89 protein-coding genes are annotated in these 85,293 nt (G+C 70.3%); 51 read left to right on the top strand and 38 right to left on the bottom strand.

The genetic code is table 11. The features are described 5' to 3' along the window. On the top strand, nucleotides 1–407 hold a 407-nt coding region (locus HF999_RS15220; protein ID WP_168546701.1), incomplete at its 5' end, for a helix-turn-helix domain-containing protein. Here HF999_RS15220 and HF999_RS15215 read toward each other — a convergent pair. Further along, the gene (locus tag HF999_RS15215) at nucleotides 378–1,016 is read right to left on the bottom strand and encodes a TetR/AcrR family transcriptional regulator (protein ID WP_168546700.1); all 639 of its coding nucleotides are present in this window, start codon (nucleotides 1,014–1,016) and stop codon (nucleotides 378–380) included. The two genes, HF999_RS15220 and HF999_RS15215, sit on opposite strands and share 30 nt — an antisense overlap. A gap of 121 nt (nucleotides 1,017–1,137) precedes the next feature. Between HF999_RS15215 and HF999_RS15210 the strand changes: the two genes are divergently transcribed. The 3 genes from HF999_RS15210 (at nucleotide 1,138) to HF999_RS15200 (ending at nucleotide 3,973) form a co-directional block, all read left to right on the top strand. Then, nucleotides 1,138–2,115 (top strand): nitrilase-related carbon-nitrogen hydrolase, encoded by a 978-nt coding sequence (locus HF999_RS15210; protein ID WP_168546699.1) that lies wholly within the window; start codon nucleotides 1,138–1,140, stop codon nucleotides 2,113–2,115. Next, on the top strand, nucleotides 2,112–3,131 hold the full coding sequence (locus tag HF999_RS15205; RefSeq protein WP_168546698.1) for an agmatine deiminase family protein: 1,020 nt from the start codon (nucleotides 2,112–2,114) through the stop codon (nucleotides 3,129–3,131). Before HF999_RS15210 ends, HF999_RS15205 begins: the two co-directional genes overlap by 4 nt. Nucleotides 3,132–3,229: 98 nt before the next feature. Beyond that, entirely contained in the window at nucleotides 3,230–3,973 is a 744-nt protein-coding gene (locus HF999_RS15200) for a sulfite exporter TauE/SafE family protein (protein WP_168546697.1), read from the top strand. Between the two features lie 4 nt (nucleotides 3,974–3,977). Here HF999_RS15200 and HF999_RS15195 read toward each other — a convergent pair whose 3' ends face one another. The 4 genes from HF999_RS15195 to HF999_RS15180 all read right to left on the bottom strand — a co-directional run bounded on the left by HF999_RS15195 (nucleotide 3,978) and on the right by HF999_RS15180 (nucleotide 7,871). Further along, entirely contained in the window at nucleotides 3,978–4,535 is a 558-nt protein-coding gene (locus tag HF999_RS15195; protein WP_168546696.1) for a YdcF family protein, read from the bottom strand. 95 nt (nucleotides 4,536–4,630) lie between these two features. Beyond that, nucleotides 4,631–6,082, bottom strand: coding sequence for a flavin-containing monooxygenase (locus HF999_RS15190; RefSeq protein ID WP_168546695.1), 1,452 nt, complete (start codon nucleotides 6,080–6,082; stop codon nucleotides 4,631–4,633). Next, nucleotides 6,079–6,996, bottom strand: a complete 918-nt coding sequence (locus HF999_RS15185) for a patatin-like phospholipase family protein (protein WP_168546694.1) — start codon at nucleotides 6,994–6,996, stop codon at nucleotides 6,079–6,081. The genes HF999_RS15190 and HF999_RS15185 overlap by 4 nt, the downstream gene beginning before the upstream one ends. Further along, on the bottom strand, nucleotides 6,993–7,871 hold the full coding sequence (locus tag HF999_RS15180; RefSeq protein WP_168546693.1) for an SDR family oxidoreductase: 879 nt from the start codon (nucleotides 7,869–7,871) through the stop codon (nucleotides 6,993–6,995). The genes HF999_RS15185 and HF999_RS15180 overlap by 4 nt, the downstream gene beginning before the upstream one ends. Before the next feature lie 81 nt (nucleotides 7,872–7,952). On the opposite strand from HF999_RS15180, the gene HF999_RS15175 reads away from it, so the two are divergent. Further along, nucleotides 7,953–8,576, top strand: coding sequence for a TetR/AcrR family transcriptional regulator (locus HF999_RS15175; protein ID WP_168546692.1), 624 nt, complete (start codon nucleotides 7,953–7,955; stop codon nucleotides 8,574–8,576). Between the two features lie 21 nt (nucleotides 8,577–8,597). Here the strand turns inward: HF999_RS15175 and HF999_RS15170 are convergent, their stop codons facing one another. Together HF999_RS15170 and HF999_RS15165 are read right to left on the bottom strand one after the other, a co-directional pair. Then, entirely contained in the window at nucleotides 8,598–8,741 is a 144-nt protein-coding gene (locus tag HF999_RS15170) for a hypothetical protein (RefSeq protein ID WP_168546691.1), read from the bottom strand. A 152-nt stretch (nucleotides 8,742–8,893) separates the two neighbouring features. Continuing rightward, entirely contained in the window at nucleotides 8,894–9,832 is a 939-nt protein-coding gene (locus HF999_RS15165; protein WP_168546690.1) for an SDR family oxidoreductase, read from the bottom strand. Between the two features lie 128 nt (nucleotides 9,833–9,960). On the opposite strand from HF999_RS15165, the gene HF999_RS15160 reads away from it, so the two are divergent. From HF999_RS15160 to HF999_RS23050, 8 genes are all read left to right on the top strand, one after another. After that, nucleotides 9,961–10,839, top strand: coding sequence for a helix-turn-helix transcriptional regulator (locus HF999_RS15160; RefSeq protein WP_168546710.1), 879 nt, complete (start codon nucleotides 9,961–9,963; stop codon nucleotides 10,837–10,839). Nucleotides 10,840–11,012: 173 nt separating this feature from the next. Continuing rightward, nucleotides 11,013–12,314, top strand: coding sequence for a lipase family protein (locus tag HF999_RS15155; RefSeq protein WP_168546689.1), 1,302 nt, complete (start codon nucleotides 11,013–11,015; stop codon nucleotides 12,312–12,314). A 64-nt stretch (nucleotides 12,315–12,378) separates the two neighbouring features. Further along, nucleotides 12,379–13,086, top strand: a complete 708-nt coding sequence (locus HF999_RS15150; RefSeq protein ID WP_168546688.1) for a hypothetical protein — start codon at nucleotides 12,379–12,381, stop codon at nucleotides 13,084–13,086. Between the two features lie 77 nt (nucleotides 13,087–13,163). Next, nucleotides 13,164–13,982 (top strand): hypothetical protein, encoded by an 819-nt coding sequence (locus tag HF999_RS15145; protein ID WP_168546687.1) that lies wholly within the window; start codon nucleotides 13,164–13,166, stop codon nucleotides 13,980–13,982. Beyond that, nucleotides 13,979–15,352, top strand: coding sequence for an O-antigen ligase family protein (locus tag HF999_RS15140; protein WP_168546686.1), 1,374 nt, complete (start codon nucleotides 13,979–13,981; stop codon nucleotides 15,350–15,352). The genes HF999_RS15145 and HF999_RS15140 overlap by 4 nt, the downstream gene beginning before the upstream one ends. A 10-nt stretch (nucleotides 15,353–15,362) precedes the next feature. Beyond that, nucleotides 15,363–15,818 (top strand): hypothetical protein, encoded by a 456-nt coding sequence (locus tag HF999_RS15135; RefSeq protein WP_168546685.1) that lies wholly within the window; start codon nucleotides 15,363–15,365, stop codon nucleotides 15,816–15,818. Between the two features lie 56 nt (nucleotides 15,819–15,874). After that, nucleotides 15,875–16,597, top strand: coding sequence for a hypothetical protein (locus HF999_RS15130; protein ID WP_168546684.1), 723 nt, complete (start codon nucleotides 15,875–15,877; stop codon nucleotides 16,595–16,597). A gap of 10 nt (nucleotides 16,598–16,607) precedes the next feature. After that, the gene (locus tag HF999_RS23050; protein ID WP_168546683.1) at nucleotides 16,608–18,440 is read left to right on the top strand and encodes a cytochrome c oxidase assembly protein; all 1,833 of its coding nucleotides are present in this window, start codon (nucleotides 16,608–16,610) and stop codon (nucleotides 18,438–18,440) included. Nucleotides 18,441–18,534: 94 nt separating this feature from the next. Here HF999_RS23050 and HF999_RS15120 read toward each other — a convergent pair whose 3' ends face one another. The 3 genes from HF999_RS15120 to HF999_RS15110 form a co-directional block, all read right to left on the bottom strand. Then, complete coding sequence (locus tag HF999_RS15120; protein ID WP_168546709.1) at nucleotides 18,535–20,727, bottom strand: heavy metal translocating P-type ATPase; 2,193 nt, start codon at nucleotides 20,725–20,727, stop codon at nucleotides 18,535–18,537. 285 nt (nucleotides 20,728–21,012) lie between these two features. Further along, on the bottom strand, nucleotides 21,013–22,098 hold the full coding sequence (locus HF999_RS15115) for an alpha/beta hydrolase (protein ID WP_168546682.1): 1,086 nt from the start codon (nucleotides 22,096–22,098) through the stop codon (nucleotides 21,013–21,015). A 69-nt stretch (nucleotides 22,099–22,167) separates the two neighbouring features. Further along, nucleotides 22,168–22,563, bottom strand: a complete 396-nt coding sequence (locus HF999_RS15110; protein WP_168546681.1) for a DUF5313 domain-containing protein — start codon at nucleotides 22,561–22,563, stop codon at nucleotides 22,168–22,170. A 139-nt stretch (nucleotides 22,564–22,702) separates the two neighbouring features. Here HF999_RS15110 and HF999_RS15105 point away from each other — a divergent pair, with 139 nt between their 5' ends. The 4 genes from HF999_RS15105 to HF999_RS15090 are packed head-to-tail and all read left to right on the top strand — an operon-like array spanning nucleotide 22,703 to nucleotide 25,842. Continuing rightward, complete coding sequence (locus HF999_RS15105) at nucleotides 22,703–23,329, top strand: TetR/AcrR family transcriptional regulator (RefSeq protein ID WP_168546680.1); 627 nt, start codon at nucleotides 22,703–22,705, stop codon at nucleotides 23,327–23,329. Next, nucleotides 23,326–23,823 (top strand): GNAT family N-acetyltransferase, encoded by a 498-nt coding sequence (locus tag HF999_RS15100; RefSeq protein ID WP_168546679.1) that lies wholly within the window; start codon nucleotides 23,326–23,328, stop codon nucleotides 23,821–23,823. The genes HF999_RS15105 and HF999_RS15100 overlap by 4 nt, the downstream gene beginning before the upstream one ends. Continuing rightward, nucleotides 23,823–24,464 carry a 5,6-dimethylbenzimidazole synthase gene (bluB, locus tag HF999_RS15095; RefSeq protein WP_168546678.1) on the top strand — a complete coding sequence of 214 codons (642 nt, stop codon included), beginning with the start codon at nucleotides 23,823–23,825 and terminating at the stop codon, nucleotides 24,462–24,464. The genes HF999_RS15100 and bluB overlap by 1 nt, the downstream gene beginning before the upstream one ends. Nucleotides 24,465–24,498: 34 nt before the next feature. Beyond that, entirely contained in the window at nucleotides 24,499–25,842 is a 1,344-nt protein-coding gene (locus tag HF999_RS15090) for a L,D-transpeptidase (protein WP_168546708.1), read from the top strand. Nucleotides 25,843–26,338: 496 nt separating this feature from the next. Here HF999_RS15090 and HF999_RS15085 read toward each other — a convergent pair whose 3' ends face one another. Continuing rightward, entirely contained in the window at nucleotides 26,339–27,583 is a 1,245-nt protein-coding gene (locus tag HF999_RS15085) for an MFS transporter (protein WP_168546677.1), read from the bottom strand. 105 nt (nucleotides 27,584–27,688) lie between these two features. Between HF999_RS15085 and HF999_RS15080 the strand changes: the two genes are divergently transcribed. Further along, complete coding sequence (locus HF999_RS15080; protein ID WP_210733828.1) at nucleotides 27,689–28,033, top strand: ArsR/SmtB family transcription factor; 345 nt, start codon at nucleotides 27,689–27,691, stop codon at nucleotides 28,031–28,033. Here the strand turns inward: HF999_RS15080 and HF999_RS15075 are convergent. Next, nucleotides 27,981–28,661: a DUF998 domain-containing protein gene (locus HF999_RS15075; RefSeq protein ID WP_210733827.1), complete on the bottom strand. Its 681-nt coding sequence runs from the start codon at nucleotides 28,659–28,661 to the stop codon at nucleotides 27,981–27,983. The genes HF999_RS15080 and HF999_RS15075 overlap by 53 nt on opposite strands. A gap of 85 nt (nucleotides 28,662–28,746) precedes the next feature. Between HF999_RS15075 and HF999_RS15070 the strand changes: the two genes are divergently transcribed. Beyond that, the gene (locus HF999_RS15070; protein ID WP_168546676.1) at nucleotides 28,747–29,544 is read left to right on the top strand and encodes a glutamate racemase; all 798 of its coding nucleotides are present in this window, start codon (nucleotides 28,747–28,749) and stop codon (nucleotides 29,542–29,544) included. Nucleotides 29,545–29,724: 180 nt separating this feature from the next. Here the strand turns inward: HF999_RS15070 and HF999_RS15065 are convergent, their stop codons facing one another. Further along, a complete protein-coding gene (locus HF999_RS15065) occupies nucleotides 29,725–31,305 on the bottom strand; it encodes an ABC transporter permease (RefSeq protein WP_168546675.1) in 1,581 nt (526 codons plus the stop codon). Beyond that, on the bottom strand, nucleotides 31,302–32,198 hold the full coding sequence (locus tag HF999_RS15060; RefSeq protein ID WP_168546674.1) for an ABC transporter ATP-binding protein: 897 nt from the start codon (nucleotides 32,196–32,198) through the stop codon (nucleotides 31,302–31,304). The genes HF999_RS15065 and HF999_RS15060 overlap by 4 nt, the downstream gene beginning before the upstream one ends. Nucleotides 32,199–32,263: 65 nt before the next feature. Here HF999_RS15060 and HF999_RS15055 point away from each other — a divergent pair, with 65 nt between their 5' ends. Beyond that, nucleotides 32,264–32,725 (top strand): GbsR/MarR family transcriptional regulator, encoded by a 462-nt coding sequence (locus HF999_RS15055; protein WP_168546673.1) that lies wholly within the window; start codon nucleotides 32,264–32,266, stop codon nucleotides 32,723–32,725. 102 nt (nucleotides 32,726–32,827) lie between these two features. Then, complete coding sequence (locus HF999_RS15050) at nucleotides 32,828–33,700, top strand: aldo/keto reductase family oxidoreductase (protein WP_168546672.1); 873 nt, start codon at nucleotides 32,828–32,830, stop codon at nucleotides 33,698–33,700. A 46-nt stretch (nucleotides 33,701–33,746) separates the two neighbouring features. On the opposite strand, the gene HF999_RS15045 is transcribed toward HF999_RS15050, so the two are convergent. Beyond that, entirely contained in the window at nucleotides 33,747–34,529 is a 783-nt protein-coding gene (locus tag HF999_RS15045) for an ABC transporter permease (protein WP_168546671.1), read from the bottom strand. A 228-nt stretch (nucleotides 34,530–34,757) separates the two neighbouring features. Here HF999_RS15045 and gltB point away from each other — a divergent pair, with 228 nt between their 5' ends. Continuing rightward, on the top strand, nucleotides 34,758–39,365 hold the full coding sequence (gltB, locus tag HF999_RS15040) for a glutamate synthase large subunit (protein ID WP_168546670.1): 4,608 nt from the start codon (nucleotides 34,758–34,760) through the stop codon (nucleotides 39,363–39,365). Beyond that, a complete protein-coding gene (locus HF999_RS15035; RefSeq protein WP_168546669.1) occupies nucleotides 39,358–40,824 on the top strand; it encodes a glutamate synthase subunit beta in 1,467 nt (488 codons plus the stop codon). Before gltB ends, HF999_RS15035 begins: the two co-directional genes overlap by 8 nt. 100 nt (nucleotides 40,825–40,924) lie before the next feature. On the opposite strand, the gene HF999_RS15030 is transcribed toward HF999_RS15035, so the two are convergent. Beyond that, complete coding sequence (locus HF999_RS15030) at nucleotides 40,925–41,449, bottom strand: DUF937 domain-containing protein (RefSeq protein ID WP_168546668.1); 525 nt, start codon at nucleotides 41,447–41,449, stop codon at nucleotides 40,925–40,927. A gap of 202 nt (nucleotides 41,450–41,651) precedes the next feature. Here HF999_RS15030 and HF999_RS15025 point away from each other — a divergent pair, with 202 nt between their 5' ends. Beyond that, on the top strand, nucleotides 41,652–41,798 hold the full coding sequence (locus HF999_RS15025; RefSeq protein ID WP_168546667.1) for a hypothetical protein: 147 nt from the start codon (nucleotides 41,652–41,654) through the stop codon (nucleotides 41,796–41,798). Here the strand turns inward: HF999_RS15025 and HF999_RS15020 are convergent. After that, nucleotides 41,761–42,621 carry an alpha/beta fold hydrolase gene (locus HF999_RS15020; protein WP_168546666.1) on the bottom strand — a complete coding sequence of 287 codons (861 nt, stop codon included), beginning with the start codon at nucleotides 42,619–42,621 and terminating at the stop codon, nucleotides 41,761–41,763. The two genes, HF999_RS15025 and HF999_RS15020, sit on opposite strands and share 38 nt — an antisense overlap. Before the next feature lie 45 nt (nucleotides 42,622–42,666). On the opposite strand from HF999_RS15020, the gene HF999_RS15015 reads away from it, so the two are divergent. Together HF999_RS15015 and HF999_RS15010 are read left to right on the top strand one after the other, a co-directional pair. Continuing rightward, entirely contained in the window at nucleotides 42,667–43,509 is an 843-nt protein-coding gene (locus tag HF999_RS15015) for a hypothetical protein (protein WP_168546665.1), read from the top strand. Nucleotides 43,510–43,533: 24 nt separating this feature from the next. Next, nucleotides 43,534–43,752, top strand: a complete 219-nt coding sequence (locus HF999_RS15010; protein WP_376766495.1) for an RNA-binding S4 domain-containing protein — start codon at nucleotides 43,534–43,536, stop codon at nucleotides 43,750–43,752. 6 nt (nucleotides 43,753–43,758) lie between these two features. Here the strand turns inward: HF999_RS15010 and rraA are convergent, their stop codons facing one another. Continuing rightward, the gene (gene rraA / locus HF999_RS15005; protein ID WP_168546664.1) at nucleotides 43,759–44,250 is read right to left on the bottom strand and encodes a ribonuclease E activity regulator RraA; all 492 of its coding nucleotides are present in this window, start codon (nucleotides 44,248–44,250) and stop codon (nucleotides 43,759–43,761) included. 42 nt (nucleotides 44,251–44,292) lie between these two features. Continuing rightward, nucleotides 44,293–45,216, bottom strand: a complete 924-nt coding sequence (locus HF999_RS15000) for a type IV toxin-antitoxin system AbiEi family antitoxin domain-containing protein (protein WP_168546663.1) — start codon at nucleotides 45,214–45,216, stop codon at nucleotides 44,293–44,295. Between the two features lie 224 nt (nucleotides 45,217–45,440). Between HF999_RS15000 and HF999_RS14995 the strand changes: the two genes are divergently transcribed. Next, nucleotides 45,441–46,991, top strand: a complete 1,551-nt coding sequence (locus HF999_RS14995; protein WP_168546662.1) for a succinic semialdehyde dehydrogenase — start codon at nucleotides 45,441–45,443, stop codon at nucleotides 46,989–46,991. Between the two features lie 52 nt (nucleotides 46,992–47,043). On the opposite strand, the gene HF999_RS14990 is transcribed toward HF999_RS14995, so the two are convergent. Continuing rightward, nucleotides 47,044–47,331, bottom strand: a complete 288-nt coding sequence (locus HF999_RS14990; RefSeq protein WP_210733826.1) for a nuclear transport factor 2 family protein — start codon at nucleotides 47,329–47,331, stop codon at nucleotides 47,044–47,046. On the opposite strand from HF999_RS14990, the gene HF999_RS22620 reads away from it, so the two are divergent. The 6 genes from HF999_RS22620 (at nucleotide 47,321) to HF999_RS14960 (ending at nucleotide 53,648) form a co-directional block, all read left to right on the top strand. Then, on the top strand, nucleotides 47,321–48,082 hold the full coding sequence (locus HF999_RS22620; protein ID WP_312854154.1) for an MmyB family transcriptional regulator: 762 nt from the start codon (nucleotides 47,321–47,323) through the stop codon (nucleotides 48,080–48,082). The two genes, HF999_RS14990 and HF999_RS22620, sit on opposite strands and share 11 nt — an antisense overlap. Before the next feature lie 58 nt (nucleotides 48,083–48,140). Further along, nucleotides 48,141–48,686 (top strand): hypothetical protein, encoded by a 546-nt coding sequence (locus HF999_RS14980; RefSeq protein WP_210733825.1) that lies wholly within the window; start codon nucleotides 48,141–48,143, stop codon nucleotides 48,684–48,686. 237 nt (nucleotides 48,687–48,923) lie between these two features. After that, nucleotides 48,924–50,216, top strand: a complete 1,293-nt coding sequence (locus tag HF999_RS14975; protein ID WP_168546660.1) for a hypothetical protein — start codon at nucleotides 48,924–48,926, stop codon at nucleotides 50,214–50,216. A gap of 45 nt (nucleotides 50,217–50,261) precedes the next feature. Next, entirely contained in the window at nucleotides 50,262–51,200 is a 939-nt protein-coding gene (locus HF999_RS14970; protein ID WP_168546659.1) for a hypothetical protein, read from the top strand. Nucleotides 51,201–51,594: 394 nt separating this feature from the next. Next, complete coding sequence (locus HF999_RS14965; RefSeq protein WP_168546658.1) at nucleotides 51,595–52,986, top strand: hypothetical protein; 1,392 nt, start codon at nucleotides 51,595–51,597, stop codon at nucleotides 52,984–52,986. Between the two features lie 149 nt (nucleotides 52,987–53,135). Beyond that, nucleotides 53,136–53,648: a M15 family metallopeptidase gene (locus tag HF999_RS14960; protein ID WP_168546657.1), complete on the top strand. Its 513-nt coding sequence runs from the start codon at nucleotides 53,136–53,138 to the stop codon at nucleotides 53,646–53,648. Nucleotides 53,649–53,670: 22 nt separating this feature from the next. Here HF999_RS14960 and HF999_RS14955 read toward each other — a convergent pair whose 3' ends face one another. Beyond that, on the bottom strand, nucleotides 53,671–54,366 hold the full coding sequence (locus tag HF999_RS14955) for a DUF6474 family protein (protein ID WP_168546656.1): 696 nt from the start codon (nucleotides 54,364–54,366) through the stop codon (nucleotides 53,671–53,673). Between the two features lie 130 nt (nucleotides 54,367–54,496). Between HF999_RS14955 and HF999_RS14950 the strand changes: the two genes are divergently transcribed. Then, nucleotides 54,497–56,050 (top strand): TM0106 family RecB-like putative nuclease, encoded by a 1,554-nt coding sequence (locus HF999_RS14950; RefSeq protein WP_312854153.1) that lies wholly within the window; start codon nucleotides 54,497–54,499, stop codon nucleotides 56,048–56,050. Here HF999_RS14950 and HF999_RS14945 read toward each other — a convergent pair. After that, nucleotides 56,047–57,093: a hypothetical protein gene (locus tag HF999_RS14945; RefSeq protein ID WP_168546654.1), complete on the bottom strand. Its 1,047-nt coding sequence runs from the start codon at nucleotides 57,091–57,093 to the stop codon at nucleotides 56,047–56,049. The genes HF999_RS14950 and HF999_RS14945 overlap by 4 nt on opposite strands. A 194-nt stretch (nucleotides 57,094–57,287) precedes the next feature. Here HF999_RS14945 and HF999_RS14940 point away from each other — a divergent pair, with 194 nt between their 5' ends. The 3 genes from HF999_RS14940 (at nucleotide 57,288) to HF999_RS14930 (ending at nucleotide 59,479) form a co-directional block, all read left to right on the top strand. Next, on the top strand, nucleotides 57,288–57,770 hold the full coding sequence (locus HF999_RS14940) for an XRE family transcriptional regulator (RefSeq protein ID WP_312854152.1): 483 nt from the start codon (nucleotides 57,288–57,290) through the stop codon (nucleotides 57,768–57,770). Nucleotides 57,771–57,872: 102 nt separating this feature from the next. Further along, entirely contained in the window at nucleotides 57,873–58,376 is a 504-nt protein-coding gene (locus tag HF999_RS14935) for a hypothetical protein (protein WP_168546652.1), read from the top strand. Then, nucleotides 58,367–59,479, top strand: a complete 1,113-nt coding sequence (locus HF999_RS14930) for an MAB_1171c family putative transporter (RefSeq protein ID WP_168546651.1) — start codon at nucleotides 58,367–58,369, stop codon at nucleotides 59,477–59,479. Before HF999_RS14935 ends, HF999_RS14930 begins: the two co-directional genes overlap by 10 nt. Nucleotides 59,480–59,537: 58 nt before the next feature. Here the strand turns inward: HF999_RS14930 and HF999_RS14925 are convergent, their stop codons facing one another. From HF999_RS14925 to HF999_RS14900, 6 genes are all read right to left on the bottom strand, one after another. Beyond that, nucleotides 59,538–60,296 carry an SDR family NAD(P)-dependent oxidoreductase gene (locus HF999_RS14925; protein ID WP_168546650.1) on the bottom strand — a complete coding sequence of 253 codons (759 nt, stop codon included), beginning with the start codon at nucleotides 60,294–60,296 and terminating at the stop codon, nucleotides 59,538–59,540. Nucleotides 60,297–60,357: 61 nt separating this feature from the next. Then, nucleotides 60,358–61,089, bottom strand: a complete 732-nt coding sequence (locus HF999_RS14920; protein ID WP_168546649.1) for a TMEM165/GDT1 family protein — start codon at nucleotides 61,087–61,089, stop codon at nucleotides 60,358–60,360. Between the two features lie 289 nt (nucleotides 61,090–61,378). After that, complete coding sequence (locus HF999_RS14915; protein ID WP_168546648.1) at nucleotides 61,379–61,984, bottom strand: class I SAM-dependent methyltransferase; 606 nt, start codon at nucleotides 61,982–61,984, stop codon at nucleotides 61,379–61,381. Between the two features lie 37 nt (nucleotides 61,985–62,021). Further along, nucleotides 62,022–62,492, bottom strand: coding sequence for a hypothetical protein (locus HF999_RS14910; RefSeq protein WP_168546647.1), 471 nt, complete (start codon nucleotides 62,490–62,492; stop codon nucleotides 62,022–62,024). Between the two features lie 131 nt (nucleotides 62,493–62,623). Beyond that, complete coding sequence (locus HF999_RS14905; RefSeq protein WP_068573585.1) at nucleotides 62,624–63,226, bottom strand: superoxide dismutase; 603 nt, start codon at nucleotides 63,224–63,226, stop codon at nucleotides 62,624–62,626. 153 nt (nucleotides 63,227–63,379) lie between these two features. Beyond that, nucleotides 63,380–63,532: a hypothetical protein gene (locus HF999_RS14900; protein WP_168546646.1), complete on the bottom strand. Its 153-nt coding sequence runs from the start codon at nucleotides 63,530–63,532 to the stop codon at nucleotides 63,380–63,382. Nucleotides 63,533–63,831: 299 nt separating this feature from the next. Here HF999_RS14900 and HF999_RS14895 point away from each other — a divergent pair, with 299 nt between their 5' ends. The 7 genes from HF999_RS14895 to HF999_RS14865 all read left to right on the top strand — a co-directional run bounded on the left by HF999_RS14895 (nucleotide 63,832) and on the right by HF999_RS14865 (nucleotide 68,651). Next, nucleotides 63,832–64,230 carry a hypothetical protein gene (locus tag HF999_RS14895; RefSeq protein ID WP_168546645.1) on the top strand — a complete coding sequence of 133 codons (399 nt, stop codon included), beginning with the start codon at nucleotides 63,832–63,834 and terminating at the stop codon, nucleotides 64,228–64,230. Nucleotides 64,231–64,274: 44 nt separating this feature from the next. Then, entirely contained in the window at nucleotides 64,275–64,694 is a 420-nt protein-coding gene (locus HF999_RS14890) for a DUF2752 domain-containing protein (protein ID WP_168546644.1), read from the top strand. A 47-nt stretch (nucleotides 64,695–64,741) separates the two neighbouring features. After that, complete coding sequence (locus HF999_RS14885; RefSeq protein WP_168546643.1) at nucleotides 64,742–65,650, top strand: S49 family peptidase; 909 nt, start codon at nucleotides 64,742–64,744, stop codon at nucleotides 65,648–65,650. A 165-nt stretch (nucleotides 65,651–65,815) separates the two neighbouring features. Next, a complete protein-coding gene (locus HF999_RS14880) occupies nucleotides 65,816–66,166 on the top strand; it encodes a rhodanese-like domain-containing protein (RefSeq protein WP_168546642.1) in 351 nt (116 codons plus the stop codon). Continuing rightward, the gene (locus HF999_RS14875) at nucleotides 66,166–66,996 is read left to right on the top strand and encodes a DUF4328 domain-containing protein (RefSeq protein ID WP_168546641.1); all 831 of its coding nucleotides are present in this window, start codon (nucleotides 66,166–66,168) and stop codon (nucleotides 66,994–66,996) included. The genes HF999_RS14880 and HF999_RS14875 overlap by 1 nt, the downstream gene beginning before the upstream one ends. Continuing rightward, nucleotides 66,981–67,739 (top strand): glycerophosphodiester phosphodiesterase, encoded by a 759-nt coding sequence (locus HF999_RS14870; RefSeq protein WP_168546640.1) that lies wholly within the window; start codon nucleotides 66,981–66,983, stop codon nucleotides 67,737–67,739. Before HF999_RS14875 ends, HF999_RS14870 begins: the two co-directional genes overlap by 16 nt. Nucleotides 67,740–67,748: 9 nt before the next feature. Further along, nucleotides 67,749–68,651 (top strand): DUF5926 family protein, encoded by a 903-nt coding sequence (locus HF999_RS14865; protein WP_168546639.1) that lies wholly within the window; start codon nucleotides 67,749–67,751, stop codon nucleotides 68,649–68,651. Between the two features lies 1 nt (nucleotide 68,652). Here HF999_RS14865 and HF999_RS14860 read toward each other — a convergent pair whose 3' ends face one another. From HF999_RS14860 to HF999_RS14850, 3 genes are all read right to left on the bottom strand, one after another. After that, the gene (locus HF999_RS14860) at nucleotides 68,653–69,312 is read right to left on the bottom strand and encodes a TetR/AcrR family transcriptional regulator (protein WP_168546638.1); all 660 of its coding nucleotides are present in this window, start codon (nucleotides 69,310–69,312) and stop codon (nucleotides 68,653–68,655) included. Nucleotides 69,313–69,321: 9 nt separating this feature from the next. After that, nucleotides 69,322–70,770, bottom strand: a complete 1,449-nt coding sequence (locus HF999_RS23045; protein WP_312854151.1) for an LCP family protein — start codon at nucleotides 70,768–70,770, stop codon at nucleotides 69,322–69,324. A 191-nt stretch (nucleotides 70,771–70,961) separates the two neighbouring features. Beyond that, a complete protein-coding gene (locus tag HF999_RS14850; protein ID WP_168546636.1) occupies nucleotides 70,962–71,741 on the bottom strand; it encodes a CPBP family intramembrane glutamic endopeptidase in 780 nt (259 codons plus the stop codon). 66 nt (nucleotides 71,742–71,807) lie between these two features. Between HF999_RS14850 and HF999_RS14845 the strand changes: the two genes are divergently transcribed. Further along, nucleotides 71,808–73,268 carry an NCS2 family permease gene (locus tag HF999_RS14845; protein WP_168546635.1) on the top strand — a complete coding sequence of 487 codons (1,461 nt, stop codon included), beginning with the start codon at nucleotides 71,808–71,810 and terminating at the stop codon, nucleotides 73,266–73,268. A 12-nt stretch (nucleotides 73,269–73,280) separates the two neighbouring features. On the opposite strand, the gene HF999_RS14840 is transcribed toward HF999_RS14845, so the two are convergent. Beyond that, nucleotides 73,281–73,949 (bottom strand): hypothetical protein, encoded by a 669-nt coding sequence (locus HF999_RS14840; RefSeq protein ID WP_168546634.1) that lies wholly within the window; start codon nucleotides 73,947–73,949, stop codon nucleotides 73,281–73,283. Between the two features lie 80 nt (nucleotides 73,950–74,029). On the opposite strand from HF999_RS14840, the gene HF999_RS14835 reads away from it, so the two are divergent. Both HF999_RS14835 and HF999_RS14830 read left to right on the top strand, forming a co-directional pair. Continuing rightward, nucleotides 74,030–74,596: a TetR/AcrR family transcriptional regulator gene (locus HF999_RS14835; RefSeq protein ID WP_210733823.1), complete on the top strand. Its 567-nt coding sequence runs from the start codon at nucleotides 74,030–74,032 to the stop codon at nucleotides 74,594–74,596. Next, nucleotides 74,593–76,122, top strand: a complete 1,530-nt coding sequence (locus HF999_RS14830) for an MFS transporter (protein ID WP_168546632.1) — start codon at nucleotides 74,593–74,595, stop codon at nucleotides 76,120–76,122. Before HF999_RS14835 ends, HF999_RS14830 begins: the two co-directional genes overlap by 4 nt. Before the next feature lie 16 nt (nucleotides 76,123–76,138). Here HF999_RS14830 and HF999_RS14825 read toward each other — a convergent pair whose 3' ends face one another. Next, entirely contained in the window at nucleotides 76,139–77,164 is a 1,026-nt protein-coding gene (locus HF999_RS14825; RefSeq protein ID WP_168546631.1) for an endonuclease domain-containing protein, read from the bottom strand. A 173-nt stretch (nucleotides 77,165–77,337) separates the two neighbouring features. Further along, on the bottom strand, nucleotides 77,338–78,072 hold the full coding sequence (locus HF999_RS14820; protein WP_168546630.1) for a DUF2470 domain-containing protein: 735 nt from the start codon (nucleotides 78,070–78,072) through the stop codon (nucleotides 77,338–77,340). A 90-nt stretch (nucleotides 78,073–78,162) separates the two neighbouring features. Here HF999_RS14820 and HF999_RS14815 point away from each other — a divergent pair, with 90 nt between their 5' ends. Then, nucleotides 78,163–78,558 carry a hypothetical protein gene (locus HF999_RS14815; RefSeq protein WP_168546629.1) on the top strand — a complete coding sequence of 132 codons (396 nt, stop codon included), beginning with the start codon at nucleotides 78,163–78,165 and terminating at the stop codon, nucleotides 78,556–78,558. 9 nt (nucleotides 78,559–78,567) lie between these two features. Here the strand turns inward: HF999_RS14815 and HF999_RS14810 are convergent, their stop codons facing one another. Next, a complete protein-coding gene (locus HF999_RS14810) occupies nucleotides 78,568–79,539 on the bottom strand; it encodes a hypothetical protein (RefSeq protein WP_168546628.1) in 972 nt (323 codons plus the stop codon). Between the two features lie 94 nt (nucleotides 79,540–79,633). On the opposite strand from HF999_RS14810, the gene pheA reads away from it, so the two are divergent. Then, the gene (gene pheA, locus HF999_RS14805) at nucleotides 79,634–80,566 is read left to right on the top strand and encodes a prephenate dehydratase (RefSeq protein ID WP_168546627.1); all 933 of its coding nucleotides are present in this window, start codon (nucleotides 79,634–79,636) and stop codon (nucleotides 80,564–80,566) included. Beyond that, nucleotides 80,563–81,192 carry a histidine phosphatase family protein gene (locus tag HF999_RS14800; RefSeq protein WP_168546626.1) on the top strand — a complete coding sequence of 210 codons (630 nt, stop codon included), beginning with the start codon at nucleotides 80,563–80,565 and terminating at the stop codon, nucleotides 81,190–81,192. The genes pheA and HF999_RS14800 overlap by 4 nt, the downstream gene beginning before the upstream one ends. 28 nt (nucleotides 81,193–81,220) lie before the next feature. Here the strand turns inward: HF999_RS14800 and HF999_RS14795 are convergent, their stop codons facing one another. Both HF999_RS14795 and HF999_RS22610 read right to left on the bottom strand, forming a co-directional pair. Further along, entirely contained in the window at nucleotides 81,221–81,565 is a 345-nt protein-coding gene (locus tag HF999_RS14795) for a metallopeptidase family protein (protein WP_168546625.1), read from the bottom strand. A 2-nt stretch (nucleotides 81,566–81,567) separates the two neighbouring features. After that, complete coding sequence (locus tag HF999_RS22610) at nucleotides 81,568–82,575, bottom strand: septum formation family protein (RefSeq protein ID WP_168546624.1); 1,008 nt, start codon at nucleotides 82,573–82,575, stop codon at nucleotides 81,568–81,570. Nucleotides 82,576–82,662: 87 nt separating this feature from the next. Between HF999_RS22610 and serS the strand changes: the two genes are divergently transcribed. Further along, nucleotides 82,663–83,916 carry a serine--tRNA ligase gene (gene serS, locus HF999_RS14785; RefSeq protein WP_168546623.1) on the top strand — a complete coding sequence of 418 codons (1,254 nt, stop codon included), beginning with the start codon at nucleotides 82,663–82,665 and terminating at the stop codon, nucleotides 83,914–83,916. 165 nt (nucleotides 83,917–84,081) lie between these two features. Here the strand turns inward: serS and HF999_RS22605 are convergent. Next, the coding region (locus HF999_RS22605; RefSeq protein ID WP_246207866.1) for a hypothetical protein at nucleotides 84,082–85,293 on the bottom strand (1,212 nt) is incomplete at its 5' end.

Genomic DNA, 85,293 nt, shown 5'->3' with positions numbered 1-85,293 from the left:
AGCTGCGGCTGGGGCTCGGTGCGCCGCACGCGGCCGGTGCCGTTGCCGAGGCGGTGGCCGCGGCCGAGCTCGCCGCTCGCGCGGCCCGGCCCGGCGGGGGCACCGTCGACGCCTCGGCCCTGGCCGGGCGCACCCTGTTCACCGACCCCGGAACCCGGGGCGCGCTGACCGCGCTCGATCGCGCGCTGCTCGAGCCGCTGCGCGCGCAGGATCCCGGTCTGGCGCAGGCGCTGCGCGCGTACCTCGAGAATCACGGGCAGTGGGAGGGGACCGCCGCGGCCCTCGGCGTGCACCGGCACACCGCGCGGGCGCGGGTGGCGCGGGCCGAGGAGGTGCTCGGTGTCGACCTGAAGTCGGCGCGGGTACGCGCGGAGCTGCTACTGGCCCTGCTGCTGGGCGACGAGTAGCGCCCGCAGCCCCTCGATCATCGCCGCGAGCCCCAGGTCGAAGGCCTGCAGCGAGCGTTCCGGGCCCGACGGTGCCGCGGCCAGCGCCCGGCGCAGGTCCGCGGCGCCCGGCTCGTCGCCGACGCGGATCGGCTCGTCGGGCGCGGACGCGTCGAGCGCCGCCCCGAGCAGGAAGTTCTCCACGCCGACGATGATCCCCATGACCTGCTCGGCGGGGAAGCCCGCGCGGAGCAGCGCGGAGGTCGCGGCGGTGTACATGGCGAGGTTCTGATCCCCGCCGATAGGCTCGGTCGCGAGCAGCCGCACCGCGGACGGGTGTGCGGCGAAGGCGTCGCGGTAGGTGCGGGACCAGGTGACGAGCGCCTCGTCCCACGGCTGCGCGTCGAAGCAGCCGGCGTCGATGTCGGCGGTCACGAGGTCGCGGACGAGGCCGACGATCGCGGCGCGGCCGTCCGCGTGGTGGTAGATCGAGGAGACCGTGACGCCGAGCCGGCGGGCGAGGCTGGGGAGGCTGAAGTTGCCGTCCCGGTCGACCAGCTCGAGCGCCGCCGCGCCGATGGAGGCGCGGTCGAGTTGCGGGGTACTCGGGCGTCCGGCGCGTCTGCTCACCTGCGTGAACCTACCGGACAGGGCGGCAAATCGAAACCCTGTCGATTGGGTCTTGTGGTGCCCGTCACGCCGGGTGTATCTTTATATCGAAAGCCTATCGATTAAGTCGTCAGGAGACGAGATGGACCTCATCGTCGCACCCGGAATCCCGGTATCACCCGCCCGCGTCGACCAGCCGGAACGCGCGCCGTTGCGGGTCGGCCTGGTCCAGCACCGCTGGCACGACGACGCCGCCCTCCTCGCCCAGGAGCTGACCGACGCGATCGGGCAGGCCGCGGCCGCCGGCGCGCAGGCGGTCTTCCTCTCCGAGATCACTCTCATGCAATACCCGGCGTTCGAGCGGGGCGGGGCGCAGCCGAGCGCGCTCGCCGAGGACCTGCTCACGGGCCCCACCTTCACCTTCGCGGCCGCCGCGGCGGCGAAGCACGGCGTGGTGGTGCATGCGTCCCTGTACGAGCGGCACCCCGACGCGGAGCCGCTGGGGTACAACACCGCGATCATGGTCTCGCCGTCCGGCGAGCTGCTCGCGAAGACCCGGAAGCTGCACATCCCGGTGACCGCCGGCTACTACGAGGACACCTACTTCCTTCGCGGCCCCGGGCCGGACAGCGGCGCCGATCCCTACCCGGTCCACGCACCGTCGGAGCTGGGCGGCGCGCGGTTCGGCCTGCCGACCTGCTGGGACGAGTGGTTCCCCGAGGTCGCTCGCGCGTACTCGCTGGGCGGCGCGGAGATCATCGCCTACCCCACGGCGATCGGCTCCGAGCCCGACCACCCCGACTTCGACACCGCGCCCCTGTGGCGGCAGGTGATCGTGGGCAACGGGATCACCTCCGGCACCTTCATGGTGGCGCCCAACCGCTGGGGGAACGAGGGCGCGATCACGTTCTACGGCAGCTCCTTCATCTCGGACCCGTACGGGCGGGTCCTCGTCGAGGCGCCGCGCGACGCGTCCGCCGTGCTCGTGGCCGATCTGGACCTCGACCAGCGTCGCGACTGGCTCACGCTCTTCCCGTTCCTCGCCACCCGCCGGCCGGACACCTACGGTCCGCTGACGGAGCCGGTGTCGGCGCGCGGCCCCCTGGGCGGTGCCCGGTGACCTGGCACATGCCGTCGGAGACGGCGCCCCAGACCCGTACCTGGATGGCCTACCCGTCCGCCGGGTACTCGCTCGGTGACAGCGCGGAGGAGCAGCACGCCGCCCGCACCACGTGGGCGGCGGTGGCGAACGCGATCGTCGACTTCCAGCCCGTCACCGTCGTCGTCGATCCCGACGAGCGCCAGGCGGCCCTGCGCTACCTGGCCGGCGCCGTCGATGTCGTGGAGGCGCCGCTGAACGACGCCTGGATGCGCGACATCGGCCCCACCTTCGTCGTCGACGATGCCGGGCGGCTGGGCGCCGTGGACTGGGTGTTCAACGGCTGGGGCGGCCAATCCTGGGCGCGCTGGGACCGCGACAGCAGGATCGGGGCCTTCGTCGCCGAGCTCGCCGGCGCCGAGTACATCGGGTCCCAGCTCGTCGGGGAGGGCGGCGGTATCAACGTCGACGGTGCCGGGACCGTCCTGCTCACCGACACCGTCCAACTGGATCCGGGACGGAACCCCGGCCTCTCGCGGGCCGACGTGGAGGCCGAGCTGGCGAGGACGATCGGTACGACGCACGCGGTGTGGCTGCCCTTCGGGCTCGCTCGCGATTCGGACACCTTCGGCACCCGCGGTCACGTCGACATCGTCGCGACCATCCCGTCGACGGGCACCGTCCTCCTGCACGACCAGCGCGATCCCGCGCACCCGGATCACGAGCGGTGCGCGACGATCCGGGAGGTCTTCGCCGCGTCGACGGACGCGGCGGGTCGCCCCTGGGAGGTCCGCTCCGTTCCCGCCCCGACGGTGCTCCGCGACGACGAGGGCTTCGTCGACTACAGCTACATCAACCACGTCGTGATCAACGACGCCGTGGTCGCGTGCTCCTTCGACGACCCGAACGACGCCGTGGCGGTGGAGGTCCTGGCCGCCGCCTACCCCGGCCGGGAGATCCTCACCGTCGATGCGCGGCCGCTGTTCGCCCGCGGCGGCGGCATCCACTGCATCACGCAGCAGCAACCCGCGGTCTGAGTCCGCTCCGCGGCGCGCAACAATCGAAGCGTTCTGCGACGCAGAGGGACTGACCCGGCGCAGATCGACTCGAACGATGTGCGTCGGAGAGGCGGGCCATGACGGCGTGGATGATCGCGGCGATGGTGGTCGCCGGGTTCGCCGCGGGCCTGATCGGATACATCACCGGGCTGGCCTCGCTGGTGTCGTACCCCGCGCTGCTCGCGATGGGCCTGTCGCCGGTGGCGGCCAATGTCACGAACACGGTCGCGATGGTGGCGGTGGGCGGGGGCTCCATCGCATCGTCGGCGTCCGAGCTGGTGAAGAACAGGCCACAGATGCGGTTGCTCGCCGTGCTCGCGGTGGCCGGCGGGGTCGTGGGCTCCACCCTTCTCCTGCTGGCTCCGGGGAGCACCTTCGAGGCCGTGGTGCCGGCGCTCATCGCGGTCGCCGCGGTGGCGATCCTGCTGCAGCCGCGGCTGCGCGAGCGCCCCGAGGTCGCGCGGCTCGCGCGGCACTACCCGGTCGGCGTCTTCCTGGTCGCCGTGTACGGCGGCTATTTCGGCGCGGGCGCAGGGGTGATGATCCTGGCGCTCACCCTGGTCGCGACGTCCGAACCGCTCTGGCGGGCCGCGATGCTCAAGAGCTGGGTGCTGGCACTGGCGAACCTGGTGGCGGCCATCGGCTTCGCGATCTTCGGCCCGGTGCACTGGCCGGCGGCGATCGCCATGGCGATCGGTGGGTTCCTGGGCGGCTGGTGCGGCCCGCCCGTGGTGGCACGGATCGACGCGGGGCGCCTGCGCGTGGTGGTCGCGATCTGCGGGCTGGGACTCGCGGCGTGGCTGGCGCGGGTGTGGTTCTGACCGGTCAGCAGGAGCCCTGCACGACGGCTTTCGCGGTGCCGAAGAACTGGTAGAGGTAGACGAGCTCCCAGTCGGCGGGGCCGTAGTCGTAGGAGCGCGGGACCGCCCGCAGCACCGTTTCACCGCTGTAGCACCGGTCGAAGATGTACCGGGATCGCGTGAGGTGGTAGCCCCAGCTGATGACGATCACCGACTTCCAGCCGTGCTGCTCCGACAACCGTTGCGTGAACATCGCCTCGCCGCGCGTGGTGCTGGGCACGGGCCGCTCGCAGGTGATGGCGATGTCGTCGATCCTGGTGTCGCACAGGTCCTGCATGGTGCGGTCGGTCGCGGCGTACGGGTTCGACAGGACCACGTTCTTGGCGTAGCCCTCCTGGGCGAGCCGGATCCCGTAGTACTCGCGAGAGTCGTGCTCACCGCCCAGCACGATGATCGCGTCCACCGGGCGGAGCGGATCCTCGTGCGAGACACCGAAGAGCAGGTAGCCGATGCCGCCGACCGCGGTGAGCACGGCGACGACCAACACCGCCGTCACCCACAGGAGCCTTTGCAATCGCCGCACGCGGTCACTCTACCGGCGACGGTCGCGCGGCGCCGACCCGAGCCGCGGGTCGGGCACCTCCCGCGCGCCGCTGTCGCGCCCTGCCTGCGGGTACGTCACCGGCGGAGGTGGAAGTCCGCCTCGTCGGGCTCGGACAGCATGCGCACCATGGTCTTCCGGTCGAACGGCCACAGGTCGATGGTGCCGCCCTCGGTGAAGTACCAGGAGTTGCAGCCGGTGTTCCAGACCGTGGGTCCCATGGCCTCGGCGACCTGCTCGTTGAAGGCGTCGGTCGCGGCCTCGGTGACCTCCACCGAGGCGACCTCGCCGCGGCGGAACCGGTCCAGCCACTGTGCGATGTACCGCGCGGTGAGATCGGCCGAGAACTGGAGGGAGATCGACCCGGTCGGGGAATTGGGACCGAGGACGGTGAACAGGTTGGGGAATCCCGGGATCGCCGTCATCCGGTAGGCGCGCGGGCCGTCGGACCACGCCTCGTCCAGCGTGAGCCCGTCCCGGCCCGTGACCCGCATCGGCCGCATGTAGTCGTGCGCCCGGAAGCCCGTGGCGAGCACGATGAGGTCGGTCTCGTGCAGGTTCCCGTCCGCGGTGCGGATGCCCTTGGCCTCGATCCGATCGATCGCCGCCGAGACGAGGGAGGTGTTGCGCGCCTTGATCGCCGAGTAGTAGGTGCCGGAGACGACCTGCCGTTTGCACAGCGGCTCGTCCGCGGGCGTGAGCCCGGGCCGCAGGGCGGGCGGTACCTGCGCGCGCAGCGACAGCCGGGCGTAGGCCTGCACCGCGCTGCGCCGCCACGACGGCTTCGTCGCGATGTCCGCGAGGATGCCCGAGCATTGGAGCAGGCCCTGGTGCACCCGGTCGAGCAGTCCCGGAACACGCTCCAACAGAGCGGTGATCGGCGCGATCTGCGGCAGTCGCATCGGCGCCCACAGCACCCACTGCGGCGACCGGACGAAGTGCGTGAGGTGCTCGGCGCCCGGCTGCAACGCCGAGACCACCTGCACGCCGGTCGATCCCGTACCGATGACGGCGATCCGGCGGTTCTCGGTGATCAGCGCATCGTCCCAGCGGGCGGTGTGCACCACGTCGCCGTCGAAGTCCGCGAGGCCCTCGATGTCGGGGATCGCCGGGTTGTGCAGGACGCCGGTGGCGCAGACCAGGAAGTCGGCCGCAATCGTCTCGCCGGTGTTCAGGGTGAGGCTCCAGGTACTGGAGGCGTCGTCGAACTCCGCGGCGAGAACCTCGGTGTTGCAGCGGATCCGGTCCGCGATGCCCAGCCGATCGACCACGTCGCGGTGGTAGCGCTGGATCTGCGGACCCGTGGCCCAGATCCGCTCCCAATCCGGCTTCGGCGCGAATGCGAACTGATAGATCTGCGAGGGCACGTCGCACGTGAGGCCGGGGTAGCGGTTCCAGAACCACACGCCGCCCACGTCAGCGCCCTTCTCCAGCACGACCCAGTCCGTGAATCCCTGCTCCTGCAGGACGTGCGCCGTCGAGATGCCGGCCACGCCGGCGCCGATGACCACGATGCGGGGCTCGGTCATCGCGCCGCCTCCAGCCCGCGCCGGACGGCCGACGGGGCGGTCCGCCGCGCGGCCTCGAAGGCCTCCGCGCGATGGCCCCGGGCCATGAAGTTCGCACCCAGCCCGGCCAGATCGGCACCGTCGGGCGAGATGACGGTGACCTTCTGGCCGCGGGCCCGGGCCACGGCTACCTCGGCCCAGAACACCCGCGACATCGGCCCTCTCAGCGCGGCGTACTCGATCAGTCCGCCGATCCCGGGGGCGCGGACGCCGGGAGCGGAGGCCATGGACACGACCGCGACGATCTCGTCGGCCTCCTCGGGGGTGATCAGGTCGACCGAGGCCGTGGAGGCGGCGCCCCCGTCCACGAATGTGCGACCCGCCACCTCGACAGGCGGCATCCACGCGGGGATGGCCCACGATGCACGGAGCGCCTCCGAGGCGGTGGCGTGCGGTGCGTCCGGCGCGCCGAACGCGACCCGCTCCCCGGATGCCGGCTCGTAGGCCACCATCCGGGCCTTCGCGGGGACCGGCGCACCGGGCCCGACGGTGGCGTCGGCGAGCTCGGCCAGCCACGTCGCGTCGCCGCGGCCGCGCGGGGCGATGCCCGTGAGCGGGGCGTGCCCACCGCGCCGGGACCACAGCGTGGACGGGTCCGCGGGCAGGGAGAACGGGATGCGCGGCAGGGGAGCGGGGGTCGCGGCCAGGTGGCGTTGCAGTACAGCCGATTCGGTGCGTCCCTCCTGCATCGCGACGAGGTCCTGCACTGAGAAGCGCTGGAGCGCGGTGATGATCTCCGAGCCGGCGGAGGTCCCCTGCAGCACGTCGAACTCACGGACATCGGATCCGAGCTGCTCCTCGAGTGCGGCCAGCGCGGCGACGGTCCAGGCGCCGCCGATGGTGCCGCCGCAGCCGATCACGAGCGCGCGGGTCACCGGGCGGACTCCTCGTCGCGGGCGTGATCCGTGGCATGGCGGTCGATCCGCTCGGTGTACGCCGTGCGTGCGGCCGCATCGAGGTCGAGCGTGCGCCGGTCGTCGATCAGCCTGCGCGCGAGTCGTTCGACCGGCTCGGGCACGAAGGCCTCGACGAGGCGCCAGCCCGGTGCCACCCACTTCGGCACGGACGTGCGGGCCGCCCGGGTGCGCAGCGTGTCGACGATCGCCGCGGCGACGTCCTCGGGGTCGACGGTCGGCATGCCGGCGCCGAGCTGCGCGCCCGAGGAGAGCTCGGTGCGCACGGCGGACGGGAGGATCGCGCACACCGCGACCCCGGTCCCGTCGTACTCCCGGCGAGCGCCGAGGGTGGCGCCGAGCGCCCCGTACTTGCTGGCGTTGTAGGTGACCATGCCCGGGATCGGGATCATGCCGGCCATCGATGCGACGTTGACGACGTGGCCGCGCCCGCGTGCCACCATGCCCGGGATCGCGGCGCGCATGCCGTTGAGCACACCGCGGATGTTGACGTCGAGGATGAGATCGGTGGTCCGCTCCGACTCCTCCTCGAAGTGGCCCAGCGGCATGACGCCCGCGTTGTTGACGAGGACGTCGATGTCGCCGCCGATCTCGTCCAGAGCGGTCCGCCAGGAGCCCCGGTCGGTGACGTCGAGCCGCACGGCGCGTGCGCCCGGGATGGTCGCCGCCGTGGCCTCGGCGACGTCGAGGTCGAGGTCCGCGAGGACGACGCGGGCACCGTGCAGCGCGAACAGGCGGCCGGTGGCGGCGCCGATGCCGCGGGCGCCGCCGGTGATCACGACCAGCGCACCGTCGAGTCGGGCGAGGTGGTCGCGGGAAGGGCCGAAGAAGGCCATGGTGGATCCTTTCGATCTGGTGCGACCGACAGTATCCGAATACTGATAGTTTTTGAATACCTCCTCGCGTATTCTTCTCGCGTGGCCAGGCTGACCAGGGTGGAGCAGCGCGCGCAGACGCGCGCCGACCTGCTGATCGCTGCGCGCGACCGTTTCCTGGAGGTCGGCTACGCGGCGGCGAGCCTGGAGGACATCGCGGACCGCGCCGGCTACTCGAAGGGCGCCGTCTACTCGAACTTCGTCGACAAGCCGAACCTGTGCCGCGAGGTGTTGCAGGCGATCCACGAGGAGAAGGTCGGCGAGCTCGCGGGCCTGGTGACCGGCCAGGGGGAGTTGCAGGCCCGCATCGACCTGCTCGCCGACTGGGTCGAACGGACCGCGGGCGACGTGGGGTGGACGATGCTCGAACTCGAGTTCGTCACCGTCGCCCGCAACGACCCGGACCTGCTCGCCATGATCGTCGAGCTGCGGGCCGCGGCGCGCAGCACCGTCGTGGAGATGCTCGTCGACCTGGTGCGAGGCGAGTCCGGCGCGGAGGACGTCGCGCCCGAGCTGAGGACCGTGCTCGAATCCGCGGCCGAACTGCTGCTGTCCGCGGGCATCGGGCTGGGGATCCAGCGCGCCATCGACCCCACGATCGCGACCGGGCCGGTCATCGAGTCCATGCGGTCCACGCTGACGATGCTGGTCGCGGCCGGTTCCTGAGCGTCGGCGCGGCGGGGTTGCTCAGAGGAGTACGAGGGCGTCCTGGTGCACCGCGACGGCGCGACCGTCGTCGAGCTTGACCGACACCGCCTCGTTGTCGGCGCTGAGCACGGTTCCGAAGCTGAGCGCCTCGTCACGCAACTGCACGCGGTCACCTGGGGTCATCTCGTTCACCTCCATCGTTCATCGAGAGGTGAACAGTAGCCGCTTGCAACGGCAAGAGAGGGCGGGTTCACGCGATGTTCACCGGCCTCCGCCGGCATTGGGTGCGGGGCCGCAGGTGACGAGACGGCTCCCGCCCGAAACGGGCACGGGGCTCACGAGGGAAATGGCACGCCGGTCAACTCCTCTGAGATCCGCCACATGCGCTGGGCATCGGCTTCGCTGCGGAGGCGACTGTAGAGCGGCTGCTCCGCGGGGGCGCCGCCGAGGTGCATGAACCCCGAAGGGCCGTACATCCTCCCGCCGGCGTCCGGCGTTGTTCCGGCCATCAGAGCGGGGAGCTTCGCCGTATCGACGGTTCCGACGATGAAGCCCCTGGCTGAAGCGAACCGGATCAGCCGCACGCCGAGAGTATCGCCGTCGCGGCCGATCTCGGGGCGCGCCGACAGCAGGCTGGTCGGGGCGACGCCCGGGTGGGAGAGGTTGCTGGAGATCCCCCAATCGTGCTGGCGACTGCGGCGGTCGAGCTCGAGCCCGAACAGCCCGAACGCGATCTTCGATTGGCTGTACGCCCCGGAGCCGTTGTAGGTCTTCTCCCAGTCGAGGTCGTCCCAGTTGATCGCTCCCTGGTTCGCCGAGATGCTGACCTGCGAGGTCACTCGGGCCCTTCCCGCACGCAGGAGCGGGAGGAGGTGGGCGACGAGGGCGAAGTGTCCCAGGTGATTGGTGCCGAATTGCAGCTCGAACCCGTCCCTGGTGACCTGCCGATTCGGTGGTGTCATGACTCCGGCGTTGTTGATGAGCAGGTGGATCGGTCGGCCGTCTGCGAGTAGCCGCTCGCCGAGGTTCGCGATGGAGTCCAGGGACGAGAGGTCGAGCGATTCGACCGAGACGACGGCGCCGGGGGTTCCCTCACGGATCGTGGAGACGGCTGCCGATGCCTTGGCCGGATTGCGGGCCGGGAGCACCAGCTCCGCGCCCGCCGCCGCTAGTCGAGCGGCGATTCCGAGACCGATGCCGTCAGTGCCGCCGGTGACCACTGCCCGGGTGCCGGTCAGGTCGGGAAGAGAGATGTCGATTGGTGTGCGGTTCACGCGAGTCCTCCGTCGATGGTGTCGACTCCACGATCACAGCGTTGAGCAGCCCTATCCAGGGATCGCCGATCCGTGGATACGGGAGCGCGCAACGGTAGTGTGGGCTTGTAGAAGTGGAGGGCCGGAACGTGGTTGACCGATCTGAACTGGCTGCGTTTCTTCGGACCCGCCGTGCCGCTCTCCAACCCGAGGACGTCGGACTGCCCCGGGCGCAACGGCGCCGGACCCAGGGGCTGCGACGCGAGGAAGTCGCGGCGCTGTGCCACATGTCCACCGACTACTACACCCGGCTCGAACAGGAACGTGGTCCGCACCCATCACCCCAGATGATCGCTGCGATCGCCCAGGGCCTTCACCTGAACCTCGACGAGCGCGATCATCTCTTCCGGCTCGTGGGCCACCAGGCGCCACCGCGCGGTTTCGCGGGGGACCACATCAGCCCCGGAATGCTTCGCATTCTGGACCGGCTATCGGATACCGCGGCCGAGATCGTCACCGAACTCGGTGAAACCCTGAGGCAGACCCCACTCGCGGCGGCCGTCACCGGCGATACCAGCGCCTTCGCCGGTCCGGAGCGCAGTGTCATCTACCGTTGGTTCACGGACCCTGCCTCCCGCACCATCTATCCCGAACAAGACCACGCATTCCTGTCCACGATGTTCGCCTCAGGGCTGCGCGCCGCCCTCGCCCTGCGCGGCCCCGGCTCCCGCGCAGCCGAATACGCCGACCTGCTGCTCACGCGAAGCGACGAGTTCCGACGGCTGTGGCGCGAGCACGCCGTGGGCGTGCAACCCCAGGAAGCCAAGCGCTTCGTCCATCCGCAGGTGGGGCTCCTCGAACTCAACTGCCAACACCTGATCGACCCGCACCAGTCCCACATCCTGGTCGTCTACACGGCCCAACCGGGTTCAGAGAGCTACGACAAACTTCAGTTGCTGTCCGTGGTGACCCCGCCGCCCAGCGCGGGTACACCGACACCGCTGTGGCCGGTGGGATCGCCTGACTGACAGCACTTCCGCACTCCACCCCGGCCGGCTTCGGGAGATGAGCTGTGCGCGAGACATCGAGCGCAGTGATGTGCGCGTGCAGAATTCCTCAGGGTCGCGAATAGGACAGATTCTTCAGATCTGTCCCAAATGCGTGTACAGTCGCTCCGAACGCCCGATCAGGAGGACGCGACATGACGGCTGTGCAGAATCGCACGGAGCTCGCCGAGCGCTGGCCCGCACCCGCGGAGCCGCAGATGGTGGGCACCGACCCGTTCTTCGACGCCCCGTCGGGCTTCGAGGACGCGCCGGAGGGCACCGTCCTGCGGTACCGGGACGTCTCGATCGGATTCCTGGGACGCATCAAGCAGAAGGTGCGTGCCACCCAGCTGCTGTACCGCACCGTCAACATGCACGGCGTTCCCGAGGTCACCGTCACCACCGTGATCGGCCCGCAGCGCGGCGCGGCGCCCGGTGCGCCCCTCGTCTCCTACCAGTGCGCCATCGACTCGCTGCATCCCAAGACCTTCCCCTCGTACGTACTGCAGCACGGCGTGCGCACCGAGGACGCCTCGTTCCCCCAGATCGAGTACCTGTTCATCGCGGCCGCCGTCGCGAAGGGCTGGATGGTCTCGGTGCCGGACCACGGCGGCCAGACGGGGCGCTGGGGCATTCCCCGCGAGCCCGGATACATGGTGCTCGACGGTCTGCGCGCCGCGCTCTCGCACGAGCCTTTCGGCCTCGCCGCCGACACCCGCCTCGGCGTCTGGGGGTACTCCGGCGGCGGCCTGGCCACCTCCTGGGCCGCGGAGATCGCACCGTCGTACGCCCCCGAACTGAACCTGATCGCCGGGGCCGTGGGCGCGCCCGTCTCCGATCCGGGCAATGTGTTCGTGCACCTGAACAACACCCTGTTCACGGGCCTGCCGACGCTGGTCATCGCTGCGCTCGCCCGCGAGTACCCGACGCTGCGCGAGGTCCTCGCCGAGCACGTCGACGACAAGGGTCGCAAGGTGTTCTACGAGGACGCGCTCGAGTGGTCGCCCGAGCGCGCGATCCGCAAGATGGCGCACAAGGACTTCGGCTACTACTGCCCGGACCTCACCTTCGACGAGGTCGCGCGGCTGCCGAAGCTGCTGGAGATCTTCGACGACATCCGGCCGGGTCAGTCCGCGCCGACGGTGCCGATGCTGGTCGTGCAGTCCACGAAGGACCAGATTTCGCCGGTCACGGACGCGGAGGCGCACGTCGCGCGCTACGCCGACGGCGGCACCCACGTCGAGTACCGCACCGACCAGTGGAGCGACCACTTCTCCATGCACTTCCTGTCGGCGCCCCTGCTGCTCGGCTGGCTGGCCGACCGCCTCGACGGCAAGCCCGTCGCCGACGCCGGACACACGCACCAGCGCTCCATCATGGCCTCGCCGCGGCAGGTCGGGCGCACGCTGCGCCTTGTCGGCACCCTCGCCCGGGTGGGCCTCGCCCGCCGGATCTGACTCGAGGTCCTCCACCCGCTAGAGTCGGTTGCGATCGTGAAGACCGACTGAGGGCTGAGGCGCCGTGTGGACTGATCTCGCGCGATGGCTCCGCAGCCTGCGGGGCCGGTTGCTCGTAGCGGCTCTCGTGCTGGTCGCGGCCGTCGCCGGCGGATTCGTCGGATACAGCACGACGGCCCCGTACTACGCGACGCAGGGCGCGGTCGTGGTGCTGCCGGCGGGCGCGGGCAACCCGGACGCCGGGCAGAACCCCTTCGCGAACCTGTTCAACTCCACGCAGTTCACCGCCGTCGTTGCGACCGACATCCGGTCGGAGGCGACCCGGGACCGGGTGGCCGCTGCGTCCGGCGCTCGGCGGGACTACGTCATCGAGACGGTCGCGCGCGAGGTGCGCGCGAACTTCGCGCAGAACGCCGCTCAGATCGAGTACACGATCAACGCCCCCGACCCCGATGCCGCCCGGCGTGGGGCCGACGCGCTCGTGGCCGCGATCCGTGCCGCGGTGCGCGACATCCAGGTCGCAGCGGGGATCCCCGAGGAGCGACTGGCCCGACTCCAGGTCACCGTTCCAGCACCCGCCGCGCACGAGGTGACCGGCGGACTCGTCATCGCCGCGCTGAAGAGTGGTGGAATCGCCGCGGTGATCGTGATCGCGTTGCTGCTGGTCGGGCGGTTCGTCCGGAGCGTGCGCACGGGTCGCCGACGGGACGGGGCGGGGTCGACGCAGACGCCCGCGGCCGACCGGCGCACCGCGGGCGTGACCTCGGAATGAGCACGCCGGCCCGGCTATCATTGCGGTCGCACAGAATCGGACGCACGCGCCCGGACCAGCTGCAGGAAGGAGACGAGATGGATATCGCGGGCATGGTTCGCGCCGTCTTCCTTCGCCGCGTCGTGGTCATCGTGGCGGTCATCGCGGCGGTCGTGTGCGGCGCTGCGGGATGGAAGTCCGTCACCGTCGAGTACGAGTCGGTCGGCGCCGTCGTCGCGATCCCGCCCGGTGCCGGCAACCCCAACCCCGCGTTGAACCCGTTCACCAATCTGTCGAACACCGCGCAGCTGGCCCACGTGCTCGCGACGGTCGCGCTCAGTGAGGATGCCCGCAAGGTCGTGGAGGCCAAGGGCGGCTCGCCCGATTACGTGGTCTCGACGGTGGCGGGCGAGGGGTCCTCCGCCCTGCTCTCGCCGCAGGTGTTGTTCGCCGTCCGTGCCCCGGACGAATGGACCTCCCGGGAGGCCGCGGTCGCGCTGATCGACTTCCTCCGGACTCGGTTGCAGACGATGCAGCAGGAGGCCGGTGCACTCCCGGGCACACTCGCCGACCTGCGGGTCAGCGTCGAGCCGCGGCCCGGTATCCGGAGCGGCGCCGATCCGGTACGCGCGGCCGTCGGGTATGCGATGGGCGGCGTACTGCTGGCGATGTTCGTCTTCGTGATGGTCGCGGCCCTCCGGAGCGCGGTCCGCGGACCGCAGGACGACGGACCGCGGGCGGAGGAGGATCCGGCCTCGCCGCCGGAGGGCGTCGCGGGGCCGGGCGGCCCAGCCCCGTCGGACGCCGAGCCCGAAACGGACGAGGAGTCCGAGGCGGACGGGGAGTCCGAGGCGGACGGGGAGTCCGGGACGGGGGCGCAGTCGGGCATCGAGCGTCCGAACCGGGTCCGCCTGTGAGCAGGCTCCGGCAGGCGCTGCCCACGGTCGACCCCGTCGAGGTCGGGTCGACGGTGACGCGGCGGATCGCACAGACGATCGGTCCGCCCGGTGCGGTGTTCGTCGCGGCCGGCGGGTTCGCGCTGCTGTCGATGCGACAGTCGATCCTGGTGCCCGCGACCTACGGCCTGACGCTGGCCCAGACCCTGTTCGCGATCGGTGCGGCGGTGTGGGGCACCGCGGCGTTCACGGGCTACGCCCCGGTGGTGCGCGACCGGACCATCGTCGCGGCGGTGCTCGCGTACGCGTTCGCCTCCTTCGTCTCCTACGGCGGAGCGATGGCACGCGGCGTTCCGAGCGGCATCACCGTCGACGCCATGGATCGCTATGTCATGGTCGACATGCTCCTGGTCGGGATGGTGCTGCTGATCCTCGCGGTGGTTCGGTCGGAGCACGCGCTGCGGCTGGTGCTGGGGGGACTCGTTCTCGGGGGGACGGTCAGTGCGCTGTTCGCGCTCGTGTACGCCGCCACGGGTCTCGACCTCGCACCGAACTTCCGGATCCCGGTGATCACCAAGGCCAGTGACTTCGTGCTGATCAAGAACTTCACGCGTGCCGGCCTCAACCGTCCGCAGGGCAGTGCGGGACACGCGCTCGAGCTGTGCGCGGTGCTCACCGTGCTGGTCCCACTGGGCGTGGCGTTGATCCTCAGTGCCCGCAAGCGCGGCGCGAAGGTGTGGCCGTGGGCGCTGTGCACGGCGATCATCGTGGCGGCCGACCTGGCCTCGTTGTCGCGGTCGGCGATCGTGGGCGGCGCGGCGGCGGTGGCCGTGATGTGCTGGCGCTGGCCGGTGCGTCGCCTCCTGGTGATCGTGACGAGCGCCGTCGGCCTGTTCCTCGTCGGCACGGTGTTCCAGATCAAGGTGATCCTCGCGCTGATCGAGACCTTCGCCGGCTCGGGCAACGACTCGTCGTTGCAGTCGCGGGCCGTGGGCCAGGCGTTCGTCGCGGAGAACGTGTGGAAGCGCCTCTGGTTCGGTCAGGGCGTGGGCGCGTACCCGACGCTCAAGCAGCCCGTCCTCGACAACCAGTACCTCTCCCGGCTCATGGAGGCGGGGATCTTCGGCCTGGTCACCTTCATCGCCGCGCTCGCGCTCGCCCTGTACCTCGCGATCCGGGCCTCAGCGCGGGCCTCGGGCGCGACGGCCGAGCTCGCGAGCGGCATCAGTGGCGCCGTCGCCGCGCTGATCGTGATCTGCCTGATCCTCGACACCTCCGGCTTCATGCAGATCTGGTACCTGACCTGGATCCTCGCCGCGCTCGCGGGGGTGGCGTACCGGCTTTCCGGTGAGCGGGCGCCGGAGGATTCCGATGCGGGTGCCGCCGGGTAGGATCACGGTCGTGAACCACGCGAATGCCGAGGCCACCCGAACGTCCCGCACAGCCCGCATCTGGGGCTGGGTCGGTGCCGCCGTGGCATTGGCCACGTCGCTCGTGCACCTGCCGATGCTGGGCGAGCACAGCTGGGTGGTGTCCATCCTGGTCGCGGCGATGCTCATCGGGTGCGCGCACTGCTCCGTCTGCCTGTTCCGCAATCCGACGGTGAGCGCCTGGGTGCTGACCGGTGCGATGGGCGCGATCATGATCGCCCTCCACCCGGTCCTGATGTCGGCGATGAGCTCGTCGATGGGCGGTATGGACCACTCGATGCCCGGCATGGACATGGGATCGATGGGACACTCTATGGGTTCGATGGAGCCGTGGATGACCCTGATGATCGTGTTCGCGGCCGCGGAGATCATCGTGGCGGTGGCCGCCCTCGGCATGATCGCGGTGCGCAAGCGCGCCGTGCGGTGACCACGGTCACCGTCGACCGGCGTAACGAACGGATCGGGACCGGAGATAGGTGAGAGATGAACGCGAAGACTGACCTCAAGCGAGCGGGCCTGCGTCGCGCCGCCACTCTGACCGCCGCAACCGCGCTGGTGGTGGGCCTGTCCGGGGGCATCGCCCAGGCCGACCCCGATGCCACCACCAAGCCGACCGCGCCGGCGTCCGACCTGCTGGCCAACTCCAGCGACTTCCCCGGCGGCTACATCATCGTTCCCGCACCGCAGCAGCGGCTGGCGAACGAGCTGGGGGCCGACCCGTTGACCCTCGCGTCGTCGGCGAAGGTGAACCCGCCGGAGTGCAAGAACCTGCTGTCCGCGCTGAAGAGTTCCGAGGGCGACGCGAACACGATCGCCGGCGTGAACGACAAGGACCGCAAGAGCCTCAGCGCATCGCTGGTGGCCAAGGACGTCGACGTCGACACGCTCAAGGTCGGGCTGCTCAAGATGTGCTCCGACGTGACGATCGAAACGGGTGACCCGCGCGGCGGCACGATCAAGGCGCGCGCCATCACCAAGGAGGTGGCCTCGGACACGCAGAAGGCCACGTTCGAGATCGCGGTCGACGGGACGCGCAGCAAGGGCGCCGATTCCTTCCCGATCCACCAGAAGGTTCTGGTCGGCGTCGCCTCGCTGCGCGGCTACACCGTCGCGGTGCAGGGCACCAAGCTCGGCGGCGATCCCGATCGCGGCGAGTTCGACTCGTTCTTCGACAAGTCGGTGAAGAAGATCAAGGACGCGAAGTAGCTTGTCGACGGTGGCGCAGGATCCCGAGGCCGCCCCGGAGCTCGAGCAGGTTCCGCCCGGCGCGCCCCGCGGTGCCGGCGTCGCGCTCCTGATCGGTGCGGCCGCCGCGCTCGCGGTGCTGCTCTGGCTCGTGGCCAGCGAGGGCGATCTGCGCTACCTCGTGAACGGCAACGGCTATCCGGGTGCGCTGACCGCGTACGGGTCGGCCGTGGGCCGCCTGGTCGGCACCGTCGCCGCTGCCCTGACCTTCGGGTCGATCAGCTATGCCGTGTTCCGCACCAGGGCCCTGGACTCCGGGGAGCTCGGCCTGCGCGGGTACCTCACGCAGCTGCAGGCCCGACGGTACGCCGCCGTCTGGGCCGTCGTCTCGGTGCCGATGATCTTCCTCGCCGCCGCGGAGGGCGCCGCCCAGGATCTCGTCGCCTCGTACCGGGTCGGCGGGCTCGGTGTGTTGATCTCGGCCTCGGAGACGGCGAAGGGCTGGATCGTCTCCCTGATCTGCGCGGTGGCGGTGTACGTGGCGCTGCGCACCGCCTACACCTGGGTCGCGCACCTGTGGATCCTGCTGCCCGCCCTCGTGGGCCTGCTCGCAACGGTGGTGACCGCCAACGAGACGCAGAACTGGAACCACGACTACTCCACCGCGGCCCTGACCACCCTCGCGCCGGTGGCAGCGCTGTGGCTCGGCGGCCTGTGGTCGGCGGTGCGGCTGCCGGCGCGGCCGGAGCGGCGCTGGATCGGCCCGGTGTACGCCGCGCTCGCGCTCGTCAACGGCGCGGTGATCGCGGTGATCATGGCGCCCGGCTCCGACCTCTGGGTGACCTGGTACGGCCAGCTGCTGCTGGCGACCGGCGTGCTCCTCGTGGCGGCGGGCGCGGCGCACTGGCTGCGCGCCCTGCCGGTCGCGGCGGCGCTGCTGACCGCGGCGTTCGGCACCGCGATCGCGGCGTCCGAGCTGACCCCGCCCCCCTTCCTGCGGAGCCGGCCCACGGTGGGGGAGAACTTCCTCGGCTACAACCTGCCGGACCCGCCGAGTGCGATGGCCTTCCTCGGGAACTGGCGTCTCGATCTGAACCTCGCCCCCTTCGCGATCGCCCTCGCCGTCGGCTACCTGATCCTGGTCCGGCGGACGGCGGACTGGCCGTGGTACCGGACGGTGTTGTTCCTGCTGGGCTGCGCGACGCTCCTCACCCTGACCAGTTCCGGGCTACGCACCTACTCCAACGCGATGTTCAGCGTGCACATGGTGGTGCACATGCTGATGACCTCGATCGTTCCGGTGTTCCTCCTGCTGGGGGCGCCGATCACTCTGCTGCAGCGGACGCTGCGCGGCGCGGCCGCCCGCTGGCTGTCGATGCTGCTCGAATCCCGGTCCTTCGCGGTGCTGATGCGGCCGGTGGTGCAGCTGGCGCTGTTCGCGGCGGTGCTGTACGTGCTGTACTTCACGCCGCTGTTCGACAGCATCGGCCGCTTCCACTGGGGGCACCTGGCCATCTACGCCGCGCTGCTGTTCACGGGCTTCCTGTTCTACTGGCGGGTCTTCCAGATCGATCCGGTACCGACCGAGCTGCCCTTCATCGGCCGGATCGGCATGCTGCTGGCGATGATGCCGATCACCATGGTGTTCGCCCTGATCGTCATGACGATGGACGGGCTCGTCGGCTCGCGGTTGTACCTGTACCTCGACTTCCCGTGGATGACGGATCTGCACCGCGACCAGTTCGTGGGCGGCGTGGTGGCCTGGGCGACCGACGAGGCGGCCATCGCGCTCGTGACGCTCGGACTCGTTCTGCACTGGGCCTGGCGCAACCGCGACGAGGACTCCGAGCCCGAGCTGCTCTGAGCGGGCGTGCTCGTGCCTGCCAGGAGCCTCGGTGGAATCCTGCGACGACACGCCGACCCGTCGTCGCCGACACGCACCGAGGATCCGAGGCGTCCTACGGGCGCGTGCCGAACTTCCGCAGGCGCAGGCTGTTCCACACCACGAAGAACGAGCTGAAGGCCATCGCGGCGGCGCCGACGAGGGGGTTGAGCAGGCCCGCGACGGCGATGGGGATCGCGGCCACGTTGTAGCCGAAGGCCCACACCAGGTTCGCCTTGATGGTCTTCAGCGTCGCGCGGGCCAGGCCCAGTGCATCGGGCACCGCCGACAGCTCCTCGCGCATGAGGACGACATCGGCGGCGCTCTGCGCCACATCGGTGCCGGTGCCCATCGCCAGGCCCAGGTCCGCGGCGGCCAGGGCGGGGCCGTCGTTCACGCCGTCGCCCACCATCGCGACCTTCCGGCCCGACTCCTGCAGCTCCCGAACGGCGGCGACCTTCCCGTCCGGCAGCACGTCGGCGCGCACGTCGTCGATCCCGACGAGCGCCGCCACCTTCGCCGCGGCCGCGGCGTTGTCGCCGGTGAGCAGCACCGTCCGGATCCCGGCCTCGTGCAGCCGCGCGACCGCGGCAGCGGCGTCGGGCTTGACCGTGTCGGCCACCTCGAGGACGGCGGCGACGGCACCGTCGACCTCGACGACGGCGACGGTGCGCCCGGACTCGGCCGCGGCGGCGACGGCCCCGGCGAGGGCCCCGGGCGGGGCGAAGCGGGGTGATCCGACGCGCACGGCGGCACCGTCGACCCGGCCCGACGCGCCGAGCCCGGGCACGGCCCGGAAGTCCTCGACGGCGGGGAGGTCCGCACCCGCCCGGGCCACGACGGCGCGCGCGACGGCGTGCTCGGACGCGCTCTCGACCGCCCCGGCGAGCCGCAGCACCGCGTCCTCGGTGAACCCCGGGGCGACGCTCACGGCCGTCACCGAGAGCACGCCGGTGGTGACGGTGCCGGTCTTGTCGAAGACTACGGTGTCGACGGTCTCGGTGGCCTCCAGCGCCTGGTGGCCGCGGACGTACACGCCGAGCTGTGCGCCCCGCCCCGACGCGACCATGAACGCGACCGGGGTGGCCAGCCCGAGCGCGCACGGGCAGGCGATGACCAGCACGGCGATCGTGGCCTTCACGGCGTGGTCGATGGACCCGCTGCCGATCAGCCATCCCACGAAGGTCAGGGCCGCGATGGCGAAGACGCAGGGCACGAAGACGGCGGACACCCGGTCGGCGAGGCGCTGCATCCGCGCCTTGGTGGCCTGCGCGTCCTCGACGAGCCGCAGCATCGCCGCGAAGGTGGTGTCCTCGCCGACGGCGGTGGCGCGGACCGTCAGACGCCCGTCCTGGCAGACCGTGCCGCCCACCACCGGGTCGCCGGGCCCGGCGGGGACGGGCCGGGACTCGCCCGTCATCGCCGAGTTGTCCACGAACGCCGACCCGGATTCGACGGTGCCGTCCGTCGCGATCGTCTCGCCCGGGCGCACCACGAACAGTTGCTCCTCGCGCAGCTCGCCGACGGGGATCCGCAGCTCGGAACCGTCGCGGACCAGCACCGACACCTCGCGGGCGCCGCGCGAGGCGAGCTCGCGCAGCGCGGACGCGGCCTTCGCCCGCGCGGACGCCTCGAAGTAGCGGCCGGCCAGCACGAAGACGGTGACGCCCATCGCGACCTCGAGGTAGATCGGGTCGGACTGCAGCACGGCGTTCCAGAAGCCGTGCGGGTCGGGGCGCTGCCGCCCCGGCGTGAGCACGGTGACCACCGACCACGCGGTGGCCGAGATGATGCCGACGGAGACCAGGGTGTCCATGGTCGCGGCTCCGTGCCGCGCGCCCTGGAACGCTCGCTTGTGCAGCGGCCAGGCGCCCCAGGTGACCACCGGCAGGCTCAGCGCGAGCAGCACCCACTGCCAGCCCGGGAAGCGGGTGGACGGGATGGTCGCGAGCACGATCGACAGGTCCGCGGCGGGCACGAACAACACCAGGGAGACGATGAGCCGGCGCAGCACGTCGCGCCGTTCGCGTTCCTCGGCGAGGATCGCGCGGCGCGGGCTGGGCGACTTCGGGGTGGCGCTGTACCCGGCGGCCTCGACCGTGTCCGCGAGCTGCTGCACGGTGACCCCGGCCGGGTGCTCGACGGTGGCCGTCCGCGTCGCGAGGTTGACGACGGCGCGCACCCCGTCGACCTTGGCCAACTTCCGCTCGACCCGCCCGACGCACGCGGCGCAGGTCATGCCGTCGACCTCGAGGAAGGTGCGCTGCATCCGGCCGGCATCCGGGGCGGTGTCGGCGGGCGGAGCGGGTGTGGAGAGGTCGGTCACCACTCCAGTATCCGCAGATGCCCCCGAATACGCGAAAGGCCTTGATACCGGCTCCCGGAATGGGGGGAGGAGGGGGAACCGGTATCAAGGCTCAATCACGCAACCACCGACGTGGGGGGAGACGTCATATGGCGGCCGCAGAACCTACGATACGTGGTGTACGCGTACGTGCGCCAACTTTCCTGCGATGCGCCGTGCCGCGTCGATCCGCCGCAGCTCACGGCCCGGTTACTTCGACCGATGCACCAGAGCGTCGCGGAGCACGTCGAGGGCGGCGTCGACCTCCAGGCGGGCGTCGGCGCTCACGCCCACCGAGTTGATGAATCCGTGCAGCGAGCCGGGCGCCAGCTGCGTGGTGGCGTCCACCCCGGCGTCGCGGAGGCGCTGCGCGTAGGCGGCGCCCTCGTCGCGCAGCGGATCGAAGCCCGCCACCACGACATGGGTCCGTCCGATGCCCTCGAGCCCGTCCGCGTGCCGCACATCGAACTTGGGGTCCGTGTCCTGGCCGGGCTCCGGGGTGTAGATCTCCCGGAACCACTCGATGTCGGCCTTGGTGAGGAAGTAGCCCGTGGCGAAGGTGTCGCGGCTGCGGTTCGCCGGATCGGCACCGGTCACGGGGTAGAACAGCAGCGAGAAGGCGGGCTGCGCGCCGCCCTCGAGCGACAGCTCGCGGGCCGCGACCGCGGCCAGGTTGCCGCCCGCGCTGTCGCCGGAGACGGCCACTCGGGTGGCGTCCGCGCCCAGCTGATCGGCGTGCGCGAGGGCCCACCGCGTCGCCGCGACGGCGTCGTCGGCGGCCGCGGGGAAGATCGCCTCCGGCGCGAGTCGGTAGTCGACCGAGAGCACGCGCACCCGCGCACGGTCGGCGATGTACCGGCACGGCGCGTCGTGCGAGTCCAGGTCGCCGAGCACGAAACCGCCGCCGTGGAAGAACACGACCAGCGGTGATCCGGCCTCCAGCCCCGCGGGCGTGTAGAGCCGCGCCGGGAGCGGGCCGGCGGCACCGTCGACCATGACGCCCCGGGCGCCGACCGTCGGACCGGCCCCGGTACCGACCGCCTGACCCAACTTGTTCAGCGATGCGCGGGAGAAGGCGACGTCGCGGGCGCCGGACAGCCCGTCGACGCCCTGCAGCCCCAGCAGCAGGAGCGTGATCTGCGAGTCGATGCCGAGTTCGTTGCCCTCGACGGTCCGCGGGGTCCCGAGTCGCTGCTTGACGGGCACGGGCAGCCCGAAGAGCGCCTTCGCGGCGCCAGCGACGAGCGGCGTCGGGATCTTCAGGGACAGCGTGTGGAGGAGGTCGGTGAGCGCCATGGCACCGATAGTAGGACGTGCGTCACGTATCACGGCGGGCGCGGCGGTCGCGCCCCCCGGTGCGGAGCGTCAGTCGTCGTCGCGCGGGCCGTACTTGGCGATGTAGTCGGCGTGCACGTCCGCCTCTTTCCTCCGCGCGATCACGTCGACGAGCTCGGGGTCGAGGCCGTGATGCCGCAACCGACCGCGCCGGTAGATCTTGTTCAGCGCGATCGAGAAGTACACGAACGGGATGAAGATCGGCAGCGTCATGGTCATGCGGTTCAGCACCGAGGTGTCGATGAACCAGAAGGGGACCAGGATCAGGAGGCAGGGGATCGCGAACCGCACGACGGTGCGCATGGCCGCGCCGGGCCCGGCGAGATCGTTGGCGACCCACGGGTGCATCGACGGCGGCAGCACCGTGCGGCCGTAGGCGTACGGAATGAATTGCAGCAGGTTCGGCTTGCTCCGGCCTTCGCTCATCGCTCCAGGTTCCTCTCGGTTTCGGCGCTCGACTCTGCGGGGCCATTTCTACGAGCGCCACTTGTAATAATAGAAGATCGATGCCGCGAACAGTTGGTGGGAACCCCCGGCATCCGCGCACCGCATAGAATCGACTGCTGTGAGTCCCGGCAGAAACGATAAGACCGCGCAGAGCATTCTGTCTGCGGCGGTGTCGAGTATCGGTAGCGTCGGCATTTCGCGTACCACGATGGAGAACGTCGCGAACCTCGCCGGCATCGGCGTCGCCACCGTCTACCGCCGTTTCAACCGCAAGGACAACCTGGTCCAGCAGGCCATTCGGTACGAGGCGGAGCAACTGCTCAGCGCGGTCGAACAGCAGGTCAAGGGCTTGGCCACCGTCGAGGAGGCGCTGACGGAGGGGTTCGTCGCGTTCCTGCGGGAGGCGCACCGTCGGCCCCTGATCCGGGGCATCGGCGACGGCAATGTCGTGGTCGGTCTGCCGATGATCGCGCAGGGCGGCGGCATGCTCATCGAGATCGGCCGGGAATTCGCCGCGCACATCATCGAGGGATTCCAGGCCACGGGCGAGCTCCCCGAGTTCGACGCCAAACCGATCGCGGAGATCTTCGCGCGGGTCGGGCACTCGGTCCTGTTGGCGCCGGACGGCCTGATCAGCTTCGACGACCCGTACGCCGCCGGCCGGGTGGTCCGGGAGTGCCTGATGCCCGCGATCGCGGCGCAGGCCGCGGCCGCCGGAGGAACGGCCCCGGGGGGCGCCTCGTGATCCGTCTCGCGACGCCGGCGGACGTTCCGGAGATCCTCACCATGATCGCCGAGCTCGCCGCGTACGAGAAGGAGCCGGACGCCGCGGTCGCGACCGCGGATCAGCTGCGGGCCGCACTGTTCGGCCCCGCGCCGGCCGTCTTCGCCCGGATCGCCGCGGAGGTCGGCGCCGACGGCACCGAGACCGTCGTCGGCATGGCCGTCTACTTCCGCACCTTCTCCACGTGGACCGGCACGCACGGCATCTGGCTCGAGGACCTGTACGTGCGCCCCGGGGTGCGCGGCGGTGGGCACGGCAAGCAGTTGTTGGCGGCGCTCGCGCAGGAGTGTCGGGACCAGGGCTACGAGCGGCTCGAGTGGACCGTCCTGGACTGGAACGCGCCGGCGATCGGCTTCTACCGGTCCATCGGGGCGGTCCCCATGGACGAGTGGACCACGCAGCGGCTCACCGGTCCGGCCCTCGGGGCTCTGGCCGCCGTCGCCGACGGCGCCTGATGGACGTCTTCGAGGCCATCCTGCGCCGGCGCGACGTGCGCAACGAGTTCGCGGGCGAGGTCATCGACGACGATCGCCTGCTGCGGATCCTCAGCGCCGCGCACAGCGCGCCGAGCGTCGGCAACACGCAGCCCTGGGATTTCGTGGTGGTTCAGGACCCGGGCACGCTCGCCCGGTTCGCCGAGCACGTCGGCGACTGCCGGGAGGACTTCGCGCGGTCCCTGCCCGAGGATCGGAAGGACACGCTCAATCCCATCTCGATCGAGGGGATCGAGCTCTCGCGGACCGGCGTCGTGGTCACCTACGACCCCACCCGCGGCGGCACGCACATCCTGGGGCGGCACACCATCGACGAGACCGGGCACCTGTCGGTGGCGCTGGCCATCCAGAACCTGTGGTTGGCCGCGACGGCGGAGGGCATCGGCGTGGGGTGGGTGTCCTTCTACCGGGAGCCCTTCCTGCGGGAACTGGTCGACGTGCCGGAGCACGTGCACGTTGTGGCGTGGCTCTGCGTGGGCCCTGTGACCCGGCTCCAGACCGTCCCCGACCTGGAGCGTTTCGGCTGGCGGCAGCGGCGGCCCCTCGCCGAGGCGGTGCACCGCGAGCGTTACCCGAACGGCGATGTCGGTTCCGATCGTTAGACTGCGGTCATCTGACGAGGGGAAATCAGTGAGCATGTTCAACGAGCGCGTCGGCCGGCGTGCGGTACTGATCGGTGCCGCGGCCGCGGTGCCCGTGGTCGTCGCCGGCTGCACGATCGGGGATACGGGAGGCTCGGGCGCGAGCGCGGGTCCGTCCGGCCCACCCGCGGACCCGGCGGAGGTCACCGTCAGCCCGGCCGACGGTGCCACGGAGATCAGCCCGATCGCTCCGGTCGAGGTCTCCATCGCCAAGGCGAAGCTGGGCTCGGTCACGCTGACCGACGACAAGGGCGTCGCGGTCGAGGGGGAGCTCTCGACGGACCTGCTCTCGTGGAAGCCCACGAAGCCGCTGGCCTACAGCGGCGTGTACACGCTGGTCGCGAAGTACGAGACGCTGGGCCAGCCGCGCGAGAAGCGCGTCACTTTCTCCACGGTGAAGGTCGACGAGTCGAACAAGACCCAGCCCTACTTCGAGAACACGGGCGGGATGTCGCTGAACGACGGTGCCGTCTACGGCGTGGGGCAGGTCGCGGTCGTCCACTTCGACGAGCCGATCAAGGACCGCGTGATGGCGCAGAAGCTGCTCACGGTCACCACCACCCCGGCGGTGCCGGGGGCCTGGATGTGGACGACGGACAAGACCGTCGCGTGGCGGCCGAAGGCCTACTACCCGTCCGGCACGAAGGTGTCGATCGAGGCGGGCGTCTTCGGCAAGGAGGTCAGCCCCGGGCTCTGGGGCGAGAAGGACGTCTCCGTCTCGTTCACCATCGGCGAGTCGCACGTGTCCATCGCCGACGACACCACCAAGCAGGTGCAGGTCTTCGTGAACGGACAGATGGTCCGATCGATGCCCACCTCGATGGGGCAGGGCGGCAACGAGGTCATCAACGGCAAGACCTTCCACTTCTGGACGCAGCGCGGCGTCTACACGGTGCTGGACAAGGCCAATCCCGTGATCATGGACTCGTCCACCTACGGTCTGCCGATCAACTCGCGGCTGGGCTACAAGCAGACCATCGGCTGGGCCACCCGGATCAGCAACGACGGCATCTACCTGCACGCCCTCGACAACATCTGGGCGCAGGGCGTGAGCAACCAGTCGCACGGCTGCCTCAACCTGAGCCCGGCCAATGCGCAGTGGTTCTTCGGGCTCTCCCAGCCGGGTGACGTGGTGGAGGTCCGCAACACGGGCGGCCCCGCGCTCGAGCAGTGGCAGAACGGCGACTGGTCCGTCCCGTGGTCCACCTGGATCGCCGGGAGCGCCGTGCCCGTCGACGGTGACGGTGTCCCGCTCGCCCCGGCCTCCTCCGCCGCCCCCACCCCGTCGTCGACGGTGCCGCCCACCGGCGAGCCCGGCACGAGCACGCCCCCCGGCTGATCCGCGGACTCCGGCGGCGGCCGCCGCGAGGCCGGCAGCGGTGGTCTCCCGCGAGGTACGTGGCGGCTTCGTGCGCTCTGCGCCGAAGGAGGACTCAGCCGATCTCGCGACTCTCGGATTCTGACCGAAATGGACAGTGCCGGATCTGCAGCCGCCGTTGCCATCTCGCGTCCGGCGCCGTGTCCCCCATGCGGCGCCGATTCCCGAACGTGGCACCGATTCCCCCAGGACACGCCAGGCGTCCGGTGGGGGAGAGGGTTCGTCCCCCGCGCGGCGCCGAAAGGAGCGCCGGGCGTTCGGACCCCGATGGGACGCCGGTCGTTCGGTGTGGGCTCGGCCGTCCCCCGCGCGACGCCGTGTCCCCCATGGGGCGCCGCGGCGTTCGGTGGGGGAGAGAAGTAGTCCCCCATGCGGCGCCGACTCCCCTATGCGGCACCAGATGCCTTGCGGCCCACGATGGTCCGGGATCCTGTCCATATCGGTCAGAATCCGAGAGTCAGTGCATCGTCGAGTCCTCGCGCTCGCCCACCGAGCCCACGGACCGTCGGCCTCGGAGGCCGATGGCGGCGGCCAGGAGGCACGCACCGGCGACGGCGGTGGCGAACCACGGGAAGATCGTGGCGGTGCTGTAGGTGGTGGCGAGGTAGCCGGCGATCACCGTCGGCACGCCCATCGCGAGGTAGCCGAGCAGGTAGTACGCGCTCATCACCTGGCCGCGGGCGTGCGCCGGGGCCATGGCGGCGAGGTGCCGCAGCGACCCGCCGAAGGCCAGGCCGAAGGTGGCGCCGAGCAGGACGGTGTCGAGCACGATGAGCCAGGTGTGGCCGTGGCGCACCGCGACCACGGCGAGCGCCAGCGAGAGCGCCAGGCCGATGTCGCCGACGACGGCGGTGGGGCGCGCCGGGTAGCGGCCGCCGATGTACTGCGAGATCGCGGACGCGACGGCCATCACCGCGACGAGGCCGCCGGTGAACATCACGGAGTGGTGCCCGGTCACGTGTTGCACGAGCGCGGGGTACAGGCTCAGGAACACGCCGAGCACCGACCACGCGGTGATGATCCCGATGCCGGAGAACCAGAAGTCGGAGGCGATCTCGCCCGGCACGCCGGGCCTACTCAGCCGGACGCGGCCGCCGGTGCGCCCGGTGTGCGGCTCGATCAGGGCGATGACGCCGAGGAGGATCGCGAGCACCACGACGCTCATCGTCACGAACGGCGTGCGCAGCGGGTGCGGCGCGTACTGGGCCACGGCCGCGGCACCGAGCGCGGTGGCGGCGATGCCCACGTTGAGCGCGACACCGGAGAGCATGCCGTTGCGGGCACCGTCGTCCGGCCGGACGTCCAGGAGGGCGGCGCCGGCGACCACGGTGATCGAACCGATCGCCGCGCCGTGCAGGAACCGCGCCAGGATCAGCTGCCACTCGGCGCCCGCGAAGAGGAACAGCACCAGCCCGAGCAGGATCGTCGCGACCGCGGCCAGCAGCACCGGCTTGCGGCCGATCGCGTCGGAGATCGGCCCGACGGTGAGCGCCGCCCCGAGCGCGCCGATGGCGTACACCGCGAACACGACCGTGGTCGACAGCGCCGACAGGTGCCATTGCTCCTGGTAGAGCGGGTACAGCGGGGAGGGCAGACCCGAGACGCCGAGGGCCAGCGCCAGCAGCGTGAGCAGGAGCGCGAAGGCCCAGCGCTGCGGGTGCGCATGGGTCGACGGTGCTGGTGCCTGCTGGGTGATACTCATCGGGTACGCCTCCGGTGTACGGTCGAGTTCGATGATCGTCGAACCATTACGTACGCTACACCCGGTTCGATGAGGATCAAACAGTTATCTCAGGGAACGAGAATCATGATCGACGTCACAGTCGCGTCCGGCATCGAGGTCGCCTCGCTGCACACCGTGCTCAGCGCACTGGCGGATCCGGTGCGCCTCGAGATGGTCCGGCGATTGCACCGCGAGCAGGGCCCCGTGGCCTGCGCGGACCTCTACGACGGCGTGACCAAGGCGACGGCGAGCCATCACTTCAAGGTGCTCCGCGAGGCCGGGATCACCTGCCGCGAGGACGTGGGCGCACACACCAGGCAGCTGCTGCGGGTCGACGCCGTGGAGCGCGCCTACCCCGGCCTGCTGGACTCGGTGATCAGCGCGGCCGAGCGCGAGGCGGCAGCGCCACCAGCACCAGCCACAGAGTGAGCGAGAGGATCTGAGCCCGCTGCGCCAGCCCGAGGTACAGGGCCGGTTCGAGCATCGCGAGCAGTGTCCACGCCGTCGCGAGCAGGAACGCGACGCCCGCGCCCAGGGTGAGCCGGACACCGTCGAACCGGCGCAGTAGGGGAGTGCGCCCGTCGGCGCCCTCCGCCCCGCGCCACAGCGCCCAGCCGAGTACGGCGACCACGCCGCCGAAACCGGCGATCCCGGAGGAGACGGCGTGCCCGAGGTGCGTGAACGGCACCTGCCCGGCCAGCTCCCGCGCGGCGCACGCGGCATCCGCGGTGGGCGTGCAGGACAGCGGCATCAGCGCGTCGCACATGGTCGCGGCGCCCAGGACGAGCAGGCCCAGCAGCGCGCCCCGGGCAGCCGCAGTGCCGGCGCGGGTCGTCGCCCGTGGGGCCGCCCGCCAGATCAGCGCCGCCGCGACCACGAGCGCGGTGCCCGCCAGCAGGTCCGTGGCGCGGAACAGCCGCGCGTAGGGCTGCCCCGACGCGCCGACCTCGCTGACATAGGAGGTCAGCGGGCTCAGCTCGGAGCCCAGCACGGGCGCGATCAACCAGGCCGAATAGAGCACGGCGCCCCCGATCACGATGAGGCGGGCGCGGCGCATGCGGCCAGGCTACCGTCGGCAGCTGCCGGTGGTGGTGACGGCGACCACCGTCTTCCGGCTGCGGCCCGCCCGGTAAATTCGAGGCATGCGTGTTGCGGTGATCGACTCGGGCTTCGGGATGGTCAACTACGCCGACGCCCTCTCCCGCGTGCGCCCCGACACCGAGCTCGTACTGGCGCGCGACCCCGACAACATGCCCTACGGCCTGCTCGAACCCGCGCAGATCTCCGAGTGCGTGGTGGCCATGGCCGGCGCCGCGGCGCGGTACGACGTGGACGCCATCATCGTCGCCTGCAACACGGGATCGATGTACGCGCTCGAAGCGGCCCGGGCCCGGTTCGAACCCGCGATCCCCGTGGTCGGGGTGGTGCCGGCCATCCGCCCGGCGGGGTCGACGGGGCGTCCCTTCGCCGTGTGGGCCACTGCGGCCGCGACCGTGAGTGACTACCAGACCTCGCTCATCGACGCCTTCGCCGACCCCGCGCTCGCGCACCGCATCCCCTGCTACGGCCTGGCCGAGGCGATCGACTCCGGTGAACCGACTCGCGTGGCGTCGGCGATCGCGGACGCGGCCGCCGCCACGCCCGCGGACATCGAGTCGGTGGTGCTCGGCTGCACCCATTACGGCCTGGTCAGGGAGCCGATCGTGGCCGCCCTACGGGAGCGGACGGGGCGCGGGGTGGCCGTCTTCGACTCGCCGGAGCCGGTCGCGCGGCAGACGCTCCGACGGCTCGGTGTCGAGCCCGGCGGCCCGTCGGAGCTGGGCGATGTGGTGGCCGTGCTGGAGTCCGGCCGCGTCGGGTCGCTGCCCGCCGCGCTGGCCGCCTACCCCGCGGGACGCTCACTGCTCGAGCGTTGCGTTCGCGGTGCGAAAAACACGTGACAGAAATACCGCGACGGGATATATGCATGATCGCAATGGTCCTGTTATCCTAAGACAGCACTGACCGCAGCTGACTCGCTCGCTGCGGTCAGTAGTCATTTGCAGGGCTTTTGATCTTTCAAGTTAGCCCGGTGTCTCTCAGGTGAAAGTTCAACCGTCTCAGTGCGTGAGACCCGGCCCCTACGAGGCCAGATCCCGCCGCGACTCGGAGAACGCGGCCGCGACGAGACCCGCCGCGGCGATCAGGACCAGGGCGAGGGTGGCGCCGGTCAGCACCGTCGCCCCCGGCTGCGTCGCGACGTGCTTGAACGGCGAGACCTTCGCGACCCAGTCGGGCAGCTTGAGCACATCGGCGACCATGGTCATCACGCACAGCGCGAGGACCACCCAGCCGACCGAGGACCAGTGCGCCGAGATCGCGCCGGCCAGGGCGGCGATCGCGGTGATCACCCACACGGCGGGCAGCGCGGCCAGGGCGGGCAGGATCAGCTGGCGCCCCGCGGTGAGCGAGACCCCCACGCCCAGCGCGAAGGTCGCGACGGAGGTCGCGATCACGGCGGCCGTCAGGTGCGAGGCGTACCAGCGCAGGCGCCGGACCGGCGCGGACAGCAGGTACTCGGCCCGGCCCGAGGTCTCCTCGGAGCACGCGGTGTTGACGATGGAGATGCCCAGCGCGGCCGTCGCCATGCCCATGATCGAGAACTCGGCGCCGAAGAAGATGTCGAGCATGCTCGAGCCGGATCCGCCCAGCCGCTCGAGCATCTCGCGCGTGCCGCTGTTGCCGACCAGGGAGTCGATCGCGCTGCCCATGCCGCCGAAGGCGAGGCCGACGGCGAGGAAGCCGACGCTCCAGCCGATCACCTGACCCCGGTGCAGCCGCCAGGTCAGCGCCTCGACGGTGCCGAGCAGGGCTCCGGCACGGGCCTTTCCGCGGCCCACGGGGATGAGTCCGGCGCCCAGGTCGCGCTCTGCGGCCAGGCGCAGTGCCACCGCGGTGAACACCACGGACAGTGCCAGCAGCGCCAGGATCGGCCACGGCCGGTCCGCGGCGAAGGGCCGGATCTGCTGCGCCCAGCCCAGTGGGGACAGCCAGGACTCCCAGCCGGGCTCGGCCGGCAGCGTACCGTCGGTCAGGATGACGGAGACATCGCCGACGGCCCGGAGTAGGTAGGCGACGCCGAGGCCCACGGCGAACAGTCCGCGGGCCGCGCGAGCACCCTCCGTGAGCTGTGCGCAGAGCAGGGCCCATGTCGCGAACACGATGCCCGTGAACGCCCACAGCGCACCGAAGTTCAGGCTGCCGCGCGCGTCCGCACCCATGCCGATCAGTACCAGCGCGCTGAGCACGCCGATCGCCAGGCTCAGCACGACGGACTCGATGAGCGCGGCGATCGGGGGCGCCGTGCGGTCGATCGCGGAGGCGCCCAACATCTCCCGGCGGCCGGACTCCTCGTCGGCGCGGGTGTGCCGGATCACCAGCAGCCCGGTGAGCAGGCCCAGCGCGGCCGCCATCATGACGACCATCTTGATCATGGCGACAGCGCCCACGGTCGCCGAGTAGACCGGGCCGAACATCGCCACGAGGGAGGGGTTCTCGCTCGCGGCGCGCGCCGCCGAATGCAGCGACTCGGGATCGGCGTAGTTGGTCTTCGCCGTCGAGTACGCCGACGCGGCCATGGCCACGTACAGCAACAGCCACACCACCAGCTGGATGCGGTCGCGCCGCAACACCAACCGGAGGGCGGGAGCCAGACCCGTCATCGCACGGCCCCCGCGGTGTCGTAGTGCCGCAGGAACAGTTCCTCGAGCGTGGGTGGGCGGCTCGTCAGCGATGTGGGCCCGGCGGCCGCGAGCTCGCCGAGAACCCTTCCCAGATCACGGGATTCGACGCTGAACGAGACCCGGTCACCGTCGGCCTGCAGGTCGTGCACGTCCGGATCGCCGGACAGGTCGACGGTCCGCGCGAGCGTCGCCTCGACACGCGTGCGGGACAGGTGGCGGAGCGAGGCCAGGGAACCGGTCTCGACGGTCGCGCCGTCCTTGATGATGGTGACCGTGTCGGCCACCCGGTCCACCTCGGACAGGATGTGGCTGGACAGCAGGATCGAGGTGCCCGCGGCCTTCGCCTCGGCGAGGCACTGCGTGAACACCTCCTCCATCAGCGGGTCGAGGCCGGAGGTCGGTTCGTCGAGGATCATGAGCTCGGCACGCGCCGCGAACGCCGCGACGAGCGCGACCTTCTGCCGGTTGCCCTTGCTGTAGGTGCGCGCCTTCTTCGCGGGGTCCAGGGCGAAGCGCTCGATGAGCTCGGCGCGGCGGGCCTCGTCGAGCCCGCCCCGGAGGCGGCCCATCAGGTCGATGATCTCGCCGCCGGACAGGTTGGGCCACAGGGTGACATCGCCCGGTACGTAGGCCAGGCGACGGTGCAGTTCGGGCGCCTGGCGCCACGGATCGCCGCCGAGCAGTTCGACGGTGCCCGAGGTCTTCCGCAGGAGCCCCAACAGGACGCGGATGGTGGTGGACTTGCCGGCGCCGTTGGGTCCGAGGAAGGCGTGCACCTCTCCGGGGGTCACGGTCAGGTCGAGTCCGTTGAGGGCATGTGCGCTGCCGAAGGTCTTGGTGAGGCCCTCGGCGCGGATGACGTCAGTTGTCATGGCGCTGACGCTACGCTCATTTCACAAATTTGTGAAGTGTCAGAAATTCAGATAATCTGCGCGATATGGACGCGCCGGACTTCGTGGAGAACATGGCAGCCGCGTTCGTGGAGGCCGGGATGCAGCGGATGGCGTCCCGCGTGTTCGCCGCGGTGCTGACCTCGCCGGAGGCCGCGCTGACCCCGTCGCAGATCGCCGCGCAACTGCAGGTGTCCGCGGGGGCGGTGTCCGGCGCGGTGGGGTACCTCGAGCAGACGTCCATGATCCGCCGCACCCACGTCCCGGGGTCGCGGCACAGTCTGATCACGCTCGGCGACGACATCTGGTACGAGGTCTTCGCCTCGCGGAATCCGATCCTGGAGCGGTGGCGCGAGGTGGCGATCGAGGGCATCGAGGAACTTCCGCCCGGCGGTCCCGCCGCTGAGCGGCTGTCCGTGATGCGGGACTTCTTCGAGTTCATGATCGGCGAGCTCCCCGAGATGATGGAGCGCTGGCGGCAGGTGCGGCAGGACAAGCACGGATACTGACGCCGAGGGGGTGGCCGGGTACCCGCGCTCGACGGGTCCCGTGCGAAATCGTGGCGGCAGTGGAACGCTGGAGGGATCAGCGCTGACGACGAAGGAGTCCTCATGACCGCACCCACGCCGCCCGGCGGGACATTCGATCTGGGCGGCGACCTGTCGGTCACCCGCTTCGGCTACGGCGCGATGCAGCTCGCCGGCCCGGGTGTCTTCGGCCCGCCGGCGGACCGCGAGGCCGCGATCGAGGTCCTGCACGATGTGATCGACCTCGGCATCACCCACATCGACACCAGCGACTACTACGGGCCGTTCGTCACGAACGAGATCATCCGCGAGGCGCTGCACCCCTACCCGGACTCGCTGCACATCGTCACCAAGGTCGGGGCCCGCCGCGACGCCACGGGCGGCTGGCCGCCGGCCCTCGAGCCCGACGACCTGCGCCGCGCGGTCGACGAGAACCTCGAACGCCTCGGGCTCGACGCGATCGACGTGGTGAATCTGCGCGTCGGCGACTTCGACACGCCTGCTCCGGGGTCGATCGCCGAGCCCTTCACCGCGCTCGCCGAACTGCAGCAGCAGGGGCTGATCCGCCACCTCGGCATCAGCACGGTGTCCGCCGAGCAGGTACGCGAGGCGCAGTCGATCGCCCCGGTCGCGTGCGTACAGAACTTCTACAACATCGCCCACCGCGTGGACGACGAGCTCGTGGATTCGCTGGCGGCGCAGGGGATCGCGTACGTGCCGTACTTCCCGCTCGGCGGCTTCAGCCCGCTGCAGTCGGAGGCGCTCAACGCCGTCGCCGCGCGGCTGGAGGCGACGCCCATGTCGGTCGCCCTCGCCTGGCTGCTGCAGCGCTCCCCGAACATCCTGCTCATCCCCGGCACCTCCTCGGTGGTCCACCTGCGCGAGAACATCGCCGGCGCTGCCCTGGAACTCCCGGAGGACGCGGTCGCCGAGCTGAACGCCATCGCCGGTTCGTAGTGCGGTCGATAGTGCCCGCGTGGTGGGCACCATCGACCGCAGGAGCTCAGTAGTTGCGCCGACCGGTCTCGTACCTGCCGTCGGCGACGAGCCACGTGACCGCGACGACTGCGATCGGGGTCACGCAGAGGATCGCGACCAGGACGTAGAGCTGCATGATCGCCGCGGCCACCGGTGAGGCACCGCCCAGCACCATGCCCACGAAAGCGCCCGGGATCGTCACCAGTCCCACGGTCCGCGTCTGGTCCAGTGCGGGGATCAGCGCGGTCGCCGCGGCTGAGCGGGTCAGGTCGAGCCGGACGAACATCGGATCCAGCCCCAGGGACAGCCCCGCCTCCAGCTCGCCGCGCCGCGCCGCGAGCTCCTCCAGCGCACGCGTGCCCGCCAACCCAGCTGCGGCCATCGCCGCCCCGATCGCGCTGCCCGCCACGGGGATCACGGCGATTCCCCGCGCGGGCAGCACGCCCGAGAGGATCAGCGCGACCGTCAGGAGCGCCGCGGGGCCGGCGACGGTCACGGTCGTCACCGCGAACTCGGACCAGCGGGGACGGCGCCCCACGATGCGTCCCGCCGCGGTCCAGCCCGCCGTGCACCCCATCAGTACGGTGAACGCCGCCGTGAACCACAGACTCCGCACGATCAGGCTCAGCGCCATGCCGAGGACGGCCAACTGCAGCGTGGCCCGCGCCGCCGCCCCCAGGACCGCCGCCCCGTAGCCGGTGCGCCCGAGCCAGGCCACTGCGGCGCCGGTCAGCGCGAGGGTGACGAGCACGACGGCGAGGCCCGGCCCGACGCTCAGCAACTCGCCCCGATCACTACCACCGGTCACGAGGGGGAAACCTAGCCGAAACCTGGGGTCCGCTGTGCCGCGACCGGCAATCACCCCAGGTCAAGCAGAGTAAGGATGGCCTTTCATTTTGTGATCCGGGCGGGGGAAACTACAGTTTTGACTACAGCCAACGATGCCTGAGGCGAGCCGCGTCCGACGGACGCGCGCTGTTCGCCGCCCTTGATCCGTCCGTTCCGCCGTGAGGCGCTGCGCTAAGGCAGGTATTCGATGAGCCGATTCGTCCCCCCGGGCCCGCAGGGCCTGTACCACCCCGCCAACGAGCACGACGCGTGTGGCGTCGCCTTCGTGGTGGACATGCACGGGCGCAAGTCCCGGGACATCGTCGACAAGGCCATCACCGCCCTGGTCAACCTCGAGCACCGTGGCGCCGCCGGCGCCGAGCCCAACACCGGTGACGGCGCGGGCATCCTGATCCAGGTGCCGGACCGCTTCTTCCGCGAGGTCGTGGACTTCGAGCTGCCCCACCAGGGCGCCTACGCCACGGGCATCGCCTTCCTGCCGCAGGCCGCCGCGGAGGCGACGGCCGCCGCGGCGGGCGTGGAGCGGATCGTCGCCGCGGAGGGCCTGACGGTCCTGGGTTGGCGCGATCAGCCCACCGACGACGGCTCGCTGGGAGCGCTGGCGCGCGATGCGATGCCCACCATGCGCCAGATCTTCATCGCCGGAACGGATTCCGACGGTGCACCCCTGTCCGGTATGGACCTCGAGCGGCGCTGCTTCGTGATCCGCAAGCGGATCGAGCGCGAGCTCGGCACCGACGGTGCGGGCGCCGGCTCGCAGGGCGAGGAGTCGGTGTACTTCCCGTCGCTGTCCGGCCAGACCTTCGTCTACAAGGGCATGCTGACCACTCCGCAGCTGCGCGGATTCTTCGTGGACCTGCAGGACGAGCGCGTGGAATCGGCTCTGGGCCTGGTGCATTCGCGTTTCTCCACGAACACCTTCCCGAGCTGGCCGCTGGCCCACCCGTACCGGCGGGTCGCCCACAACGGCGAGATCAACACCGTCGGCGGCAACGAGAACTGGATGCGGGCCCGCGAGGCGCTGCTCGATGTCTCGGCGTTCGGCGAGGACGCCGCCGACAAGATCTTCCCGATCTGCACGGAGGGCGGTTCCGACACCGCGCGCTTCGACGAGGTCCTCGAGCTGCTGCACCTGGGCGGTCGCAGCCTGCCGCACGCCGTGCTGATGATGATCCCCGAGGCGTGGGAGCGGCACCAGGACATGGACCCGGCGCGCCGGGCGTTCTACGAGTACCACTCCTCCTTGATGGAGCCGTGGGACGGGCCGGCGTCGGTGTGCTTCACCGACGGCACCCTGATCGGCGCCGTGCTGGACCGCAACGGCCTTCGCCCGTCGCGGATCTGGGTCACCAAGGACGGCCTCGTCGTGCTCGGCTCGGAGGTCGGCGTCCTCGACATCGACCACTCCGAGGTGGTCTACAAGACCCGCCTGCAGCCGGGCCGCATGTTCCTGGTGGACACGGCGCAGGGGCGCATCGTCTCCGATGAGGAGATCAAGAGCGACCTGGCCGCGGCCGAGCCCTACCAGCAGTGGCTCGACGAGGGACTGCTGCGCCTCAAGGAGCTCCCGGACCGCCCGCACCCCGTGATGCCGCACGACCGGGTCACCCAGCGGCAGCAGATGTTCGGGTACACCACCGAGGAACTGGACCTGCTGCTCACGCCGATGGCGAAGACGGGTGCCGAGGCGATCGGCTCCATGGGCACCGATACCCCGGTCGCCGTGCTGTCGCTGCGGCCCCGGCTGCTGTTCGACTACTTCCAGCAGCTGTTCGCGCAGGTGACCAACCCGCCGCTGGACGCCATCCGCGAGGAGATCGTCACCAGCCTCGGCGGCACCATCGGCGGCGAGGGCGACCTGCTGCACCCGGAGCCGGGCAGCTGCCGCCAGATCCACCTGGACCAGCCGATCCTCAACAACGACGAGCTGATCAAGCTGGTCAAGGTCAACGACGACGGCACCCTGCCCGAGTTCCGGTCCGTGGTCATCCCGGGCCTGTACCACGTCGCCGAGGGCGGCAAGGGCCTGCGCGAGGCGCTGGACACCGTGCGCACCCGGGTCTCCGAGGCGATCGCCGGTGGCGCGCGCCTGATCATTCTGTCGGACCGCAACTCCGACCGGCTGCTGGCGCCGATCCCGTCGCTGCTGCTGACCTCCGCCGTGCACCACCACCTGGTGCGCGAGCGCAGCCGCACCAAGGTCGGCCTCATCGTCGAGTCCGGCGACGCCCGCGAGGTGCACCACATGGCCGCGCTCATCGGCTGCGGTGCGGCGGCGGTGAACCCGTACATGGCCTTCGCGACCATCGAGGACATGCACCTCCGCGGCGAGCTCAACGGCACCCCCCTGGAGAAGCTCAACGCCAACTACGTCAAGGCGGCCGGCAAGGGCGTGCTCAAGGTGATGTCCAAGATGGGCATCTCCACTCTCGCCTCGTACACCGGTGCGCAGCTGTTCCAGGTCATCGGCCTGTCGCAGGAGATCGTCGACGAGTTCTTCACCGGCCTGCAGAGCCAGCTCGACGGGATCGGCCTGGAGGAGATCGCCGCCGACGTGGCCGCGCGGCACAAGCGCGCCATGAACGACCGCCCCGAGGAGCTGGCGCACCGCGAGCTCGAGGTGGGCGGCGAGTACCAGTGGCGTCGTGAGGGCGAGTACCACCTGTTCAACCCGGACACCGTCTTCAAGCTCCAGCACGCGACGCGCACCGGGCAGTACAAGGTGTTCAAGGAGTACACCGCGCTGGTCAACGACCAGAGCACGCGCCTGGCCTCGCTGCGCGGACTGTTCCGCTTCAACAGCGACCGCCCGTCGATCTCCGTCGACGAGGTGGAGCCCGTGAGCGAGATCGTCAAGCGGTTCTCGACCGGCGCCATGAGCTACGGCTCGATCTCGGCGGAGGCGCACGAGACCCTGGCGATCGCCATGAACCGGCTCGGCGGCCGCAGCAACTCCGGTGAGGGCGGCGAGGATCCGCGGCGGTTCACCCCCGACGAGAACGGCGATCTCCGGCGCAGCGCGATCAAGCAGGTCGCCTCGGGCCGGTTCGGCGTGACCTCGCACTACCTGAGCAACTGCACCGATATCCAGATCAAGATGGCGCAGGGCGCGAAGCCCGGCGAGGGCGGGCAGCTGCCCCCGCACAAGGTGTACCCCTGGGTCGCCGAGGTCCGCGGATCGACGCCGGGCGTCGGCCTGATCTCGCCGCCCCCGCACCACGACATCTACTCGATCGAGGATCTCGCGCAGCTGATCCACGACCTGAAGAACGCGAACCCGCAGGCGCGGATCCACGTGAAACTGGTCTCGGAGATCGGCGTGGGCACCGTCGCCGCGGGCGTCTCCAAGGCGCACGCCGACGTCGTGCTCATCTCGGGCCACGACGGCGGCACCGGCGCCACCCCGCTGACCTCGGTCAAGCACGCCGGCGCGCCCTGGGAGATCGGCCTCGCCGAGACCCAGCAGACGCTGCTGCTCAACGGTCTGCGCGACCGGATCGTGGTGCAGGTCGACGGTCAGCTCAAGACGGGTCGGGACGTCATCGTCGCGGCGCTGCTCGGCGGCGAGGAGTTCGGCTTCGCGACCGCCCCGCTGGTGGTCTCCGGCTGCATCATGATGCGGGTCTGCCACCTGGACACCTGCCCGGTGGGCGTGGCCACGCAGAACCCGGTGCTGCGCCGGCGCTTCACCGGCAAGCCCGAGTTCGTGGAGAACTTCTTCCGCTACATCGCCGAGGAGGTGCGCGAGCTCCTCGCCGAGCTGGGCTTCCGCACCCTGCAGGAGGCCGTCGGCCAGTCGCAGATCCTCGACACCACTGCGGCGCAGGCGCATTGGGGAGGTGCGAAGGCGGGCAAGCTCGACCTCTCGCCGATCCTGGCCCAGGTCGACTCGCCGTTCATGAAGCAGGACCCGTTCTGCAGCCAGCCCCAGGACCACGGTCTCGAGAAGGCCCTGGACCAGCAGCTGATCTCGCAGGCGCGGGTCGCGGTGGAGACCGGTGCCCCGGTCACGATCGAGACGCCGATCTCCAACGTCAACCGCACCGTGGGCACGATGCTGGGCCACGAGGTGACCAAGGCGCACGGCGCCGACGGGCTCCCCGAGGACACGATCGACATCACCTTCCGGGGCAGCGCGGGCAACAGTTTCGGCGCCTTCGTGCCGAAGGGCATCACGCTGCGCCTCGAGGGCGACGCCAACGACTTCGTGGGCAAGGGCCTGTCCGGCGGCAAGATCGTGGTCCGGCCGGCGCGCAACGCCCCCGAGGGCTTCGTCGCCGCCGAGAACATCATCGCGGGCAACGTGATCCTGTTCGGTGCGACCGGCGGCGAGGTGTACCTCAGCGGCAAGGCCGGCGAGCGCTTCGCGGTGCGCAACTCGGGCGCCGTCGCGGTGGTCGAGGGCGTGGGCGACCACGGCTGCGAGTACATGACCGGCGGCCGCGTGGTGGTCCTCGGCGACACGGGACGCAACTTCGGCGCCGGCATGTCCGGCGGCGTGGCCTACGTCTACAACGCCGACGGCCAGTTCGAGCGCGACCTCAACACCGAGCTGGTGGAGCTGGAGTCGTTGGGCGAGGACGACATCGAGTTCGTCCTCGAGGCCGTGACCAAGCACTACGAGTACACCGACTCCGCGATCGCGGAGCGGATCCTGGCCAACTGGGGCCGGGAGCGTCAGCTCTTCGCCAAGGTGATGCCGCGCGACTACAAGCGCGTGCTCACCGCCATCAAGCGTGCCGAACTGGACGGCCGCGACATCGACGACGCAGTGATGGAGGCCGCTCGTGGCTGATCCGCAAGGCTTTCTGAAGCACAACTCCCGTGAACTGCCGGTCCGCCGGCCGGTCCCGCTCCGTCTGCTGGACTGGAACGAGGTCTACAAGCCCTTCGACGGGGACACCCTGCGCAAGCAGGCATCCCGGTGCATGGACTGCGGTATCCCGTTCTGCCACAACGGTTGCCCGCTGGGGAACCTGATCCCCGAGTGGAACACGCTGGCGTACAAGGATCGCTGGTACGACGGCATCGAGCGGCTGCACGCCACGAACAACTTCCCGGAGTTCACCGGACGGTTGTGCCCGGCGCCCTGTGAGGCGTCGTGCGTGCTCGGCATCAACCAGGACCCCGTCACCATCAAGCAGGTCGAGGTCGAGCTCATCGACAAGGCCTTCGACGAGGGCTGGGTCTCGCCGCAGCACCCGACCAAGCTGACCGGCAAGAAGATCGCCGTCGTCGGCTCGGGCCCCTCGGGCCTGGCCGCCGCGCAGCAGCTCACCCGCGGCGGGCACACGGTGACGGTGTTCGAGCGCGCCGATCGCGTCGGCGGCCTGCTGCGCTACGGCATCCCCGAGTTCAAGATGGAGAAGCGGCACATCGATCGTCGCCTCGCCCAGATGAACGCCGAGGGAACGGTTTTCAAGACCGGGGTCAACGTGGGTGTGGACGTCACCGTCGAGCAGCTCCGCGAGGACTTCGACGCGGTCGTGCTCGCCAACGGGGCGACCGTCTGGCGCGACCTGCCGATCCCCGGCCGCGAGCTGGACGGCATCCACCAGGCGATGGAGTTCCTGCCGTGGGCAAACCGCGCCGCGGTCGGCGACGACGTCCTCGACGAGGACGGCCTGCCGCCGCTGCACGCCAAGGGCAAGAAGGTCGTCATCATCGGCGGCGGTGACACCGGCGCCGACTGCCTGGGCACCTCGCTGCGTCAGGGCGCGGAGATCGTGCACCAGTTCGAGATCATGCCGGTGCCGCCCCGCGAGCGCGCGGAGTCGACCCCGTGGCCGACCTACCCGCTCATGTACCGCATCAGCTCCGCGCACGAGGAGGGCGGCGAGCGCAAGTTCTCCGTCAGCACCGAGGAGTTCGTCGGCGAGGACGGCAAGGTCACCGGCCTCAAGGCGTACGAGGTCAAGATGGAGGGCGGCCGGTTCGAGAAGGTCGAGGGTACCGACTTCACCCTCGAGGCCGACCTCGTCCTCCTGGCGATGGGCTTCGTCGGCCCGCAGCGCGACGACCTGCTCGACAAGCTGGGCGTCGAGTACAACGAGCGCGGCAATGTCGCGCGCGGCGACGACTTCCAGTCGACGGTCCCCGGCGTGTTCGTGGCCGGTGACGCGGGCCGCGGCCAGTCGCTCATCGTGTGGGCGATCGCGGAGGGCCGCAGCGCCGCGGCCGCCGTCGACCGCTTCCTCATGGGCGACACGGCGCTTCCCGCGCCGATCGTGCCCACCGCCGCGCCGCAGCGGTAGTCGGACGCCCGACGGTGCCGCGCGCACCGTCGGGCCACGAACGGAAAAGGCCGGGCTCCCCGAGAGGGGGCCCGGCCTTCCGCGTGGTGCTGCGGTGCGGCTACTTGCCCTTGAGCAGGCCGCCGAGGATGCTGCCGAGCACATTGCCCGCGGCGTTGCCGCCGGCGCTCGCGCCCGAGTTGCCGCCGCCGAGCATGTTGCCCAGGATGCTGCCGAGCAGATCGCCGCCGCCCTGCTGCGGGGCCTGAGCCTGCTGCTCGGGGGCCGCGGCGCCACCGCTCGTCATCTTCTTCATGACGAAGCTGATCACGATCGGCGCGAGGATCGGCAGGAGCTGCTTGACCAGGCCGTCGGTGACGCCCGACGACAGCGGCGCGGCCGCGGCGGCCGCCACGTCGTCGGTCTTCTCACCGAACAGGCTGGCCACGATCTCCTGGCCGTCGCCGTTGTCGGCGGCGTCGATGAGCTGGGCGGGAGCCTCGGTGGTGTCCTGCGCCTGGAGACCGGCGAGGAGGGTCGGAACGGTCTGGTTCACGGCCTCCGAGGCGACGTCCTCCGAGACGCCGAGCTGGGCCGCGATGTCGGCGAGCGGAATGGACTTGAGCAGGTCGTCGAGATCGGACACGGTTCTCCTTGGAGGATGTGTTGGGACGCAAATCTGCGGTTGAACAATGACAGATTAGCCGCGTCGCCGCGCGGGCCTTCGTGGAACCCGGTTGTGAGGACGGACACGCTGGCGGTGCGAGCACTGGACCGCGCCCTCAGGAAGCAATACAGTATCTGTAACCAATCGTTATGCATCGAGATCGCACCCTCGGAGATTCCCCGTGAAGCTGACCCGCCGCCCCGCCATCCTGGGCTCACGCACCCTTGCCCGCCTGCGCCTGCGGAACCGGCGCCTGGCGCTCCTGCTCACGGAGGACGGCGAGCGCCTCGTCACCTCGTCCGACCTGCGGAGCCTCCGCGTCGGCTGACCGCGTCGAGCACCAGCGCCGCCACCTGAGCGGGCTGGTCGGCCATCACCAGGTGCCCACTGGGCGAGATCACCGCGTAGCGGGCGCGCAGTAGGTCCGCGAGACCCCGCTGCTCCCTGAGCCACCGGGCCGATAGGGGCGTGCGGTGCCCGCCGTACGCCGCCGCGACGATGGTCGGGATCCCCGGCGCCAACTCCCGGCGTTCGCGCAGCGCGGCCAGCTCGTGCGCCAGGACCGGGTACCTCCCGTTCTCCAGGAACGCGGCCTTGAAGTAGGCGTCCGACTTCAGGATGTCCGCGTGCTCGGGGGGCGGGGTCGCGCCGCCGAGCATCCGGTGCGCCGCCGGGCCCAAGCGGTTCATCCCCACCGCGGTGGCCACGTCGGCCGACCGCCGCAGGATGTCGTCGCGCAGGTCGCCCGGCAGGACCCAGCGCGGCGAGGACTCGACGCTCCCGTCGAGGATCACCGAACCCGCTGTCCGCGCGGGAAATTCGCGGGCGAAGGCCTCCACGTAGAAGGCGGCCATCGAGTGGCCCACCATGACCGCGGACTCCAGCTGCAGCGCGTCGAGCAGCTCGTGCAGCCGCGCGGTCTCGGACTCCAGGGTGGGCACGGCACCGTCGGGCCAGGGATCGGAGAGGCCGTAACCGGGCCGGTCCAGGCGGACGACGGTGCGGCCCGCCGTCAGCAATTCGGTGACGGCGTCCCAGTCGAACCAATTGCCGGCCAGGCCGGAATTGAGCACGACCGGCGGACCGGATTCCGGTCCGCGCGGACCGTCGACCACCACGTGGGTGCGGGTACCGGCAAGTTCGAGCAGCACGGGGGCGACAGTAGTACCGTCGGAGCAACAATTCTCGGGGGCGCGATGAACAAGTTCGGTACGGTCACCGCGGTGGCGTTGACGGCGGCCTTGGCCGGGTGCAGCACCGCCGGTGTCGATACGCCCTCGCCGTCCCCGGCGCCGGGCTCGATCAGCCCCTCCGCCGCCGCGTCGACGGTGGCGCGCAGCTACCCGGGCCTGTTCCCGGAGTACCGGGCCACGTTCCACCCCGACCACACCGACCTGGGCGGGCGCAGCAATGCCGAGCTCGCACGCCTCCTGCCGAGCGCCGCCGCGTTCCCCGTGGGCGGCACCGTCGCACCTGCGGACACGGCGGCCGAGGACGGTTCCGGCCTCGGTCTGCACGGCCAGTCCGATGGGGAGACGCGTCCGGCGCAGTGCCTCTACACGCCCTTCGGGAAGAACTTCTCGCGCGCGGCCGACGGCTCCGACTGGAACCTGTACTACGCCGCGTCCGTGGCCTACCGGGCGCCGGACGGATCCACCATCACCGCCACGGTGGATCGCCAACGCGCGGGCTCCGATGTCTTCGCCCTGACCGCGCAATGGATCAAGGACTGCGGCGCCTATCAGCGCGCCCAGCCCTCGTTCGCCCGGCCGGAGGTGCGCACCGTGTCGGTCGAGGACGCTTTCGGGCCCGGCGCGAGCATCGATGGCGTCCCCACCTACCGGTACGTCTCCGACGTGACCCCTCTCGACGACGACTCCGCCGGCAAGCCGCTCGCGAAGTCCGGGGGAAGCAGCCGGACGGTGCTCGCCCGCGTCCGGTCCGTGGTGGTCACCGTGCAGGGGACGGGCGCCGTCTCGCAGGACGTACTGGACCGCGTGCTCGGCGACGTGATCGCGAAGGCGAAGGCGGCGAACTAGCGCCACTGCGGCATGATGGTCGGCGTGAACGACGCGATCGACGTGGCCATCTCCGACGAGACGATCCGGCTGGGGCAGTTCCTCAAGCTGGCGGGCCTGATCGACTCCGGGGCGGAGGCGAAGGGCGTGATCACGGATGGTGAGGTGACCGTGAACGGCGAGGTCGATACGCGTCGCGGCCGGCAGCTCGCGGTGGGCGACGTGGTCGAGGTGTTCGGGCGATCGGCGCGCGTCGCGCGCTGAGGGCCGCTACCTCAGGACGATGCCGTCCTCATCGCTGTAGAGCACATCGCCCGGCGTGAAGGTGACCCCGCCGAAGGAGATCGGCACGTCGCGCTGCCCCTCCGCCGTCTTCGTCGACTTGCGGGGGTTGGTGCCCAGGGCCTTGACGCCGATGTCGAGGGTCCCGATCACCGCGGCGTCGCGGACGGCGCCGTACGCGACGATGCCCGCCCAGCCGTTGGAGCGGCCCAGCTCGGCGATGAGGTCGCCGACCAGGGCAGTGTGCAGGGAGGGCACGCCGCTGGAGTCCGAGCCGTCGATGACCAGCACGCGGCCCTCGCCGGGCTCGCCGAGGACGGACTTGAGCAGCGCGTTGTCCTGGAAACACTTCACCGTGACGACCTCGCCGGCGAACTGCTTGCGGCCGCCGAACTGGCGGAACTGCGTGTCGCAGCTGCGCACGTCGGGGCCGATCTCGTCGACCAGGTCCGCGGTGGGGGTGAACTGCACGTTGCTCATGCCCGCCAGGGTATCGCCTCGTGAATCCGTCCGATTCCTGGGTCACGAAGCCGGATCCGGCCTCGTGTCGTCCTCATCCGCCGATTCCACGACTCGGACGGCACCCATGTGGCGGTCGGTCCGGACGATGTCGAGGATCTCGGCCAAGATCGCGTCCCAATCAGCGACGACCTCGGTGTAGTCGAACCGCATCACGCGGTAGTTCCCGCGGGTAGCGGTCCGATCACGCTTGTTGTCCACGAGGCGCTGCACCCCACTGTGGTGGTCGGTGCTATCGCATTCGATGATCAGCTTGTCGCCGACCAGCAGATCCACCCGGCCGATTCCGGGAATCGTCTGCTGGCTGCGCACGCGGATATGCAGGCGAGCCAGTCGGAACCGAGTGAGGGACTCCGTCCCGGAGCCGGACTCGGGGTCGAGGAAGCTCAGCAGCCGCTTGGTGCGTTCGGGGGCGTCGACGAAGATCTCCTCGAGGTCCTCGATGGTGTGCGGGTTCGTCATGCGGAGCACCGAATCGAGTACTGCAACGAACTCGTCGGCGTCGAGGCAGTTCGCCGCGCAACGCAGCGCTGTCGAGAGGTCGTCGACCGCGCGGGTCGGGGAGGGGAGCCGTTGGTACGCGTCGCAGTCCTCGTGCGATCGCGTCCGCCGATGTCGTGCGCGGCGGAGGTGGGTCTTGGACTTCGACAACGTGGTCTTGGCGGTCTTCCGGGGCGGGATCCAGACGCCGGGGCGGAAGGAGAGTGCGGAGACGCACGTGATCACGGCGCCGCCTTTCACCGCGGCGACGACCACGGCATTCGCTCCGGGGAGCCGGTACCAGCCCCGACGGATCACGACGATATCGCCGAGATGGCGAAGGCGCTCGATCTCCGCGGAGTCGGCGCCCGCACGCAGCGCAGCCCGGCGGGAGAAGACGCCGCCGTCGGGAGCGGCCAGCGCCTGCAGGATCTCGATGGTGTGCATGGTCCCAGCGTGGCGGGGCCGCCGACCCGCTCGGCGCGGCAGAAGCGTCTCTGTGGAAGAAACACGTTTCATACGCTCACTTGTGCAGGGTGAGCCTCGTGAGTTCGGCACAATTGCAGCTCAGGAGGCCGATTCCGGCCTCCTGATCCAGTATTCGGCCGATCTCACGAGCATCGCCGCGGCACTCTATTGAGTGACCATCAACAAGCGGGTAATCTGGCGTCATGCCAGCACCCACCCAGGCCACGTTCGACCGTCTTCGCGCCCTTTCGGCGATCGATCACCCGGAGGAGCGGACATCGCGCGATGTCCTCGAAGCGTTCTCGGGGGAGAAGGTCACCACGATCCCCGTCGGCACCGCCGAGGACGTGGTCAGGGCCTTCGAGCGCGCCCGCGTCGCGCAGAAGCAGTGGGCGGCGCGCACCCCGCAGGACCGCGCGAAGGTGCTGCTGAAGTTCGCGGACCTGGTGGGGGACAACCGCGCCGAACTGATGGACATGGTGCAGCTGGAGACGGGCAAGGCCCGCCAGTACGCGCAGGAGGAGGCGCTGGACGTCGCGATGACGGCCCGCTGGTACGGCAAGAACGCGCCGAAGATCTTGGCGGAGAAGAGTACCGACGGCATGCTGCCGGTGTTCACCAAGACGCGCGTGCGGTACCAGCCCAAGGGCGTCGTCGGTGTGATCGCGCCGTGGAACTACCCCATCACCCTCGCGGTATCGGACGGCATCGCCGCGCTCGCCGCGGGCAATGCCGTGGTGCTCAAGCCGGACTCGCAGACCCCGTACTGCGCGCTCGCCGCCGTCGAGCTGCTGTACAAGGCCGGCCTGCCGCGTGACCTGTTCGCCGTGGTCCCGGGCCCCGGCGGCGTCGTGGGCACCGCGATCGTCGAGGCCGCGGACTACCTCATGTTCACCGGCTCGTCCGCGACCGGCGCCACGCTCGCCGAGCAGTGCGGCAGGCGGCTCATCGGTTTCTCCGCCGAGCTGGGCGGCAAGAACCCCATGGTGGTCACCAAGGACGCCGACATCGCGCACACGGCCGACGGTGCCGCCCGCGCCGCGTTCTCGAACTCGGGCCAGCTGTGCATCTCGATCGAGCGGATCTACGTCGAGCGGGAGATCGCCGACGAGTTCGCCCGCGCCTTCGCCGAGCGCACCGCCACGCTCGCACTGGGCGCGGGTTACGACTTCACCAACGAGATGGGCTCGCTGGCGTCGAAGGCGCAGATCGACACCGTGGCCGCGCATGTGGACGACGCGGTGGCCAAGGGTGCGACGGTGCTCGCGGGCGGTAAGGCCCGCCCGGACCTCGGCCCGTTCTTCTACGAGCCGACGGTGCTCAAGGACGTGCCGGAGGAGGCCGTCTGCTTCAAGTCGGAGACCTTCGGCCCGCTCGTGTCCATCTACCCGGTGGACTCGGTCGACGAGGCGATCGAGAAGGCCAACGACACCGAGTACGGGCTCAACGCCAGCGTCTTCGCCGGCACCACGAAGCAGGCGCAGCAGATCGCCGAGCGGATCAACGCCGGCACCGTCAACATCAACGAGGGCTACGCCGCGGCATGGGGTTCCACCGCTGCGCCGATGGGCGGCATGGGTATCTCGGGTGTGGGCCGGCGTCACGGTACGGAGGGCCTGCTCAAGTACTGCGAGTCGAAGACCATTGCGCAGCAGCGGATCATCGGCATCGGCGGCATCAAGGGTGTGCCCCGTAATGTCTTCCTGGGCGTCGTGCCTTCGGCGATCAAGGCGCTCAAGCTGATCGGCCGGTAGGCCGACGAGCACCGATGGCCCCTCTGCGGAGGGGCCATCGGCGTCTTCCCGGTCAGGCGGGTACGCGGTCCAGGAATCCGGCGACGGTGGCGATCCGACGGTCCGCGTCGACGGTCACCACGTCGAAGCCGATCACGGGCGGCTCGGTGCCCGCGGGACCGAGGCCCCACTGGAAGCGCACCTGGTCGTGGTGGGCGTCCGGCTCGCCGACGAGGGTGAACTCGAAGCCCGGGAACTGCTCGTGCACGCCCGCGACGACGGCACCGATGGGGGTGTGAGGGTCGACGGCGTTCCACGTGCTCAGGTAGGCGCTGACGATATCGTTCGTGATGTCCTCCAAGGGTTCTCGGCATCTTCTGACCGGCCGGCCCCGAGTCTGCCGCGAACGGGATCCGATGGCGATTACCTCCGAGGTTGTGGTGGAGCTTCCCCGGCGCTTCGTTGGAGACCGGCCGCTCGCACCCGAGCGCCGAGATGATCCTGCGGCTCGCGGAACACCTCGACGTGCCGCCGCGCGAACGCGACGTGCTTCTCGTGGCCGGCGGGTTCGCGCCGCGCCACGTCAGCCCCGTCGACGCGGCCGGGGTACTCGCGTCCTTCCGGACCCTCCAGGATGCGCATGTGCCTATCCCGCTCTGCTGCTCGACCGGTACTGGGACCTCGTGGACGCCAACGACGCGGTGCCGCCGCTCCTCGACGGCTGTGCGGCGCACCTGCTGGAGCCGCCGATCAATGTCGTCCGGCTGAGCCTGCACCCGGACGGGCTCGCGCCGCGCATCGTCGATCTCGGGGCATGGCGCGCGCACCTGCTGCATCAGGTGTCCGCGCGCGCCGACCGCACCGCCGACCCGCGACTGGTGGCGCTCCTCGCCGAGTGCCGGGAGTACCCCGCCGGCGAGCCGGGCCCGGAGCCCTCGGGCCCCGTCATCGAGCTCGTGCTCCGCATGCCCGACGGTGCGCCGCACCTGCGGCTGTTCAGCGTGGTCAGCGCGGTGCTCACGCCCCACGACGCCACCGTCGACGAGCTGCACCTGGAAACCTTCCTGCCCGCCGACGAGGCGACCCGGGAACGGCTGCAGGCGCGGCCCTGAGCCCGCAATCCGACGAAATCCCGTTGCGGCGCAGGGCCGGATGACGGAACCTGGGGGCATGGAGGTCACGTTCGTCAAGCGCCGGAACGGGTACGACGTGCGGATCGTCCGAGCGACGGGCCCGGAACTCGCGCCCCGCGGCGGCCCGGGCGGACGGCCGCCGGTGCCGCACGACGCAGCGCACCTCATTGTGGAGACCGAGGCGGGCCTGCGCGGCGGAGTGTTCGGACGGCTCGCCGACGCCAACGGCCTCGACGGTCTGTTCTGGCCGGCCGACCCGGCGGAGCGCCGAAAGGCCTCCCGGCGCAATCGGCGACCGACCCCGGCGCAGTCCGCGGATATGGCGCGCTCGGAGTACCTGGCCTCGCTGACGGCGGCGCTGTGGGAGGTCGAGCGAGGCCACCGCAAGCCGGAGCCCGCCTGGCCCGGCGCGCTCGACGACGCGGACATCGCCCCCGCCCTGCGCCAGCGGATCTTCGCCCGCTACGACGATTTCGCCCCGCGCTGGGCGGCGCTACCCGATGGGGGCGAGCTCACGCTGCGGTGGCCAGGCACCGTCGCGTCAGGACCCCGTCGGGTCGGCGACGCCTATCCGCAGCAGTGATGAAATGCGCGATCGATCAGGTCAGTCGGACTCGAAGATCGGGTCACGCAAGCGTGGGCCGATCAGTTCGGTACCAACGCGGACAAGATCAGAGGGTTCTTCCTCGACGGCGTCTATCCGGTCAGCAGTCACACCATCAGCGGAACTGTTCCGCACGTTTCGGGCGGTTTTGCCCCGCAAGTGCCTATCGAGCCAGAGAGAACGTTCGTTACCTTCTCTGACGGGTCGGTACTGGAGATGAGCAGATTCGCCGGCAACGATTCGTTTACCGACAAACTGGCCAAGTTTCAAATCAAGAAGTCGACGTTGCTTGGTGACGCCGATCTCGACATTGGGACAGGGAAGGCCAGTCCTACCCCGGGCACGTTGGAAACTTTCCTGAAAATCGCCGACTACGCAGGCTGGGCAGCGATGCTCGTCCCTGGCGGCCAACCAGAAGCCGGAGCCGTGACGGCAATCACGGCCGCCGCGAAGGAAGCGTGCCTATCCACCTTCGAACGGAAAATCGCCGAAGGCGCCACCGTAGCCGTCGTCAAACAAGAAGCGCAACAAGCCGCCCGCATCGCTGCCGAAAGCGAAATTCGGACTCAAGTAGGCAGCCGCATCGGCCAACCCATCATCGACGACGCCGCAAAGACGGCAACCGAAGCCGCTAAGATCGTAGATACCTCATTTCCCTCGAATACAGGAGGAGTTGCTGAGGCTGCTAAGGCCCAGATCGACTCTGGTATTGGCAAGATTTCAGAGACGGCGAAGAGTATTGAAGCGGCAAAGCTCGCGGGGCGTGCCGAGACCGCAGAAGTTGTGACCCCAGGCGGGACAGGTCGGGCTGCTGCCACCGAAACCGCAAACTTCGGGCGTATTGCTACGGGCGATGCTCTCACTCGCGTCGCCACATCAAATCCCATCGCGCCGGTGGCGACTTCGTTCAGTAGGGCAGAGGCACCAGCATTTGCTGGAGCAGTAGCACCCACGGCGTCTACTGCTAGCAAACTTCAATCTGCTGCGGAATCACTCGCGAGCTCCCGACCGGGTGCAATCTACTCTCCGGAACGTGGTCTTGTGATTCCGAGAGATGCGCCCGAGCGGGGCATTTACGACATCCTTCGGCCCAAAACGCCATCGAGCTCATTGCGTAGTTCGACGGACGCACTGCAAGGCAAAATGCGCCCAAAGGTCGGGGATATCGATGGTGCGTACACGTCGTCGGGTCGTACCATCGGTGAAACAAGTGGCGGATTGTCAAAAGTGTCGCCCGACCACGTTATTTCATTGGCGGAGATGGTCGGCATGCCCGGATTCGCAAAGCTCTCACCTCGGGACATGTATCGCATGATGAATTGGAGAGCCAATCTTCAATGGCTATCTCGTCCAGCGAACTCCGCGAAGAGATCGAGAGTAGCAGCAGATGTGAAGGGGTGGGATCCGTCGTTTCGAGATGCACAGACCGTCCTGGAGCTAAGAAATCGTGATAGCATTCAAGCCATGATATACAGTCTGCTATCTCATCCTGAGCGCCTCGATGGCTGAATATCCAGCGGCGCCGGCGCGTCGAATTAGTTGGAGGATAAGAGAATGACGATTCTAGGCTACATAGCCTCGCCGGTCGTTTCGCCTGAGACTGACCTTGCGAACCTCCGTGACGTGCTGTTGCCAGCGGATGAGCGAAACCTACCTGGCAAGCCCCCTATCGGAACTCCGGATCCAGCCATGGCTGGACGTGTTTTTGAGTCGAATAGTTCGGGTCAGGTAGATGTAGTGGTTGATCGCATTGTCTCTCTGGATGAGATAGTATCGTTAGACGGGTTTGCGTCGTTGTCGCCCGAGTGGATGTACGCTATCGCGAACATTCCCGCCAACTTCAGATGGCTTTCGCCCCAAGCGTTGAGTATGCGCAAAGACGGTCAGTGGGCGATCGATGTCTCCGGTTGGGCGTTTGATTTCGCACTGGACGAAACTGCTAAGGAAATTGCCATCAGGTCGGCTATCCTCAGCCTTCTAATGGACAATGACAGCCGGGCGCTGGCAGAACTATCCGCGGGATTCGGGAGTTCGAATTGGAACGACAACGCCTTTCAGGTCTATCGCGCAGCCGAGGCGGAGCGATTGGAAGCCGCTACGATCGGTTTCGAAAGAATTGGTGGCGCGCACGTAGTTGCTGGTGATTGGAGGGGAATTCAGTATTTCGCGAAGACCCCTAGTCTCGATAGTATCTGCATGTGGTGCGACTTCGGAACGATGACGGTAGGCGAAAGCGCGTCGGTGCGGGAAGTCTTGCGCGGTGCCATATCGGGAGTGATGGCAAAGGTTGTCGATGCGGAAGAACTGCATCGGTGGTTTTCAGTCGCTGGTCAAGGGGAGCTTCGGTATTTCGAGTGCGTGACACCGGATAGTTTTGAGTTTATGACCGGCAGCGTGGCAGGTTATAGTTCTACGTCTTCTTCGACGGAGGATTGGGTGCGAGCCGCGGTGGGAGTGTGGAAGGGAATGCAGATAGCCAACCAGGGCGATTAGAATCATCAGGAGATCGAATTTTCTCGACGTACGGAATCCGCCAGATCGGGTCGAATCACTGCGATAATCCCCTGCTCGCCGATGAACGATGGCGTGCCCAATAGATTTGTGGCTCTTCGAGCTTGAGCGGGCATGCGCTCGTCAGGGCTTCGGCGTATCGATGATGTGAGGAGCTCCTTGCCGCAGATTCCAGCGCGCCGCCGCATCACGAGCAGGCCGCGCAACAGGATCGGGCGGTTGTTGACTAATCTAGTGGCTCGTGACTGAAGTCGTCTTGCGGTCGATCTTGTCGAGGAAGTCCTTTAGAGGGCGATGGGAAAGCGGATGTGTAGCTCCACAGGGAGTCACGAGACAATTACGAGCGCGAGGGTTGTTCGAACGGGATGGAGTGGAAATGACCGACGAAATCGATCGTGACAACTCGGCGGCACCGAGGCATCACGCTGTGATGGATGCCTACTGGGCGGGCATTGGGGAGGTGGACCCGGATGTGATCACCTACCTGCTGAACCCGATGTTCAGCGGCGCGCCGGCATGGCCGAACACGCGGCAAGCTTACCGGGTGGTCCGCACGCCGTCGACGGTGATCCTGGCCTCCGATGGGCTGGCTGATCCTGAAGGGCGTGACGGCGAGAGTTTTCCCGGCTTCGGCTGCGAGGTGTTCCTCGAGACGCCCGATCTCTGCGGTGCCGACTTCGAGGAGATCAAGTCCAGCCCGCATTTTCAGGTCATCCAGAACTTCGCGCAGAACGTTGCGAACAGCCAGGGGATCAGCGGGGCGCTAGAGGAGTACGGCGTACTTTCGATCGAACTTCCTGTCGATATCGGCGAGAGTCCGATGGCCACGGAATATGGCACCGTCGGCTGTTTGGTAGGACTTCCGTCGGGCCGCCCCGCGACGGTCGATTCGCCGGTTGGCCGGGTCGACATCATCGCGCTGACCGTCATGACACCCTCCGAACTGGAGGGAGTCGTCGCGGGCGGTGCGCCCGCGCGGGAGGAAGTCGCGACGGCACGCGCGGCGACCGGCGCAGGTCACGTGAGTACCCTTCGCGCGAGCGCACCATCGGAACCCGACCGGCGCAGGTCACGTGAGTACCCTTCGCGCGAGCGCACCATCGGAACCCGAGGCGCGACCCGGCGAACCCGTCGCGGAAACCGAGCCCTCGCAGCCCGGGAACTTCCTGCGTCGCTGGCGCTCTCGTTTGCGCTGACCACGCAGGTGGGCGCGTGGCCTCAAGATCCGAACGAGACGGCGAAGAACTACACCGGAAGCAGAAGGAACAATGACAACGTCACTTCGATACTTGCCTCGAATCGCGATCGCTGTGGGCGCGACCGGACTTGTGAGCAGCTGTGGCCTCGGGCATGCCGCAGAGGCGCCCACGACGTACGTTCGTCCCGGGTACACGCTATCGGCTTCGACAACCTCGGTGACATCGGCGACGGCCGTGCACTCGTTCACCCCGGAACCGACGACCGTCCCGACGATTGCAGACACGTGCGCGGGGAGCTACTGGTACGGCGACCCGGTCAACACGCACGTGTGGATCGGGCGTCGCGTCGCAAAGGACGTCACGGTCGTGGTGACGACGACGGACGGGAAGGTCAGCTCATGGACCAACACCGTCACCTCCGACGACGGGTACGGACACTCCGGTTGGTATCGGGAGTCAACGACGCCGTTGCTCGGCACGCCGGTGGCGTCGGTCGCCCATATCGACCTTCAGGTCGACGGTCAGACCTGCCCGGTCCGGAAGGCTGGATAAATCAGACCGGGCGGTAAGCAGGGCAACCTGAGCGGGAATCATCCGGGGACTGGACTGGACTGGGGCGGGACGGCGGACCGTCGGCGACGGCACCGGGACGTGAGCGGCCCATCGTGAGCACCTGGCTCACGTATACACGAAATCGGCTGCAGCACTGGCGGTATTGATGGCGATAGTGGCGGTGATCGCGGGGTGCTCGACATCGGTCCCGGGCGTGCGCGGTGGGGAGGGCGGCACCGTCGGGCAGCTGGGGGAGGCGGACGGCGTGGTCCTGGACCACGTGGCCGTCGACGCGGGCGTGCCGGCGGTGACGAAGCTCGCCCCTCGCCTGCGGAAGGCTGTGCGGAGAGCGGCACAGGCCGCCGAGCGGGAGGGGGTGGCGATGTACCTGACCTCGGGGTGGCGGTCGCCGCGGTATCAGCAGTACCTCTACGACGATGCCGTCAGGCGCGATGGCGCGGAGGCGGCGGCGCGGCTGGTCGCGGACCCGGCGGAGTCGGAGCACGTGACGGGGGACGCCGTGGATGTCGGTCCGACGGACGCGGCCTATTGGATGGACCGCTACTCGGGGCGTTTCGGCCTGTGCCGGACATACGCGAACGAGGTCTGGCACTACGAGCTACGGTGCCGAGCGTCGTGCCCGGAGATGGTCTCCGACGCCTCCGCGCGGCGGCGGTGAACCGCCGCGCGGACCGATCGGGCTAGGAGCTGACGCCCAGGCGGTTGAGCAGGTCGGCGTCGATGCCGTCGAGCTCGCGGGCGATGGCCTGGTGCGCGGGGCGACGCCGCGCGGGCGGCATCGACTCGGACGCGGTGACGGCAGTGCCCAGGTCGTCGAGGCGCTGCGCCACGGCGGCCGTGAAGGACGTGGTCTCCGCGTCGGGGTGCGTGGCCGCCAGCTGGTCCAGCGAGCGCCGCGCCGCCGCGATGCGCGCGGAGAGCCCTCCGCCGTAACCGGCGAAGGCCGCGACCTCATCGACGGGGACGCCGAGGCGCGAGGCCTTTGCCGCGTCCAACTGGTTCCGGCCGGCCTGCGCGGCGCGGTACGCGATCGGCACCACGACGGGCGCCAGCAGGCGCGCGGTGGAGACGTACCGCTTGAGCCGCGCCTCGGAGAGCAGCTTGCCCTCGACCGCCGCGCGAGCATTGGTCTCGGCGATCTTGAGATTCGCCGCGTCCGCCTTGCCCTGCGCCTTCGCCACGATCTTCGAACGCTGCAGGTCTGCTTTGAGGGCCTTGCGCTCGCTCTTCGACGCACTCTTGACGACGCGCTTGGCGTCGCGGTCGGCGTTCTTGGCGGCGAGCTTCGCCTCGAGGCGCGCCTTGGACTTGAGCGCCTTGGCCTGCGCGCGGCGCTCCGCGCGGGAGGACTTCTTCTTCTTGCCGAACAAACCCATCAGTGCACGTCCTTGTAGGTCAGTACTGCCGTCCGGTACAGCATTGCACAGCGCGGCTCCGCGAGTTGTCGGTGCCGCCCGCCATACTGCTAGGGAAGTGAACATCAACGAGGCAACCGCGACGAATCCGGTGAGCGCACGGTCGCTCACCGGTTGTCGGCACCGTCTGGCGCTCGAGGCCCGCGCCCCGCAGGGCGAGCCGGACCCGGGCATGGAGTTGCGGGTCGAGGCGGCCGCCGTGTTCCGCGCGTCGATCAGGGACGGCCTGCCGGGACTCACGATCATCGAGCCGGGGGAGGGAGCGGTTCGTCGCACCCTGGCCGCGATGGAGGCGGGCGCCGATCGGATTTGGAACGCCGTGCTGCCCACCGCGCACGACCGCCGCGGCCACAGCGAACTCCTGGTCCGCCTCGCCGACGGCTACATCCCCGTCATCGTCGTCAATCACAAGACCTGCGACCCCGTCTCCGGTTCGCGCCCGGCCCCCGGTCCGGACGGCGCGCCCCGCGGGCCCGTCACATCGCCGCTGGAACGCTGGGAGCCCCGGGAGGACGAAACGGTGCGGGTCCGCCAGCACCGCGGCGACCAGATGCGCCTGGCCCACCTCACCCGCATGCTGCAGGACACGGGGTTCGCGTCGCGCACGCTGCTCGGCGGGAGCATCGGGGTCGACGGTGCGCGGATCGTCGTGCACGAGGTAGGCCCACTGCTGCCCGCCTACGACGAGCGGTTCGCGGACCGTCGGGCAGTGCTCGCCGGAACCGTGGAGACGGAGCCCGTGCGGGTCGCCGAATGCCGGCGGTGCCCCTGGTGGCCCCGCTGCGAGCAGACCCTGACACTGGCGCGCGATGTCAGTCTCGTCGCGGACGGCCGCTCCGCACCCGGCCTGCGCGAGGCGGGCATCGTCACCGTCGATCAGCTGGCCGAGTACGAGGGGCCCCAGCCCGAGGACGTGCCCGTCCCCATCGCAGACCTGCGCGCGATGGCTCGCGCCTGGCGCGACGGGCAGGTGCTCGTGCGGCGGCACCCGGAGGTCACGGTGCGTCGGGCCGATGTCGAGGTGGACGTCGACATGGAGAGCTACCAGGAGTATGGCGCCTACCTGTGGGGCACGTGGTTGCGGCGGGACGGGGTCGAGCTGGGCTACCGGCCCTTCGTCACCTGGGATCCCGTGCCCACGCGCGATGAGGCGCGGTCCTTCGCGGAGTTCTGGGCCTTCCTCATGGACCGTCGTGCGGAGGCCCACGCGGCGGGGAAGTCCTTCGCGGCGTACTGCTACTCGCAGAACGCCGAGAACAAGTGGCTGTTGGCGTCGGCGGACAGGTTCGCGGGCGAGCCCGGTGTGCCGCGCCGCGGTGCCGTCGAGGAGTTCATCGCGTCACCGGAATGGGTCGACATGTTCGACGCCGTCGGCGATTCCTTCCTCTCGCTGGAGGGGCGGGGGTTGAAGAAGGTCGCACCCGTCGCCGGATTCCATTGGCGCGATGCCGAAGCCGGCGGCGAGGCGTCGATGCTCTGGTACCGCGTGGGCGTCGGGATCGATGCGGGATTCGCTGAGGCAGAGCGCGCGGCGCAGCGACAGCGGATCCTCGAGTACAACGAGGACGATGTGAAGGCCACGGCCGCGCTCCGCGCGTTCATGTCGAGCGACCGCGTGCTCGCGCTGCCGGTGGTGGGCGCTTAGGCCTGGGCCTGGCGGAGGTGGGCGCGCCGGAGTGCGTCCGCGAAGCTGCCGCTGCCGAGCAGGGCGATGCCGCCCAGGATGGCGATCATGGCGGGGGAGAGCTGCCGCGCCGTCTCCGCGGCGACCGGTGCCACGCGCTGCGCGGACGTGACCGCCGATGCGAACACCGTGGTCTCCTTGGGGCGGGTGCTCTGGTTGCTCGTCGTCGGGCGGTTCGTGTCCGACGGTGCGGGCTTCGGCGCGGCCGGAGCCGACTTCGGGGCGGCCGGCGCCGGTGCGGCGGCGGGACCCACTACGACGGGCGCCGCCACGACGGGGGCGACCGGGGCCGGTGCCACGGGCGCGGCGGCCGGGACGCTGGGCTCGTCGGCGGACGCAGAGCGATCGCGCTCGCTTCCGCCCGTGCCCTGCGGGAGCGGGCTGCCGGTCCGGACGCCGATGCCGGACGACGGTGCGCCGCCCGAGCCGGTGCCGGGGGTCTCGATGGGGGCGGGGCCGATGGATCCGCCCGTCGAACCGCCGCTCGAGACGGTGGGGACCGACGGAGCCGGAACCGAACCGCCCCCGGACCCACCGAAGATGCCGCCCAGGATCCCGCCGACCAGGCCGCCGCCGCGGTGGTCGTGGTCCTTGTCTTTGTCCTTGTCCTTGTCCTTGGTCGGCTCGCTGCCGGTGGGGTTGGCGCCGACGGAGTTGCCGCTGGTATTCGACCCGGTGCCGGTGCCGGTGCCGGTGCCGGTGCCGGTGGATCCGGTGCCGGTGGGCGTGCCGCTGCCGGCACCGATGCCCGAGCCGGTGTTGCCGCTGCCTGGAACGGTGGTGCGGCCACTGCCGCCGTCGCGCGCGGTGTCACCACCGCGGATGCCGACGGGGTCGTCCGTGGACTTCGTGTCCTGCGAGGTGGACGAGTTGCCGCCGGACGAGTCCGAGGTGGAGCTGTCATCGGGGTCGGCCCAGGCCGGCGCGGATGCGATTGCACCGACGGCCAGGGCGGTGACGAGGACGGCCCGCATGCGCCGGGAAAGATGCGTAGGGCGAGACACGACGCACCCCTTCCGCAGTTGTCGCACAGTTATGGGTAAGAATACAGCATGGTCGCGGCGATCTGATAGGCGATCACGAAGAGATCGTGGCCGATGGCAAAGTGCGCTATAGTGTGATCAAGCTTGGTGGACTCGCAACAGACGAGGTGGGACCACAGGGCAGGTCGTGCCGGCGATAGAGAGGGATGGCACAAGTGGATACAGGTAAAAAGTACGACAGCGACGCCCTGGTGGGTCAGGGTCTGTTCGCCAGTCGGCTCGAGGAGCTGTTCCGCACGGTGCCCGGCCCCAACGGTCGCGCATTCACCGCCAAGGCGATCGCCCAGCGATCGACGGCCCTGGGCTTCCGCCTGGGCGAGTCCTACCTGAGCCAGCTGCGCTCGGGCAAGGCCAAGTCGCCGTCGTTCCGCACCGTCGAGGGCATCTCAGCGGCGTTCGGTGTGGACGTGCACTACTTCCTCGAGGACGAGGCGGCCCAGCGCACGCGTGACCAGATCCACCTCATGCGGCTCCAGGCCGACACCAAGGTGCAGATGGCCGCGTTCCGCCTGGCAGGCCTCTCGCCCGACTCGGTGAACATGGTCAACGAGCTGATCAAGGTGCTCCGGGTGCAGCAGGGCCTCCCCGCCGATCCGCCGGAACTTCCCGTAGACTCTCGCGAGACTGAGGGACTGTAACCTTCTCCGGTTGACCCGGCGCTCGACGGCTCGTAGAACGGGCCGCGAGCGCGCGTCCTGCCGGTCCGCACCGTCCCTCCCGGATCCGTTGAAGGAGGGGCCGTGCGTACCGTCAAGGCCCTCCGCCGCCTCTGTGAGAACGAGGTGCGCAGTCTCGATCTCGACCTGCCCTTCGACGCCGTGCAGCTGTGCGAGAAGTACGGCAAACGCCGCGGTCCGGACATCCTGGTCATCTCGCAGCCGCTTCCCGTCGGCATGCCGAACGGGCTGTGGCTCGTCGGTGACGATGCGGACTACTTCTTCTACCAGGCCAACACCTCGCGCACCCATCGCGACCAGATCATCATCCACGAGTTCGGCCACCTGATCGCCGGCCATCAGAACGCCGGCCCCTCGGCGAACGCGGAGCAGATCCCCGCCGAGGAGGCCGACGCCGCCCTGCACCGGACCTGTTACGACGATGCGAACGAGTGGGAGGCCGAAATGATCGCCTCCATCATCCTCGGCTGGGCGTCCGAAGCCGGCGCCCTGGCCGGGCGCACCGCGAAGCACGACAGCCTGCGCGGTATCCAACGTGCGTTGGGAGGACATTCTCGGTGGCTGTGAAGGTCGTGAACGTAGTCGGCGTCGCGTTCTTCACCCTGGTGCTGTGTTACCGCGTCGACAGGCTCTACCGCGCCAAGGCCGGCATTCAGGCCGTCGCGGTGACCGTCGCCATCGCGGCGCTCACCGTGGCGGTGCTCCTGCTGAACTCACCGCTCGCCGCGAGCATCGACGGTGCGCTGTGGCGCGGCTCCAGCCGGCTCGGCGGATACGCGGCCCTCGCACTGGGCGTGGCCGCTCTCGCCGTCGCCTTCTTCTACGGCCCCACCGAATCGGCGCGCCAGCGCCGTGCCGGGATGGAAGCGATCCCGCTGCTCGCATCCGTCATCGGCCTGTCCGTCGCCATGACGGTGATGCCGCCGTCGCTGCGCGATGCCACGCTGGACACGCTCACCGTGCAGGAGCTCGGCTTCGCCGTGTTCTTCGCGATCGCGGGCGGCTACCTCATGTACGGCCTCGCGGACTGCGTCCTGTCCCTCACGCGACTGATGCCCTTCGCGGACGGCTACCTGGTGACCTCCTTGCGGCTCATGGCCGCAGGTCTCGCGCTGACGGCGATCGGCTCGCTCACCCAGGTCGTCTTCGTGCTCACCAGCATGACGCACGCCGTGTCCTGGCCGGTCCTGCTCACGATCTCCCGCGGGTGTACCGCGGTGGGGATCGTGCTGTTCGTCATCGGGCTCAGCTACCCCGGCGTGCGGGGCTTCTTCGTGCAGATGGACTACCGCAAGCGGCACCGTCGGGACTTCAAGCGACTGGAGCCCCTGTGGCAGCTCCTGACCACCGCGGTACCCGAGGTCGTGCTCGACGCCCGGTCCGCCGCGAAGGACCCGCACCTGAGGTTCCAGCGGCGCGTCGTCGAGATCCGGGACGTGCTGGTCCAGCTGAGCCCCTACCTGCCGGACGACTTCGGCGACGGGGTCCCCGAGGAGAACGTGCACAACCTGCTCGTCGCGATCGATCTACGCAACGAGGCCGGCGCGGCCCCGGCACCGTCGAGCATGGTGCTGCCGCCCGAGGGCACCTCGATAGACGACGACGCCGCCCCGCTCCTCGTCCTGTCGGACGCGGTGGGGGCGACGCCGGCGGAGGAACTGCAGATCTAGCGCGGAGCCATCCGAATGGCTGTACTCCGCGCGGCCGACCGCGGTGGTCGCGCCGGGGTCAGCGCGGAGCCATCCGAATGGCCCCATCCATCCGCACTGTCTCGCCGTTGAGGTAGTCGTGCTGCGAGAGGAAGTACGCGAGGTCCGCGTACTCGGAGGGCTCGCCGAGGCGCTGGGGGAAGGGCACGCCGGCCTCGAGCGTCTGCTTGAACTCGGGGGTCACGCCGGCGAGCATCGGGGTGTTGATGATGCCGGGGGCGATGGTGTTGACGCGGATGCCGAACTGCGCCAGGTCGCGCGCGGCGGTGATGGTCATCGCGTGCACGCCGCCCTTGGAGGCGGTGTAGGCGATCTGGCCGATCTGACCCTCGAAGGCCGCGACCGACGCGGTGTTGACGATGAGGCCGCGCGAGCCCTGTGCGTCGACGGTCTCCTGCTTGCTCATCTGGTCGGCGGCCAGGCGCATGACGTTGAAGGTGCCGACCAGGTTGATGTTGATGACGGTCTGGAACAGCTCCAGGGCGTGCGGGCCGTTCTTGGACAGGATGCGGCCGGCCCAGCCGACGCCCGCGCAGTTGACGGCCACGCGCAGCGGGCCGGCCTTGACGGCCTCGGCGATCGCGGCGAGGACCTCGTCCTCCTTGGTGACATCGGTGGCGACGAGGTGCACGTTCTCGGCGGGGGTGGCCTTGTCGATCGACGGCTGCAGGTCCAGCCCGAAGACGGTCGCGCCCGCCTCGGCGAAGCGCTTGGCGGTGGCGGCACCCAGGCCCGAGGCGGCGCCGGTGACGATGACGGAGGAGCCGGACACGTCCATGGCTGTTTCCCTTCTGTGGTGGCATGCGCCGCCGCCGGTGGGCGGGGCGACCCGTCTCACATTAGTGAAGGGCCGTTCTTCCGCGGCCGGGGGTGCTCGCCTCCGGGACCTCCGGGTTCGACGGTGCCGGCGCCGAGCGGTGCGCCCGGCGCACGACGAGCCCACCGACGACCACCGTGGCGGCCACGACCAGCCCGGTGACGATGCGGCTGATGCCGTCGAGCTCCGGCCAGGCCTCCGCCAGGAGCCAGGCGCCGAAACCGAAGAACAGGATCGTCGCGCCGATCGCGATGGCGCGCTCGGGCAGCCTCGAGCCGAGCACGGCGCCGACGGCGATGGCGAGGGCATCGGCCGCGACCATGCCGAGCGTCGACCCGACCCAGACGCCGAACCAGTTGTGCTGCGTGGTCAGGGTGATCGTCGCGAGCATCGTCTTGTCGCCGAGCTCGGCGAGGAAGAAGGCGGAGGCGACGGCGAGGAAGACCGAGCGGGTGACGCGGTCCGCGGTGCTGCTCTCATCGTCCGAGAGGGTGTCGCCGCGCCAGGTCCAGAACGCGAAGACCAGCATCGAGACGCCCGCGACCGCAGTGATGAGTTGGGAGGGGATGGTGGAGCCGAGCGCGAAGCCGATGCCGACCGAGGCGATGTGCGTGAGGGCGGTGGCGGCGGTGATGCCCAGGAGGACGACCCACCACTTGAAGCGGGCGGCGAAGGTCATCGCCATGAGCTGGGACTTGTCGCCGAGCTCGGCGACGAAGACGACCGCGAAACTGATCAGCAGCGCGTTGAACACGATGGAACCTCCGAAAAGACCTGTGCCACACGGATCCACGTTCGCGGACCGCGCAAGTGGCACAAAGGTCTCGCCCACCGCGGGAGGCGGTTCGCGGGGCCGGGCGCCATCGGGGTGCCAGTGTGTCGACCGCGCGATTGGGGGGCTACTCCCCTTCGTGCATCACCCAGGGTAGTCACGCCTTATCGGAACCGCAAGTCGCGCAAGAGTTTCGGTGCCCTGTCGCGGTTCTTCAGGCCTCCGGCGCGAGGGTTTCGGCTCCCCGTATCCGACGGTGCCGGTGCCCCGTTCAGCGCCGGTGGGCGAGGATCTGCGCCATGGGGAACCGGTAGTTCTTGTCGCGGTAGACGATTCGCCAGGACTCCTCGAAGCCCGCCGCGGCGAGAACCTCGCCGAACTCATCCGGATGCCACCGCCAGGCCGGCGCGACGGCGTGGTCGAAGGCGATCGCCGGACCGGGCTCGTCGGCCGCCTGAAACGCGACGAGCACCGGAGTCCCGGCGGACACCCGCGCGGCCCAGCGGCGCACCGTCGAACGGACCTCGGACGGTTCCACGTGAATCAGGCTGAACCGGGCGAGGATCGCGGCGATCGGGCCGTCGGTCAGGGTGCTCAGCGAGGCATCGTCGGCGGAGAAGGCGACGTGGGGGTGCAGGCTGCGTGCGTGGGCGAGCATGCCGGGGCTCGGATCGACACCGATCACGTCGAGGCCGCGGGCGGCGAGGTCGGCGGCGACATGGCCGAGCCCGCAGCCGACGTCGACGGTGCGGCCGATCCGGCCCGCGGCGGCCTCCGCGAAGGCCGCCGCGGCGTGCGCCTCGATGGGGTACTGGTACGGATCCGGGAACATCTCGGCGTAGGTGTCGGCGAGGGCGTCGTATCCCGGCTGCGTCATGTGCCCACTCTCTCAGCGGGCGCTGACACGATGGGGATCAGAGCCCGTTGGGGGTGCCGCCGACGTCGGTGATCTGCCAGTTCCGCTTCTTGTCGAGTGTGACCTCGTAGACGGTCAACACGTCCCGGCCCTGCGGTGCCTGCACGTTGGTGGCGTGCACGGAGACGAAGCACCTGGCCTTCCACACGTCGTCACCGACGTGCCGGACCTCGGCGCCGCTCAGGCTCGCGGTGGACACCCACTTGAGCGGCTGGAGCAGTTCCCGCATGGCGTCGTAGGTGTCTGCGAGCTTCGTCGACAGCTCAGGAGACGTACCGCGGACGAGGCGTGCGCGCCACGGCGCGAGATCGCGGTAGTCGAAGGTCACCGCGCCGACGGCGTACTGCTCGCACGCGATCCGGCGCGCGGTCGCCTCGTCGCCGGGGGCGGGCGCGGCGTGGGCGACGGCCGGCGCGAGGACGGCGACGGCGGCCACGGAGGTGAGGGCAGCGGTGACACGGGGGAGCATGGGAGACCTTTCAGATACGTGGGTTGTGGGCTCACGGTAGCGAATGGCCTCGCACTGCGCAGCACGCGCAACGACGAAACCCCGCCGGCGCAGTGCGCTGGACGGGGTTCCGAGGCTGAGGAGATACGGACTCAGGCGGTGGCGGCGGCGTAGCGCGCAGCGACATCGTCCCAGTTCACAACGTTCCACCAGGCCTTGACGTAATCGCCCTTGACGTTCTTGTACTGCAGGTAGAAGGCGTGCTCCCACATGTCGAGCTGCAGCAGCGGAGTGAGGGCCTCCGAGATGTTGCCCTGCTGGTCGGTCAGCTGCTGGATCACGAGGCGCTGCCCGATGTGGTCGTACGCGAGCACGGACCAGCCGGAGCCCTGCAGCGTCATCGCGACGGCGTTGAAGTGCGCCTGGAACTTGTCGAAGCCGCCGAACTGGTCGTCGATCGCGGCGGCCAGGTCACCGACCGGCTTGTCGCCGCCGTTGGGCGACATGTTCTTCCAGAAGATGGAGTGGTTGGTGTGGCCACCCAGGTGGAACGCGAGGTTCTTCGAGAGCAGCGGCGCCTTGGTGGCGATCGAGCCGTCCTCGCGGGCCTCGGCGAGCTGCTCGAGAGCCTGGTTGGCGCCGGCCACGTACGCGGCGTGATGCTTGCTGTGGTGCAACTCCATGATCTCGGCCGAGATGTAGGGCTCGAGAGCGCTGTAGTCGTAGTCGAGGTCCGGCAGAGTGTAGACGGCCACGTCTTTCCCTTCGATAGCGAGGACGATCGTCCCCTGATTGGTCCTACGTTACTGGTCCAGCTTTTCTTATCTGGAATGGTTCCGCAATAAGGATGGCCGAATGCGCATGAAGTGCTGTTGAGGTTCGCGCCGGTCGAGCCGCCTGCCGGAGTGTCAGCCCAGGGCGATGATGAGCACGAGGGCGAGCGCCAGCACGGCGACCGTCAGGCCGGTTCGGGCCAGCGAACGCGAGAAGTGCACGGTGCATGAGCTGCGCGCCGCCGCGTCCGCGCCCGTGGCGATGGATCGTGTGTGCCTGACCGTCATCGCGCCGCCTTCCGTGCTTGCAGTTGTGAACTCTGTCACAGCTGTGGTGTGGACCACCATAGCCGACCTACACGGACGTAGGAAATCGAGTCTGATACGGCGTCCCGTTCAATCCGCCCCGTGGCCGAAGCGCCGGAATGTCCGATGTTTGTTGTTCATTCAAGCGAATGTGACGTAATAGACCGTAGGATTGCCTTACGGCGCTCACCTGCAGCGCGGCACCCACGTTCGATAGAATCTGTCATGGTTTCTATCGAACGTGCTTGGAATCCGTCGTGTTCGGACGGATCATGATTGGCATGACCGGATTCAGCATCGGAGTGCGCACCCAGCACCCGCACGCTGGTCGGGCCGGCCGCATTCGCACCCTCGTCGGCGGCCGCCAGACCCGCGCCGACATCGTCGTGTCGATGGCACTGCTCATCGCCTCGTTCACGGCGACCATCGCCAACCTCGTGCTCGCAGTGGCCGCGCTGCCCTCGTTCCGCGACTGCGCGGCGATGGCCTGCAGCTACGGCGGCGACCTCGACGTCCTGGCGATCACCTTCCTGATCTCGCTGCTGCTGGGCACCACCTTCGGTGCGCATGCGGTGCTCAACCTGCTCAACCGCCGCTTCGCCTGGGGCTACGCGGCGCTGGACGCGCTCGTCTCGCTGGGCTGCCTGTTCGGCGGCCTGGCCTGGATCACCGCTGCCTGATCGGGCCCGGGCCCCGTCGGCCACGGAGCGCTAGCCTGGACCCCATGACGGCCACCACCTCACCCGCCCGGGGGAGCCTGCGCGCCGCGGCCGGCCCCCTCGCCACGGCGGCGGCCGTGGGCGCGACCGCCCTCGCCCTGCACCTGCGCGACCCGCATCAGCAGGGGAGCTGGGGCGTCTGCCCGCTGTACGCGGTGACCGGCCTCTACTGTCCGGGCTGTGGCGGCCTGCGCGCCGTCAACGACATCACCAACGGAGCCTTCGGCGCCGCTCTCGGGTCGAACGCGCTCGTCTACCCCGCAGCGGCGATCGTGGTGTGGTTGTGGATCGGGTGGCTGGGCAGGAAGGTCGGCTTCCGGGTCCCGTCCCTGCCGACGAACACCTATCTGTGGGTCACCGTCGGCGTCCTGATCGCGGTGTGGACGGTGGCCCGCAACCTCCCGGGCTCCCCGCTGGCGCCCTGACCTGCGTCGTCGCCGCGTCGTCGGTGCTTGCCGCTACCGTCGGGGCCATGAGTCCTCTCGTGACCGATCTGCAGGACGCGGCCAAGGCCGCGAGCCACCGCGTACGCGCCGCCCTCGGGCAGGCCGGGGGCGTGGTCCCCGTCGTCCGCCTGGAGGGCCCGATCGCCGCGCCCGCGATGTCCGGCGGGCTCGGCCGCGGCGCGCTCAACCTGGCCGGCGTCGAGCCGGTGCTGCGTCGGGCCTTCGAGACCGACGACGCCGTCGCCGTCGCACTCGCGCTCAACAGCCCCGGCGGCTCGCCGGCCCAGTCCGAACTGATCGGAACCCGCATCCGCCAACTCGCCGAGAAGCATGAGCTGCCGGTGCTGGCGTTCTGCGAGGACGTCGCCGCGTCGGGTGGCTACTGGCTGGCCTGCGCCGCCGACGAGATCTTCGTGACCAGCACGTCCATCGTCGGATCGATCGGCGTGATCTCCGCGGGCTTCGGCGCGAAGGAGCTCATCGGCAAGATCGGCCTGGAACGGCGGGTGTTCACCGAGGGGGACGCGAAGCATCGCCTCGACATGTTCGAGGACGTCCGCGAGGGCGATCTCGAGTGGCTGCACGGCATCCAGGGCGACATCCACACCGCCTTCCGCGAGTGGGTCGTCGATCGCCGCGGCACTCGGCTGGGTGAGGATCCCGCCCTGTTCACGGGCGAGGTCTGGATCGGCCGCAAGGCCGTCGACCTGGGCCTCGCCGACGGCATCGGCACCCTGCGCGGCGTCCTCGCCGACCGCTTCCCCGACGCGGAGATCGAGGCCATGCACACCCCGAAACCACTGCTCGCCCGCCTGCTCGGCGGCAGCACCGCGGTCGACGGGGCGGGGCTCGCCGCGTCGATCACCGCAGGGGTGCTCGACGGTGCGCTGTCGGGCCTCCAGCGCCGCGGCCTGTGGGCGAGTTACGGATCCTGACGTGATCGATCCACAGGGCGACGGATTCGCACTGGTGAAGCACGCACCTCACAACCCTCAACCTGTGGATGAGCCTGTGGAAACTGTGGATGGCGCGTCTCCGGCGCGTGCCCGGCGCGGTGATTTCTCCGGGATGCCCGCCCCCGCGCGTGGAAGACTGGTGGCATGACGGACTACTCCGGCGACGGCCCGATCCCCGTCGACGCGCTTCCCGCTGATGTGGCCGCTGCCTCGACGATCACCCTGCTCGACGTCCGTGAACAGGACGAATGGGACCTCGGCCATGCGCCCGGCGCGCAGCACATCCCGCTGGCCGAGTTGCCGGTCCGGTTCGCCGAGCTCGACCTCGACTCGGAGGTGCTCGTGATCTGCCGCGGCGGTGGGCGGTCGGAGCAGGCGGTGCGGTACCTCGAGACCGTGGGGATCGAGGCCGTGGTCGTGGACGGGGGAATGATCGCGTGGGCGTCGTCGGAGCGCCCCGTCGTGCGTGCGGACGGCACCCCGGGGGCCGTCTGATGCACCCGACCCCGGCCCGCACCGAGGCCCCGCGTCGGCGCATCCGCTGGCTGGCCCGACGCCCGCCCGAGACGCTCCCGGTGCCGAGGCGGGCACCGTCGGGCCCGAGGCCGACCCCGCGCTACCCGGCGGTCCCGCGCTGGGGTCTGCGGCAGGACTTCACGCCCGCGCCCGCCGCGCCGGTGAGCACGGCGCAGGCCGCGGCGGACGTCACGCCCTTCGTGCTCCGGCTGACCACGGTGATCGTCTTCGTCGCCGCCGCGGCCGAGGCGCTGGCCTACCTGCTGCTGGTGATCAACCGGGCGGGGCCCGTGCCCGGCGCTCTCGCGATCGCGGCGACCGTCGCCGTGTTCGCCACGGGGTGGCTGGCCGTGCTCGCCGTCCTCGCGCTGGTCGCGGTGCTCGCGCTGTGGCTGCAGGCGGCCCGGGCCCGGGCCTTCGACGAGCTGGGCACCCGCGAGCCGCGGCCCGTCTGGCAGCTGTGGGTGTACTGCCTGGTCCCGGTCGTGAATCTGGTGGCCGCGCCGGTGCTGGTGCTCGAACTGGTCGACGCGCAGCGGCGCGCGGGCGGCGCGAGGACGGATCGTCGCGCGATGTTCATCCGGCGCTGGTGGGGCGCGTGGATCGCGCTGACTATCGTCACCGTGGCGTGCACGGCGTACACCCTCGCGGCCGGCGGCCTGCAGCACGGCGCCGATGCGATGGTGTACACCACGCTGACCTACCTGCTGTCCGGTGCGTTCCTGCTGGTGACGGCGCGGTTGGTGCGCATGATCGACGGGGGGCCGACGGCCCGCGAACAGGAGGAGACGCGATGGCTGGCGGCGTAGCAGGGGTCGTGGCGCACCGGGGAGCGAGCGGCGAGTACCCCGAGCACACCATGAGCGCGTTCGAGGCGGCCGTCGCCGAGGGCGCCGACGCCATCGAGTGCGATGTGCGGCTGACCAAGGACCAGCACCTCGTCTGCCTGCACGACCGCACCGTCGAGCGCACCTCCGACGGCACGGGTGCCGTCTCCGAGCTCGACCTGGCCGACCTCAAGGCCATGGACTTCGGCTCGTGGAAGCGGCCGGGCAAGCCGGAGCCCGTCGTCACCCTCGACGAGTTGATCGAGCTGGCGCGCACGTCCGGGCGGAAGCTGTTCGTCGAGACCAAGCATCCGGTCCGGTTCGGCGGCATGGTCGAGCAGAAGCTCGTCGCCGCGCTCCAGCGCCACGGGCTCGCCAAGCCCGACGACCTGCGGGACGCGCCGGTCACCGTCATCTCGTTCTCCGGCTCCGCGATCTGGCGGGTGCGGCGCAACGCCCCCGGCGTGCCCGCGGTCCTCCTCGGCGAGGCCTCGCGGCTGCTCGGCGGCGGCGCGGCCACGGCGGTCCGCGCGCAGGGCATCGGACCGTCGGTGGAGTCGCTGCGGGAGCGTCCGGACACCGTCGCCAAGGCGCGCGCCGCCGGCCGCTTCACCTACTGCTGGACCGTGGACTCCGAGGTCGACGTCGCGCTGTGCAATGGACTCGGCGTCGAGTGGATCGCGACCAACCACCCGGCGCGGACGCGGTCCTGGCTGCGCGGATAGGCTTCCGGCATGGGTAGACGCGAACGCAATGCCACTCCCCGCGAGGGATCCAACCGTGCCGAGAAGCTGGCCGCGCAGCGCGCCCGCACCGAGGCCGCCGAGGCCGCAACGGCCCGCCCGTTCGAGGGCCTGGCCGCCGAGTGCGACATCGTCGCGCTGCGCCAGTTCGTCCCCAGCGCCACGGCCCCGCTGAAGGTCGCGGGCGCGAACCGCGAGGTCCGCCTCGCGACGGTGCTCCCGGGCGCCGCGTACGCGCTGGTCCGCGAGGAGGCCGACGGTGTCGTCGGCTACGCCGCGCTGCAGACCGCCGCCCGGCCGACCGCGCCCGGCGCCGCCCTCGCGGGTGCCGCCCGGTTCGCGGCGGACGCGCCCGCCGGGGAGGCCCTGTCCGAGACGCCCGACGGTGCGCTGCTCGAGGTCCTCGACCCCGCCGCGCAGCTCGAGATCACCGTGCACAAGGACTTCGACTGGTGGCTCGCGGGAACCGACGGTGCGGACGCGCAGACCCGACAGCTCGTCGAGCACGCCAACTCGCTGATCACGCCCGCGGCGCGCCTGGACCTGGGCGCCGACGGGATCGGCGCGCCGTGGTGGGCCGACACGGGCTCCAAGGCGCACCTGCGCTGGGTGCACCCCGCGCCCGAGGACGAGCTCATGGCCGCGTTGGCCCGCGTGCACGCCGCCGGCGGCTTGACGGTGGGCGAGGGCTCGCGGTTCGCCGGCTCGTTCCGGTCCGACGGTCTGCTGGTCCCCGTCTTCGACCTCGACCGCGAGTCGCACCCGGACGAGTGGGTGCCGGGCACCGTCGAACTGGCCAAGCGCCTGGCGGAGGCTCTGGCCGACGACTCCGAGCTCACCGCCGCGCAGCGGCGCTCGCGTGACGGCCTGCGCGGCCGACAGGTGTCGCTGTAGGTCAGCCCGGGAAGCGGTCGCCGAGGGCGCCGTGGAGGTAGGCGGTGATCGTGCTGCGGAAGTCGTAGGTCGCGCTGCTGGGGTCGAGGGACCCCAGCGCGCGGGCGAGCCGCGGACGGTCGATCACGTGCTGCGGGATCTCTCGCTCGTACCAGGGGGTCGACGTCGGGCGGGCGTCGCGCAGCGCATGGTTGGTGCGAACGGTGACCTCGCCGATGACGATGCGCCACAGACCCAGCAGCAGATGCAGCGACTCGTCCTCGGGGATGTCGAGGCGGTCGGTGGTCTGCAGGAACTCGTCGAAGGACCACGCCGAGTACGCGTCGATGATCTCGTCGCCGGCGAGGACGTCGATCACCCACGGGTGCTCGGTGAGGTGCTCGACGACCGCGAGCGGCAGCTGGACCAGGCGCTCGCGCGGGTCGTCGGACAGTTCGGGGATCGGCGTGTTCCAGGACTGGTGCTCGAGCACGGCGCCCAGGAGATCGTTCTTCGAATCGAAGTAGTGGTAGATCCCCATCGCGCTGATGTCGAGCCGCGCGGCGAGGGTCCGCATGGAGAACTTCAGCGGCCCCTCGTTGGTGAGGATGTCCGCGGCGGCCGCGACCACCTGCTCGCGGTTCACCTTCGGCGGACGGCCGACGCGGCCGCGTTCAGTCATGTCGCCACCTTATCCGGTTCCGGGGGGCCCGCTCAGGAGACGATCGGGAATGGGCTGGTCGGCGGCGAGGAGCCCGAAGAACTCGGTCGTGTTCTTGCCCCACGCGAGTGCGTCCCCGTCGCTGGTCGACTCGCTGCCGGCCGTCGGCGTGGTGGTGGTGACGGTGCCGGACCGCAGAGCCCAGGCGAGGCGGCCCAGGTCCCACAGGTGCGTGCCGGTGTCGACGGTGAGCGCGTCGGCGACGGCGTTCGACAGGCCCCACAGCTCGAACGGGTTGATCAGCGTGGTCGGCGAGGTCGCCTCCTTGAACAGCGCCGACATGAACTCGCGCTGGTGCACGACGCGGTCGAGGTCGGCGTTCGGCGTCGCGCGGGTGCGGACGTAGCCGAGGGCCTGCGCACCGTCGAGCGTCTGGCAGCCCGCCTTGAGACGGATGCCGGCCTTGGGGTCGTTGATCGGGTACTTCGGGCACATCTCGACGCCGCCGACCGCGTCCACCATGTTCGCGAAGCCGCCGAAACCGATCTCCGCGTAGTGATCGATGTGCACGCCGGCCGCCTTCTCGAAGGTCTTGACCAGTAGTTGCGCGCCGCCCGCGTCGCCGGCGCCGGAGGTGCTGCCGAAGAAGTAGGCGGCGTTGATCTTGTAGCCGCCCTGGCCCGGGATCTGTACGAACAGGTCGCGAGGGATCGAGATCAGCGTCGCGTTCCCGGATTCCGGGATATGCACCAGCATGATCGTGTCGGTGCGGGCGCCGCCGAGGTCGCCGCCGGTGGCCAGCGCCTTCTGCTGCGCGGGCGTGAGGCCCTCGCGTGCGTCGGTGCCGACGAGCAGCCAGTTGGTACCCGGCGTATCGGCGATCCGCCCGGAGTAGGCCGCCAGCGCGTCGATCCGCTTGAGCTTGCCGTCGAAGTAGAAGGTGCCCGCGACCGTGCTGACGAGGAGGAGCACGACGAGCACCGCGAGCCATCGGAACGGGTGCAGCTTGCGTTTGCGGCGCACCTTCTTCGGTGCGGGGGCGTGCGGGTCCGGGGCGGCGGCGGACCGCCGGCCCCGGTCACGGTCCTTGGCACGAGGAGGGCGCGGCGGCGGCGGAACGCGCCCGCCGCTACTGCCCCGGGCCCCGACGGTGCGCAGGGCCTCGCCCGCGGGTAGCGGCTCGGGGTCCTGGCGGGGAGCCCAGTCCTGACGGGGCTGCGGCGCCGGCCGCTCGACGCGGGTGGCGCGGGGCCGGGATGCGCCCGGCTGCGGGCCATGCGGCCCCGGCTGCGCGCCCTGCGGAGGTAGCGGGCGCCGGGGCGGCTGCTGCGGGGAAGCCGCGGGCCGCCCGCCCTGCTGCGCGCGCGGGATGCCCTGCGGGTGCCGGGGCGCGCGGGAACGCGGATCGTCCTCCGGCACCTGCGACCAGGCGAGGTTCGGCTGCTGCCGGTCCCGGCCGCGAGGTCGTTCGTCATTCACGTCGTCCGACTGTACGGGCCGCATCTGAGAATCAGGTGGTGTTCATGGCCGGGTCGCATGCCGGGACCGGTCCCGGGGTGCAGACGTGGATACCCGGTTGAGCGCTGAGATCTCGCGCTCAGCGGCGGCGCTCCGCGTTCGTGTAGGTCACACGAGACCGGCGCCGCTGGGACCCACATTTCAGCGGGGCGTCACCGTAGGAAGCCGAGGTGCGGTCGCAGGAGCGCATACCCGACGAAGGCGACCACGTCGAGCAGGAAGTGGGCGATGACCAGCGGCCACAGCCTGCGCCACCGGTCGTAGGCGGCGCCGAAGACCAGGCCCATCACCAGGTTCCCGAGGCCGGCGCCGAAGCCCTGGTACAGGTGGTAGCTGCCGCGGAGCACCGCGGCGGACGCGACGGTGCCCGCGCGACCCATCCCGAGCTGCCGCAGCCGCGTCATGAAGTAGCCCACCACCACGACCTCCTCGGCCACGGCGTTCCCGGCCGCGAGCAGGACGTAGGCGAGGATCCGCCACCACTGCACGTCGCCCGAGGCGGGCACCACGCTGGCGGTCACACCCAGCGCCCGCCCCGCGGTGTACAGCGCGAGGCCGGGGATCCCGATGAGCGCGGCCAGTCCCGTGCCCAGCCCGATGTTGCGCATCAGCGCGGCGCGCGGGCCGCGCAGCGCGAAGCCGATGTCCGAGAACCCGATACCCGACCGGATCAGCAGGTAGAGCGCCAGCGCCGCCCAACCGAACAGCTGCACCGCGCCGAGCGCCTGCAGCAGGAAGTCGATGATCGCGTGTGGGCTGCGGACGGGGTTGAGAGTCACCGTCGTCGATCCGACCCCGGCCCCGAGCTGGTAGCCGATCAGCCGGACCAGCGAATACAGCCCCGACCAGGCGAAGGTCACCGTCAACACGATCGCGACCTCGGCCCGCAGGAGGCGGCGATCGCGCGGCTGCGCGGGTTCCGGGACGGTCACCGAGCCACCTTAGCCGGACCGTTGTACGATTCGCGCAAATCCTGCCGCCGATGAAGGGGAACACCAGTGTCCGCTCCCACTGAGTCCCGCCTGGGGCCTCTCGACCGGTTCTTCCACATCACCGAACGCGGCTCGACGGTGCCGCGCGAGCTCCGTGGCGGCCTGGTCACGTTCTTCACGATGGCCTACATCGTGGTGCTGAACCCGATCATCATCGGCGGCGTCGTCGGGCAGACGAAGAACGTCGACGTGCTCGGCCACGTGCTGCCGACCGCGCAGGTCGCGGCCGTGACGGCCCTCGCCGCGGGCGTCATGTGCATCGCCTTCGGCGCGATCGTCAACTATCCGTTCGGCATCGCCGCCGGCCTGGGCGTCAACAGCCTGCTCGCGGTGACCATCGCGCCGCAGGTCACCTGGCCCGAGGCGATGGGCCTGGTGGTGATCGACGGCATCATCATCGTCATCCTCGGCGTCACGGGCTTCCGCACCGCGGTGTTCCGCGCCATTCCCGCCGAGCTCAAGGCGGCCATCGCCGCCGGCATCGGCTGCTTCATCGCCTTCATCGGCCTGGTCGACGCGGGCTTCGTCCGGCGCATCCCCGACGCCGCGGGGACGACGGTGCCCGTCGGCCTCGGCATCGGCAACTCCGTGGCCGCGTGGCCGACGGCGGTGTTCGTCTTCGGCGTCCTGCTCATCGGGATCCTCGTCGTCCGCAAGGTGCCGGGCGCGATCCTGCTGGGCATCGTCGTCACCACGATCGTGGCCCTGATCGTGCAGAAGGTGGCGGGCCTGGGACCGTCGTTCAAGGACCCGCACGGCTGGAGCCTGAACATCCCCGAGCTTCCGTCCTCGCTGGGCGGGATGCCGGACCTGTCGCTGGTCGGCGAGGTGGACCTGTTCGGTGCGTTCACCCGGATCGGCGTGCTCGCGGCGTCGGTGCTGGTGTTCGCGCTGGTGCTGTCGAACTTCTTCGATGCGATGGGCACCATCACCGGCCTGACCAAGGAGGCCGGGCTGATGAAGGAGGACGGTTCCGTCCCGAACATCGGCAAGGCCCTGGCGGTCGAGGGCGCGGGCGCGATCGTCGGTGGTGGCGCCTCGGCGTCGTCGAACACCGTGTTCGTGGAGTCGGCGTCCGGCATCGCGGAGGGCGCCCGGACGGGCCTGGCGAACATCGTGACCGGCGTGCTGTTCCTGCTCGCGATGTTCTTCACCCCGCTCTACGAGGTGGTGCCGTCCGAGGCCGCCGCGCCGGCGCTGGTGATCGTGGGCGCGATGATGATCGGCCAGCTGCGCGACATCGACTGGTCGCGGTTCGACATCGCCCTGCCGGTGTTCCTCACCGTGGTGTCGATGCCCTTCACCTACTCCATCGCGAACGGCATCGGCATCGGCTTCATCACCTGGGTGGTGATGGCCGTGGCGCGCGGCAAGTGGCGGACGATCCACCCGCTGCTGTGGATCGTGGCCGCGCTGTTCCTGCTGTACTTCGCGAAGACGCCGATCGAGACCCTGTTCGGGATCTGATCTCCGGGAACGCTATTCGACGGTGCGGTCCGACGGCTCGGGGGCCCGCCCCTCGGTCCGCGCCGCGGCCTTCTGCGCCCGGGACTCCTCCTTGGCGGCGATCTTGGCCTGCTTCGCCGCGGCCTTGTCGGCCGCTTTCTGGAGCTTGCGCTCCTCGCGCCGCTTCCGGTGGACCTTGACCGCGATCGGGATGGCGATCGCGAGCACCACGCCGATGATCGCGCCCCACAGCGTGGCGCCGCGGAACATCGGTGCGTCCACGTTCATCACGTCGCGCCCGGCCTTCGCCGCGTTGCTGACGCCGGCGGCGATGCTCGCCGTCATGAGGTTCGGGAGGGCGATGATCACCGCGAGGATGGCGGCGGCCGCCGCCAGTTTCGGCGACCGGCGGATCCGCTTGACCGCGAACAGGAGCAGCAGGAGCGGGATCAGGGTGCACAGGATTCCGAATGTGAGGCCGAGGCCGGTGCCGGTGATCATGCTCTTGTTGACCCATTCGCCGACCCGTTGGGCCCACCAGCGGGGGATCACCGCCGCGCCGATCGAGTAGACGATCACCGCCACGACGGCGACGCCGACCCATATCGCGACCTGCTGTGCGCCCTTCTTGGCGATCTCACCTGCGCGTTCGCCGACCGGCTTCTTCTCCGTCAAAGCCGATTCAGGCTCGGGTGTCGTCATGGTCACAATCTAGTACCTGTCGCCCCGTTCCAGCTAATGTACATTTGTACATGTACAGCCGTCCGTCAGGAGTTCCGAGCATGACCGCCACCCCCCGTCGCCGCGACCCGGAGCGCCGCCGGCGCGAGATCATCGCGGCCGCCGCGGGCATCGTCGTGGAATCGGGTCCGGACGCGCTGACCCACCGGAAGGTCGCCGCGCGGGCCGGGGTGCCGCTCGGCTCGACCACGCAGTACTTCGCCACGCTCGACGATCTGCGCGCCGCCGCGATGACATCGGTGGTGGAGGACGCGGAGCGCTGGCTCGAGGAGCTGGAGGCCGAGTTCGTTCGGGAGGGGGCATCGGCCGCCGTGTACACGGCGTGGCTGTACCGCTATCTCGAGGACACCCGCCTCGTCGGTGCCGACTTCGCCGTGACCTGTTCGGCGCCCCTGCATCCGGACCTGCGAGCGCTCGCCGTCCGGTGGGAGAGCGACTTCCTCGCGATGCTGGAGCGCTACATCACCACCGAGAGCGCCGCGGCCGTGTCGATGCTCTCGGACGGCGCGATCATGCAGACGGCACTCGCCGAAACCCCTTCGGAGCGAAGGCTCCTCGACCGCGCGATCGCGGCGCTCTGGACGGCTCGACAGGAGAGCACGACATGACCGACCTCTCGACCGCGCCCGCGATGTCCGCGACGCGGCGCTGGGCCGCGGCACTGCTGCTCTCGGCGAGCCTGCTCGTGATCACCGTGGACATGACGATCCTCAACATCGCGGTCCCGGACCTGGCCGCCGATCTGCGGCCGACGGCGGCCGAGCAGCTCTGGACCATCGACGTCTACTCGCTCGTGCTGGCCGGGCTCCTGGTCTCCACCAGCTCGCTGGGGGACAGGTTCGGCCGCAAGCGCATGCTGCTGCTGGGCTACGTCGTCTTCGGGCTCGCCTCGGCGCTCGTCCTGTGGGCGCAGACGCCCGCCCACGTGATCGCCCTGCGGGCGGCCCTCGGCGTGGGCGGCGCCATGATCATGCCGACCGCCCTGACCATGCTGCGCGTGATCTTCACCGACCCCGCCGAGCGGGCGAAGGCGCTCGGCCTGTGGGCCGCGGTGTCCGGCGTGGGCGCAGCCGTCGGGCCGATCGTGGGTGGCGTTCTGCTGGAGAACTTCTCGTGGCGCGCGGCGTTCATGGTCAACGTCCCCGTGATGGTGATCGTGCTCGTCATCGGGTTCTTCCTACTGCCCGAGTCGAGAGTCCCCGCGCGCGGCGACTGGGACTGGATCGGCGCGCTGATGTCGATCGCCGGCATGGTCGCGCTGGTGTGGTCGATCAAGCGGTTCGCGAAGGACCACAGCCTGCTGTCGGGGCCGGCGCTCGTCGTGCTGCTGTTCGCCGTCGTGGTGCTCGGGCTGTTCGTCCGGCGCTCGCTGCACCGCGAACATCCCCTGCTCGATGTGCGGCTGTTCCGGCGGCGCCAGTTCTCGGCGGCGATCATCGCGGCGCTGGGCGTCGTGTTCGCGATGGCCGCCGCGCTGCTGCTGCTCGCGCAGTGGATGCAGCTGGTCGCGGGCTACGGGCCGATCGAGACCGGCGTCCGGCTGCTCCCCATCGCCGTCGCGGCCGTGGTGGCCTCGCTCGCGGCCCCGTGGCTGGCGAGCGTCCTGAGCGCCCGCACCGTCCTCGCCGGCGGCCTGGTCGCGGCGGCGATCGGCATGCTCCTCCTCGCGGCTCCCGCGCACCTGGACTACGCGCGCCTGGTGGCGCCGCTGATCCTGGTCGGCGTCGGGATGGGCGGGATGACGGTGGCCTCCGCGATGATCATGTCGGGGACGCCGGAGGAGAAGGCGGGCAACGCCGCCGCGCTCGAGGAGACCTCGTACGACTTGGGCAACGTGCTCGGTGTCGCGATCCTTGGCAGCGTTGCCGCGATGCTGTACACCTCGGACGCGGCGTTCGGCGGCGTCCCGGGCGTCGACGGGGCGACCGCGGATGCCGCGGGCGAATCCCTCGGCGCCGCAATGGCCATCGCGCAGCAGACGGGCAACGCCGAGCTCTCGCACCGTGCGGCGGAGGGGTTCACCGCCTCACTGCAGGTGACGGGTCTGGTCGGCGGGGTGATCCTGCTCGCCGTCGCGATCAGCGTGTACGCGCTGACCCCGAAGGACACCGACATCACGGTGCAGGCGCACTGATCGTGGGTCCAGTTGTTCACGATTTCGGGTCCTGGTGATCCGGAGGTGGCAGGAGCGCTTCCGACGCGCTGGACGCCGATATCGTGAGCGGCCTACGCCGGGGCGCGCGGTGGCGACGTGCGCGCACGATGGTCATGATCTCCGCGAACACCGTGTCCCAGCGGAATAGCAGGTCGTCGTAGTCGAACCGCAGCACCCGGTAGCCGGCCAGGACGGCGATCCTGTCGCGCCGGTTGTCCTCTGTGCGCTGCTCGTTGTTGTGATGCTCCTTGCTGTCGCACTCCACGATCAGTCGCTCGCCCACGAGGAGGTCGACGCGGCCGAGATCCTCGATCTCGACCTGGCTGCGCACCGTGACGTGCGCGTTCTGCAGGCGGATCCGGGTGACGGATTCGCTACCGGAGCCCGCGAGCGGATCCAGCCGGTCGAGGAGCCTGCGCACCCGCTGCGGTGCGCCCTCGAAGATCTCCCGCAGATCCTCCTCGCTGTACGGGTTCGGCATCCGCAGCGTGGAGTCCAGGACCGCTACCAAGTAGTCGTCAGAGAGGCAGTGCGCCGCGTGCTGCAGCGCCACGGCCAGCGGGTCGATCGCCCGCGTCGGCGTGCGCACCCCACGGTGCGAGTGGCAGCGGTGACGCCTGTCGGTCGTACCCGGGGAGGCCGCCGTCCCGTGGCTCGCTCGCTGTCGCGCTTCGCGGCCGGCCTTCGCCCGGCCGGCCTTCGCCCGGCCGGCCTTCGCCCGGGCGGGCGGAGCGAGATGTTCCGGCCAGCGGATGTGAGTTCGCGTGATCCCGGGCGGAACCCACACGCCCGGTGTGAACTTCACCGCGGAGACGCACGTCAGGGTGCCTCCGTTGCGTACCGCGGCGACGACCGCGGAGTCCGCTACGGCGGTCGCGTACCACCCGCGCCGGATCACGACGAGAACGCGGGCGTGCCGCAGCTTGCTGATCTCGCGCGCGTCGGCGCCGAGCGTTATCAGCCGTGCCCGGGAGATGACGCCGGCGTCGGCGTGCTCGGCGATGAGTGCGATCAGATCCATGTCGCAACGGTGCCCCGCAGGTCGCACCGCAACGCCGCTGAGAAGCCCGGCCATCCCCAGTTCGCGTACGAAACGTCACCCGAGCACCGAGGTGGTTCACAATCTCGGGTTTCTGCGGGCCAGAAGTGGTGTGTGCACGCGCTGCGCGCGACAACCCGAAATCGTGAGGCGAATCAGCCGGCGCGCAGGCCGTTGAGGAACGGGCAGCCGAGCAGGATGCGGATGCCGCGCTGCAGGGCGGCCATGTCGTCGGCGGGCTGTTGGAAGTTCAGCCGCACGTCCACGTCGGAGAGCTCGTGGTGCTCGGCGCGCAGGCGGATGCCGAACCGGTCGATGCCGAGCAATCGGACCCGGTGGTTGCGAAGCCTGCCCGGCAGGCGGCGCGCGAGCTGCCCGACCATCTCGGGGTGCCCGGACTCGACGTGCGCAAGCCATGCCGACTCGAAGCCCGCGAACGGATCCGGCTGTGCCTGCGCCAGTTCCGAGCCGGACACCGATGCCGCACCGGCGGTATCGGCGAGCACTGCGTTCTCGATGGGCATGACCAGCAGTCGGGCGCCGTTGCCCACATCGAGCAGTGCCTCGAGCGGGTTCTCGACGGCGACCCGGGCGGCGAGCGCGGCACCGTCGGACACCTCGGACAGCCGGCCGGAGAGCCAGACGAGGGAGCGGGTGCGCTCGCGCAGCGCCAGCGGCGAGATGTCGTTGATCTCGACCATGGCGCGCGCGCCCTCGAGCCAGGGCGCGTCGTCCGGAACGGCGACGACGAGCCGGTCGTCGAGCACGTGGTGCAGGGCCAGCGTGATCGGCTCGTAGCCGTCCGCGACGAGGACCGCGGCGTGGGGGACGGCCGCGACTGTGCGGACGCGCTCAGCCGGGGTCGGCTCGACGATGGTGGGGGCACTCATGACGGCTCCTCTCGCTCGATGATGATGGGTATGAAGGTAACCCTAACCTAATGCGAGAAGCAACCCCGGGCAAGGGTTATGGTCGAGGAGATGGCAATCGAACTGGAGCTGCTGGCGCCCCCGCGCGAGCCGATGTCCCTGGTCGACGGGTTGGCCGTGGCGGCACCGTCGGGCCTGCAGAGCTGCGCCTACGCGCCCGAGGATCCCACCGCGCTCGCGGAGTTCCTGGTGCGGGGCGTGCACGACGAGGGGCCGGGTTTCGAGATCGCCGTCGCCGACGCGGAGCAGGCGATCGCGGTGCTGTGCGCGACCGTCGCCGCGCTGACGGGCGGCGGCATCGAGGCCGCCGCGTCCGCCCCCGACGAGGCGCGATTGGCCGCCCTCAACCCGATGGCGCAGGACGCCGTCCGGGAGCGGCTGCGGCACATCGTCGCGCCCGACCCGCAGGCCGTGACCGACCGCCTGCACGCCCTCGGGTTGCGGTAGCGGCCTGCGCTAGGACACCTGGTCGACGGGGACCGTCCACGCGGTCCGGCAGACCTCCTGCGTCGGGGACAGGCTGCCGCGGTCGAACCACTGCTGCGCCGTCGCCGCCTGGACCTTCGGGCCGTCCGTGCCCTCGCCGAGCAGGGTCCAGGTACGGGCCTGCGCCGATGCCTGGCCGATATCGGCCCGGGTGATGCCGTGATCCACCAGGCGCTGCATCGTCGCGCCCGCGAGGCACAGGGTCTGCGCGTGGCCGCGCTTGCGGTATTCGATGCCGAGCGGGCTCGCGCCGTCCACGGATCGGATCAGTGCGGCGGTGTCGGCCGCGATCCCCGCGCGGTTCTCGGCGCGGTCGGCGACGGCCATCGAGAGCCACTGCAGCAGGTGCGGCGCCTGGTTGCCGGCGCCCTCGATCGCGGCATCGATATTGAGGTAGATCTCATCGTTGCAGGTCCCGAAGGTGGTGATCGGCTCGCCGGCGAAGCAGCCGGTGCCGGGCGGCACGTCGTCGGGGGAGCTGAACGGGCGGATCGTGGCGGCCCGCAGGTGCCACACCGTCTCGAGGCAGACGGTGCCGGTCCGCGCGAACGCCTCCACCGATTCCCGGGTCGCGGCGAGCGGCGGGAGCGCGCAGCCGGGTGGCGAGACGAGCGCGGTCGTGAAGACGGTGCTGCCGGTCACCTGGGCGACGCTGGGGGGACGGGGCGGGGACGTCGCGGTGCCGATCGGCGAGGCGATATCCGAACGGCCCGGCTTCGACACGGCGGCCCAGGCCACGGCGCCGGCGACGAGGACGACCGCGATGATCAGGGCGGTCCACCCGGAGCGGCCGAGGCGCCGCGGGTTCCGGACCTCGCCCGTGCCGTAGAGCCCGCTCGCGTACGGGCTGCCGGTCGGCATCCGATTCGAGCGCCACGGGCTCGGCCCCGTCGGCGCCGGCCCGGAACTGATCCGATCCAGCGGGTTCTCGTCGTGCGACATCCCACCCCCGTCTCTGCAAGAACGAAATAACTATACTGAATCGCGCGCGGGTCGACCACCGCGGACAGCGGGCGATCTCGGCTAGGCTCGTGGCGTGACGCGCATCGCCTACTTCGGACCCGAGGGGACCTTCACCGAGATGGCGCTGCTGCAGTGCCAGGACCTCGCCGCGCGGGGGGCGATGTCGGTGCCCGGGTTCGACCTCGTCGGGGCGGAGCGGATCAGCGCCCCCAGTCAGGTGGCCGCGCTGCAGATGGTGTCCGACGGTGCGGCCGACCTCGCCTGCGTGCCCATCGAGTCATCCGTCGAGGGGCCGGTGACGCCCACGCTGGACGCGCTGGGCTTCGGTGCGCCGCTGCAGATCTTCGCCGAGACGGACCTCGCCGTCGCGTTCTCGATCGCCTCGCGGGTACCGCTCGCCGAGGCGCGCACGGTGGGCGCCTACCCCGTCGCGGCTGCGCAGGTCCGGGCCTGGCTGGCCACGAACATGCCGCAGGCGCAGGTGGTTCCGGCCGCCTCGAACAGCGCCGCCGCTCTCGACGTCGCGGACGGCCGCATCGACGCGGGTGTCACGACCGCACTCGCTGCGCGGATGTACGGCGTGCCCGAGGCCGCGACGGGCGTGGCGGACGTGCCGGACGCCCGCACTCGGTTCGTGCTGTGCGGCAAGCCCGGTCCCGCATCGCCGCGAACCGGCAGCGACTGCACGGCCGTGGTGATCGACGTGCCCAGCAGGCCCGGTTCGCTCGCGCTCGCGATGGCCGAGTTCGCCCTGCGCGGTGTCGATCTCACCCGCATCGAGTCGCGGCCGAAGCGGACCGTGTTCGGCAGCTATGTCTTCCACTTCGACTGCGTGGGCCACATCGACGATCCCGCGGTGGGGGAGGCGCTGCGCGCCCTGCACCGGGTGTGCAACGAGCTGCGGTTCCTGGGCTCCTGGCCCCGGCCGGGCGGGCCGGGCACGGCCCCCGTCGACCCGGGTGACTCCGAGGCCTGGTTCGACGGGCTGCGCAGGGGCGAGCGATGACGGGGCTGTTGCATCTGGTCCGGCACGGCCAGACCACCGCGAACGTGGCGCGGACCCTCGACACCCGCCCGCCGGGCGCTCCGTTGACGCCCGAGGGCGCCGAACAGGCCAGGATCTTCGGCGCCTCGCGGCCGGACGCCGCGCCCGCGGTGCTGCTCAGCTCCATCGCGCGTCGCGCTCAGCAGACCGCCGGGCACATCGCGGCGGCGTGGGGCATGCCGACCGCCGTGATCGACGGCGTGCACGAGGTGCAGGCCGGCGACCTGGAAGGGTTCAACGACGAGGACTCGATCGCGGTGTTCCAGGACGTCGTGAAGCGTTGGTACGCGGGCGAATCCACCGCGGCGATGCCTGGCGGCGAGTCCGCCGACGATCTGCTCGCCCGCTACCTGCCCGCCCTGGACGCCATTCGCGCCGAGCATCTTCCGCACGGCGACGCCTACCTCGTCAGCCACGGCGCCGCCATCCGGCTCGCCGGCTTCCGCCTGTCCGGGGTCGACGGTGCCTACGCGCACAAGCATCATCTGCCGAACACCGGCGAGATCGTCCTCCGGCCGGTCGACGGCGGCGCATGGGAGCTCGTCAGCTGGGCCGACGCACCGTCGCACCTGGACCCGATGGGCTGACATCGGACTCGACCCGGACGGGCGAGGGTCAGGCCCAGCCCAATTCGTGCAGTCGGTGATCGTCGATGCCGAAATGATGGCCGATCTCGTGCAGCACCGTCACCCGGATCTCGTGCCGGAGCTGCTCCTCGGTCTCGCAGATGTCCATCAGCGCCTCGCGGTAGATCGTGATGGTGTCCGGCAGCGTGCCCACGTAGTTCCAGTCGCGCTCGGTGAGCGCGATGCCCTCGTACAGGCCGAGCAGCGTCGGCTCGTCCTCGTTGCGGTCGCGGACCAGCACCACCACGTTGTCCATCGCCGTCGCGAGCTCGGGCGGAACGTCGTCGAGGGCGTCGGACACCCAGTCCTGGAACGCGCGGCGGGAGACGTGCACGACTACCGCGGTCCGGTCGAGGGCTCGGCCGGCTTCGCGCCGGGGAAGGTCGGCATCACGGGCGGCTTGCCGTCGATGAGCAGGCCGGGGGACTTCGCCGAGCCGGTGATCGGCGTGTAGGTCGTCGTGTCCTTCGACGAGGCCAGGAAGCAGATCACCGAGCGCGAACCCGCGGTCCACGACGGCTGCGACAGCGTGTTCCACGCCAACTGCAGCCCCGACTTGCGCAGCCCGTCCTGCGACCCGAACCACCCCGTCGTGCGCGACGGGCAGATCCGGCCCAGGTAGTCCTCCTGCTGCTGCTTCGTGGGCCACGACGCATCCGGGAACGCCTGCCGCAGGTCGATCACGGACGTGACCTCGAGCGCGTGCGGCTGCGTGCATTCGACGGGGCCGGTCGGCTTCCCGCGATCGCTCACGCCGATGCACGTGCCGGGGGGCCAGGTCAGCGACTGGTCCTGGTTGACGACCTTGCCCTTGACCTCGAGCGCGTTGCCGGCACCGTCGGCCACCTGGATGCCGCACCGCATGGTGCGATCGCCCGACTCCCACGCCTTCTGGCCGGCGGTGAGCAGATTCGTCTGGAACCGGCCCATCGGGTCGAGCCGCTTGCCCAGGTACTCGGTGACCACGGGCGGGCACAGCTGATCGCGCTGCGCTGCGATCGCCGATTCCGAGGGATACGGCGCGTCCGCGGGCAGCGTGTGCGCGGGCTCGCCCGCGACCTCGAACCTGTGCGACTCGAGGCAGTCGACGGGCGCCATCGTCGTCGGATCCTTGTCCCAGGTCAGGCATGTACCCGGCTTCGACCGGGCGAGGACGGTGCCGCTCGCCACGAGGCGCGGCCCGTTCTCCTCGTTCTTCGGCTCGAACGCGCCGGTGGCGAACAGCACGCCGCCGACGGCGAGCGCGCCCACGATCACCGCGGCCAGAACGGCGCGCACGGGCAGGGCGCCGGCGCGGCTGGTCCGCTCGGCGGGTGCGGGCTGGGTATCGGTGTCGTCGGCCATCGCCTCCCATCATGCCTGGCCCGGGCCGCGATGGGCGCACGGATATCGATTGGGGTGCGGCGACGGTGCCGTAATAGGCTTGCCCTCGTGATCGACGTCAAGCTGGTACGCGAGAACCCGGACCGTGTACGCGCCTCGCAGCGCGCCCGTGGAGAGGACCCGTCGCTGGTCGACGCGCTGCTGTCCGCGGACGCGGACCGTCGGGCGGCGGTGCTGGCGGCCGACACCCTGCGCGCCGAGCACCGGGCCTCGTCGAAATCGATCGGCAAGGCGGCGCCCGAGGACCGCCAGGCCCTCGTGGCCGCGGCGGGCGAGCTCGCCGCGCGCGTCAAGGAGGCCGAGGCCGAGCAGACCCGCGCCGACGAGGCCTTCGACGTTCTCGCCCGGAAGATCGGCAACATCATCATCGACGGCGTACCCGCCGGCGGCGAGGACGACTTCGAGGTACTCGAGCACGTGGGCGCGGTCCCGGAGATCGCGGATCCGAAGGACCACCTGGAACTGGCCGAGGGGCTGGGCCTGCTCGACATGGAGCGCGGTGCCAAGGTCTCGGGCTCGCGGTTCTACTTCATGACCGGCTACGGCGCCCTGTTCCAGATGGCGCTGCTGCAGCTCGCGGTGCAGAAGGCCGTGGCGAACGGCTTCACCCTGATGATCCCGCCCGTGCTGGTCAAGCCCGAGGTCATGGCCGGTACCGGCTTCCTGGGCGCGCACGCCGACGAGATCTACCGCCTCGAGGCCGACGATCTGTACCTCGTGGGGACCTCGGAGGTGCCCCTCGCCGGGTACCACATGGACGAGATCCTGGACCTGTCGAACGGGCCGGTGCGCTACGCCGCGCAGTCGAGTTGCTTCCGGCGCGAGGCCGGCTCGTACGGCAAGGACACCCGCGGCATCATCCGCGTGCACCAGTTCGACAAGATCGAGATGTTCGTCTACTGCAAGCCCGAGGACGCCGAGGCCGAGCACCAGCGCCTGCTCGACTTCGAGAAGGAGATGCTCGCGGCCGTCGAGGTGCCCTATCGGGTGATCGACGTGGCCGCGGGGGATCTCGGCTCGTCGGCGGCGCGCAAGTTCGACAGCGAGGCGTGGGTGCCGTCGCAGGGCCGCTACCGGGAGCTCACGTCGACGTCGAACTGCACCACCTTCCAGGCCCGCCGGCTCGGCATCCGGTACCGCGATTCCGACGGTAGGCCGCAGGTCGCGGCCACGTTGAACGGAACGTTGGCCACCACGCGCTGGCTCGTCGCGATCTGGGAGAACCACCAGCAGCCCGACGGTTCCGTGCGCGTGCCCGCGGCGCTGCAGCCCTTCATCGGGACGGACGTGCTGCGGCCGTAGGCCCTCGCAGGGTGCGTGAGAGCGCTCGCGAGCCGCGCTCGTCCATCATCGAACGCAGCTCTCTCGGATTCTGTCCGCTACGGACACGCTGTCCGTGTCGGACAGAATCCGAGAGTCGAGTGGACGACGTGGTGCGACTCGGCTCGGCGGCCGCGGTCGGCCGGCTCAGACCTCGATCTGCTCGGCCAGCTTGGTGAGGCGGAAGCGGGCCATCGCGAGGTTCGCGCGCGAGCGGTCCAGCACCAGGTAGAGGAACAGGTCGTCGGTGCCCTGGTTGATCGGGCGCACGATCTGGTACTGCGTGCCGAGGGTGATGAGGATGTCCTCGATGTGATCGTCCAGGTCCAGATCGCCCAGCGTGCGGCTCATCGCCTGGACCAGCGCCGAATTGCCCGCCGCCGCGACCTCGAGGTTGAACTCCGCGGGATTGCCCGCGGTCGCGAGCGCCATGCCGCTGCTCGCGTCGACCAGCGCGACGCCCAGCGCGCCGTCGATGGCCATGGCTTCGTTCAGGGACTCGTTGAATTCGGTCATGTCACCGGGGTCCTTCGCTTCGTACTGTGCCTGGCGGTTCTGCAGATGCTGCAGGGTCTCGGGGTCGACATAGGAGTCGTCGATCTGCGTGTACGGGTACGGATCGATCGCGAGCGGCTCCGCGAAGGTCGGGCGCGCCTGCTCCTTCGCCTCCGCGGCCTCGTCCGCGTCCGCCGACTCGTCGGCCTCGTCGAGCTTCACAGCCTCGTCGGCCTCCGCAGCTTCGTCGACCCCCGTTGCCTCGTCGACCTCCACGGCCGCGGTGTCCTCGGACTCCCCGGTCTCCGCGACGTGCGCCGCGTCCACCTCGACGTCCACCACCTCGACGTCGATGTACGACTCGTCCGGCTCGTCGAGGGTCTCGGACTCCGGGTGCGCCTCGAAGGTCGCCTCGAAGGTCTGTCCGTCCTCGTGCCCGGCCTGCGGCCCGGCCTGCGGCGCCGCATCGGCCCAGGCGTCCTCCGCACGGCTCTCGGCGCGCGGCTCGAACCGCGGCGGCGCGAACTGATCGAAGCCGCCGTCGAAGCCGGTCGCGGCGGTACTCGGCGGCGCCTGCGGCCCCGCCGGCGCGCTGTAGCCGATGTCGCCGACGACGCCCGCCTCGTAGGTGTCCGACGCGGGCTGCACGCCCTGGAAGGTCTCGGACGTGAGCGGGTCCGTCAGCGGGTCGGGCTTGCTGCGGCCCGCCTCGGGCGCCGGACGGCCGGGCCGGGGGGCCGACGGTGCCGCGGCGGGCTGGACCGACGGCGATCCCGGTGCCAGTGGCGGCGCGCCCGCCGCGGCGCGCGCCGCCTCCTGCGCGGCGACCTGGACCTCCGGAGGCGGGATCACCCGCGGGCGGCG

The organism is Tsukamurella spumae (assembly GCF_012396015.1).
Taxonomy (GTDB): domain Bacteria; phylum Actinomycetota; class Actinomycetes; order Mycobacteriales; family Mycobacteriaceae; genus Tsukamurella; species Tsukamurella spumae.
The sequence above is the reverse complement of the archived record's forward strand: the minus strand, read 5'-3'. Positions and strand labels throughout refer to the sequence as shown.

Coding starts and splice junctions, on each gene's coding strand:
- HF999_RS14835 (WP_210733823.1), top strand. CDS start 74,030: ATGACCGCCACCCCCCGTCGCCGCGACCCGGAGCGCCGCCGGCGCGAG.
- HF999_RS14865 (WP_168546639.1), top strand. CDS start 67,749: ATGGGTAGACGCGAACGCAATGCCACTCCCCGCGAGGGATCCAACCGT.
- HF999_RS14820 (WP_168546630.1), bottom strand. CDS start 78,072: ATGAGTGCCCCCACCATCGTCGAGCCGACCCCGGCTGAGCGCGTCCGC.
- HF999_RS15015 (WP_168546665.1), top strand. CDS start 42,667: ATGAACAAGTTCGGTACGGTCACCGCGGTGGCGTTGACGGCGGCCTTG.
- HF999_RS14955 (WP_168546656.1), bottom strand. CDS start 54,366: ATGGGTTTGTTCGGCAAGAAGAAGAAGTCCTCCCGCGCGGAGCGCCGC.
- HF999_RS15170 (WP_168546691.1), bottom strand. CDS start 8,741: ATGACCCCAGGTGACCGCGTGCAGTTGCGTGACGAGGCGCTCAGCTTC.
- HF999_RS14810 (WP_168546628.1), bottom strand. CDS start 79,539: ATGTCGCACGACGAGAACCCGCTGGATCGGATCAGTTCCGGGCCGGCG.
- HF999_RS15050 (WP_168546672.1), top strand. CDS start 32,828: ATGACCGCACCCACGCCGCCCGGCGGGACATTCGATCTGGGCGGCGAC.
- HF999_RS15090 (WP_168546708.1), top strand. CDS start 24,499: ATGTTCAACGAGCGCGTCGGCCGGCGTGCGGTACTGATCGGTGCCGCG.
- HF999_RS14970 (WP_168546659.1), top strand. CDS start 50,262: ATGACGATTCTAGGCTACATAGCCTCGCCGGTCGTTTCGCCTGAGACT.
- HF999_RS15060 (WP_168546674.1), bottom strand. CDS start 32,198: ATGACAACTGACGTCATCCGCGCCGAGGGCCTCACCAAGACCTTCGGC.
- HF999_RS15180 (WP_168546693.1), bottom strand. CDS start 7,871: ATGGCCTTCTTCGGCCCTTCCCGCGACCACCTCGCCCGACTCGACGGT.
- HF999_RS15085 (WP_168546677.1), bottom strand. CDS start 27,583: ATGAGTATCACCCAGCAGGCACCAGCACCGTCGACCCATGCGCACCCG.
- HF999_RS14895 (WP_168546645.1), top strand. CDS start 63,832: ATGACCGGATTCAGCATCGGAGTGCGCACCCAGCACCCGCACGCTGGT.
- HF999_RS15075 (WP_210733827.1), bottom strand. CDS start 28,661: ATGCGCCGCGCCCGCCTCATCGTGATCGGGGGCGCCGTGCTCTATTCG.
- HF999_RS14880 (WP_168546642.1), top strand. CDS start 65,816: ATGACGGACTACTCCGGCGACGGCCCGATCCCCGTCGACGCGCTTCCC.
- HF999_RS14910 (WP_168546647.1), bottom strand. CDS start 62,492: ATGCTCCCCCGTGTCACCGCTGCCCTCACCTCCGTGGCCGCCGTCGCC.
- HF999_RS15080 (WP_210733828.1), top strand. CDS start 27,689: ATGATCGACGTCACAGTCGCGTCCGGCATCGAGGTCGCCTCGCTGCAC.
- HF999_RS15120 (WP_168546709.1), bottom strand. CDS start 20,727: ATGCAGCGCACCTTCCTCGAGGTCGACGGCATGACCTGCGCCGCGTGC.
- HF999_RS15065 (WP_168546675.1), bottom strand. CDS start 31,305: ATGACGGGTCTGGCTCCCGCCCTCCGGTTGGTGTTGCGGCGCGACCGC.
- gltB (WP_168546670.1), top strand. CDS start 34,758: ATGAGCCGATTCGTCCCCCCGGGCCCGCAGGGCCTGTACCACCCCGCC.
- HF999_RS14965 (WP_168546658.1), top strand. CDS start 51,595: ATGACCGACGAAATCGATCGTGACAACTCGGCGGCACCGAGGCATCAC.
- HF999_RS14915 (WP_168546648.1), bottom strand. CDS start 61,984: ATGACGCAGCCGGGATACGACGCCCTCGCCGACACCTACGCCGAGATG.
- HF999_RS15145 (WP_168546687.1), top strand. CDS start 13,164: ATGGATATCGCGGGCATGGTTCGCGCCGTCTTCCTTCGCCGCGTCGTG.
- HF999_RS14870 (WP_168546640.1), top strand. CDS start 66,981: ATGGCTGGCGGCGTAGCAGGGGTCGTGGCGCACCGGGGAGCGAGCGGC.
- HF999_RS15190 (WP_168546695.1), bottom strand. CDS start 6,082: ATGACCGAGCCCCGCATCGTGGTCATCGGCGCCGGCGTGGCCGGCATC.
- HF999_RS15070 (WP_168546676.1), top strand. CDS start 28,747: ATGCGTGTTGCGGTGATCGACTCGGGCTTCGGGATGGTCAACTACGCC.
- HF999_RS14925 (WP_168546650.1), bottom strand. CDS start 60,296: ATGGACGTGTCCGGCTCCTCCGTCATCGTCACCGGCGCCGCCTCGGGC.
- HF999_RS14830 (WP_168546632.1), top strand. CDS start 74,593: ATGACCGACCTCTCGACCGCGCCCGCGATGTCCGCGACGCGGCGCTGG.
- HF999_RS22620 (WP_312854154.1), top strand. CDS start 47,321: ATGTCCTCCAAGGGTTCTCGGCATCTTCTGACCGGCCGGCCCCGAGTC.
- HF999_RS14890 (WP_168546644.1), top strand. CDS start 64,275: ATGACGGCCACCACCTCACCCGCCCGGGGGAGCCTGCGCGCCGCGGCC.
- HF999_RS14885 (WP_168546643.1), top strand. CDS start 64,742: ATGAGTCCTCTCGTGACCGATCTGCAGGACGCGGCCAAGGCCGCGAGC.
- HF999_RS14995 (WP_168546662.1), top strand. CDS start 45,441: ATGCCAGCACCCACCCAGGCCACGTTCGACCGTCTTCGCGCCCTTTCG.
- HF999_RS14800 (WP_168546626.1), top strand. CDS start 80,563: ATGACGGGGCTGTTGCATCTGGTCCGGCACGGCCAGACCACCGCGAAC.
- HF999_RS15155 (WP_168546689.1), top strand. CDS start 11,013: ATGACGGCTGTGCAGAATCGCACGGAGCTCGCCGAGCGCTGGCCCGCA.
- HF999_RS14815 (WP_168546629.1), top strand. CDS start 78,163: ATGGCAATCGAACTGGAGCTGCTGGCGCCCCCGCGCGAGCCGATGTCC.
- rraA (WP_168546664.1), bottom strand. CDS start 44,250: ATGAGCAACGTGCAGTTCACCCCCACCGCGGACCTGGTCGACGAGATC.
- HF999_RS15115 (WP_168546682.1), bottom strand. CDS start 22,098: ATGGCGCTCACCGACCTCCTCCACACGCTGTCCCTGAAGATCCCGACG.
- HF999_RS14825 (WP_168546631.1), bottom strand. CDS start 77,164: ATGGATCTGATCGCACTCATCGCCGAGCACGCCGACGCCGGCGTCATC.
- HF999_RS14860 (WP_168546638.1), bottom strand. CDS start 69,312: ATGACTGAACGCGGCCGCGTCGGCCGTCCGCCGAAGGTGAACCGCGAG.
- HF999_RS15110 (WP_168546681.1), bottom strand. CDS start 22,563: ATGAGCGAAGGCCGGAGCAAGCCGAACCTGCTGCAATTCATTCCGTAC.
- HF999_RS14980 (WP_210733825.1), top strand. CDS start 48,141: ATGGAGGTCACGTTCGTCAAGCGCCGGAACGGGTACGACGTGCGGATC.
- HF999_RS15055 (WP_168546673.1), top strand. CDS start 32,264: ATGGACGCGCCGGACTTCGTGGAGAACATGGCAGCCGCGTTCGTGGAG.
- HF999_RS15210 (WP_168546699.1), top strand. CDS start 1,138: ATGGACCTCATCGTCGCACCCGGAATCCCGGTATCACCCGCCCGCGTC.
- HF999_RS15200 (WP_168546697.1), top strand. CDS start 3,230: ATGACGGCGTGGATGATCGCGGCGATGGTGGTCGCCGGGTTCGCCGCG.
- HF999_RS14960 (WP_168546657.1), top strand. CDS start 53,136: ATGGCGATAGTGGCGGTGATCGCGGGGTGCTCGACATCGGTCCCGGGC.
- HF999_RS14840 (WP_168546634.1), bottom strand. CDS start 73,949: ATGACGACACCCGAGCCTGAATCGGCTTTGACGGAGAAGAAGCCGGTC.
- HF999_RS22610 (WP_168546624.1), bottom strand. CDS start 82,575: ATGGCCGACGACACCGATACCCAGCCCGCACCCGCCGAGCGGACCAGC.
- HF999_RS15130 (WP_168546684.1), top strand. CDS start 15,875: ATGAACGCGAAGACTGACCTCAAGCGAGCGGGCCTGCGTCGCGCCGCC.
- bluB (WP_168546678.1), top strand. CDS start 23,823: ATGGACGTCTTCGAGGCCATCCTGCGCCGGCGCGACGTGCGCAACGAG.
- HF999_RS15000 (WP_168546663.1), bottom strand. CDS start 45,216: ATGCACACCATCGAGATCCTGCAGGCGCTGGCCGCTCCCGACGGCGGC.
- HF999_RS14900 (WP_168546646.1), bottom strand. CDS start 63,532: ATGACGGTCAGGCACACACGATCCATCGCCACGGGCGCGGACGCGGCG.
- HF999_RS14875 (WP_168546641.1), top strand. CDS start 66,166: ATGCACCCGACCCCGGCCCGCACCGAGGCCCCGCGTCGGCGCATCCGC.
- HF999_RS14975 (WP_168546660.1), top strand. CDS start 48,924: ATGAGCAGATTCGCCGGCAACGATTCGTTTACCGACAAACTGGCCAAG.